The organism is Mesorhizobium sp. M0174 (genome assembly GCF_040322275.1).
Classification (GTDB): Bacteria; Pseudomonadota; Alphaproteobacteria; order Rhizobiales; family Rhizobiaceae; genus Mesorhizobium.
The window spans coordinates 113,670-227,907 of sequence record NZ_JAMYTB010000007.1 but is presented as its reverse complement, the minus strand read 5'-3'; the positions used below and the strand labels follow the sequence as shown (position 1 = coordinate 227,907).

Sequence of the window (114,238 nt, the reverse complement as noted above, 5' to 3'; positions counted from 1 at the left end):
GTGGCGGTCTTCCGCTAAGTGCTTAGGAAATCAGAGGAAACCCGCTAAATCAATAAAGCCGATCCGTTGCTCGATAGAAATTTTCTATCGTTCGCGATCACCAGCATTGTCTAGCCTAGCGACGGGTGCGGAAATCGTCCGCCAGCGCCATTGCCTCGTCCAACAGCGCCGAGACCAGCGGCGTGTGCGGTTCGCGCGGCGCCGCCACCAGCCCGACGGTGTGGCTGGCATCCGGTTCGACGATCGGGATAGCCCGGATCGGCTCGGAAAAGCCGAACGTTTCCGCAAGGTTAAGCGGCATGATGGACGACCATTTGCCGGTGCGGATATGCGAGAACAGCACGATCATCGAGTTGGATTCCAATGTCGGCCGCACCTGCACGCCGGCTTCGGCCAGATGCTGGTCGATGATGCGGCGGTTCTGCATGTCCGGCGTCAGCAGGCAGAGCGGCAGCTGACTGAGCTCGGCCCATGTCACTTTGTCGCGGTCGAAATACGGGTTCCCGACGGCGGTGATCAGCTGATAGCGCTCGTCGTAGAGCGGCACGCTGGTGACGCGTCCGAGCGGCTCGTTGTCGAGATAGGTAATGCCGGCGTCGATATCGAAATTGCCGAGCAGCGACAGCACCTCGATCGAGGTCCGCGACAGCACCGAGAAGGTGACGCCGGGGTGTTTTGCCCGAAACGGCGTCGTCAATCGCGCCACCATGGCCAGCGCCGTCGGGATCGCCGCGATGCGGATACGCCCTGACAGGCCGTGACGCGCCGCCCGCATCTCCTCGCGCATGGTCCTGCTATCGCCGACGATGCGGCGCGCCCACACCAGCACCTGTTTGCCTTCCGGCGTCAGCCCCTGGAAGCGCGAGCCGCGCAGCACCAGCATCACGCCGAGCTGGCCCTCCAGCTGCTTGATGCCGGCCGAAAGTGTCGGCTGGGTGACGCCGCATACTTCGGCCGCCCGGCCGAAATGCTCTTCCTTGGCAAGTGCTATGAAGAATTCCAGCTTGTCGATCATGCCGTCGGGAGCCTGTCACGGACGATATGTCCTGTCGTAGCGCGCAAGGTCGTGGAAATCGCCTTCGGCCGCAAGCCGCCTGTGTAAATCGTCCGCATCCACATCTTTCAGCCGGCTTACTGTTTCCCGCAATGGAATGCGGCGCTATGTGGATCAGACGGGGTCGTGGACTGGACACGATGGGAGACCGAACATGCTGGGCTGGTTCCGCAAGCTTTTGCCGCGCGAAGATCGCTTCTTCGACCTGTTCGAGCGGCATTCCCGCACCGTGGTCGGTGGCGCCGAGGCACTGCAGCAGCTGTTGCAGGGCAACGACATCGACCGCTGGTGTCAGACGATCATCGATCTCGAGGACGAAGCCGATCAGATCACCGCGGAGGTGCTGCTTGCGGTGCGGCGCTCCTTCATCACGCCCTTCGATCGCGGCGACATCAAGGACCTGATCCAGTCGATGGATGATGCCATCGACATGATGCACAAGACCGTCAAGACGGTAAGGCTGTTCGAGAAGAAGGAATTCGACCCGCTGATGCAGGAAATGGGAGGCGTCATCGTCGAGGCCGCCAAGCTGGTGGCCGAGGCGATCCCGCTGCTCGGCAAGGTCGGGGCGCACACGGTGCGCCTTAATGCCATCGCCGAGGAAGTCATGCGCGCCGAAGGCCGGGCCGACGACCTGCACGAGCAAGGCCTGAAGGACCTGTTCAAGCGGCATGGCCGCAGCGACCCGATGGCCTATCTGATCGGCAGCGAGATCTACGGCCAGCTGGAGAAGGTGGTCGACCGCTTCGAGGACGTTGCCAACGAAATCAGCGGCATCGTCATCGAGAACGTATAGTGGAAGCCGCGATAGCCTTTCCCGTGCTGGTCGGCCTTGTCGTCGTCGCGCTGTTCTTCGATTTCCTCAACGGCCTGCACGATGCCGCCAACTCCATCGCCACCATCGTCTCCACCCGGGTGCTGCGGCCGCATTATGCGGTGTTCTGGGCGGCCTTCTTCAATTTCATCGCCTTCATGTTCTTCGGTCTCCACGTGGCGGAGACGCTGGGAACCGGCATCATCGACGCCAGCATCGTCACGCCGGCAGTGATCTTCGCAGCACTTGTCGGCGCCATCGTCTGGAACATCGTCACCTGGCTCGTCGGCATCCCGTCCAGCAGTTCGCACGCGCTGATCGGCGGTCTGGTCGGCGCCGGCGTCGCCAAGGCAGGCACCGGCGCCATCGTCTGGGCCGGGTTGGGCAAGACCACGGCGGCCATCGTGCTATCGCCGGCGGCAGGCTTTCTGCTGGCGCTCGTCCTGATCCTCGCGGTCTCCTGGCTGTTCCTGCGGCAGACACCGTTTGCCGTCGACAGCACCTTCCGCGTCATGCAGTTCTTTTCCGCCTCGCTCTATTCGCTCGGCCATGGCGGCAACGACGCGCAGAAGACCATGGGCATCATCGCCGTGCTCCTCTATTCGCAAGGCATGCTCGGCGCGAATTTTTACGTGCCGCTGTGGGTCGTCATCACCTGTCAGTCGGCGCTGGCGCTGGGCACATTGTTCGGCGGCTGGCGCATCGTCCACACCATGGGCTCGAAGATCACCCGGCTGAACCCGATGCAGGGTTTCTGCGCCGAGACCGGCGGTGCGATTACCCTGTTCGCCGCCACCTGGCTCGGTATTCCTGTATCGACCACGCACACGATCACCGGCGCCATCATCGGCGTCGGCGCCGCCCGCCGCGTCTCCGCGGTTCGCTGGGGCATTGCCGGCAACATCGTGGTGGCATGGATCGTCACCTTGCCGGCAACCGCGGCGATCGCGGCTCTCACCTACCTCGCGGTCGGCCTGGCAAAGTGATGTGAACGGGCCAGCGTCTGGAGCCGCCTCTGGCGCGGCGACTACCTGTCCACAAGGTTCAGGATGTTGCCGTCCGGATCCTTGAACCACGCGACCTTCATGCCCTGGCCGACATGGACATCGCCCTCCAGCGCCAGGCCTGGCATGTCGTAATGCTCGAAGGTCACGCCCTTCGATTTCAATGCCTCAACGATTTTGCCGAGTTCATCGCCGACCGTCCAGGTCACAGCCGTCGCCTTGTTGGTCCCGGCGAAGTTCGAACGATACACGTTGATGCTGGTGTCGCCGCTCTTATAGACGATCAGTTCACCACCCTCATTGTTCACTTCTTTCAGGCCGAGGACCCCTTCGTAGAATGCCCTGGCCTTGGCCAGGTCCTTCACAGCGAGATTGGCCGTTGCGTTGCTGTTTGCGAGCATGATTCGTCTCCTTCCCTGGCGGTCATTCCATGTCCACTGAAATAGGTTGCGTTGACGATTTGGCGACGGCCACTCCCGCTGGAAATGCTGTCGTATGGTCGCTTCCTCCCCGATACGCCGCTGCAACTGTTGGTCCATCGCTTGGTTCTGTTCCGGAACTGCATTATCTGGAGCGGAAAAGTAGAGGAAAAACTCATGCCCGCCGCCCATGAAAACGTGACCAAGGAAATGGTTATCGAGCGCCTGAAGACGGTCAATGGGCCGGATTTCACCGGCAATATCGTCGACCTCGGCATGGTTTCCGAGATTTTCATTGCCGATGCCAAGGTGTTCTTCTCGATCACCGTTCCCGCTGCCCGTGCCCAGGAGATGGAGCCGCTGCGTGCGGCGGCCGAACGTGTCGTCAAGGCGATCCCCGGTGTCGCCGGCGCCGTGGTCGCGCTGACGGCGGAAAAGAAGGGCGGCGGCATGGAGGCGCCGGTTCCGCAAAGACCGGCTCAGAGGCCCGCTCCATCGGCTGCACCTGCGCGTCCCGCCCCGCAGGCGCCTGCCTCGCACAGCCAGGGCAAGCGCGGCGTACCCGGCATCGAGGCCATCATCGCCGTCGCTTCCGGCAAGGGCGGCGTCGGCAAGTCGACCACCGCCGTCAATATCGCCCTTGGGCTTGCCGCCAACGGGCTGCGGGTCGGCGTGCTCGATGCCGATATTTATGGCCCTTCCATGCCGCGTCTGCTCAACATTCGAGGCAGGCCGCAGACCGTCGACGGCAAGATCCTGAAACCGATGCAAAATTATGGCCTCAAGGTCATGTCGATGGGCTTTCTCGTCGATGAGGAGACGCCGATGATCTGGCGCGGGCCGATGGTGATGTCGGCATTGACGCAGATGCTGCGCGAGGTCGAATGGGGACCGCTCGATGTGCTCGTCGTCGACATGCCGCCCGGCACCGGCGACGCCCAGCTGACCATGGCCCAACAGGTGCCGCTGGCCGGCGCCGTCATCGTCTCGACGCCACAGGACCTGGCCCTGATCGATGCGCGCAAAGGCCTCAACATGTTCAGAAAGGTCGACGTGCCGCTATTGGGTATCGTCGAAAATATGAGCTATTTTCTCGCCCCCGATACGGGAAAACGCTACGACATCTTCGGCCATGGCGGCGCGCGCCGCGAGGCCGAGCGTCTCGGGGTCACCTTCCTTGGCGAAGTGCCGCTCGAGATGGGCATCCGCGAAAGCTCGGATGCTGGCACGCCGGTGGTGGTCTCGAAACCCGATGGCGCCGAGGCGAAAATCTACCGCGACATCGCCGCCAAGGTTTGGGACCGCGTCAATGAAGAGCGCGGCGCGGCCGAGGCTGCAGTGCCGAGCATCGTGTTCGAGTGATGCGGATGTCCTCCCCCAAGTGGGACCTTGAGGGGAGGGCGGCCGGAGGGGCTAGGTCCGCGGCGACACGTTCCAGCTTTTCCGGGATAGCGCGGCTGACAAACCACGATCCCGTCTAGCGCGGAGGCAGATGTGTGTCTATCGCACCAAAGTGCGGATTCGGATGGCGCGTGCCCCTTGCCTGCTCCCGCGCGTTGTCATATCGATTTGTCATACAAATACGGAGACCACGATGGCAGGCGCCCCCACCAGCAAGAAAAAATTTCGCTCGCAGGAGTGGTTCGACAATCCCGACAATCCGGGCATGACGGCACTCTATTTGGAACGTTACCTGAATTACGGGCTGACGCGGGCCGAACTGATGTCCGGCAAGCCGCTGATCGGCATCGCGCAGACCGGCTCGGACCTGTCGCCCTGCAACCGCCACCACATCGAACTGGCCAAGCGGGTGCGCGAAGGCATTGTCTCGATGGGCGGCATCCCTTTCGAGTTCCCTTGCCACCCGATCCAGGAGACCGGCAAACGGCCGACTGCTGCACTTGATCGCAACCTTGCCTATCTCAGCCTGGTGGAGGTGCTCTACGGCTATCCGCTCGACGGTGTGGTGCTCACCATCGGCTGCGACAAGACGACGCCGGCCATGCTGATGGCCGCGGCCACCGTCAACATCCCGGCTATCGCGCTTTCGGTCGGGCCGATGCTCAACGGCTGGCACAAGGGCAAGCGCACCGGCTCCGGCACTATCGTCTGGGAATCGCGCCAGCGCCTGTCGGCCGGCGAGATTGGCTATGACGAGTTCATGGATATCGTTGCCTCCTCGGCGCCGTCGACCGGCTATTGCAACACGATGGGCACCGCCACCACGATGAATTCGCTGGCCGAGGCGCTCGGCATGCAATTGCCGGGCTCGGCCGCTATCCCCGCCCCCTATCGCGAACGCGGCCAGATCGCCTACGAGACCGGAAAGCGCATCGTCGACATGGTGCATGAGGATCTGAAGCCCTCCGACATCATGACCCGTAAGGCCTTCGAGAACGCCATCGTCGTCAACTCGGCGATCGGCGGCTCGACCAACGCGCCGATCCACCTCAACGCCATCGCCCGCCATCTCGGCGTGCCGCTCGACAATGACGATTGGCAGAAGGTCGGCCTCAACATACCGCTCATCGTCAATCTGCAGCCGACGGGCGAATATCTCGGAGAGGACTATCACCATGCCGGCGGCGTGCCGGCCGTGATCGCCGAACTGATGAAGGGCGGCCTGCTGCCCTATCCGGAAGCCACGACCGCTAACGGCAAGACCATCGGCGACAATTGCCGCGGCGCCGTTAACGAGAACCTCGACGTCATCCGCCCGGTTGCCGAGCCGCTGAAAGCCAATGCCGGCTTCATCAATCTCAAGGGCAATCTGTTCGATTCGGCGATCATGAAGACCAGCGGCATCTCGCCCGAGTTCCGCGAGCGCTATCTGTCGAACCCGAAGGACCCCGAAGCCTTCGAGGGCAACGCCATGGTCTTCGACGGCCCCGAGGACTATCACGCCCGCATCGACGACCCGGCACAGGGCATCGACGAGCACACCATCCTGTTCATGCGCGGCGCCGGTCCGATCGGCTATCCCGGCGGCGCTGAAGTCGTCAATATGCAGCCGCCTGCCTATCTGATCAAAAAGGGCATCCACGCGCTGGCCTGCATCGGCGACGGTCGCCAGTCGGGCACGTCGGGCTCACCATCGATCCTCAACGCCTCGCCGGAAGCCGCCATCGGCGGCGGCTTAGCACTACTGAAGACCGGCGACCGCGTCCGCATCGACCTGCGCAAGGGCACCGCCGACATCCTCGTCAGCGACGACGAGATCGCGCGGCGCCGCGCCGAGCTGCAGAACAATGGCGGCTATCACTATCCGAAGCACCAGACGCCCTGGCAGGAAATCCAGCGCGGCATGGTCGACCAGTTTTCCGAAGGCATGGTGCTGAAGCCGGCGGTGAAATACCAGGATGTGGCGCATACAAGCGGCGTGCCGAGGGACAATCACTGACCAGGGTCCATCGCACGGGCCAGCCGTCAGGTCGCCGGTGTTGCGGTCACCTCATTTCTCCCCGTTAACAGCCCGCTAACGGGGAGAAATGCCCGGCACAGAGTTGGACGCCATCGTTTGTCAAAAACGATTGTCCTGCGACAGCAGGGACAAATGCTTGACAAGCGAGCGTGACAAATCCACGATCATCGCAAGGGGTGCATCGCGACGACCCCGTGAGGCGTCAGCCCAACGTTCGCGTCCAAGCTTCTCTTTCAAGGAGGTGGACGCCATGCCGTCAACAACCGCTATCACCGTATCGCAACTATCCCGTCTGATTGGGCTGCCAGGTGCGCCCGCAGTCATCGACGTCCGCATCGATGATGACTACAACTCCGATCCGCGCCTGCTGCCGGGGTCGGATCGGCGTGATTTCAGGACTGTCTCGAACTGGGCTGCCGACTTCGCCGGCAGGCAAGTGACAGTCGTCTGCCAGCAGGGGAAAAAGCTCTCGCAAGGCGTCGCCGCATGGCTGCGCCACGAGGGCATAGCCGCCGAATCGCTCGACGGCGGGTTTGAAGCATGGCGCGATGCCAAGGGCCTTCTCGTTCACGCCGACAAGATACCGCCCGTTGACGCCAAGGGCCGCACCGTTTGGGTGACGCGTACGCGCCCGAAGGTCGATCGCATCGCCTGCCCTTGGCTGATCCGACGCTTCATCGATCCGCACGCGGTCTTTCTCTTCGTCGAGCCGGCTGAAGTGTCGGCCGTCGCCGATCGCTTTCAGGCCGTGCCTTTCGACATCGAGAACGTGTTCTGGAGCCACCGCGGCGAACGCTGCACCTTCGACACCATGATCGAGGAGTTCGGGTTTAAATCCGAAGCGCTCGATCGCCTGGCCACGATCATACGCGCTGCCGATACTGCGAGCCTCGATCTTGTTCCACAGGCGGCCGGGTTCCTGGCCGCCTCGCTTGGCCTGTCACGGATGTTTCGCGACGATCTGGAGCAGCTCGAGGCCGGCATGCTGCTCTACGATGCGTTCTTCCGCTGGTGCCGCGATGCCACCGAGGAGACGCATAACTGGCCGGCCGCCGGCGCAGTCAGCACGGGCAAACCATCGTGAGCGCCGTCCTTTCGAAAAAGCCGGCGGAGATCCGGGAGCCGGTTGTGCCGAGCTTCCGGCAGGCCGTGAAGGTCTGGGCGAAAATCGGGGTGCTCAGCTTTGGCGGCCCGGCCGGGCAGATCGCGCTCATGCACAAGGAACTGGTCGAGGACCGGCGCTGGATCGGCGAACAGCGCTTCCTGCATGCGTTGAACTACTGCATGCTGCTGCCTGGCCCTGAGGCCCAGCAGCTCGCCATCTATATCGGCTGGTTGCTGCACAAAACGGTCGGCGGCCTTGTTGCCGGCATTCTCTTCGTCATGCCGGGCGCGCTTGTCATGCTCGTCCTGAGCAGCCTCTATGCGCTCTATGGCGACGTACCACTCGTCGCGGCGCTGTTTTTCGGGGTCAAAGCGACCGTGCTCGCCATCGTCATCGAGGCGGTGATCCGGATCGGCAGACGCGCGCTGAAAAACCCCGTCATGGTGTCGATCGCACTCGCCGCCTTCATCGCCATCTACGCGTTGAACGTGCCGTTTCCGCTGATCGTCCTGCTTGCCGGGCTGGCAGGCTGGATCGGCAACCGTAGTGCGCCGGCATTTTTTTCCGGCGTCTCGCATGGCAAGGGCGATGTTCCCGACGTTAAGGGCGCGGTCGATCTGATGTTCGAGCGCGGCGAACTGACCCACGTCAGGCCGACGCGATGGCATGCGCCGCGCACTTTGGCGATCTGGCTACCGATCTGGCTCGGGCCTGTTCTGCTCGTCTGGGCTGTCACCGGCTCTGCCAGCGTATGGACGCAAATCGGTGGCTTTTTCAGTGTCATGGCGGTCGTCACCTTCGGCGGCGCCTACGCCGTCCTTGCCTATGTCGCGCAGGCAGCGGTCGAATCCTTCGGCTGGCTCGCCCCGGGTGAAATGGTCGACGGCCTCGGACTTGCCGAAACCACGCCGGGTCCGCTCATCCTGGTCTTGCAGTTCGTCGGCTTCGTCGCCGCCTTCCGCCACTCCGGCGCGCTCGCGCCGCTTCTTGCCGGATTGTTTGGAGCGCTGCTTACGCTGTGGGCGACGTTTACCCCATGTTTCCTGTGGATATTCCTTGGCGCGCCCTACATCGAAGCGCTGCGCGGCAACAAGGCACTGTCGGCGGCGCTCGGTGCGATCACCGCCGCCGTCGTCGGCGTCATCATGAATCTCGCTCTATGGTTCGGCTTGCACGTCATCTTCGGCGAAGTGCGCAATGTCGGGCTTGGAATGGACGTGCCGGTGCTTTCATCGATAGACTGGCGCGCGGCGCTGCTTTCCTGTGCCTCGATGATCGCCATCCTGAAGCTGAAGATCGGCATGCTGCCGACGCTCGCCGGATCGGCACTGGCCGGTGTCTTGTTGCTGGCTGCGAGCGGGTAACGCTCAGCCGCCCATTCTGTCGCGCGGCAGCTTGATCATATCGCCGAAGCGGGCGCGCAATTTGTCGTCGACCGGTTTTGGCACATGGCGCGGGAAGCGTTCGGCAAGCACGCGTTTCTTCTCGATGATCGCCCGTTGCAGGATATCGGGCCTGCCTTTCTCATTCCATTCCTTCGGCGAAAAGCGGTCGCCGACGGCCGGATAGAAATATTCGGTCTGCATCAGCCGCAGCGTCTGCTCGTTGCCGAGATAATGGCCCGGCCCTTTCAGGCAGACATCGGCAATGGTGTCGATCGACAGCGACTCGTCCGTCACTTCGATGCCGCGCACGCAGCGCAGGCAGTGGCCGAGCATGTCATTGTCGATGATCAGGCTCTCCAGGCAGAAGCCGAGCAGCGAGGCATGCATGCCGGCCGACTCATAGACCAGGTTGAGGCCGGCGAGACCGGCCATCACGTCGGTTATGCCCTTTTCGTAGCCGGACTGAATGTCAGGCAGTTTCGAATCTGTCATGCCGGCGGCCGAACCGCCCGGCAGGTCGTAGAATTGCGCCATCTGCGCGCAGGCCGCGGTCAGCACCGCCTGCTCGGCCGAACCGCCCGACATGGCGCCGGTCCTGAGATCCGAGACAAACGGCCAGGTGCCGAAGATCGCTGGATGGCCGGGCTTGATGGCGTTGACGTAGATGAGGCCGACGAGCACTTCGGCGACCGCCTGCACCACGGCGCCGGCAATCGCCGCCGGTGCCGTCGCACCCGCCTGTCCTGCCGACAGCAGCAGGATCGGAATGCCGCCCTCGACACAGGCTTCGAGAACGCCGCAGGCGTCCTCGGCAAATTTCATCGGCGGCACGACGAAGCAGTTCGAATTGGAGACGAAAGGCCGGGCGCGAAAATTCGCTTCGCCGCCCGCGATCGCATAGAGCATGTCGAGCGCCGGCTTGACGTTCTCGCGCACGGTAAACGAGGTCCCGACATGCTTCGACGTGCCCATGACGCAGGCGTAGAGCGTGTTGAAATCCATATCGAGCGGGTCGGGAATGTCGCGCGGCACCATTGGCCGCTGGAAGAAATGGATGTTGTCGAGCCCTTCGACCAGGCGCGCGGCATCGTAAATGTCCTGCAGCAGCGACTCGCGATACTCACGCTTTTCGACATCGACAAGATGCACCGCAGCACCAGCCGTGCCGTAATGCACACGCTTGCCCTGGATCACCATGTCGTGCTTCGGATCCTGGCCGTGCAGGGTGAAATGCCGCGCCGCTTTCTTGATGGTCTCGAGCACAAGGCCGCGAGGAAAGCGCAGGCGGCCGTCCTCACCGAGGGTCGCGCCCGCCTTGGTCAGCGCCTCGATGCAGGAGGGGATGGCATTGGCGAAGCCGACCGTCTCCAGAAGGGTAAGCACGGCCTCGTGGATACGTTCGCAATCGCTGCCGCTGAGCGGGCTGTAGCTTCCGCCTTCGAGGCCGGCGCGCACCGGCTTGACGTCGTCGGCAAGCGGCGCCGCCCGCATGGCGCGGCGCGCCTCGCGCCCGCCGGACCGCCGCGAACGCTGGTCTGCGGACACGTCCTGCTTCTCATGGGCCATTGGCATGAAGGCACTCCAACTTTAGCTGCGGAGCGGGCGCGGCGGTTGGTCCACCATCTGCCTGCTTCGTCCCCTATACTCCGACTATGCCGCCGGCATTGGCACAGCCTATGTGCCAGCCGATCCCGTCGCATATGCCAAGGAGCTAAAGAACCGGAGCCGCACTACATGCGCCAGGCTCCGGTCGGGGAAGGGAGATCAGGCCGCTGCCGGCCTGCGTCCAGCTGCCGTCGCCAGTTCGCGGATGCCGGGTTCGATGTGCTGCAACGCGATCGAGGAAATGCCCAAGCGCATGAAACGCGATGGCTTTTCGGTACGATCGAAGAAGCGGTCGCCGGGCTCGATGATGACGCTGCGCGAGGCTGCGGCCTCCGCCAGTCCGCGCGAATCGGTGCCGCGCGGCCCCTCGAGCCAGAGCGACGTACCGCCGGCCGAATCGGTCGAGCGCCATTCAGGCAGGAAGGCGGAAATCGCATGGACCAGACGCTTGCGCCTCTCGTCGAAGGCGCTCGACAGCCGCCGCACCAGCGCCTCGTGATGGCCGAGCGACAGGAAGAGCGCCACGGCGCGCTGGTTGTTGGCCGGCGGATGGCGCAGCATGAAGCGGCGCAGCGCCCGAAGCTCGGAGATCAGCCCGGCCGAGGCGACGATGTAGCCGAGCCTGAGGCCGGGAGCCAGCGTCTTCGACATCGAGCCGACGTAGACGACGCGGCCGGACCGATCGAGGCTCTTCAGCGCCTGCTGCGGCGCCTCGTCCAGGAGCTGGCTGTCATAGCCGTCCTCGATGATGATCTGGTTGTGCCGGTTGGCGCGCGCCAGAAGATCCTGCCGCCGCTCCGCCGACAGCGGCACCATGGTCGGGCAATGGTGGCTGGGCGTGACGAAGACGAAGCCGGAATCACTGGGAATGGCAGAGGTTACGATGCCGGAGGGGTCGACTGGAACCGGCTGGATATCGGCGCCGGCCAGCCGGAAGATCGAGCGTGCATCGGGATAGCCGGGGTCTTCCATCGCCACCTTGGAGCCCTTCGTCATCAAAAGCGTGGCCAGCATGTAAAGCGCGTTCTGCGCGCCCAGCGTCACGATGATCTCGTCCGGATTGGCGAAGATGCCGCGCCGCGGCAGCAGCCGGGCCTGGATCTGCTCGATCAGGAGCGGATCGTCGCGGTCGACCATGTCGGATGCCCAGTTGCGGATTTCGAGCACCGCCAGCGCCATGCGGTTGCACTCGCGCCATTCGGCGGTCGGGAACAGCGCCGGGTCGAACTGGCCGTAGACGAAGGGGTAGGACGACTTGATCCAGTTGTCGTGCTTGGCCGGCGGCGGCATGTCGCTCGCCGCGATCTGCCGGCGCGCCTTCCAGTCGATCTCGTTGGCCTGGTCGGGCGCCTTCTGGTGCGGCTTGGCCGGCGTCGCCAGCACCTCGGGATTGACAAAATGGCCGCGGCGCTCGCGCGCCACCAGGAAGCCCTGGTCGACCAGCTGCTGGAAGGCCAGCACCACGGTGCCCCGCGCCACGCCGAGTTTTTCGGCAAGAATCCGGCAGGACGGAAGCGGCATCGAAGCCGCGATCTGCCGGTCGAGGATGGCGGCGACGATCGCCTGGCGGATCTGCGCCTGCAGGGTCTGACCGGAGTCCGCCGAAATCCGGAACAGGCCGGACCATATGGCCGTGTCGTTTCGCTGTGGCATGGGAGATGTTCCTCGATGGCCAGCTTTTTTCACTTGGCTGGACCAGTCGAATGTACCGGTGGCACAAGGTGTTGCGCCAATCAATTTTTCTGATCGCTGGGATTTATGCCAGTGATCCTTTGCGCCGGCCCGCGCTGCGCTGCGGCATCGCTGCGCATTGAAACAGATGGAATTCGACCCGATAGTTTGCCGCGACGACACGCGCCGGAAACATCCGGCCTGATAAGATGCACCTCAAGAACCGGAGCGAGGCAGTGGATCAACCGTCCTTTCAAAAGCAGCTCGGCGCGTTGCGCGATCATCGTGCGGCCAAATCGGGCTCGATGCGCGAGGCTTTCGCCGCCGATCCGCAGCGCTTCGCGAAATTCTCCGCCAGCGACGGCGACGTGCTGCTCGACTGGTCGAAATGTGCGGTCGATGCGCGGACGATGGAGTTGCTGGAGAAGCTGGCTGAGGCCGCCGACCTCGAAGGCCGGCGCGACGCGATGTTTGCCGGCAAGAAGATCAATGTCACCGAAGGCCGCGCCGTGCTGCACACGGCGCTGCGCAACCTGACCGGCAAAGGCATCGTGCTCGACGGCCAGGACGTGAAGGCGGAAGTCCTTGCCGTACTCGACGCGATGGGTGCCTTCGCCGACGCGGTGCGTTCCGGCAAGGCGGCCGGCGCGACCGGCAAGAAGATCACCGACATCGTCAACATCGGCATCGGCGGCTCCGATCTCGGCCCTGCCATGGCGACGCTGGCGCTGGCGCCCTATCATGACGGGCCGCGCGCGCATTACGTATCCAATATCGACGGTGCCCATATCCACGACACGCTGAAGGGTCTTTCCGCCGAAACCACCCTGTTCATCATCGCCTCCAAGACCTTCACCACGGTCGAAACTATGACCAATGCCGAGACCGCGCGCGGATGGGTTGAGAAGGCGCTCGGCAAGGAAGCGGTCGGCAAGCATTTCGCCGCCGTCTCGACGGCGCTCGACCTGGTCGACAAGTTCGGCATCGCGCCCGATCGCGTCTTCGGCTTCTGGGACTGGGTTGGCGGCCGCTATTCCGTCTGGGGTGCGATCGGCCTGCCGGTGATGATCGCCATCGGCCCGAAGGATTTTCGCGCCTTTCTCGACGGCGCCCATGAGATGGACGAGCATTTCCGCACCGCGCCGCTGGCGAAGAACCTGCCGGCGCTGATGGGGCTGATCGGCTGGTGGCACCGCGTGATCTGCAAATACCCCGCTCGCGCCGTCATCCCTTACGATCAGCGTCTGTCCAGGCTCCCGGCCTATCTGCAGCAGCTCGACATGGAATCGAACGGCAAGAGCGTCACCCTGGACGGCGGCGCTGTGACGACGCCGACCGGCCCGCTGGTCTGGGGTGAGCCCGGCACCAATGGCCAGCACGCCTTCTTCCAGCTTCTGCATCAGGGCACCGATTTCATTCCGGTCGAATTCCTCGCCGCTGCCGTCGGCCACGAGCCGGAACTGAAGCATCACCACGACCTTCTGCTCGCCAATTGCCTGGCGCAGTCGGAAGCCTTCATGAAGGGCCGCACACTGGAGGAAGCCCGCGCACAGATGCTGGCGAAAGGCATGAAGCCGGCTGATGTCGACAGGATTGCTCCGCACCGCGTCTTCTCCGGCGACCGCCCCTCGGTGACGATCCTCTACAGAAAGCTCGACCCCCACACGTTCGGACGGCTGATTGCGCTCTACGAGCACCGCGTCTTCGTCGAAGGCACGCTGTTCAACATCAACTCCTTCGATCAATGGGGCGTCGAACTCGGCAAGGAACTGGCGACCGGGCTGCTGCCCGTCGTTGAAGGCAAGGAGAACGCCGCAAAGCGGGACGCCTCGACTGCCGGACTGGTGGAATACATTCACCGCTTGCGCGGCCCGGAGTGAAAAGCTTGGCGGACATCAAGGGAATATTGTTCGACAAGGACGGCACGCTCGTAGATTTCAACGCGACATGGCTGGGCATCGCCGACTTCATGGCGATGGATGCGGCCGAAGGCGATCGCTGGAAAGCAGACAGGCTGCTTGCGGCGGCGGGCTTCGACTTCGCCAGCAAGCGCTTCAAGCCGGATTCGATTTTTGCCTCGGGGACCAACATGGACGTCGTCGAGCTGTGGTTTCCACGGCTGTCAGACGAGGACCAGATGCTTGCCGTCGCCCGCTTCAACGCCATCACTTCGGCGCAGGGATCGGCAATGGCGGTGGCGCTGCCGGGTGTGGTCGAGACGCTTGGCCTGCTTCACAGAAAATCCTACCGGCTTGGCGTCGCCACCAACGACTCGACCAGCGGCGCGGAAAAGACCTTGGTCACTCTCGGCGTCGCGCAGCTTTTCGACGCCGCCTATGGTTACGATGCGGTGGCCAATCCAAAACCGGCGCCGGATACGATCCTTGCCTTCTCGGATCTGACAGGGCTCAGGCCGGCGACGATCGCAATGGTCGGCGACAATCGCCACGATCTGGAGATGGCGCGGGCCGGCGGCTGTGGCCTGGCGATCGGCGTGCTGTCCGGCACCGGCACACGGGAATCGCTGTCGCAGATCGCCGACGTCATCCTCGATTCAGTTGCCGATCTGCCCGATTTTCTTGCGGCCCGAGTCAGCGAGACGGTCTAGACTCGCAGCTAAACTGTCCGAACGAGAACACGCCACTCGGTTTCATCGCCGCATTCCTGCCTTCGCCGACATCCGCCACCTCGTATTCGGCCAGCAGGCGAAGCCGCGAGCGGGGCAGATAGGCGCGGCCCGGATCGCCGACCAGCACCTCGATGCCGGCAGCGAGGCAGCGGTCGAGGAAGGGAACGACCCGGCCGGCAAGATCATGGGCGTAAAACAGGTCGCCGACCACCACGACATCCACCGGTGGCGGCGGACCGCTGGTTATGTCCCCGCCGATCGTCGCAATCACAACGCCGTTCGCCATCGCATTGAGGCCGATCGCGGCAACGCCGTTGCGGTCGATCTCGGCCGCGATCACCGCGCTTGCGCCGGCTTTTGCCGCTGCGATGCCGACGAGGCCCGAGCCGGCGCCGAGGTCGAGCACGCGACGGCCGGTCACGGTCTCCGGCCGGTCGAAAATATAGCGGGCGAGCACCGCGCCGCCGGCCCAGACATAGGCCCAATACGGTGGCTCCGGTTCAGGTCCGTCTTCTTCGGTAGCGTGTTGGTTCCACTCGACAAGCCGCCTGAGCCCGCTTCCCGGATGGGCGGTGTAAAGCCGAATTTCGGGAACCGCAGGTACTGCCGCGATCCGCATGTTCGCCCGGATGAACTCTGCCGGATCTGGGCGCGAGCCTATACCCACCGCATTGGCGCCGGCGATGCAATCGCTCAAGCTGCGCCTAGCCCCGCAACGCCCGTCGCAGGATCTTGCCGACCGGTGTCTTGGGCAGCTCGGTGCGGAACTCGATATGCCTGGGGCGTTTGTAGCCGGTCAGGTTCTCTTTGCAATAAGCCGCCAGCGCTTCGGCGGTCAGCCCAGGGTCCTTCTTGACGACGAACAGCTTCGGCACTTCACCCGAATGCTCGTCCGGCACGCCGATCGCCGCCACTTCGAGTACGCCCGGATGCTGCGCCACCACTTCCTCGAGTTCGTTCGGATAGACGTTGAAGCCGGAAACCAGGATCATGTCCTTCTTGCGGTCGACGATCTTGGTGTAGCCAAGCTCGTCCATGAAGCCCATGTCGCCCGACTTGAAGAAGCCGTCCTCAGTCATCACCTTGGCGGTCTCGTCCGGCCGGTTCCAGTAGCCGGCCATCACTTGCGGTCCGCGGATGCAGATTTCGCCGACTTCGCCGAGCGGCAAATTGTTGCCGTCGTCGTCGCGGATGGCGATCTCGGTCGAGGGCAGCGGCAGGCCGATCGTGCCGGTGTAAACGCCGTCGCTGAATTTGTTGATGGTTGTCCCCGGTGAGGTTTCGGTAAGCCCATAGGCCTCGCTGATCGGGCAGCCGGTCAGCGCCTTCCAGCGTTCGGCGATGGCCCTCTGCACCGGCATGCCGCCACCCAGCGTCAGGATCAGCGGCTTGAAATCGAGCTTGCGAAAATCCTCATTGTTGAGCAGCGCATTGAACAGCGTGTTGAGGCCCGGAAAGATGTGGATCGGGTATTTCTGCAGCTCTTTGACGAAGCCGGGAATGTCGCGCGGATTGGGGATGAGGACATTCTGTGCGCCTTGCTGCATGCCTACCAGCACGTTCGCCGTCAGCGCAAAAATGTGATAGAGCGGCAGCGCGCAGAGGAAGTTCAGATGCGCCGGCTTAGGCTTGACGGTAAAGGCGTCTTCAGCCCACAGCGCGTTCTGCGCGACGTTCGCCAAAATGTTGCTGTGCAAAAGCATCGCGCCCTTGGAGATGCCGGTCGTGCCGCCTGTGTATTGCAGGAAGGCGATGTCGTCGGCCGCGACCTTTGCGGGCCTGAAGGCCATGCCGGCGCCTGCCTTCAGCGCGGCGCTGAATTTGACATGGCCGGGCAGCGACCATGCCGGGACCATCTTTTTGACGCGGCGTACAACGAAGTTGACGATCGTTCCCTTGAGCCCGCCTAGCATGTCGCCCATCGAGGCGACCACGATATGCTTGACTGCGGTCCTGGCGATCACCGCCTGCAGGGTGCAGGCGAAATTTTCGAGGATGACAATGGCTTGAGCGCCGGAATCCTTGAGCTGGTGCTCCAGCTCGCGCGGCGTGTAGAGCGGATTGATATTGACCACGACATAGCCGGCGCGAAGCACTGCCATGATCGCCACCGGATATTGCAGCACATTCGGCATCATCAGTGCGACGCGCGCGCCCTTCTGCAGCCCCGTTGATTGCAGATAGGCGCCGAAGGCGGCCGACTGTCGCTCGAGGTCGGCATAGGTGATCGATTTGCCCATGCAGACGAAGGCCGGCCGATTCGCAAACTGCTTGCACACGGTGACGAGAAAGTCGCCGATCGAGCTGGCGGGCAGGGCGCCGATCTCGGCCGGCACGATCTTTGGATAACTCTTGAGCCACGGTTTTTCCGGCAGGCCGGCGGCCAGCGACGTGATCGCCTTTGGTAATCTCTTGGCCGGACCTGCCGACGGTCGGGGCGCTGTCGGCACTGCCTTCGCCGCCGGCTTGGCGGCAGACTTTGCAGCAGGCGCCATCTTGCGGGTTGCCGGTTTAGCAGCCGTTCCAGCCGTGGTCTTCGCCGCCAGCTTCGCGCTTGCCTTCGCGGTAGCCGCCGGCTTGGCGTCGGCCGCTTTTGACTTGACTGCTTTCGATGTTGCCTCGGCCTTTGCTTTCGCCGCGCTGGTTGTCTTTGCCGGTTTTGCCACCTGTCGCTCCCTCAATCGTTTCTTATTGTTTTCGGCATGCTTGCGCGCCACCACCGCCCTGATCAACAAAGATATCCCAACGCTTGCCGCGATGCCCGAAACCCGGGAAAATCCGGCACGCTGCCCATCTATCTATGTATTGCCACAAGCGGCGGCCATGCAAGCCTTCGCCACCAGGAGTGCGGTAAGACTTGCCGTCAAACCTCTCGGCCGCGACCGGTTTTCGGACGCGCGTCTCTTGAACCGAAAGGCTCGATTCCCACAATTGGCGGCATCGCCGATCAACAAAAAATTGAAGTCGCTAATAATGTCGTGATCTGCGGATTCGGCTCGTTTTTTCCACAATTTGCCGCGTGCCGGAATTTTTTTCTGCTTCCCGTGGGTTAGGCAAACAAGCAGTTCCAAAGCTAGAAAAACGGTGCTTATATGCGGCCTTCGCGAGCCTGATAGAGGGGCTTGGAAGAACATCAGGGAGTGCTCAATGAAAAAGAAACTGACTTTTGCAGCCGCGTTGCTGGCTGCAAGCGTCCTCGGCGGCATGGCCAATGCAAAACAACTGATTTATTGCTCGGAGGCTTCGCCGGCCGGCTTCGACCCGTCGCCATGGAGCGGCGGCAACGACTTCGACGCCTCGTCGCGCACCATCTATTCGCGCCTGGTCGAGTTCGAGCATGGCAAGACCACCATCTCGCCCGGCCTGGCAGAGAGCTGGACGGTTTCCGACGACGGTCTCGAATACACCTTCAAGCTTCGCCCGGGTGTGAAATTCCAGACGACCGATTATTTCACGCCGACGCGCGACCTCAACGCCGACGACGTGATCTTTTCCTTCGAACGCCAGTGGAAGAAAGAAAGCCCGTGGTACAGCTATCTGGAAGGCACCGGCTGGGAATATTTCACCGGCATGGGCTTCCCCGATCTCCTGAAGGAAATCGTCAAGGTCGACGACCTGACGGTGAAATTCGTGTTGAACAAGCCTGAAGTCGCGTTCCTGCCGGACCTCGGCATGGATTTCGCCTCGATCGTTTCCAAGGAATATGCCGACCAGCTCGACAAGGCCGGCACCAGGCAGCAGTTCACCCAGAAGCCGGTCGGCACCGGTCCGTTCCAGTTCGTCGACTACCAGGTCGACGCGGTCATCCGCTACGCGGCATGGGACGGCTACTATGGCGGCCGCCAGAAGATCGATGATCTGATCTTCGCCATCACGCCCGATCCCGCCGTGCGCGCGCAGAAGCTGAAGGCGGGCGAATGCGATATCATGTCGTACCCGGCGCCAGCCGACATTGCCGGACTGCAGGCCGACACGAACCTCAAGGTCGATGAGCAGGAAGGCCTGAATATTGGCTACATGGCCTACAACACAACGCAGCCGCCCTTCGATAAGGTTGAGGTCCGCAAGGCCCTCAACATGGCGGTAAACAAGAAGGCGATCATCGACGCGGTCTATCAGGGCGCCGGCACGCCGGCCATCAACCCGATCCCGCCGACCATGTGGTCCTATAACAAGGACATCAAGGACGATCCCTATGATCCAGAGGCGGCCAAGAAAATGCTGGCCGACGCCGGCGTCAAGGATCTGTCGATGAAGATCTGGGCTATGCCGGTCAGCCGCCCCTACAACCCGAACGCCCAGCGCGTTGCCGAGTTGATCCAGGCCGACTATGCCGCCGTCGGCGTCAAGGCGGAGATCGTCAGCTACGAATGGACCGAGTATCGCCAGCGCGGCAAGGCTAAGGATCGCGACGGCGCCTTCCAACTGGGCTGGACCGGTGACAATGGCGATCCGGACAACTTCTTTTTCCTGCTCGGTTGCGATGCCATCGGCCAGTCCAATTATGCGATCTGGTGCAACCAGGAATTTGAAGCCTTGCTGAAAAAAGGCAAGGCAACGACGGACGTCGCCGAGCGCACCAAGATCTACGAGGAAGCTCAGGTGGTGTTCAAGCGTGAGGCTCCGTGGCTGACCATCGCCCACTCCAAGGTCTTCATGCCGATGAACAAGAAGGTGTCCGGCTTCGTTATGGACCCGCTCGGCATTCATCGGTTTGACGGCGTCGACGTCACCGAATAAGTCCTGAGAAATTGAACGGCGGCGCTGGACTTCCCGCGCCGCCGTTCTATGAAGCAAGATGCTCCGTTATCTCCTCCACAAGCTCGCTTTGATCATCCCGACCGTGTTCGGCATATCGCTGGCGGCGTTCGCTTTCGTCCGGCTTCTGCCCGGCGATCCCATCCTGGCCCTGGCCGGCGAGCGCGGCGTCAGCCCCGAACGCTACGCCCAGCTCATCGAGCAGTTTGGCTACAACCGGCCCTATGTCATCCAGTACCTGGAATATATCGGCAGGGTCCTCACCGGCGATTTCGGCATATCCATTGCCACCAAGCGGCCAGTGCTCGGCGAATTCCAGGCGCTGTTTCCGGCCACGCTGGAACTGGCGACGGTGGCGTTGATCATCGCCATCCTGCTTGGCATCCCTGCCGGCATTTTCGCTGCGGTCAAGCGGGGCTCCTGGTTCGACCAGGCGACGATGGGTGTCGCGCTGACCGGCTATTCGATGCCGATCTTCTGGTGGGGGCTGCTGCTCATTATCTTCTTCTCCGGCTATCTCGGCTGGACGCCGGTTTCCGGCCGTATCGGCCTGCAGTATTTCTTCAGGCCGACGACCGGGTTCATGCTCATCGACAGCCTGATCTCCGGCAGGAGCGGCGCTTTCAAATCCGCCGTCAGCCATCTGATCCTGCCATCGATCGTGCTGGCGACGATCCCGCTCGCCGTCATAGCGCGCCAGACGCGCTCGGCGATGCTCGAGGTGCTGGGCGAGGACTATGTCCGCACCGCGCGTGCCAAGGGCCTGGCGCCGCGCCGTGTCATCGGGCTGCATGCTTTTCGCAACGCGCTGATCCCAGTGGTCACCACCATTGGACTGCAGGTCGGCACGTTGATGGCAGGCGCCATTCTGACCGAAACCATTTTTTCCTGGCCAGGCATCGGCAAATGGATGATCGACGCCATCGGCAAGCGCGACTATGTCGTCGTGCAGAGCGGATTGCTGATCATCGCGCTGATCGTCATGGCGGTGAACCTGATTGTCGACGTGCTCTACGCCGTCATCAATCCGCGCATCCGGGTGCAGTGAGATGACCGACGAATCCGCCGCCGAAGCCACCGCTGCCTCCATCCCGACAGGCGGCAGGCAAAGGGCGTTTGCCGAGTTCTGGCATTACTTCTCGATGAACACCGGGGCCGTCATCGGTCTTGTCGTGTTTTCGGCGCTCGTGCTGGTGGCGATCTTTGCGCCGTTCGTCGCCCCGCATTCGCCCGACGAGCAGTTTCGCGATGCACTGCTGGCGCCTCCTGCCTGGCAGGAAGGCGGCAAATCGATGTTCCTGCTCGGCACCGATGCGGTCGGCCGCGACATGCTTTCGCGGTTGATCTTCGGGGCACGTTTTTCGCTGTTCATCGGCCTGGTGGTCGTCGTCTTCTCACTCACCAGCGGCATCGTGCTTGGCGTGCTCGCCGGCTATTTCCGCGGCTGGGTCGACACGCTGATCATGCGCATCATGGATATCATCCTGGCCTTCCCGTCGCTGCTTCTGGCGCTGGTGCTGGTGGCGATCCTCGGCCCGGGCCTGTTCAATGCCATGTTGGCGATCGCACTGGTGCTGCAGCCGCATTTCGCACGTCTCACCCGCGCCGCCGTGATGGCCGAAAAGAACCGCGAATATGTGATCTCCGCCAAGGTGGCCGGCGCCGGTCATCTTCGCTTGATGGTGAGGACGATCTTGCCGAACTGCCTGGCACCGCTGATCGTGCAGGCCACGCTGTCCTTCTCCAACGCTATTCTCGAGGCTGCGGCGCTCGGCTTCCTCGGTGTCGGTGCGCAGCCGCCGACACCGGAATGGGGCACGATGCTCGCTTCGGCGCGCGAATTCATCCTGCGCGCGCCTTGGGTGGTGACCTTCCCCGGCCTTGCCATCCTGATCACTGTGCTTGCAATCAATCTGATCGGCGACGGCCTGCGCGATGCCTTCGACCCCAAGCTGAAGAGGTCATGATCCAATGCCTCTTCTCGAGATCAAGAACCTGACCGTTTCCTTCGACACCGCCGCCGGACCATTCATGGCGGTACAAGGCATCGACCTGTCGGTCGAACCGCGCGAGGTGCTGGCGATCGTCGGCGAATCCGGTTCCGGAAAATCGGTGGCGATGCTGGCGGTGATGGGGCTCTTGCCCAACACGGCGACGGTGAGGGCCGACCGCATGGCCTTCGACGGCATCGACCTGCTAAAGCTCGGCCCATCCGAGCGGCGCAAGATCGTCGGCAAGGACATTTCGATGATCTTCCAGGAACCAGTCGCCAGCCTCAACCCATGCTTCACCGTCGGCTTCCAGATCGAGGAGGTGCTGCGTTTTCATATGGGCATGGACCGCGCTCAGCGCCGGGCGCGCGCCATTGAACTGATGAAGCTCGTCGGCATCGCCGACCCCGAGGAACGGCTGGGCTCGTTCCCGCACCAGATGTCGGGTGGTCAGTGTCAGCGCGTCATGATCGCCATCGCCATCGCCTGCAATCCCAAGCTTTTGATCGCCGACGAGCCAACCACGGCGCTCGACGTCACCATCCAGAAGCAGATCCTCGATCTGCTGGTCGGCCTGCAGGCCAAATATGGCATGGGCCTGATCATGATCACCCACAATATGGGAGTGGTTGCCGAGACCGCCGACCGTGTCATCGTCCAGTACAAGGGCCGCAAGATGGAAGAGGCCGACGTGCTGTCGCTGTTCGAGTCCCCCAAGAGCAACTACACGCGCGCGCTCCTGTCGGCGCTGCCGGAAAATGCCGTCGGCGACCGGTTGCCTACTGTTTCCGACATGCTGTTTGAGCCGGCCCCATCTGTAGTCGCAGCCCGGTCCGCAGGAGGAACCGCTTCATGAGCGTGACGGTAGTCGAAGGCAAGAACATCGTGCGCGACTATCATGTTGGTGGCGGGCTTTTCCGCCCCTCCCGTACGGTTCATGCGGTCAAGGGTGTTTCGTTCAGCGTCGACAAGGGCAAGACGCTGGCCATCGTCGGCGAGAGCGGCTGCGGCAAGTCAACACTCGCCCGCATCATCACCCTGATCGACCCGGCGACCTCCGGCGAGCTTTTCATCGACGGCAAGAAGGTAGACATCGGCAGGAACGGCCTGTCGAAGGAAATGCGCCGCAAGGTCCAGATCGTCTTCCAGAACCCTTATGGTTCGCTCAATCCACGCCAGAAGATCGGCGACGTGCTTGGCGAGCCGCTGCTCATCAATACCGCCAGCACGGCCGACGAGCGGCGCGATCTTGCCATGAAGATGCTAAAGAAGGTCGGTCTCGGCCCCGAGCACTTTAATCGCTACCCGCATATGTTTTCGGGCGGCCAGCGCCAGCGGATCGCCATCGCCCGCGCGCTGATGCTCAACCCCAGCCTTCTGGTGCTGGACGAGCCGGTCTCGGCACTTGATCTTTCGGTGCAGGCGCAGGTGCTGAACCTGCTCGCCGACCTGCAGGACGAGTTTCAGCTGACCTATGTTTTCATCAGCCACGACCTGTCGGTGGTACGCTATATCGCCGACGACGTGATGGTGATGTATTTCGGCGAGGCGGTCGAATACGGCTCGCGCGACGAGGTCTTCGCCGACCCCAAGCACAGCTACACCAGGACGCTGTTCGCGGCGACGCCGCGTGCCGACGTCGCCAGCATCAAGGCAAGGTTGGCGAAAAAGAAGGCCGCCTGATCCGGCGAGGTTTGCCGGCCGGCTACGGCTTCTCGATCCCCGGAATGCTGGAGATCTGCTCGACGAGAAAGTCGACCAGCAGCCGCACCCGGGCAATGCCGGCGCGTTCCGGGACGATCAGCATGCTCAGCGGGACGGGGGGCGGAAAACAGCCCGGCAGGACCACTTCCAGCCGGCCGGCCGTCAGGAGATCGTCGACAAGCCAATGGTGGGCGGGTGCGATGCCGCGTCCGGCGACAAGGGCTTCGCGCGCGGCAAGCCCATGGTCGACTCGAAATCGACCGCCAAAGGGCACCGCAAAGGTCTCGCCGCCTGGCCCCTGCAAGGTGAGTGTGTCGCTTCCCGCGATGTTCGACATCCGGATGCCTTCATGGCCAGGCAGACCCTGCGGGACAGCCGGTCTGCCCCGCGCCGCCAGATAGGCCGGCGCCGCCACCAGCAGACGCCGGGATTGCCCGAGCGCCCGCAGTTTCATCGAGCTGTCGGTGAGCGGACCCAGGCGAAGCGCAATGTCGACGCCCTCCCGCACAAGGTCGATGCGCTCGTCGGTGAGGCTAAGATCGATGCCGATATCGGGATAGCGGTCCTGAAAGGCGAAGATCAACCGGCTGACGTGCAAGACCCCGAGCGCCGCCGTGCAGGATATCCGGATCGTGCCGGCCGACGCGCCGCGCGTGCCCCGCGCCTCATCGCCGGCCTGCTCAACGAGGCGCAGGATCTGGACGCTGTCGGCATAGTAACGGCTGCCTTCATCGGTCATCGTCACACGCCGGGTGGTCCTGCTGAGCAAGGGCACGCCGACGGCCTCCTCGAGTTCTCGCAAATGCCGTGTGACCGTCGACTGCCCAACTCCGAGCTCGCGCGCCACCGCCGAGAGGCTGCCGCGCTCGGCGACGCGAACGAAGGTGCGCATGCGCTCGAGAGTGACGTCCGATCTATCCATTATTCGGCATAATCTTATACATTTCCTACATATAGTGGATCCGCCCGCGGCTGGCTATCTTTGGTGTCTATCGTCCTTCTTCGGAGTAGACCCATGAAAGTCCTGCTTGTTTTTGCTCATCCTGAGCCGCGTTCGCTCAACGGCGCGCTGCGTGACGTCGCCATCAGGGAACTCCAGGCCCAGGGCCACGAGGTGCGGGTGTCCGACCTCTATGCCGATGGCTGGAAATCCGAGGTGGACCGTGCCGACTTTCCGTCGTGGCCGCCGGAAGCACGTTTCCTGCCGGCCGGCGCCTCCAAAAAAGCTTTTGCGAGCGGCACTCTGACCGATGACGTCAAAGCCGAGATCGACAAGCTGCTATGGGCCGACACCCTGATCCTCCAGTTCCCGCTGTGGTGGTACGCCATGCCGGCGATCCTCAAGGGCTGGGTCGATCGCGTGTACGCCTACGGCTTCGCCTATGGCGTTGGCGAGCACAGCGACAAGCGGTGGGGTGACCGCTTTGGTGAGGGAACGCTCGCCGGCAAGCGCGCAATGCTGATCGTGACCACCGGCGGCTGGGAGGAGCATTATTCTGCCCGCGGCGTCAACGGCCCGATCGACGACGTGCTGTTCCCGATCAATCACGGAATTCTCTATTATCCGGGCTACGACGTGCTTCCGCCGTTCGTGGTTTACAGGGTGGACCGTTTTGGGGAAGCCGATTTCGAGCCTGTCGCGGAGCGGCTGCGCGAGAGGATGCGGACGCTCGAGACAATCCGGCCCATTCCTTATCGGCAGCAGAATGGCGGCGATTACCTGATCCCAAGCATGCAGTTGCGCCCCGGCCTGGAGAGCCGGGGTGCAACCGCTTTCGCGCTCCACCAGAACGGCGCAAGCGCAGCCGGACAGCCCGATCAGGACAGCCGGGCGATGACGGTACGCAGCGCCTCGCCGAAACGCCGAACTTCCTCAATCGTATTGTAATGCACCAGCGAGGCGCGGACGGCGCCGCTGTCCATGCTTAAGTTGAGCCGCTTCATCAGGCGCGGCGCATACATATGGCCGTCGCGAATGCCGATCTGCATCTCGGCCATTTCCTCGACGATCCTCTGCGGCGACAGCGTGCCGATGTTGAAACAGAAAGTCGGCACGCGCTCGCTGAGGCGTGCTTCGTCGGCGACACCATAGATCGTCGCGCCGCAACCCTTGAGCACCGCCAGCATTTCGCGCGCCAGCACCTGCTCGTAATCGCGGATGGCATTCATGCCGGCGACGATGTTGTCGCGACGCGACCGGTTATTCTCGGACAAGAAATTGCGGCCGATCGACTCGAGATAGCGCACCGCGGCATCCATGCCGGAGACGTTCTCGTAAATGAAGGTACCGGCCTCGATCTTGTAAGGCGGCTCGTCGGGGATGAAATCCTCGCGGAAGGTCGGCAAGCGCTTCAGTGTTTCGAAGCGGCCCCACAGGAAGCCCATATGCGGCGAGAAATTCTTGTAGCCGGAGCAGACCAGATAATCGCAATCCCAGGCCTGCACATCGATCAACCCGTGCGGGCCGTAATGCACGCAGTCTAGGAACACTTCGGCGCCTGCCGCATGCGCAATCCTAGCCACGGAAGCAACGTCGACAATCGAGCCGATCGAATGCGCCGTCACCGTGCAGGCGACGAGCCGGGTGCGCTCTGAGACCAGCGGGCGCAAATCGTCGACATGCAGATTGCCGTCCTCGCGCATCCGCCACCATTTGAACTTGGCGCCGGCGGGCGCCAGCGCCAGCCACGTCGCGATATTAGCGTCGTGATCCATGTCGGTGATGACGATCTCGTCACGCTCCCCGTTTGGGCGCTCGGAAAGCATCTGGCCGATGCCGAGGCTGACCAGGCGGATGAACGAAGTGGCGTTCATGCCGAAGCAGATCTCCGCCGGGTTGGTAGCGTTGATCAGCAAGGCCACGCTTTCGCGCGCGCCGGCCACTGCTTGATCGACGGTGACGCTGCGGCCATAGCGGCCGCCGCGCTGCACATTATGCGCGACCAAATGGTTGGTGACCGCATCGAGCACGCTTTGCGGGATCTGCGCGCCGGCGGCATTGTCCATGAAGACGAAGTCTCCGGCTTGCTGCAAGGCGGGAAACATGGCGCGGATCGTCTCGACCGGGAAAGCTGCGGCATCGCCGGTTTTCGAAATCTGATGCTGGTTCAAGCTCGTCTCCTGCGAAGTGCCTAACGGAAGTTGATATTCGGGGAATTGGCGGACGGAAATCGTTGGCGACCTCAGCGGGTCTTTTCGGTCTGGAAGCGGCGTTCCAGGAGGCTGACGAGTCGGACCATCGGCCAGAGAAAGATCAGATAGACCAGCGCCGCGCCGATCAGCGGTGAGGGATTGGCATAGAGCGATTGCGCGTTGGTCGCTTCCTTCAGCAGTTCAGGCAATGCTACCGTGGAGGCGAGCGAGGTGTCCTTGAACATCGACACGCAATTGCTGGTCATTGGCGGAATGACGACGCGGATCGCCTGCGGCAGCACTACCTTGCGCAAGGTCAGCAAGAACGGCAGGCCGAGCGCCTGCGCCGCCTCGAACTGGCCGCGCGGAATGCTCTCTATGCCGGAGCGGAACACCTCGGCCGAATAGGCCGCCATGATGATGGCGAAGGCCATCACCGCGGAAGTCCACGATGACAGGCGAATGCCGAGGAACGGCAGCGCATAGTAGATCAGGATCAGCACCACCAGCACCGGCATCGCCCGGAAAATGTCGATGTAGCCGACAGCCAGCAGCCGAAGCGGCTTTGGCGCATAGAGCCGCACTAGGCTGATCGCGAGGCCGACGGGAATACCGATGCCGATGCTCATGATTCCAAGCAGCAGGGTGTTCAGGAAACCGCGCAGCAGCGCCGGCAGGCTGGAGACCATGACGTCGGCGTTGAAGAAGGTGTCCAGCAGCGACATCGCAGCATTCCCGAAACGTTTGGCGTCCCGCGACGCTCGAGCCCGAGCCCGAAATCCGAAATCGTGCCGGCACGAAAGCCGGCACGACATTTAAGCGCGAACTGCCGCTCAGGCCTTCGGCATAGGCATGTCCTTGACGGTCGAGGAATCGGCCGGTGCGTCGCTGCCGAACCACTTCTTGTGGATCGCGGCCAGCGTGCCGTCCTTCTTCATCGCCGTCAGCGCGTCGTTCAGCTTGCCGAGCAGCGGGTGGTCCTTGGTCATCATCAGACCGTACTGCTCGCCGGTCTTGATGCGCTCTTTTACGGCGAGATCCTTCATCCTGGTGAAAGAATATTCCAGGCCCGGAATATCGCTGACCGCCGCATCGACGCGGCCGGAGCTGAGGTCGAGCAGCAAATTCTGCTGCGTGTCGTAGCCTTTGACGTCACTGAACCCGTCCGCTTCCTGGTGGGCCTTGACCCAGGCTTCGCCGGTCGAGCCGGACAGCACGCCGACGATCTTGCCCTTGAGGTCGGCCTCGGCTTTGATTGGGCTGTCGGCCTTCGCGGCGATGCCCATGTCGGAATCATAGTAGGGCTGCGTGAACGACTGCGACTTCAGCCGCTCCGGCGTGATGGTGATCGACGAGATGGCGACGTCGATGCGCTTCGAGGTGGTGGCGGCGAACAGCGCCTGGAAACCGAGGTCGGCGATATCAGTGGTCATGCCGATACGCTTTGCCGCCTCATTGATGATGTCGACTTCGAAACCCTCGAACGTGCCGCTCTCGTTCTTGTATTCAAAAGGCGGATTGGTCGGATAGGCGCCGACATTCAGCGTGCCTTCGGCATAGGCCGGGCCGCCGGCGATGCCGATGGCGGCAGCAAGAAGCAGCAGGTTGCGACGGGTGAAGTTCATTTTCGTTCCCTCTGGTTGTGATCGGACGGGTTGGCCCCGCACGGCTTTGATACGCCAAGTGACCGGACTGCCGGAAAGCCCTCCCGGCACGGCAGTCGTAAGATCGGATGCTATCCAAAGTACCGCGCTTTTCAAGGCGAAAGTTTTAAGCTTAAAAAATTTGCCGCGTGTTGCCGTCACTCCGGAATAACCGCCGTGGCCTGGATCTCAACCTTGGCGCGGTCCTCGACAAGCGCCATCACCTGGATAGCGGCCATCGCCGGAAAATGCCGGCCGATCACCTCGCGATAGGCCTCGCCGATCCCCTTGAGATTGGCCAGATATTCCGCCTTGTCGGTAAAGTACCAGGTCATCGAGGTGATATGCTCAGGCGTGGCGCCGGCCTCGGCGAGCACGGCGACAATATTGGCCAGCGTCTGCCGCACCTGGCCGACAAGATCATCCGTCTCGAAGCGGCCCTGTCCGTTCCAGCCGACCTGCCCGCCGACGAAGACAAGCTGTCCACGCGCGGCGACGCCATTGGCGTAGCCGACGGGTTTCGCCCAGCCTTCCGGCTGCAGGATGGTGTGCATGTCAAAACCTCCCAATGCTCAAATCCGGTCGCTTAAAACTCAAAGACAATCAATTCTTCCACACAACTCCGTCTCAGGCCGCCCCCATCACCTGCCGTGCAATCACCACCTTCTGCACGTCGGACGCTCCCTCGTAGATGCGCAGTGCCCGGATCTCGCGATACAGTCTTTCGACGATATGGCCCTTGCGGACGCCGTCGCCGCCATGCAGCTGTACAGCCTTGTCGATCACCTCCTGCGCTTTGTCGGTAGCGAACAGCTTGGCCATGGCGGCTTCGCGGGTAACCCGGGCCGCGCCCATGTCCTTGGTCCAGGCGGCGCGGTAGACCAGCAAGGCGGCGGCATCGACATCCAGCGCCATGTCGGCGATATGGCCCTGCACCATCTGCAGCTCGGCCATCGGTGCACCGAACAGCTTGCGCTCGGCCACTCTTGTGATACTTTCGTCCAGCGCGCGCCGGGCAAGGCCGAGCGCCGCTGCGCCGACAGTCGAACGGAATACGTCGAGCACCGACATGGCTATGCGAAAACCGTCACCGGGTTTGCCGATCAGCGCCGAGGCTGGGACGCGTGCATTGTCGAAAGATAGCCGGGCGAGCGGGTGCGGCGCGATCACCTCCAGCCGCTCGGCGATGGTCAGCCCCTCGGCCTCGGAAGGCACGACGAAGGCGGAAAGCCCCTTGGCGCCGGGCGCCTCGCCGGTACGGGCAAAGACAACATAAAAGTCAGCGATACCGCCGTTGGAGATCCAGGTCTTTTCGCCGGATAGGTGATAGCTGTCGCCGTCACGCGCGGCGGTCATTTCCATATTGGCAACGTCCGAGCCCGAACGCGGCTCCGAAAGCGCGAAAGCCGAAATCGCCTTGCCGGCCCGTGTCTTTGCCAGCCAGTGCTGCTGGTCTGGCGTGCCGAACAGGCTGAGCGCGCCAGTGCCGAGCCCTTGCATGGCGAAGGCGAAATCGGCCAGCCCATCATGCCGGGCCAGCGTCTCGCGCGTGAGGCAGAGCGCGCGGACGTCGAGCGGCGAGGGGTTTTCGGTGTCGAGCGCCGTCGGCTTCAGCCAGCCGTCCCGGCCGAGCTTGGCCACCAGCTCGCGGCAAGCGGCGTCGACATCGTCATGGGCGACCGGCAGGGTCTTGGAGCACCATGCGTCCAGCCGCTCGGCCAGTTCACGATGGCGGTCCTCGAAGAACGGCCAGTTGAGGAAAGAGCGGTCAGGCATTTCTGCCTCCGCTATGCTTCGGGCCTCGCGCTCTACGGCGCCCCCCTCTGGCCTGCCGGCCGTCTCCCCCTCTAGGGGGGAGATTGGCAGCTCCGGCGTCCGCCCGCATCTTGCGGCGGTTGCGATTGGCTAAGGTGGGAACCAAAGTCGATCTCCCCCCTTGAGGGGGAGATGTCCGGCAGGACAGAGGGGGGCGCTGTCCCGCGAACCTGTCGGTCTTTATCGAAGAAAACATCCTCAATTCCCCTCGAACACCGGCTTTTCCTTGGCGACGAAAGCCTCGTACGCCCGTTCGAAATCGCGTGTCTGCATGCAGATCGCCTGCGCCTGCGCTTCCGATTCGATAGCCTGGTCAAGCCCCATCGACCATTCCTGATTCAGCTGCGTCTTGGTCATGCCGTGGGCGAAGGTCGGGCCGGAAACGACGCGCGCGGCCATGTCGAGCGCGTCGGCCTCTAGCGTTGCGGCATCGACCAGCCGGTTGTAGAAGCCCCAGCGCTCGCCTTCCTCGGCGCTCATCGTGCGGCCGGTATAGAGCAGCTCGGCGGCGCGGCCCTGGCCAATGATGCGCGGCAGGATCGCGCAGGCGCCCATGTCGCAGCCGGCAAGGCCGACGCGGGTGAACAGGAAAGCCGTTTTGGCCTGTGGCGTGGCGATGCGGATATCGGACGCCATGGCGATGATTGCGCCGGCGCCGACCGCCACGCCGTCGACCGCAGCAATAATCGGCTTGCCGCAATTCAGCATCGCCTTGACGAAATCGCCGGTCATGCGGGTGAAAGCGAGCAGCGCCTTCATGTCCATCTTGACCAGTGGGCCGATGATTTCGTGGACATCGCCGCCCGAGCAGAAATTGCCGCCATTGGGAAGGAACACCACCGCATCGACATCGTCGGCATAGACGAGATCGCGAAAAGTGTCGCGCAATTCGGCATAGCTGTCGAAGGTCAGCGGGTTCTTGCGCTCCGGCCGATCGAGCCGGATTTTTGCGATCTTGCCTTCGACCTGCCAGAGGAAATGCTTCGGCTTGCGGCCAGCCATCTTCGTCATTCCCGTCCCTCCCAATTGCTGCGGAAGGAGGTCAGCATGCCGGTCAGCCGGCGCGCCTCGTCCTCGCTCACATTGCCCAGCAACTCGCCGACCCATTTTTCATGCGCGGCGGCGATCACGGCGAAAGTCTTCGATCCCTCTTCCGTCAGCCGCACCATCGAAGTGCGGCGGTCGCCATTGCGTCGGGCCCGCATCACCAGCCCTTCCGAGACCAGCCGGTCGATGATGCCGGTGACATTGCCGTTGGACACCAGCAGGAAGCGCGAAAGATCGCTCATCAGCATGCCTTCCGGCGCGCGGTAGAGCGCGGCCATCACGTCGAAGCGTGGCAGCGTCGTGTTGAACTCTTGCCGCAGGCGTTCGCGCAGCTCGGCCTCGATGGTGCGCGAGGCGCGCAGCAGGCGAATCCACAGCCGCAGGCGGTCCTTGCCGGGTCCGGACGGGGCGGGTAGGGGACCGGCTACCATGTCTCACCTCCGGAGATCGAAATCGTCTGCCCGGTAATCGACCGGGCGGCGTCGCCACACAGATAAAGTACCGCGGCCGCAATTTCCTCCGGCTGGATGAAGCGGTCTTGCGGGTTGGTCGCTGCAAGGCTTGCCCGTGCCCGCTCGGACGAGCGGCCGGTCGCTTCGACGATGCGCTGGACGGCGCTCTCCAGCATCTCGGTTTCGACAAACCCTGGGCACACGGCATTCACTGTTATGCCGGACTTGGCGGTCTCGACGGCGAGTGCCCGCATCAGGCCGACGACGCCATGCTTGGCGGCAACGTAAGCTGAGACATAGGGATAGCCTTTCAGTCCGGCGGTGGAGGCGACGAAGATGATACGGCCAGTCTTGCGCCCTGCCATGCCGGCCAACGCCGGCTTCACCGTCAGGAACGCACCAGTCAAGTTGACGTCGAGCGTGCGCTGCCAGTCTGCCAGCGAGGTCCGCTGCGCCGGAGCACTGCCGGACATGCCGGCATTGGCAACGACGATGTCGAACGCTCCGCGTGCCGCTTCCGCGGCCTCGTAGAGCGACGCCATCGATGCCTCGTCGGTGACGTCGGCGGCAATGGCGAAGATGCGTTTGTTCTCGGCGGCGACCTCGGCAAGCGGCTCCACGCGCCGGCCGCAGATGGTCACGTTAATGCCCGCGCCGGCCAGCGCCAGCGCGATCGCGCGGCCGACGCCGGAGCCGCCGCCGGTGACCAGCGCATGACGCCCCGAAATCGTCGCCGTGGCACTCATACCTTCAACCCCGCTGCCGCTTCGCGCTCGGCCAGCCGGTAGAGCTGGTCGCGGCCGGGCAGATAGGGATCCGGCCATTTGACGCCGCGATCGCCAAGCGTGACGGCCGCGTGCAGCGTCCAGTACGGATCGGCAAGATGCGGCCTAGCCAGTGCGACGAGATCGGCGCGGCCCGCCATCAGGATCGAGTTGACGTGGTCCGGCTCATAGATATTGCCGACCGCCATCGTCGCCATGCCGACCTCGTTGCGGATGCGATCGGAAAACGGCGTCTGGAACATGCGGCCATAGACCGGTCTTGCCACGGCCGAAGTCTGGCCGGCCGATACGTCGCAGATGTCTACGCCGGCCTCATGCAGCAGCCGCGCGATCTCTACGGCATCGGCCGGCGTCACGCCTTCGATGCCCAGCCAGTCATTGGCGGAGATGCGCATCGAGATCGGCTTCTCGGCCGGCCACGCGGCGCGCACCGCATGAAAGATTTCCAAGGGATAGCGCATGCGGTTTTCCAGCGAGCCGCCATAGGAGTCGGTGCGCCGGTTGGTCAAGGGCGTGATGAAGGAGGACAGGAGATAGCCGTGCGCGGCGTGGATTTCGAGCATGTCGAAGCCGCAGCGCGCCGCCATCTCGGCCGAAGCGACAAACTGGTCGCGCACCATATCCATGTCGGCGCGGTCCATCGCCTTCGGCACCTGGTTTTCCGGCGACCACGGCACGGAAGAGGCTGCCATGACCGGCCAATTGTCTGAGGGCAGCGGCACGTCGGTTCCCTGCCAGCCGAGCCTGGTCGACCCCTTGGCACCGGAATGGCCGATCTGGGCGCAGATCTTGGCCTCGGTCTCGGCATGGACGAACTCGACCAGCCGCTTCCAGGCGACCTCATGCTCGGGCGCATAGAAACCGGGGCAGCCAGGCGTGATGCGGCCCTCCGCGCTGACGCAGGTCATCTCGATGTAGAGGAGACCGGCGCCGCCCTTGGCCCGTTCGGCGTAATGGGCGAAATGCCAGTCAGTCGGACAGCCGTCGACCGCTTTGTACTGCGCCATCGGCGAGACGACGACGCGGTTCTGCAGCGCCATGCCGCGCAGCCGGAACGGCGCGAACATCGGCGCGCGACGCAGATTGTTGCCGCCGGCGCCGGCCTGACGCTGGAACCATTCCTCGGCGCCGGCCAGCCATTCGGCATCGCGCAGCCGCAAATTCTCGTGACTGATGCGCTGCGAACGCGTCAAAAGCGAATAGTTGAACTGCACCGGATTGAGGCCGAGATAGCGCTCGACCTCTTCGAACCATTCGAGCGAATTGCGCGCCGCCGACTGCAGCTTCAGCACTTCGGTGCGGCGGGCGTCCTCATATTTGCGGAAGGCTGCTTCGAGGTCCGGTTCGGACTCGACATAGTCGGCCAGCGCCACCGCGCTTTCCAGCGCCAGCTTGGTGCCGGAACCGATCGAGAAATGCGCGCTCGCCGCCGCGTCGCCCATCAGCGCCAGGTTCTTGTAGGACCAGCGTTCGCACAAGACGCGCGGGAAATTGATCCACGCCGAGCCGCGGATATGATTGGCGTTGGTCATCAGCGCGTGGCCGCCGAGATGACGGGCAAAGATGCGCTCGCAGACGGCGATTGATTCCTGCTGCGACATCGCGCCGAAGCCGAAGCGCTGCCAGGTCTGCTCGCTGCATTCTACGATGAAGGTCGCGGTATCGCTGTCGAACTGGTAGGCATGCGCCCACACCCAACCATGCTCGGTTTTCTCGAAGATGAACGTGAAGGCGTCGTCGAATTTCTGGTGGGTGCCGAGCCAAACGAACTTGCATTTACGGATGTCGATATCGGGCTTGAACACGTCGACGAAGGTGCCCCGCGCTTTCGAGTTCAGCCCGTCGGCGGCGACAACCAGGTCGTGCGTCTCCATAAACGGCTTTGGATCGGCGATGTCGGTTTCGAAGACCAGCTTGACGCCGAGCTCGCGCGCCCGCCGTTGCAGCAGGGTGAGCAGCCGCTTGCGGCCGATGCCGCAAAAGCCATGACCGGTCGAGACCGTTCGCACGCGGTCATGGATGACGGCGATGTCGTCCCAATAGGCGAAATGCTTGCGGATCCAGACGGCGCTGACCGGGTCGTTTTTGGTCAGGTTCTCCAGCGTTTCGGCCGACAGCACGACGCCCCAGCCGAACGTATCATCGGCACGGTTGCGCTCGAATACCGTGACCTCATGCGCGGCATCCCTGAGCTTCAGCGAGATTGCAAAGTAGAGCCCGGCTGGTCCGCCACCGAGAACCGCAACTTTCATCGTGCGATCTCCTCTTCGCTTCTGTTTGTCGAGTTTACGCCTGAAGCAGATTAATTCAACCTTGAAGTTTCAGGATTGAAACAATCCGCCTCAGAAACCAAGCTTGCCGGCAGTCGGCTTGCGCTGGCCAGGGAAGCTCCGGGCTATTTCTCCGGGTTCTTCGGGCTCCACAGCACCGTCTCCGCATCTTTTTCATAGGCCATGCCATTGGGATAGCTGATCGCTTCCAACTGCAAGCCCCAGGGCGCCTGGAAGTAGAGGATAGTCTGGCCGGCGGCCGGGCCTTCGGTAACCGGCAGCGGCCCCATCCGCGTCTTGACGCCCTTGCCGTCAAGATAGGCTTTTGCGGCGGCGATGTCGTCGACATAGAAGGCGATGTGGAAGCCGCCTATGTCGCTGTTGCGAGGCGTCAGGTCCTTCTGGTCCGGCGCGGTGTATTTGAACAGCTCGATGTTCGACCCGTGTCCGCAGCGGACCAGGGTGATCTCCTCGATCACTGCCTTGGGATCGACGCCCAGCAGATCCTGCATGAACGTGCCCTTGTCGTCGGCGAACGGGCCGAACGACATCGCCTTCTTGCAGCCGACCACCTCGGTAAAAAACTCGACGGCCTGCTGCATGTCGGGGACGGTGACGCCGGTGTGGTCGTGGCCACGCATGCCGGGTATCGAATCAGCCGAGGCTGCTCCCATCGAGCCGGCCAGAGCGGCCGCAAGCATCGTGTTTCTGATTGCGTATTTCATTCCAGTTCTCCTCCGTTTCGCGAGCTGACTTGTCGGCGCACGTCCGAGGCCCGCTCTTCGGTGTGCGAGTAGGAATGTGTTCATGCCGGCGCCTTTGCGGCGGGAAGCAGCCAGGCGTCATCGATCTCGGGCAGCGGAATGGCGGCGAGGAGGTCGCGCGTGTAAGCCTGCTGCGGCTTCTCGAACAAAGTATCCGTCGCACTGGCTTCGACGATCGCGCCTTCGCGCATGACGATCACTTGCCGGCAGAGCCGCCGGATCACCGACAGGTCATGGCTGATGAAGGCAACGGTCAGGCCCATCTCGGCGGCGAGTTTTTCCAACAGCGTCAGGATCTGTGCCTGGGTCGACACGTCGAGGCCTGAGACGATTTCGTCGGCTAGCACGAATTTCGGCGACAGCGCCAGCGCGCGGGCAATGCCGACGCGCTGGCGCTGGCCGCCCGACAATTCATGACGATAGCGGCTGGCGAAGCCTTGCGGCAGGCCGACGCGCTGAAGCGCTTCAGCAACTCGGGCTTTCAGATTGTCGCCGAGGCCATTCTGTTTGAGTGGTGCGGCGATGATGCTGGCGATGGTGCGGCGTGGGTTAAGCGACGACATCGGGTCCTGGAAGATCATCTGCAGATTGCGGCGTACGGGCCGCAGCTCCGCCTCTGGCAGATGCGTGATGTCGCGGCCGTCGAAGCTGACGCTGCCGGCGCTGGGCTCCAGCAGACGCACCAGCGCGCGGCCGAGCGTCGATTTCCCCGACCCGGATTCGCCGACGATGCCGGTCACCGATCCCCTGGGCAGATCGAAGTCCAGGCCTTTCAGGATCTCGGCCAACGGAGCGCGGCCAAACAACGGCTTGCGCGTCATGTCGGGTAAGGCAACCTTCAGCCCGCGCACGGAAAACAGCGGCTCAGCCATGCGGGTGCCTCCAGGCCTGGTCGGCGGCGGCGATCTCCGCGGCTAGCCCGGCCAGTACCGCCTCGTCCACGGGTTTCAGCGAAGCGAGGGGATCGGTGTAGCGCGGCGTCGCGGCCATCAGCGCCCGCGTATAGGGGTGCTGCGGGGCAGCGAAGAGAGCAGCCGTCTCGGCCTCCTCCACCACCTTGCCGGCGTAGAGCACTGAAACTTTCTGGCTGATCTTGGCGACGACGCCGAGATCGTGGGTAACGAACAGGATCGCCGTGCCATGCTCGCGCTGCAACGCAGCGATCAAGCGCAGGATCTGTTTCTGTACGGTGACGTCGAGCGCCGTCGTCGGCTCGTCGGCGACGATCAGCCTTGGCTCGGCGGCGAAGGCGGCGGCGATCAGCACGCGCTGGCGCATGCCGCCGGACAGCTCGTGCGGATAGCATTTGAGGACACGCTCGGGGTCGCGGATCTGCACCTCGTCCAGCAATTGGCGGATGCGTGTATCGGCCTTCTCACCGCTCCAGGCGAGGATGCGCACCAGCCGGTCGGTCATCTGTGGGCCGATTCGCCGTGACGGATTGAGCGCGGTCAGCGGGTCCTGCGGGATCAGCGCGGTGCGCGCGCCGATCAGCGTGCGCCTTGCCTTCGGCTGAAGCTTGCCGAGGTCCTCGCCCTCGAGCAGCATGTCGCCTTCGACAATGCGCACGCTGGGTGGCAGCACGCCGAGCACCGCCTTGCCGATCATCGTCTTGCCGGCGCCGCTCTCGCCGACCAGCGCGCGGACCTCGCCGGGTTGAACGGAAAGCGATACCGAGCGCAACACGCGCAAGCCATTAGGCAGCACCGCGCTAAGGTCGCGTATGTCGAGGCAGGATTTCGCCAGCGCGTTCATCGCAGCACCGGATCGAAACGTGCCCTGAGACCTTCGCCGAACTGGCCGAACGACAGCACCGTAAGGATCAGGGTGACCAGCGGGAACACCAGCACCCACCAGGCCTGATGGACCGACAAGCGACCCTCTGCGATGATGCCGCCCCAGGTCGGGTCGTCGGTCGAGATCGACAGATTGACGAAGGACAGGATCGCCTCAACGATGACGGCAATGCCCATCTCCAGCGACAGCAGCGCCACGATCGACGGCACCACATTGGGCAGCACTTCGCGCAGCATGATGCCGATGCGGCCGTAACCGGCGATGCGGGCGTTCTCGACATAGTCCATGCGCGACTGGCCCATCGTCTCGGCGCGGATCACCCGGCAGAAGCGCGTCCAGTCGATGACGGCAATGGCAATGATAACCGAGCTCAAGCCGGTGCCGAGCACTGCGACCAGAAGGATGGCAAACAGCACCGGGGGAAACGCCATCCAGACATCGACGATACGCGAGATGATGCGGTCGGCCCAGCCGCCGAAATAGCCGGCGATCAGCCCCAGCGTCGAGCCGACCAGGCAGGCGGCAAGGGCTGCCGCGAAGGCGACGATGAAGGCGATGCGGGCACCGAAGATCAGCCGTGACAGAAGATCGCGGCCGAGGCTGTCGGTGCCGAGCCAGTAGCCGGGCTCAGCATCGCTCAGCCAGAACGGCGGCAGCCGCTCCAGCATCAAATCCTGCGCCAGTGGGTCCTGCGGCGCGACCAACGGCGCAAAAATCGCGGCCAGCAGCGCAATCAGCAGCCAACCGCCGGCCAGCCACAGGCGTGCCCGCGAGCCATGTCTTGAAATGCGGGCCTCATCCACGGCGCAGCCTCGGATTAAGCAGCGCATATATCATGTCCACGCTGAGGTTGATCAGCACGAACAACAGCGCGAACACCAGCACGATGCCCTGGATCAGCGGCAGGTCGCGGTTGATGACGGCATCGATCGCCATGTTGCCGAGACCCTCATAGGAAAATAGCCGCTCGACGATGACCGTGCCGCCGATCAGGAAGGTGAACTGCACGCCGACCAGAGTGAGCGTCGGCAGGGCGGCGTTCTTCAACGCCTCGCGCAGGATGACCTGCGTTTCCGAAAAGCCCTTTACCCGCGCCAACACGACATAGTCGAGGTCGAGCACTTCCTTCAACGACTGTTTCAGCAGCTGCGAGATGATTGCGGCGAGTGGCAGCGCCAAAGCCACGGCCGGCATCAGCATATGCGCCAGCAGGTCCTTGGTCAGGTCGAAGCGCAGCCGCACGATGCTCTCGAACAAATAGAACTGCGTGACGAAGGGCAGATCGAGCTGCGGCGACACCCGGCCGGAAATGTCGAAAACCGGCACCAGCACGCCGAACAGAAGGATCAGCACCAAACCCCACAGGAAATCGGGAATCGAGAGCGCCGCACCGCTGGCGATGTCGATGCCAGCCTCGACTGCGGTGCCGCGTTCGCGCGCGCCGAGGATCGCCGTCGTGCCGCCGATTGCCAGCGCCATCAAGAGCGCGACGATCGCGAGTTCCAGCGTCGCCGGCAGGCGGTTGAGGACCAGGCCCAGAACATCCTGCCGGAGCGAAATCGAGGTGCCGAAATCGCCCCTGACGACACCTGCCAGCCAGATGAAAAATTGCTGGACGATGGTCTTGTCCAGCCCGTAAAGCGCGCGCAGACGCGCGATGTCGGCATCGGTTGCACCGGGCGGCAGCATCATCGCGATCGGATCGCCTGGCGCGACACGGATGACGACGAAGACGACGACGGCCACGCCGAACAGCGTGATCGCCATCGTCAGAAGACGGATCAGGAATCTTTGCAGCAGCATGGTCGCCCGTGACAGAAAATGCGCGCCGTCATTCCGGACGGCGCGCGGCAAGCCGAAGACTGTCTCAGGCCGGGCTCATCAGCGCCGGCAACAGCGCGCCCGACACATGCTGCACGACATTGACGCCCTTGGCATGCACGATCGGCTGCGCATACTGGATCAGCGGCAGGACATAGGCCTGCTCGGCAATGTACTTGTCGACGGCCTTCCAGCCGGCAATGCGCTTGGCCTCGTCCTTCTCGCCCCACAGCGGGTTGATCATGTCGATCAGATCCTGACTGTCCCACACCGAATGCGGGCTCGGGCCATACATGGCAAAGCCGGTCGAGGTGGTCGGGTCGCCGATGGCGTTGCCCCAATTGTAGAAGGCGGCCGGCGCCAGCTTGTCGGCGGCGCGCAACTCATAGTGCTTGGCGATCTCGTAGACCTCGATCGTCGCCTCGATGCCGACCTTGCGCCACATGCCTACGATCGCCTGGATCATCTCGTAGTCCTTGGGCTTGAAGCCCTTGGTCGTCTGTATCGTGAACTTGACCGGCTTTTCCGGCGAATAGCCGGAGGCGGCCAGCAATTCCTTGGCCTTTTCCGGGTTATGCTCGGCTTTGATCGACGCATCGTAGGCGGCGTATTCCGGCGTCTCCAGCGTATCGATGGGCTGGCCGTAACCGCGCAGCAGCCGGTCGACCAAAAGCTTTTTATCGACCGCCATCACCGCTGCCTGGCGCACGTTCTTGTCCAGCATCACGTCGATGTCGTTGAAGAAGATCATGCCGATGTCGGAAACATTCTTGCATGAGCCGGTAAGTCCGTCCTTGGCGATCAGGCGGTCATATTCCTCATAGGGGATTTCGAGAGTCACCTGCGAGGAGCCGGACTCGATCTCGGCGACGCGGCTCGCCGCATCGGTGACGAACTTGATGGTTACGTTTTCGAAGGCCGGCTTGCCGCCCCAGTAGTTCGGGTTGGCCTTGAGCCGCAGGAAGGCGTTGCGCTCGAATTTGTCGACCATATAGGGCCCGGTGCCGATCGGGGCTTTCTCAAAACCCTCGGCGCCGACCTTTTCGTAATAGGCCTTCGGCATGATGTAGCCGGTGAGGAACGACATCCATTTGAAATACACCGGGTCGAATTGCACGACGTCGCCGGTGATCTTGTTGCCGTCGATCTTGAAGTTGTTGACGTTCTTCCAGACGAATTGGATCGGGTTGCCGGTCTTTTCATCGCCCGCCCGCTGCAGCGACCAGACCACGTCTTCGGCCGTGAATGGCGAACCGTCATGCCAGGTGACGCCCTCGCGCACCGTCATCATGATCTTGCTGCGATCCTCGTTCCAGCCCCATTCGGTGAGCAGGCCGGGCGCGAAAGAAAGATCCGGCTTCTGCGGGATGAACTGGTCGAACACCGATTGGTAGAGACCCTGGATGGTCGGGTTGACCGCCGAAGGCCCGGTGGTCGGGTCCCAGGACGGTAGGTTGACGTTGTAGGCGATAGTCAGTTCGCCGGCAGCCTTGGCGATTTGCGGCAGGCCGAGCGCCGTGGCGCCAAGTGCGGCCGCGCCGTATCCGAGCAATTCTCGTCTGTTGATTGTCATGGTCGTTCCCCTGTTGCTTTTATGCGCGGTGTCGTTGTCAATCGGTGGGTTCAGGCTCCTTGGGCAACCGCGCCTTGTCCTCCTTCACCCTGGATGAAAAATGGAGCCTACCTCCCGCCAAGTTGTTGTGCGAGCATGAAGCCCGACGCCGCCCCGGTGCCGGCGCCCGGCCATGTTGCCGCCCCGGTCAGGTGCAGATTGCCGATCGGCGTGTTCCAGCCGGCGTAACCGCGCGCCGGCCGGAACAGGAAATTCTGCGCCAGATGATGGCTGCCGCAGACCTGGTCGCCGCCGACCAGGTTGGGATTCTCGCGTTCGAGGTCGATGGGCGAGAACACGGCGCGGCCGAGGATCTTCCGGCGAAGGCCGGGCGCATAGCGCTCGATAATGTCGAGGACGCGCTCGGCGTAGTGCTCCCTAGCCTCGTCCCAGTGGGCCGGCGCGATCATGCCCGCCGCATCGCCCACAATCTCGGCCGGCAGCATGCGCACCTGAACCCAGAGCACATGCTTGCCGTCCGGCGCGCGCGACGGATCGACCGCCGTCGGCTGGCCGACGACCAGCACCGGCTCGTCCGGCAGCATGCCTGCCATCGCCTGCTGATAGGTTCGCGACATGGCGTCGAGCGAAGGCGAGAGATGCACATAGGCGAACTGCCGAAGCTCGGCGCCGGCGCGCCAGTCCGGCAAATCGTCGAGTGCCAGATGGATCATCATCGTGCCCGGCGCGTGGCGGAATTTTTTCATGGCCGTGTCGAAGCCGGCGTCGCCCGATCCATTGGGCAACAGTTTCCCGGTCAGCGCCTTGGGTGCGACACCGGCGATGACGGCCCTGGTGGCGGTGTGAGTCTCGCCGGAAGCGAGCCGCACGCCGGTCGCCTTGCCGGCCGAAACCGTGATCTCGGCAACATCAGCCCCAGTGACGATCTTGCCGCCGGCGGCCGTGAGCATGCCCGACAAAGCGCGGATGATCGTGTCGGCGCCGCCTCTGCCGAGCAGCATGCCGAAGCACTGGTTGGCCATGGATTCGAGGTAAGGAAATACCGCGCCGCCAGCGATGTCAGGCGCGAAATCGAGATGCATGCCCCAGGTGGCCAGCGTCGCCCTGACATGCGGTGACTCGAAAGTCTGCTCGAGCCACGCGCGGGGTGAGGAAAGCAGTAATCGGCCGGTATCGAGCGCGCCGCCAATACCCTTCTTGCGCCAGAGCTTCCAGGCCGTGCCGGCGAGCGCACGCCCACTCATCGGCGAGCCCAGCAGCCGGAACAGATGCTCGGCCTCCGCCGGGAATGCCGCAACCAGACGGCGCCATGTGGCTGCGTCGGTCGCGGAGAAGGCGGCCATCCGTCCAGTGGTCTTCTCCAGGTCGCTGCTGACGCCGAACCAGCGACCGTCGGGGAAGGCGCTGGCAAAACAGTCGGCCACCGGCACGAATTCCAGCCCGTAGGTTTTCAATTCATTTGCATATTTCTTGTGAAAGGCCGAGCCGGCGAACAGGCCCAGATTCATTGCGCCGAAATCGTGCCGGAAGCCTGGAAGCGTGAATTCGCGCGTCTGGATGGCGCCGCCGATCATTGGATTGCGTTCGAAAACCGCTGTTTTCCAGCCTTTGAGCGCCAGATGCGCGGCGCATGCCAGACTGTTGTGGCCTGCCCCGACAAATATGGCGTCGAACTCGCTCACGCCCCGTCCCATTTCCTTTATGCTTAAAGATAATTGCAGATGCATATGTTTTCGTCTAGTAGGATATTAAGGGCCGCGAGAGCCTTCAGAACCATCGAGAAAGAGGGAACAGAGACCATGGACACACAACAACTCCTCGGCGACGTCGCCGGCCAGCTTCTTTCAGGCGCCATCCAGGTGGTCGACCTGACGGCGCCGCTCGGGCCCAACACGCCGCTGATTAAGCTGCCGCCGGAGCTGGCGGTGGACACGCCGAAGGTCGAGATCCACGCCATCTCCCACTATGACAAGAACGGTCCGTGGTGGGCCTGGAACTGGCTGAAGCTCGGCGAACACTCGGGCACGCATTTCGACGCGCCGCAGCACTGGATCACCGGCAAGGATTATCCGGACGGTGCCACCGACACCATTCCGGTTCAGAATTTCGTCGGCCCGGTCAATGTCATCGACTGCTCGAAGCAAGCCGCCGCCGATCACGACTTCCTGCTCACCGTCGACCACATCAAGGCCTGGGAAGCCAAACATGGCGCTATCAACGCGGGCGAATGGGTGGTGATGCGCACCGACTGGTACAAGCGCAACGGCTCGGAAGCCGAGTTCCTCAACGCCAATGAGACCGGACCGCACACGCCCGGACCGACGGCCGAGGCCATCCAGTATCTGATCAGCAAGGACATCAAGGGCTGGGGCAGCGAGACGATCGGCACGGATGCTGGCAAAGCAGGGGGAATGGAGCCGCCATTCCCGGCGCACAGCCTGATGCACAAGGCCAACCGCTATGGGCTCGCCAGCCTGTGCAATCTCGACCGGCTGCCGCCGAAGGGCGCGATCCTGATCGCCGCACCGCTCAAAATCGAGCACGGCACCGGCAGCCCGATCCGCGCACTGGCGCTTGTGCCGAGACAATAGGGCAACTGGCGGTCTTCGGGAGAAGATCATGCTTGCAGGCAATGCTGTGGTGACGAGTTGGGAGCGGCAGTCTTGCAAGGCTGCTCTACGGCGCCCTCCCCTGTCCTGCCGGACATCTCCCCCACTTAGGGGGAGATTGGCAGTTTCGGTGCCCCGCTCATTCCTGCGACGTTGGAGAGTGGCGAAGGCCGCGGTGACAGCCGATCTCCCGCCAAGTGCGGGAGATGTCCGGCAGGACAGAGGGGGGCGCGAAGAAACGCCAATCCACACAAATGAATTCCACCTTCCGCTCACCCGGAGCAACCCTCGATGAGCGATATCGATCACATCATCGTCGGTAGCGGCATCAACGCGTTGGTTTGCGCGGCGATGCTTGGCGGCAAGGGGGCGAAGGTGCTGGTGCTCGAGCGCAACGACCGCATCGGCGGCTGCATGCGCACCGAAGAAATCACCGCGCCCGGCTTCATCCACGACGTGATGGCGACGACCTTTGTCCTGTTCATCACCTCGCCGGCCTATGCGGCGCTGGGCAAGGATCTGGCGCGGCACGGCCTGGAGTTTTGCAACACCTCCACGCCGACCGGTGTGCTGCGCCCGGACGGCAGCCATGCCGTCCTGCGCACCGATCGTATCGCCAATGTAGCGGCGATCAATGCGCTTGCCGCGGGCGACGGCGACCGGCACGCAAACGATGTCGGCGAGATCGAACGCAATGCTGGCCTGCTGTTCGGTCTGCTCGGCGGCAGCCTGTGGTCTTACCCGACGGCAAAGCTGCTCGCGGGCGAAGCCTGGCGGCGCGGCCCGCGTGGCCTTGCCGCCTTTCTCGGCAGCGCGCTGGTGCCAGCGCGCGGTTGGTTGGAAAGCACCTACCAGTCGGAAACCATGCGCGCGCTGTGGGCGCCCTGGGTGCTGCATGCCGGCCTTGGGCCTGAGGACGCGTTCTCCGGCCAGATCGCCAAGGTCATCGCCTTCGCGCTTGAGGCGGCCGGCGCGCCGATTGTCAAGGGCGGCGCCAGGAATCTGCTGTCTGCCTTCGAAGCCCTGATCAGGGAACGTGGCGGCGAAATCCGCACCGGCGCCGACGTGGCGGCTATTGTCCAAGGCGGAGGCCGCGCCGCCGGCGTGCGGCTGGCTTCGGGCGAAACGATCAGCGTGAACCAGAGCGTCATCTGCTCGGTCACGCCGACCCAGCTTTACGGGCGGCTGCTCGGCGGCGCGGTTTCAAAAGCCGACGTCGAGGCAGCGCAAAAATACCGCTACGGCAAGGGCAATTTCCAGATCCACTATGCCTTGGACAAGCCGCCGGCATGGCGCAGCGAGGGCCTGGACAAGGTCGCGCTGCTGCATCTGACACCGGGGCTCGACGGCGTGTCGAAGGCCTGCAACGAGGCCGTGCGCGGCCTGCTGCCGGAGGTGCCGACCATCTGCGTCGGCCAGCCGCACGCGCTCGACCCGTCGCGCTGCCCGGACGGCAAGGCGATCCTGTGGCTGCAACTGCCCGAGGCGCCACGCCATATCAAGGGCGATGCCGCCGGCAAACTGCAAACACCGGCAGACGGTCGCTGGACCGAGGCGCTGCGCGAAGCCTACGCCGACCGTGCCGAAGCGATCCTCGCCAGCCATATCGATGGGTTCAAGAACAGCGTCATCGCGCGCCGCGCCTGTTCGCCGGCTGACCTGGAAGCGATGAACATCAATCTGGTCGGCGGCGACCCCTATGGCGGTTCCTCGACCATCGACCAGTCGTTTCTGTGGCGGCCGCTCAAGACGAGCCGCAATCACGAAACCGGGGTCAGGGGTCTCTACCACATCGGCGCCTCGACCCATCCGGGTGCGGGCTTGGGCGGCGGCTCCGGCTTTCTCCTGGCGGGGAGGCTGTGATGGAACAGAAGGTTGAAAAACGCCAGCGCATCTCGACTTTGGGCCAGATCGGCCTGCAGCAGTTCGCGCCCTATCTGATGAACCGCATCATGGGCCGCTACAACGCCACGCTGCGCGACAATTTCCGCAAGCAAGGCCTGACCATTCCGCAGGTGCGCACGCTCGCCGTGTTGTCGGTCACCGATGGCGTCACCGTCAACGATCTCTCGGTCTATACCGTCATCGAGCAGTCGACCTTGAGCCGCACGCTCGACACGCTGGAGGGGCAAGGGTTTGTTCGGCGCGAGCAGGGGGTCACCGACAGCCGTATCCGCCATGTGTTCCTGACCGACGATGGCCGCGCCGAGTTCGCGCGCGCCTGGCCGGCCATGCACGATGCTTTCGAGGCAATGTTCGACGATGTCGACGATGCCGAATACGCGGCGCTGATCGCGACATTGCAGAAGATGCTGAAGAACATTCACAAGCACGACATCTAAGCTTACGCGCCGCCGGATCCCGGCGGCAACGGAAGGAGTCCAAAATGGCCGAACGGTCTTTTGCCAAGGAAGTCGAAAAGCTCAGGCTCGGCGCCGGCGAGGAGTTTTCCGGCGAAGGCATTCTCGCCATCACCAAGGCGCTGCTGCAATGCGGCGTCGGCTATGTCGGCGGCTATCAGGGTGCACCGATCAGCCATTTGATGGACGTGCTGGCCGACGCGCAGGATATTCTGGGCGAGCTCGGCGTGCATTTCGAGGCGAGCGCCTCGGAAGCCACCGCCACCGCCATGCTGGCGGCATCGGTGCACTATCCGATCCGTGGCGCGGCCACCTTCAAGTCTACGGTAGGCACCAATGTCGCCTCCGACGCGCTCGCCAATCTCGCTTCCGGCGGCGTCACCGGCGGTGCATTGATCATCGTCGGCGAGGATTACGGCGAAGGCTCCTCGATCATGCAGGAGCGCAGCCACGCCTTCGCCATGAAGAGTCAGGTCTGGCTGCTCGACCCGCGCCCGAACCTGCCGTCGATCGTCAAGACGGTGGAGGACGGCTTCGAGCTGTCCGAGGTTTCCAACACGCCGGTCATGCTGCAGGTCCGCATTCGCTGCTGCCATGTCCACGGCCATTTCATCGCCAAGGACAACAAGCGCCCGGCGATGACGGTGGCCGATGCGCTCGAGGCGCCGCGCCGCGACACCGGCCGCATCGTGCTGCCGCCCGCGTCCTTCCTGCACGAGAAAGAAAAGGTGCAGAAACGCTGGCCGGCGGCGGTCGATTTCATCCGTACCAATAAGATCAACGAGTTTTTCGGCCCGGAGCACGGCTCGGTCGGCATCGTCATGCAGGGCGGCATGTACAATTCGGTCATCCGGGCGCTGCAGCGGCTCGGCCTCGCCGACACCTATGGCGACACCGACGTGCCGCTCTATGTGCTGAACGCCGTCTACCCGCTGGTCGATGACGAATTCCTGTCCTTCTGCGAAGGCAAGGACGCCGTGCTCGTCGTCGAGGAAGGCCAGCCCAACTACATCGAACAGGCCTTTGCCGCGATGCTGCACAAGGCCGGCCGCGGCACCAAGCTCGTTGGCAAGGAACATCTGCCTATGGCCGGCGAATATACCGGCCAGGTGATGCTCGACGGCATCGGATCGTTCCTGCGTGCCACCATCCCGCATCTGCTGCCAAGCGAGGTCCGCGCGCCCAACAAGATCGGCGACGGGCTCGACACCGCCGACCTGATCAACGTCGTCCCGGGCCGGCCGCCCGGCTTCTGCGTCGGCTGCCCGGAGCGGCCGATCTTCGCCGCCACCAAGCTGGTCGAGCAGGAGCTGGGCAAGCACCACATCGCCTCCGACATCGGCTGTCATTTGTTCTCGATCATGCCGCCTTTCGAGCTCGGTGCCACCACCATGGGCTACGGGCTGGGGCCGGCCTCGGCCTCGGCGTTCAACTCGCCCGATGCCAAGCGCCGCTCGATCTCCTTCGTCGGCGACGGCGGCTTCTGGCACAACGGCCTGACGTCCTCGATCGGCAATGCCGTGTTCAACAAGAACGATGGCGTCATCGTCATCGTCGATAATTTCTATTCGGCGGCGACGGGAGGGCAGGATATCCTTTCCTCCCGCGCCGGCAACAAGACGAAGTCGACCAAGCATCCGATCACCGAGGCGGTGAAAGGCATGGGCGTCAAATGGCTGCGCCACATCGACCGCACCTATGATGTGACCAGGATGCAGGACACGCTGCGCGAGGCGCTGACGACGGACGAGAAGGGCCCGAAAGTCATCGTCGCCTCGTCCGAATGCATGCTCAACCGCCAGCGTCGCGAGAAGCCTTTGGTCGACAAGGCGATCAAGGGCGGTGAGCGGGTCGTCAAGCCGAAATTCGGCGTCGACGAGGACATCTGCACCGGCGACCATGCCTGCATGCGGCTCTCCGGCTGTCCGTCGCTGTCGGTGAAGTCGCTCGATGACCCGCTGCGCGACGATCCGGTGGCGCATATCGACCAGAGCTGCGTCGGCTGCGGCAATTGCGGCGAGGTTGCCGATGCGGCGGTGCTGTGCCCATCCTTCTACCGCGCCGACGTGGTGCATAATCCAAGCCGCTGGGACCGTTTGCTTGAAGCCGCGCGGCGCGCCACGATCCGCCTCTTGCAGCGCCGCCGCGAAAGCCGGCGGCTGATATTCGCCGATGCTTGACGCTGTCCCATCAACCCGTTCCAAGGCCGGCGCGCTGGACGACGGGCGCATCATAAAGCTTGCCGTGCTGGCGGTTGGCGGCCAGGGCGGCGGCGTTTTGGCCGACTGGATCACCGACGTCGCCGAGCGCAACGGCTACGTCGCCCAATCGACCTCGGTTGCCGGCGTCGCCCAGCGCACCGGCGCCACCATCTACTATGTCGAAATGTGCCGCGACACCGGCCGGCTGCCGGTCTTCGCGCTGTCGCCGTCGCAGGGCGACGTCGATATATTGATCGCCGCCGAACTGATGGAAGCCGGCCGCGCCATCATCCGCGGGTTCGTCACGCCGGAGCGCACCACGCTGATCGCCTCGTCGCACCGCATCGCAGCGGTCTCCGAGAAGATCGAACCCGGCGACGGCCGCGCATCGTCCTCGAAGGTGCACGCCACGGCTGAAGCCGCGGCCAAGCGCTTCATCGCCTTCGACATGGAGAAGATCGCCGTCGATAACGGCTCGATGATCTCGGCCAGCCTGCTCGGCGCGCTGGCCGGGTCCGATGCCTTGCCGTTCACACGCGAGAGCTATGAGCAGGCCATCGGCGCCGGCGGCCGCGGCGTCAAGGCAAGCCTCGCCGCCTTCGCCGCCGCCTACGATCGGGCGCGCGCCATCGCGAGTGCGCCTTCGGGCGACAAGACTGCACAGCCGGCGGCCGCTGAAACCCGCTCGGCCGCGGCGACAAATGTCAGCGGGCCGGAAAGCCTGTTGAAGGGCTGGCAACAACTGGCGGCGCGCGTCGCTGCTTTGCCTTTACCCGTGCACGACATGGCGCTTCGCGGCCTGAAAAAAGTCGTCGACTACCAGGACGTCGCCTATGGCGGCGAGTATCTCGACCGGCTCGACCGGGCGGTCGTCCTGGACAATGCCGAACATGACTACGTGCTGTCGATCGCCGCGGCCAAGCATCTGGCCAACGCCATGTGCTACGACGACATGATCCGCGTCGCCGATCTGAAGACACGCTCGACGCGCGACCAGCGCGTACGCCGCGAAGTCGGTGTCAAGCAAGGCTCAGTCCTGCAGGTGACCGAATATTTCCATCCGCGCATCGAGGAATTCTGCGGCACGCTGCCGGCCGGGCTCGGCAGCTACATCGAGGACCGGCCGAAGCTCGCCGCCTTTCTCGACCGCCGCATCAATCGCGGCCGCCACATCCGCACCGACAGTTTCGCCGGCTTTGCCGCTTTGTGGTTCATCGGCGGCTTGCGCCGCTGGCGCCGCCGCCTGCTGCGTCACAAGGTCGAGACCGCGCATCTCGATCGCTGGTATGCGCTGGCGCTGGGCCAAGTCGGCCAAGACTACGCGCTTGGTACGGAGATCCTCAACTGCCGCCGGCTGATCAAGGGTTACAGCGACACCCACGCCCGCGCGCAGTCGAAATTCGACCGGGTGCTGTCGGCGCTCGACCTGGTCAAGGGCCGCCCGGACGCCGCCGACTGGATCCGGCGCCTGCGCGAAGCGGCGCTGAAGGACGAGAAGGGCGACATGCTCGACGGCGCGCTGAAGACCGTGGCGTCGCTGGGCGACAATCCGGTGAGGTGAGGCGCTCCTTCGACCCGGCTGCAACTCAGTCTGTCGTCCATGTCGCCTTCGACGCGGCAGTCTACGAAGGGCACCCTGGAAATCCGGACTGCCCGACGTGTCGGTTACGGACATGGATTTCGCTTATTTGGGCTTGCGTCCAAATAACTTTCTAACAGACAGGCTAAATTTGCCGGCAATTCCAAGGATAACTGGTGCCGCTTGCGTGACTCGAACACGCGACCCCATCATTACGAATGATGTGCTCTACCAACTGAGCTAAAGCGGCCCGGGAAGCCGTGCTTCCAAGATGGGCTGGGTGATAGACGCAACCGGCCGCGAATTCAAGATGGCTGCGCGAATTCAGGACGAGCAATTCGTCTCCGTCCCAGGCCGGGCGCAAGGGCAGCCGCCGCGCCGATGCGATGCCGTATCGGCAGGCCGCCCCGTCCGTCACGTCGGGGCCGTGACGGAAAAATCAGCGAAAAAGGTTGATTTCTTTACCGAAAACCGCCGAAATGAGCTTTGTATCCCTCGGCAAGGCAGAATGCAGCCGCTCGCTTGTTGATTGATTGGTCGCCTGCGGCTAACGATCATGACAATGTGAGTGGAATTGCAGAGGGAATTCGTTTGGACGCGATCGAAAAAGCGATCCGCAACGCCTTTGAGAAAGGCAATGCCGACGACCGGGCGTTTCGCGAGCGGGTCTACCGATCGGCTTTCGCGGCACTCGACCGTGCCCTGCAGGCCAATCCAAACGTCACCGTGGAAGTCGCCATCAAGCGCCGCAAGGCGGTCCAGGCGAAGATCACCGAAATCGAATCGGAATTCCTGCCGGCGGTTACCGACGTCGCCGCGCCGACCGACAGTTTGGAGGCAGCACCGGAGGTGGAGCCTCCGGCCGAAGCCGAGCCCGCGCCGTCGCCCGATGTCGTCGTTGACGGTCCGCCGCAGCCGCCCGAATCCGATGCGCCCCGGTCGCGCGTCCTGCCGGTCGTCCCGGACATAATGCCCGATGCGCCTGTTCCCGAGGCGCCGGTGATCGACATGGGGGCCTCGGCTCCGACCGAAGCCGAAACCGACGACGCGGAAGTGACGCCCGACCGCGACGACCGGCGGGCGAGGCGGCGGCGCCTGCCTTTGACCGCGATCTTCTTCGGCGTGACGCTGCTCGCAGCCGCCGGCATCGGCCTTTATTTCGCCAACCAGACCGGCGTCTTCAAATCGGCGACCGAACTCGACACGGCGCCGCCGGAAGCGCCGCCAACGGTCGACGGCGATGATTTCACGCCGGACAACACCGCTTCGCCGCCAAAGCAGGGCGAGGCGGACCAGGCGCGCGACTGGATCAACGTGTTTTCGCCGGGTGACCCGACGCAGGTCAATGCACCGTCGGACGCCAAGGCCGACGTTATCCAGGACGAAAGCGGTTCCTTCCTGCGCATCCGCTCGGGTGCATCCGGTTCGGCCATCAGCTTCGACGTCGGGCAAGGCGCGCTGGAAAAACTCGCCGGCAAGCATGCCACATTCGACATCATCGCGCGCTCCGAGGAGGGCCAGGAGACGCAGATTTCCGTCGATTGCAATTTCGGCGAACTCGGCGACTGCGGCCGCAAGCGCTATGCCGTCGGTCGCGAGCGCAATGAATATCTGTTCGACGTGCGCTTTCCCGACAAGCATCCGGGTGCTGCCGGCACCATCGCCATCAATTCCGACTTCGACAAGCAGGGCAAGTCGGTCGACATCTACGAGATTCGCGTCTCGGTCGTTCCGTAAAGCACGTCGCGTTCGGACGGGCCTCATGCGACGCAGTTTAGGTTCTTGTTTTGATGCATGTCGTTACCGCAAAACCGCTGCACGCTTTTGCGCGACATGCATTAACTATCGAGCAGCGCCTGCAGCGTCTCGATGCGGTCGGCTTCCGCCGCCGGCTTGTCCCAGCGCAGCCGCGAAATGCGCGGAAAGCGCATGGCGACGCCGGATTTGTGCCGCGTCGAACGGTTGAGCCCTTCGAACGCCACCTCCAGCACCAGGCCCTGTCTGCGATCGGCCCGTACCGAGCGCACCGGGCCAAAGCGCTCAATCGTATTGTCGCGGACATATTTGTCGATTTGCCTCAGTTCCTCGTCGGTGAAGCCGAAATAGGCTTTTCCCACCGGCACCAGCTCCTCCGATCCTTCCGGCCCGGACCAGACGCCGAATGTGTAGTCGGAATAGAAGCTCGAGCGTTTGCCGTGGCCGCGCTGGGCGTACATCAGCACGGCGTCGACCGTGTGCGGATCGCGCTTCCATTTGAACCACGGCCCCTTCGGCCGCCCGGCCACATAGGGCGAATCCCAGCGCTTCAGCATGACGCCTTCGATGACCGGATGCAGCGGCTTGCGGCGCAATTCCTCCAGCGCCTGCCAGGTGGTGAATGCGACCAGCGGCGACAGATCGAAGCGACTCGGATCGAGTGTCCTGACGAAGGCCTCGAGCCGGCCGCGTCGTTCGCGGAAGGGCAATCCCCGCACATCCTCGTCACCAATCTGCAGCGCATCGTAGCAGCGCATGAAGGCGGGGTATTGCTGCTGGATCTTGGGTGACACGCTCTTGCGGTTCAGCCGCTGCTGCAGGTCCGAGAACGTGCCCGTCGCCTGCCTGGGGTCACCGACCAGAAGCTCGCCGTCGAGGGAGCCTGAAAAATCCATCGCCTCGGCAAGATCCGGAAAAGCGCCGGAGACATCGTCACCGGTGCGCGAATAGAGCCGGCGAATGCCGCCTTCGCAAACCGCCTGGACGCGGATGCCGTCCCATTTCCATTCGGCCGCGTAGTCGGCCGGGTCGAGCTTTTCGAGGTCGCCGTCGCCGACGGCGTTCGACAGCATCACTGGCCTGAACAGCGCCAGCGCCGTCTTCCTGGGTTTTTCCGCCTTGCCCTCCAGCCAGGCGAACAGAGCCGCATAAGGCGGCGTCAGCCCGTGCCAGAGTTCCTCGATCTCGGCGATATCGACCTTGCCGAAATCGGCCAGCGCCTGCTTGGCGAGCCGCGCCGAGACACCGATGCGCAGGCCGCCGGTGACCAGCTTTATGATGGCAAAGCGCGCGGACGTGCTGGCGCTGTCGAGCAGCCGGGCCAGCACCTGCGGCCCGTCGGAACGGCTTGCCGCCTGCAGCTTGGCCACCACCTCGGCCAGCGTCGGCGCGTGGTTCGCAATATCGAGAGGCGATTGCGGCCAGACCAGCGACACGGTCTCGGCCAGGTCGCCGACATAGTCGTAGGAATAGCCGAACAGCACGGGATCCATGCGCTCGATCACCAGCGTGCGCAGCATTGCCGGCTTGACCGCGGCGATGGAAAGATCGCCGGTAATGGCCGCCAGCGCCAGCCCGCGATCCGGATCCTCGACGCTGCGGAAATAGTCGGTCAAAAGCGTCAGCTTGCCGTTGCGCGACGGCGTCAGCACCAGCCGGTCGAGAAGCTCGGCGAAGCGGTTCATGAGCGGAGCGCCAAGGGGGGAAGTTTGCGATCCTTCGCGCCCCCCTCTGTCCTGCCGGACATCTCCCCCACGAGGGGGGAGATCGGATGTCGCGACTGGTTTCGCCAATCTCGAACGTCGCTGGAATGAGCGCGGCGGCGAAGAAGCCAATCTCCCCCCTTGCGGGGGAGATGGCCGGCAGGCCAGAGGGGGGTGTGAAGGATCGCGGCGCCCGCGATTGGTGGTTCAACAATTGCCATCAATCGCCCTCGTCCTCATAGCCGACGAGATGCAGCGGCCTGGCGGCGATGCCTTCGAGTTCGCACCAGCGCACCAGCGCCTCCTCGCGGCCATGCGTCACCCAGATTTCTTCCGCGCCGGTCTCCTTGATCGTTGCTGTCAGCTCGTCCCAGTCGGAGTGATCGGAGATAATCAGCGGCAGCTCGACGCCGCCCTGCTTGGCGCGCTGGCGGATGCGCATCCAGCCTGAGGCGAAGCACGACATCGGATCGGGAAAGCGCCGCGCCCAGCGATCGGCGAAGGCGGATGGCGGGCCGATGACGATGGCGCCGGCAAAGTCGCTTTTTTGGCCGGTCTCGACGGTCGCCGGTTCCAATGTGCCGAGATCTATGTCCTGGCTCTGGTAATATTCGCTGAGCTTGGCCAGCGCACCATGGATGTAGATCGGCTTTTCGTAGCCGGCATGGCGCAGCAGCCGCATGACACGCTGCGCCTTGCCCAGCGCATAAGCGCCGACCAGATGCGTGCGCTCGGGAAACTGTTCGGTCGATTTCAGCAGCCGGGCGATCTCTTCGGAATCGGGTGGATGGTGAAACACCGGCAGGCCGAACGTCGCCTCGGTGATGAAGACGTCGCACTGGAGCGGCTCGAACGGCTCGCAGGTCGCGTCGTTCTGGCGTTTATAGTCGCCGGACGCGACGATGCATGTGCCCTGATGCGCGACCTTGATCTGCGCCGAGCCCAGCACATGGCCGGCCGGGTGAAAGCTGACGGCCACACCGCCAAGCGCAATCGTCTCGCCGAGCACGGCGGCTTGCGTCGTTCCGGCAAAACCTTCGCCGTAACGCAGACCCATAATATCGAGCGTCTGCTGCGTCGCCATTACCGAGCGGTGGCCGGAGCGGGCATGGTCGGAATGGCCATGCGTGATCAGCGCCCGGTTGACCGGCCGCACCGGGTCGATGAAGAAATCGCCGGGCGGGCAATACAACCCTTCCGGCCGGGGATGAAGCAGGTCGCTGGCGCGCATGGCCCCAAGATAGGCGCTAATTCCGGCGCGGGAAGCCTGTTGTAAGTCACTGCTGACTCCAGCATAGAGCGCAAGCCGGGCTGCAAACACCCGGCGGAACTCGATCACGATGAAACCGCTCCAGACCTCGTCCGGCGATTTGACCGCCGACCGCCGCGCCGACTATGCCGAAATGCTCTATGCATCCGGCGATCATGCGGCAGCCGCGGAATTGCTGCTCGGCGCGCTCGAACTGGCGCCGCAATGGCCAGCCGGCTGGTTCCGCCTCGGCGAGATGCAGGAAGCGGCGGGCGCGCCCGATCGTGCCGCGCAGGCCTGGACGACGACACTGCGGCTCGACCCGGCGGACAGGCTCGGCGCGGTGCTCAAGCTGCAATTGATCGGCAGGGCAGCGGCTGCCCAGGCGCCGCCCAGCGCCTTTGTCGAGACGCTTTACGACCACTATGCCGAAAGCTTCGAGGGTGAGCTGGTCGACAGGCTCGGCTACCGTCTGCCCGAATGCCTCGACCGCGCCATCCGGGCAGCACGGCCGGGCCGGTTTTCGCTGGCGCTCGATCTCGGCTGCGGCACCGGCCTCATGGGCCAGAAGCTGCGGCCAATCGCCGATCGGCTGGAGGGTTACGACATCTCGGCCGGCATGCTGAGGCAGGCGCGCGCCAAAGGCCTCTACGATCTGCTCGTCAAGACGGACCTGCAGGATTTTTGCTATTCTGGCCCGAAAGCCGATCTGGTGACGGCGGCCGATGTGTTTATCTATGTCGGCGCACTCGACAGGGTGGTGAACAAGATTGCCGGAATGCTTGCCGGCGGCGGTCTGTTTGCGTTCTCCGTCGAGACGCTCCCGGGCGGAGAATCGTCTGACAGTGCCGGCTTCGCCCTGCAGCCGTCGCGCCGCTACGCGCATTCGCGAGGCTATATAGAGCGGGTTCTGGATGCCGACGGCTTTTCGGTCCTGTCGCTGCAGGCAACGATCATCCGGCAGGATCGCCGCGAACCGGTCGAAGGGCTGGCCGTAGTGGCAAGCTTGCTTTCCGGCAGCGTAAAATCTGGCTAAGACTTCTGCCGCTGCGCATGAGAAGCCGCAGCGGCGAAAGACAAGGAGCACGTTCATGCGCTGGAACATGACGGTCTTGGCATCTTGCCTGGCGATGGCCGGCTGCGTCGGCAATTCGATGTCCGAACGGCAGGACGAAAACGTCCAGTCCTCGCTGCTGTATGACAAGGTGCCTTGCGATCAATTGCTGGCGCAACGAAACGGCCTGGCGCAGCAATATCATCTGCCGGTGGACGCCAAGCCGTCCTTCTCCAACCCGGCGACGGGCTTTGGCCCGTTCACGCCGGATATTCGCTCAAAAGCCAAGCGCGACGCCGACCAGGCAAGCGGCAAGATCGACGCCATGAACCGGTCGATTGCCCGCCGCGAATGCGGCAAGCCGGCCAAACAGAACAAGCTCGGCCTGACCTGACCGGGTCCTAATCCGCCACCTTCCACTGCTCGCGCGAGGCGCTGGCGGGATAGACGCCGAGAATGCGCATTTCGCGCGAGAAAAAGCGCAACTCGTCGAGTGCCAGCTTCACCAGCGGATCGTCGGGATGGCCCTCTATGTCGGCGTAGAATAGCGTCGCTGTAAACGCGCCGAGCTGGTAGCTTTCCAGCTTGGTCATGTTGATGCCGTTGGTGGCAAACCCGCCCATCGCCTTGTAGAGCGCCGCCGGCACGTTTCGGACGCGGAAGATGAAGGTCGTCATCATCTTGGCGTCGGCCGAGGGACGTTCGGCCCATTGCTTGTTCTTGGTCAGCACCACGAAGCGGGTGACGTTGCTGTCGGTGTCCTCGACATTCTCCTCGATGATATCGAGCCCGTAGAGGGTCGAGGCCAGTGCCGGCGCCAGCGCGGCCATGGTGCGGTCCTTCATCGCGGCGACCATCTTGGCGGCGCCCGCGGTGTCGCCGGCAACCGCCGCCTTCCAGCCGTTCTTGCGGATGTATTTGCGGCATTGGCCGAGCGCGTGGATGTGGCTGTGCACGGTCCTGATCTCGTCGCGCCTGACGCCCGGCAGCACCATCAGCTGGAAGTGGATCGGCAGAAAGTATTCGCCGATGATGTGCAGCTTCGATTCCGGCAAGAGGTGATGGATGTCGGCGACGCGGCCGGCAATGGTGTTCTCGATCGGGATCATGGCCAGATCGGCCTTGCCGGTCTCGACGGCGTTGAAGGCGTCCTCGAAGGTCGGGCACGGCAACGGCTCCATCGAAGGGAACATGTTGCGGCAGGCGGTGTCGGAATTGGCGCCCGGCTCGCCCTGGAAGGATATTTTGTTGGTCTTTTCAGGCATGCGCGGAGTCTCGGGAATTGGGGGAAGAATTTCTTAGTTGGAAAGGAGCGCCCTGGCGCGTTCGAGATCGTCCGGCGTATCGACGCCAAGCGGCACCGACTGCACGATCTCCGCATCGATGCGCATGCCAGCCTCCAGCGCCCGCAACTGCTCGAGCCGCTCGCGGCGCTCCAGAGGCGACGGCCTTAGCGCAACGAAGCGTTCGAGTGCGGCGCGGCGATAGGCATAGAGGCCGATATGATGGTAGAGCGGGCCTTCGCCCCAAGGGGCGGTGGCGCGGGTGAAATAGAGCGCCCTGAGCCGCGTCGTCGAGAGTGGCGAGCCGACCAGCTTGACGACGTTCGGATTGGTCTTTTCCTCATCGCGGACGATCTCGACGCAGAGCGTGGCGATATCCACCGCCGCGTTCTCGAAAGGCTTCAGCGCGGCACCGATAACAAGGGGGTCGATGGTCGGCAGATCGCCCTGCACATTGACGATGGTCTCGACGCTGTTGCCAGGGTCGAGAATGGTCAGCGCTTCAAAGATGCGGTCGGAGCCGGTTTCGTGGTCCGCCCGCGTCATCACCGCCTCGAAACCATGCGCGCGCACCGCCTCCGCAACGCCTTGCGTATCGGTAGCGACGACCACCCGGCCGAGCCCCGCCTCGGCAGCACGGCGGGCGACGTGGACGATCATCGGAGTGCCGGCAATGTCGGCCAGCGGTTTGCCCGGCAGGCGGGTCGAGGCCATGCGGGCCGGGATCAGGATGAGCGTGGACATGAGGCGGGCAGAGGCTCGAAAAAGAGGGGGACAAAAGTGGCAAAAGGTCTCACTGGCAGCGCCCTTATAGGTGTTGCAACGCCGGAGCAAAAGACCTAGTTTCCGCGCGATTTGACCGCCTCGCAGGGTGGTTCACGATACCGACGGACGGAGTGGACGGATCGGTCCGCCGGAAAAGGGAGCCTGGGGCGTATGGATTCCAACGAAGTCAACAAGCTGCTCGCCGGTTTCCTCGGCACGGTGTTCATTGTCTTTTCCGTTGGCATCGTATCCGACGCGCTGTTTGCCTCGCCGACGCCGGAAAAGCCCGGCTTCGCCATCGAGGCGACCGAGCCCGCCGAAGGCGGCCCGGCCGCTCCCGCCGCGGAGGCCAAGCCGATCGCCGAGCTGCTGGCCACCGCCAACGCCGAAGCGGGTGCCGCCATCTTCAAGAAATGCCAGGCCTGCCACTCCGGCGAAAAAGGCGGCCCCAACAAGGTTGGCCCCGATCTGTGGGACATCATCGACCGTCCGGTCGCCGAGCATGAGGGCTTTGCCTATTCGGCCGGCATGAAGGAGTTCTCCAAGGGCGGCAGCGAGAAGTGGACCTACGACAATCTCAACCACTTCATCACCTCGCCGAAGAAGTTCGTGAAGGGCACGGCGATGGGCTTCGCCGGCCTGCCGAAGGATGAGGACCGCGCCAACGTCATCGCCTATCTGCGCACGCTGTCGGACAATCCGAAGCCGCTGCCGGCGCCCGGCGCCTCGGCCGAAAACGCGCCCGCCAAGCCGGCCGAAGGCGCAGCCCCTGCCAAGCCGGCAGAAGGCGCGGCGCCCGCCGCTCCGGCCGCACCCGCAAAATAACAAAACCGTAATGACATAATCCTTGAAAAAGCCGGGTTCAGCCCGGCTTTTTGCTTAGGAAAAATGCATATGCGGCGACAAAGCTTCTCGGTTGCGGTTTTCAGCGCCGCCAAATGATCTAGATTGAGCCCAGACGCTATGGTGACGGCGCTATATCGCGAAGAGGAGAACGCATGACGGTTGGCCGAGCGCGGATGCTTCTGAAATCAGTGCTGATGCTGGCTGCTTTTGCCGGCGGCCTGCAGGCGGCCTTCGCGGACGAATGGCGCACGACCTCGTCGCTGATCGGCGAATCCAAATACGGCGACAATTTCCAGCATTACGATTACGTCAATCCGGATGCACCGAAGGGCGGCACGCTGAATTCGGTTGTGCTGGGCACGTTCGACAGCTTCAATCCCTACATCGTGCAGGGTTCGCCGGCCGCCGGCTTCGCGCAGTTTGGCGGCGGCCTGCTCTACGACACGCTGATGGAGCAGGCGACCGACGAGGGCAGCACCAGCCATCCGCTGATCGCCGACGCCTATAAATATCCGGCCGACTATTCCTCGGCGACCTACCGGCTCGACCCGCGGGCGAAATGGCATGACGGCCAGCCGATCACCACGGACGACGTGATCTGGTCGTTCCAGGTACTGAAGGCCAACAGCCCGATGTACAGCCGCTATTTCGAAAACGTCACCGACGCCGTCGCCATCTCCGACCGCGAGGTCGAGTTCCACTTCAGTCAGAAAGGCAACCGGGAGCTACCGAAGATCATCGGCGACCTCGTCGTGTTGCCCAAGCACTGGTGGGAAGGCACGGACGCCAGCGGCAAGAAACGCGACGTCACCAAATCGACATTGGAGCCGCCGCTGGGATCGGCCGCCTACAAGATCGCCAGCTTCAAGCCGGGGTCCGAAATCATCTGGCAGCGCGTACCCGATTACTGGGCGGCCAAGCTGCCCGTAAAAATCGGCCGCGAGAATTTCGACAGGCAGCGTTTCAGCTATTTTCTGGACGACAACGCCGCCTGGCAGGCCTTTACCAAGGGCGGCTTGGACGACATCAAGCCGGAGAACAGTTCGAGGCGCTGGAACACATTCTATGATTTTCCGGCAGTCAAGGCCGGTGACGTCATCAAGAAGGAATTCAAGACCGCGTCGCCCGAACCGATGCAGGCCTTCATGCTCAACACCAGGCGCCCGCTGTTCCAAGATCGCCTGGTGCGCGCCGCGCTGATGTACCCGTTCGACTTCGAGACGATGAACCGGACCCTGTTCTTCGGTTCCAACACCCGCACCAGCAGCTATTTCCAGGGCACGGAACTGGCGTCGAGCGGCCTGCCGCAAGGCAAGGAACTGGAGATCCTGGAGCAGTACCGCGACAAGCTGCCGCCCGAAGTCTTCACCCAGGAATTCAAGCTGCCGGTCTACGACACGCCGCAGGCGGAGCGCAAATACCTGAAGACCGCGGTCGATCTGTTCGCCAAGGCCGGCTGGGTGATCAAGGGCGGCAAGATGGTCAACGCCAAGACCGGCGAACCGTTCAAATTCGAGATCCTCGGTTGGAACGACACCGACCAGGTCATCGCCAGCCCATATATCGCCAATCTGCGCAAGATCGGCGTCGACGCGACGCTGCGCCTGATCGACCAGACCCAGTATATCAACCGCGTCAAGCATTTCGATTACGACGTCATCATATGGCAACTCGGCCAGTCGGACTCTCCCGGCAACGAACAGCGCGACTTCTGGAGCTCCAAGGCCGCCGATTCGCCGGGATCGCGCAATTACGCCGGCATCAAGAATCCGGTCGTCGATGCGCTGGTCGATCGGATCATTTATGCCACCGACCGCGACGATCTCGTTGCCGCCACCCATGCGCTCGACCGGGTGCTGTTGTGGAATTTCTACGTCGTGCCGCAATATTACCGCGCCGTGGTCTGGCTCGCCTACTGGAACAAGTTCGGTATGCCGGAAAAGCAGCCCGCCTATAGCGGCGTCGACCAGAATTCCTGGTGGATCGACCCGGCCAAGGAAAAGGCGCTGGCGGCCAAATACAAGAGCGGCAATTGATGGCGGCGCTGCCCCGTCGCGACTTCCTCGCCCTGGGCGGTGCCGCCGCGGCCGCAGCGCTGCTGCCCGGCCGGGCTTTCGCGGCCATTCCAACCGGCGTGAAACTGCACGGGTTGTCGGCTTTTGGCGATCTCAAATACGGGCCGGATTTCACGCATTTCGACTGTGTCAATCCGGACGCTCCCAAGGGCGGCCGGATGAATTTCGCCCCGCCGAACTCCACCCTCAATCAGAGCTTCCTGACTTTCAACACACTGAACTCACTGGTGTTGAAGGGGGATTCGCCGCCGCGCACCGAGCTCTGCTTCGATTCGCTGATGGCAAGGGCAGTCGACGAACCGGATGCGGTCTACGGCCTGCTTGCCGAATCCGTTACCTTGTCGCAGGATCGCAATGGCTACCGCTTCAGCCTGCGGCCACAAGCGCGCTTCCATGACGGGTCGCCGCTGACCGCCGACGACATTGCCTTCGCCTTGAACCTCTACAAAGACCGGGGACATCCGAACCTTTCCCAAGCGCTGCGGCACATGACAGAAGCGGTCGCAATCGATCCGCTTACAGTCAACCTTACCTTCAACGGCCAACAGTCCGCGCAGAATATCCTCGCGATCGTCGTAATGCCGATCGTGTCGAAAGCGTTCTACACCGCCAATGATTTCGACGCCTCGACGATGACGCCACCGCTCAGCTCCGGACCATACAGGGTTGGACGGGTGGTGGCCGGGCAGACTGTCGAATATGAACGCGTCGCCGACTATTGGGGCCGCGATCTGGCCGTGAACCGCGGCAGTTATAATTTCGACCGCATCCGTATCGATTTCTACCTTGATCGCCAGGCAGCCTTTGAAGCATTCAAGAAAGGGGATACGCATTTTCGCGAGGAGTTCACCTCGCGGGTATGGGCGACCGGCTACGACTTTCCAGCACTGAAGGATGGCAGGGTCGTCAAACGCGAATTTCCTGGCGAGAAAACGCCATCCATGCAGGCTGTCGCGCTGAACCAGCGCCGTCCGCAGTTCCGCGACATTCGCGTGAGACGGGCAATCGCCTATTGCTTCGACTTCGAATGGACCAGGCGGGTTCTGTTTTTCGACTCCTACGAGCGTTCGCAATCGAACTTCGAGCGATCGGATTACAAGGCCAAGGGCCTGCCCTCACCCAAGGAGTTGGCCCTGCTGGAGCCGTTTCGAGCCGAGTTGCCGCCGGAGACCTTCGGCGAACCGGTGATGCAACCCGTCTCCGACGGTTCCGGGCACGACCGTAAGCTGCTGCGCGAGGCTTCGAGGCTGCTTGCCGAAGGCGGCTGGAAGCGAGCGGGCAATTTCGTCCTCAACGACAAAGGCGAGCGCCTGCGCGTGGAAATGCTTGCCGAGGACGAGGGTCTCGTTCGTATTTTCGCGCCATGGTCCGAGAATATGAAGGCGATCGGCATCGACGCTTCGATCCGGCAGGTCGACTCGACGCAATTTGAAGCGCGGCAGAGCAATTTCGACTTCGACTTCAACATGCTCGCATGGTCGATCGGAGCGACGCCCACCGCCGACGGTTTGGAGATTCTCTACGCTTCCCAAATGGCGAAAACGCCGGGGATGCGCAACTATCCGGGTACGGAAAGCAAAGCCATCGACGCGCTGATCGAGGCAGCCGGCAAGGCGCAGAGCCGGATCGAACTCGTAACCGCGCTCAACGCGCTCGATCGGGTCTTGCGCGCGCGGCTAGACTGGATTCCAACATATCATCTGGCGAATCACCGAGCAGCCTTCTGGGACATGTTCGGCTTTCCCGCTCAAAAGCCGGATTACGACTTTCCGGTCGAGACGTCGTGGTGGTTCGACAAAGACAAGGCGGCAAAGATTGGCAAAGGCTGAGATTTTCGCACAAGCGAGGCAGGGAACCTGATGGGCGCCTATATACTGCGCCGCATCCTGTTGATGATCCCGACCCTGTTCGGCATCATGGCGGTATCCTTCGCCGTCATCCAGTTCGCGCCGGGCGGGCCGGTCGAGCAGGTCATCGCCAGGCTGACCAACCAGGGCGGCAGCGATCGCCTAGGCGGCGGCGGCGGTGATGCCGGCGGCGCCAATTTCGATGTCGCCGGCGACGTCGGCTCGAAATACCGCGGCGCGCAAGGGCTCGACCCGGAATTCATCAAGAAGCTGGAGAAGCAGTTCGGTTTCGACAAGCCGCCGCTCGAGCGCTTCGGCATGATGCTGTGGAACTATCTCCGCTTCGATTTCGGCGACAGCTATTTCCGCGACATCTCGGTGCTCGACCTGATCCTGGAAAAGATGCCGGTGTCGATCTCGATCGGACTGTGGATCACACTCTTGTCCTATCTGATCTCGATCCCGCTCGGCATCCGCAAGGCAGTCAAGGACGGCTCCACCTTCGACGTCTGGACCAGCGGCGTCGTCATTGTCGGTTACGCCATTCCGGGCTTCCTGTTCGGCATATTGCTGATGGTGCTGTTTGCCGGCGGCTCGTTCTGGGACTGGTTTCCGCTGCGCGGCCTCACCTCCGACAATTGGGACCAGCTGTCGTGGCCGCAGCGGATCGTCGACTATTTCTGGCACATGACCCTGCCGCTGACGGCGCTGGTGCTGTCGGCCTTCGCCACGACGACGTTGCTCACCAAGAATTCCTTCCTTGAGGAGATACGCAAGCAATATGTGGTCACAGCCCGCGCCAAGGGCCTGTCGGAGCGGCAGGTGCTTTATGGCCACGTCTTCCGCAACGCCATGCTGATCGTCATCGCGGGTTTCCCCGGTGCCTTCATCTCGGCATTCTTCACCGGGTCGCTGCTGATCGAGAACATCTTTTCGCTCGATGGCCTCGGCCTGCTTGGTTTCAACTCGGTGGTGCAGCGCGACTATCCGGTGGTCTTCGCCAATCTCTACATCTTCTCGCTGCTTGGCCTGTTCGTCGGGCTGCTGTCCGACCTGATCTATACCTGGGTCGATCCGCGCATCGACTTCGAGCGGAGAGACGTCTGATGGAGCAGGCGACAGCCGAAACGGCGCCGCCTCGGATCGCGCGGCCCTTTCTGTCGCCGCTCAACCAGCGGCGCCTGCAGAACTTCAAGTCCAACAGGCGCGGCTACTGGTCGTTGTGGATTTTCCTGTTCCTGTTCGTGCTGTCGCTGGTTTCCGAACTGATCGCCAACGACAAGCCGATCATCGCCTCCTACAAGGGCGAGATCCTGTTTCCGGTCCTGGTCGCCTATCCCGAGGAGAAGTTCGGCGGCTTCTATGCGGTCACCGACTACCGCGACCCGGTCATCCAGGACGAGATCAATGCCAATGGCTGGATGGTCTGGCCGCCGGTGCGCTACTCCTACCAGACCGTCAACAACGCCATTCCCGAAGCAGCACCGACCAAGCCGTCCTGGCTCTACGACAAGAAGACGCGATGCAACCAGTATCCGAAAGGCGAAGCGGACCCCAATTGCAACGTCGGCAACTGGAACTGGCTGGGCACCGACGACCAGGCCCGCGACGTGCTGGCGCGCGTCATCTACGGCTTCAGGATATCGGTGCTGTTCGGCCTGATCCTGACCGCCGGCTCGGCGCTGATCGGCGTGGCGGCCGGCGCCTTGCAGGGCTATTTCGGCGGCTGGACCGACCTTCTTTTCCAGCGCTTCATCGAGATCTGGTCGGCGATCCCAGTGCTGTACCTGCTCTTGATCGTCGCCGCCATCCTGCCGCCCGGCTTCTTCATCCTGCTCGGATTGATGCTGCTGTTCTCCTGGGTGGCGCTGGTCGGCGTGGTGCGGGCCGAGTTCCTGCGCGCCCGCAATTTCGAATATGTCAATGCGGCGCGCGCGCTCGGCGTGCCCAACATCACCATCATGTTCCGGCATCTGCTTCCCAATGCCATGGTGGCGACGCTGACCTTCCTGCCCTTCCTGCTCAGCGGCTCGATCTCGACGCTGACCTCGCTCGACTATCTCGGCTTCGGCCTGCCGCCCGGCTCCGCCTCGCTGGGCGAACTGTTGAAGCAGGCGCAGCGCAACCTCAACGCCCCCTGGCTCGGCATTTCCGGCTTCGTCGTCATCTCGCTGATGCTGTCGCTGCTGGTCTTCGTCGGCGAGGCCACCCGCGACGCCTTCGATCCGCGCAAGACGTTCAGATGAGGGCGATGCAGGCTGGCATTCGGCATGTTATATTCCGGAAATGGCAATCCGGACAAAAGCGGACGTACCCTCAAGTGACCGGCGGCTTTGATCGGTGAAACACCAGTGGCAGCCATCGCTCGATCACTGGAGAGCAAATTGGCCGATATGAGCGAACCCGGAGCCATGACGGTGTGTTGGCGTCCGTGCAGTCCGTCAATCCGCACGTTGGGGAAGGAAGGGTTATGAATAGGATCATCCTTGAACACTACCCGGCATCGAAGCTCCCGGATGAACTGCGAAAAGGCATAGCGCCGAGCGCCTCGGTCAGAGTGACAGTGGAGGAGGAGGCCAACAGGCCCCTTGGCCGCGAACAATTGCTTGAACTCATGCGGGATGCTCAGGCCAACGCGCCGGGAACAAGCCTCGACGAGGCTGTCGCGCGTGTTCGTGCCCTCCGCGATGAGTGGGAGGATTGATGGCTGCAGTCCGGCTTTATGTCGACACCAACATTTTCATCTATGCCTTTGAAAACAATGATGCGCTTGCAAACAAACTGCTTCAGCTCATTTCACTGAACGAGGGCAGAAAGCAGCCTTTCCTGGCGACGAGTGAGATCGTGCTCGCGGAGTTGATGGTCGATCCCTTGAGAAAGAACAATGAGCGACTGATCGAGCTCTACGACAATATTTCAATCGGCAATGCCTTCATCTCAATTGGGACGATAACTCGCGACGTTCTCTGGCACGCAGCACAGTTACGTTCGGAATTCCTTTCGTTGAGATTACCAGACGCGATCCATCTTTCCACAGCGATGCACTTCGGCTGCACCCAATTTCTGACCGCGGACACGAGGTTGAAAGAGACCTATTCTATCGCACCAAATCGTCTCGTCCCCCCTCAAATGGCAGCCAAAATTTCGATCATACGACCGGAAATTTCCGCCTTGGACAGGGTTGTCGCGGAAGTTGAGCTATGACCCCCCCTCTCCTCTCGGTCCAGGATCTCAGCGTCGCCTTCACGCAAGGCGGCAGCCAGTCGGTCGCCGTCGACCATATCTCCTTCGACCTCGCCAAGGGCGAGACGGTGGCGCTGGTCGGCGAATCCGGCTCCGGCAAGTCGGTCACCGCGCTGTCGGTGCTGAAGCTGCTGCCCTATCCGACCGCCAGCCACCCGTCGGGAAAGATCCTGGTCCTCGGCGCCGACCTGCTTGCCGCGGACGAGAGAGACTTGCGCCGCGTGCGCGGCAACAAGATCACCATGATCTTCCAGGAGCCGATGACCTCGCTCAACCCGCTGCACACGATCGAGCAGCAGATCGTCGAGGTGCTGAAGCTGCACCAGGGCCTGGGCGATCGCAACGCCAAGGCGCGCACGCTGGAACTTCTGCACGAGGTCGGCATCCGCGAACCGGAAAAACGGCTCGACGCCTATCCGCACCAGCTTTCCGGCGGCCAGCGCCAGCGCGTCATGATCGCCATGGCGCTCGCCAACGAGCCTGAACTGTTGATCGCCGACGAGCCGACGACCGCGCTCGACGTCACCGTCCAGGCGCAGATCCTCGAATTGCTGGCCGGCCTGAAAAGCCGCAAGAACATGTCGATGCTGTTCATCACCCACGATCTCGGCATCGTCAGGAAGATCGCCGACCGGGTCTGCGTGATGACCAAGGGCAAGATCGTCGAGACCGGCCCGACCAAGGAGATATTCGCCAATCCGCAGCACGCCTACACGCGGCATCTGCTTGCCGCCGAGCCGAAAGGCAAGCCGCCGGCGGCCAACCAGGCCGCCAAGCCGGTGATGGTCGGCAAGGACGTCAAGGTCTGGTTTCCGATCAAGAAGGGCTTCTTCCGGCGCACCGTCGACAATGTGAAGGCGGTCGACGGCATCGACGTCACCGTGCGGGCCGGCCAGACGCTTGGCGTCGTCGGCGAATCCGGCTCAGGCAAGACGACGCTCGGCCTGGCGCTGGCCAGGATGATCTCGTCGACGGGGACCATCCAGTTCAACGGACGCGGCATCGATCAGCTGTCCTTCAGCGAAATGCGGCCGTTGCGACGCGAGTTGCAGATCGTCTTCCAGGATCCGTTCGGTTCGCTCAGTCCGCGCATGTCGGTCGCCGAGATCATCGAGGAAGGGTTGAAGATCCACGAGCCGAAACTGTCTCCTGATGCGCGCGACGAGCGTGTCGTCGACGTCCTGAAGGAAGTCGGCCTCGATCCGGCGACGCGCAACCGCTATCCGCACGAATTCTCCGGCGGCCAGCGCCAGCGCGTCGCCATCGCGCGCGCCATGGTGCTCAACCCGCGTTTCGTCATGCTGGACGAGCCGACCTCGGCGCTCGACATGAGCGTGCAGGCGCAGGTCGTCGACCTCTTGCGCAGCCTGCAGGCCAAGCACGATCTCGCCTACCTCTTCATCAGCCACGATCTGAGGGTCATCCGCGCGCTCGCCAACGAAGTCATCGTCATGCGTAATGGCAGGATCGTCGAGGCCGGTCCTTCCGAACAGATTTTCGGCAACCCGCGGACCGACTATACAAAGGCGTTGATCTCGGCCGCCTTCAAGATCGAAACGGCGCCGGTCGGTATCGTCAGCGAGTAGATTTTCGCCAGAGATCATGCACAAAATCAAAACGCTGCCGCGCCCCTGCGAGTCCGGACGCGAACGCTGTTGGTAAAAGGGAAAAACAATCCGCAATGGAAAAAGGCCGCATCCTGCTTGCCCTCACCGGTATTCATCCGCTGCGCTGGCGCGAACTGCTGTCGGCGGAGCGCGAAGTGGTGCTCGAGCCGAATGGCGCCGGCGATCCCTCGATCACCTATGCTGTGGTGTGGAAACAGAGGCCGAACCTGTTGTCGTCGCTGCCCAATCTGCGGGCTATCTTCTCGATCGGCGCCGGCGTCGACCACATTTTCGCCGATCCCACCTTGCCCGACGTACCGGTCGTCAAAGTGGTCGCCGACAACCTTACCCAGTACATGACCGAATACGTCGTCTGGCGGGTGCTCGACCACCATCGCCAGGGCATGCTCTACCGCGCCCAGCGGCAGAAGAAGATCTGGCACGAGCCGCAGCAGCGGCCGGCCGGCGACATCTCGGTCGGCATTATGGGGCTCGGCACGCTTGGCCGCGCGGCGGCATCGGTACTGTTGTCGCTCGGCTTTCCCGTTAATGGCTGGTCGCGCAGCGATCGGCCGATGGAACGTGTCTCGACTTACGCGGGCGAGGCCGGCCTGATCCCGTTCCTCAATGCCACCGATATCCTGGTGGTGCTGTTGCCGCTGACGCCACAGACGCACGGCATCATCAACCACGGCGTGCTGAAGGAGCTGCGCAAGCGCAATGGCCTCGGCGGCTCGGTGCTGATCAATGCCGGGCGCGGAAGGCTGCAGAAGGACGCCGACATTTTGCGCGCGCTGGACGACGGCACGCTGAAGGAAGCCAGCCTCGACGTGTTCGAGGTCGAACCGCTGCCGAAGACCAGCCCGCTATGGAGCCACCCGAAAGTGTTCGTGACGCCGCACGCGGCGGCAACTTCCGATCCAGTCCACCTGGCGCCGATCATGCTGCGTCAGATGGACGCCTTCGAGCGCGGCGAAGCGCTGGAAAATGTGGTGGATCGCGACGCGGGGTATTGATTTTTTTAGAGCGCCGCTTTCCAGTCTCAGCCCCAGCCGAGCGGCACGTAGTCGATCTCCATAAACGCCTCGACCTCCGGGATCCAGCGGTCGCGGACGAAGGCGACGTGGTCGGGATGGTCGTTATAGCCGGAGTAAGCCCGCTGATCGGCGAACTCCATCGAGAAGCCGAAGCGGTAGTCGTTCTTGGGGCTGACCTGCCGCAACTGCTCGAAATGCGTGACGCCCTTTATCGCCGTGAGGATCGTCTTGGCGTCGGCGAGGAACCTTTTTTCCTCGAGCGAATGCGGCGGGTGCTTTAGCGTGAACACGACGGTGTGACGGATCATTTTTTGCTCCTGCGATGTCTTCGTATCACGCGCTGTCGGCCCAGGCGCGGATAAGGTTATAGGCGATCGCCCCCTTCGGCGGTGTCACCAGGCCGCCCGGATGCTCGCGGGCCAGCATCGAGAGCACCTCGTCGCGAAAGAACCAGCGGCAATCTTCCAGCTCGTTGAAGTCGGGGTGGATATCGTCGTTGAGCGGTTCGCCGAAGCAGCCGATCATCAGCGAATAGGGAAACGGCCAGGGCTGGCTGGCGTGGTAGACGACGCGGCCTAGCCGAATGCCGGCTTCCTCCAGCGTTTCGCGGCGCACCGCCGCCTCGATCGTCTCGCCCGGCTCGATGAAACCGGCGAGCGCCGAATACATGCCGGGCCCGAAATGCCGGCCGCGGCCGAGCAGGCATTTTTCGCGTGTTGCCGTCAGCATGATCGCCACCGGGTCGGTGCGCGGAAAGTGCTCCGTGCCGCAGGCCGGGCAATGCCGCTTGTAACCGCCCGCCCGCATCTCGGCTTCGGTGCCGCACTTGCTGCAGAAGCGATGGCTGGCATGCCAGGCAAGCAGCGCCGCCCCTTGCGCCAGCGCGCCGGCGGCCGCTTCGTCGATCAACCCCTGCATATAGACCGAGCGATAGTCGATCGCCCTGATCGTCTCGGGAAGCTGCTCGGGCTCGACCCCGGCCGGCACCGCCAGCACCGGGCCGCTTTCGGAAAAACCGAGCAGGACGCCGTTTTCGAGCGATGCCTCGAGCGGCCGGCATTCGGCCACGCCGAACCAGGGGTCGAATGCGCCTTGCGCAAGCTTGAGGTAGAGCCGGCCGCCACGCATCAGCAAAAGCCGCGCCGAGGGATCGGCGAGTGCCTTTTCGACGGAATCGTCGGCGCGGTTTTCGGACTGCCGGTCGATAATGTTGCCGGCGAAGCCGACGAACTGGCTCGGCTCGCGCAAGGGCGCGTCAAACAGGCGAAAGCTCATGCAGACTCGGGAGGGTTCAAGGTGGACACGGGAGAGGCTTATAGCGCTGCCTTGATCTTTTCCGCAAACTTGCGAAGGTCGGAGCGCTGATAGGGCTCGCGCAGGCCGTGCCCCCACACCGGGCCGGGCCAGCCGGGATCGCCTTCCGAGCGCGCAATAACGTGTACATGCAACTGGCGCACGATGTTGCCGAGTGCGCCGGTATTGATCTTGGTGCAGCCGGTCACCCGCTTCAGCGCCAGCGCCACCATATTGGTCTCGAAGGTCAGCATCGCCTGGTCGAGCGGCGTCATATCGTGGATTTCCTCGATGCCCGGCCGCTGCGGCACCAGCAGCAGCCATGGCCAGCGGCGGTCGTTCATGACGCGCAATTCGCACAGGCCGAGCCACATCAGCTGTTCGCTGTCGGCTTCCAGCTGGGCGTCAAGCGTGAATCCGGCCTTGAGGCCCGGCAGCATCGGCGTTTCCCTCACTTTTGGACGTTTTTTGAACTCTATCGACGCTAGAGCGGCTTCCGAAGGGCCGCAAGGGGGAGCAAGCAACATTGGCCGTCGCGGCGCTGATTGTGCGCGAAGAAGTGAAGGCCCGGGCAAATTGCATCAGGTTGGCGCTGCCCCGCCGAGATCGACGATTTTGATCGTGGCCACATTTTGTTCTTGCTTTGTGCCGGCAGCTATGCTACTAATCCCGCTATGGTGATTATTCGCACCAACGACCCGCCCGCCGAGGCGGGTTTTTGGTTTCAGCTTTCGCCGTCGCTCAAGGCCCCCTATCATCCGCACTTGCATTTCATCGCCGGATTGCCGATATGGAGGCTGGGAGGTTGGTGGTGGACGGTCCACTCGCCAACCGGGTCAGGTCCGGAAGGAAGCAGCCCTAACGAGCCCGGAACGGGTCATTGTTCCAGCCTCCCGCCTCTTCGCCTTTTGCCCCGACATTGACGGCGCCAAGCCGTGCGGGCGAAACTATGCGCAGGAATCGGCCGCCTCCAGTGGCAGCCCTTGGAGCTTAACGGGCGAATGAGCGAAGCCGGAAACGAGGCCGGGAAATTGGACAAGCCTGCCGCCTACCGCGTGCTGGCGCGCAAATACCGACCGTCGAATTTCTCCGAGCTGATCGGCCAGGAGCCGATGGTCCGCACCTTGACCAATGCCTTTGCCACCGGCCGCATCGCCCAGGCCTGGATGCTGACCGGCGTGCGCGGCGTCGGCAAGACCACGACCGCGCGCATACTCGCGCGGGCCCTGAACTACAAAACACCGACGGTCGACCAGCCTTCCGTCGACCTTGCCGTGCTCGGCGAGCATTGCCAGGCGATCATGGAAGGCCGGCATGTCGACGTCATCGAGATGGACGCCGCCTCGCATACCGGCATCGACGACATCAGGGACATCATCGAGCGTGTGCGCTACGCCCCGGTGTCGGCGCGCTACAAGGTCTACATCATCGACGAAGTGCACATGCTTTCCAACCAGGCCTTCAACGGCCTGTTGAAGACGCTGGAAGAGCCGCCGCCGCACGTCAAGTTCATCTTCGCCACCACCGAAATCCGCAAGGTGCCGATCACCGTCCTGTCGCGCTGCCAGCGTTTCGACCTCAGGCGCATCGATGCGGCAATGATCAAGGCCGACCTTGCCAGGATAGCCGGTCTGGAGGGCATCGAAGTCGAAGAGGATGCGCTGGCGATGATCGCCCGCGCGGCCGAAGGCTCGATGCGCGATGCGCAGTCGATCCTCGACCAGGCGATCGCCCATGGCGGCGGCGCGGTCAGCGCCGAAGCGGTGCGCGCCATGCTCGGCCTTGCCGACCGCGCCCGCATCGTCGACCTGTTCGAGCATGTCATGAAGGGCGACGTCGCCGCCGCCCTTGCCGAATTCCGTGCCCAGTACGATACCGGCGCCGATCCTGCCGCGGTGCTGACCGACCTTGCCGAGTTCAACCATCTGGTCACCCGTCTGCGTTTCGTGCCGGCTGCCATCGACGACGCCTCGCTGTCCGAGGACGAGCGCCGGCGCGGCGCCGATTTCGCCAGCACGCTGTCGGTCAAGGTGCTGTCGCGGACATGGCAGATGCTCTTGAAAGGCATTCCCGAGGTGCAGACCTCCAACCGCCCGGTCAGCGCCGCCGAGATGGTGCTGATCCGGCTGGCGCATGCCGCCGACCTGCCGACGCTGGACGAGGCGCTCAAATCGCTGGAGAACGGCGTTTCGCCGCCGGGCGCCGCGCCGCGCGTGAATGGCGCGCCGGCAAGCCCCGGCCCCGCAAACCATGCGCCTGCAAGCGGTGGTGCCGGTGCCGTGGCGCAGACGCGGATGCCGACGGCCAATGGCGGCGCGCAGACGATGCGCCTGGTCGAGGCCGAGCCCGTGCCGACGAACTTCGTTGCTCCGCCGGAGCCGGTGGTCGAGGCGCCGCTGGTGCCGGTGAAATCGCTGGCCGATATTGTCGCCCTTGCCGACGCCCAGCGCGACATGGCCTTCAAGGTGCTGGTGAAGCGTTGCGTGCGCCTGGTGCGCATCGAGCCCGGCCGTATCGACGTCAGCCTGACCGACGATGCGCCGAAGATGCTGCTCAACGATTTGACCGCCAAGCTGCGCGCCTGGACGGGCCGCAGCTGGCTGGTGTCGCTGTCGAAGGAGGAGGGCGGCCAGACGCTGGCCGAGATGGAATCGACAAAGCGCGAAAACGCCTTCCTCGATGCCAAGAGCGACCCGACGGTCGCCGCCATCCTGGCGCGCTTTCCCGGCGCCAAGATCATCGACGTGCGCATTCCCGACGCGCCGGAAGCCGATGCGGCAGAGGCCGAAGTGCCGGTCGAGCCGCCGGCCGACGACGACGAAACCTGAACAACCAGCACCAACTGCAAAGGACCGTGCGATGAAAGATCTTCTCGGCCTGATGGGCAAGGCAAAGGAAATGCAGGCCAAGTTCCAGGCCATGCAGGATGAGATTGCCACGCTGGAAGCCACCGGACAGGCCGGCGGCGGCCTGGTCAGCGTGACGCTGACCGGCAAATTCGAGATGAAGTCGCTGAAGATCGACCCGGCGCTGTTCAAGGAGGACGAGGTCGAGATTCTCGAGGACCTGCTTGTCGCTGCCCACAACGACGCCAGGACCAAGGTCGAGCAGATCATGCAGGAGAAGACCAAGGCCCTGACCGCGGGACTGCCGATCCCGCCGGGAATGAAGCTGCCGTTCTAAGGTGTGTTGATATTCAGGTGATGCCGGCCTGCAAACGGCAGCTTCCGGTGCTCACGTACGAAACGTACGCTCCGCTCCGGTTCTCGGAAGCCGCCATTTTCGGCTCGGCCTGACCTGAATCTCAGCACACCTCGAGCTGTGTTTACAGTTACCGCGTCGACTGAACCAATCTCTCCAGGCTTGGGCAAGCCCTCTTGCGGAGATTGCGGCGCTCCAAGGTCACGGCATGAATCCTTGGAACCATGCCGGCACCTGACCGAAGAGGGCAGCGATCCAACGCTCTTCGCCCGCCAGCTGTGTCTATTGGGCAACGCCCCAAACTTAATAACCGCTTTAGCCATCTTTTTGCCTGAAAGTGTCTCATTCTTGCCGCAACCAGGGGCGGGCTGGCAGCAGAATGAGGGGACACCTGTTGATCTCTACCCGATGGAAGACGCCGTTGCGGCTCGGCGTCGTTATCTCGCCGCTGTTTTTGGCCGCTTGCAGTCAGACCGCCTCGCACGGCATGTCCAGCCTGACCGATGCCATTACGCCGGGTTTCCTGAGCTCGCGCTCCTACAATTCCACGCCGAAGGAGAAGGAATGCCTGGAGCGGGCGATGTTCTTCGAGTCCAACCGGTCGAGCCGTGACGGCATGATTGCGGTCGGCACGGTGGTGATGAACCGGCTGCGGTCCGGCAAGCACGGCAGCACCATCTGCGAAGTGGTTGGCGAGCGCGGCCAGTTCGCGCCGGGCGTCATGACACGGCCGATGAATTCGAAGGCGATGCCCGACGTCGAGGAGGCCGCCGAGGCGGTGCTCAAGGGCGAGCGCAAAGCCAAGCTGAAGAACACCATGTATTTCCACACCGCCGGCCTGCGCTTCCCCTACAAGAACATGCACTACACCATGGTCGCCGGCGGCAATGCCTTTTATGAAAAGCGCGGCCGCAACTGGCAGCCGCTGCCGGACGAACCGGTGGTCGCCATAGCCCAGGCCAAGCCGCAAGCGCCTGCCGCTCAGGCCATACTTGTCGCTTCGGCGGAGCCGGCTCGCGAGGTCAAGCCGACATTCGCCAAGGCAACCTATGTTACCGCCGCCGCATCGCAGCCAGCAAGGCAGACAAGGGTGACTGCAGGAATGGCGACCGCGGCGAGGGCGGCACCGGAGAAGCCAATCCTTGTGGCGCTGCAGGAGCCAATGCAGGAACCGGACGCGGCCCGTTTCGGTGGAACCGTGAACCCCCGGCCGGTCACAACATTCCAGGCGGCGCCGGCAGAGCCGACAATGTCGTTCGAGGCGACGCCCGAGAACACCGACGCCATCGGCGCGATGATCGCCGGCCAGACCCGGCCGCTGGAGGAAAACTGAGGCGGCCGGCGTCGGCGCGTTGTACGGGGAGAAATGCCCGGCACGCAATGAGGGGCGGCGCAACGCCGGGCGATTGCCTCTTTGCAGGCTGAACAGCGCGCCTCAGCGCTGTTCCAAAACCCGTTGAAAAATCCTAAACCGGAGCGATGTCGAAGCGAATCGCCGGTCCCGAGATCGAACGCCTGATCCAGCTGCTGGCCAAGGTGCCGGGGCTTGGCCCGCGTTCGGCGCGCCGCGCCGCGCTCCACCTCATCAAGAAGAAGGAGCAGCTGCTGGCGCCGCTTGCCGCTGCCATGGGCGAGGCCGTCGACAAGGTGCGCATCTGCTCGACCTGCGGCAATGTCGACACCTCCGATCCATGCATGATCTGCACCGACCCGCGCCGCGACCCCACCACGCTCATCGTTGTCGAGGACGTGGCCGACCTTTGGGCGCTGGAGCGGGCGACCGCCATGAACGTGCGTTATCATGTGCTCGGCGGTACGCTGTCGCCGCTCGACGGCATTGGTCCCGATGAGCTCAACATCCGATCGCTGGTCGATCGCGTCGCCGGCGGCGAGGTCAAGGAAGTGATCCTCGCCGTCAACGCTACGGTCGAGGGCCAGACTACCGCGCACTACCTCACCGACCAGCTTTCCGGCTTCGACGTCAAGGTGACGCGCCTGGCGCACGGTGTTCCGGTCGGCGGCGAACTCGACTATCTCGACGAAGGCACGCTCGCCGCCGCACTGCGCTCGCGGACGGTGTTTTGAGGCGAGTTGCGGGGAGGGTAGCTCTGAGATGATTGCGTTCTTTCACGCCCCCCTCTGTCCTGCCGGACATCTCCCCCTCAAGGGGGGAGATTGGCTGTCATGCCGGCTTTCGCCAATCTTCAACGCTGCGAAACTGGCAACGAAATCGAAACTGCCAATCTCCCCCCTTGAGGGGGAGATGTCCGGCAGGACAGAGGGGGGCGCGAAGGAACGCGACCTTTGCATGCTCAGCTTTGCATTTCTTCTAGCAGCCATCATCAGCTTCCTCCTCGCCACCCCCGCCTCCGCGGCAAAGATCGACGACCAGTTCCGCGCGTGGCTTGGCAACGACCTCTGGCCCGAAGCCAGCGCCAAAGGCATTTCCAGGAAAACCTTCGATGCCGCCTTCGACGGCGTCAAGCCGAACCTCAAACTGCCCGACCTGGTAAAGCCGGGCGAGAGGGCGACGACGCCGCGGAAGCAGCATCAGGCCGAGTTCGGTTCGCCAGGCGCCTATTTCGCCGAAAAGATCGTCCGTGCGGTGACCGCCGGCGGCCGCACCCGCGAGGCGGCCAACGCTAGGACCCTTGCAGCGATCGAGAAACGCTACGGCGTGCCTGGCGAAGTGCTGCTGGCGATCTGGGGTCGCGAGAGCGGCTTCGGCGCAGCGAAGCTGCCTTATGACGCCTTCGAGGTGCTGGGCACCAAGGCGTTCATGTCGACCAAGAAGGAATTCTTCCGCACCGAGCTCTTGGCGGCGCTGGAGATCGTCGAGCGCGGGCTTGCCCCGGTCGGTGCGATGAAATCGTCCTGGGCCGGCGCGCTCGGCCAGCCGCAGTTCATGCCGACGTCGTTCCTCAAGCATGCCGTCGATTTTGACGGCGACGGCCGCACCGACATCTGGAATTCGACGCCCGACATACTGGAATCGATCGCCAATTATCTCGTACATTATGGCTGGGTCAGGGGCCGCGGCTGGGGCTTCGAGGTGATGGTGCCGGAAAGCGTCTCGTGCTCGCTCGAAGGTCCGGACCAGGGCAGGAAGATTTCCCAATGGGCTGATATGGGCATCAGGCGTGTGTCGGGTAAACCGTTCCCGGCGAGCGAACTGAAAGCCGAGGGCTTTCTTTTGATGCCGGCCGGGCGTAGCGGCCCGGCCTTCATCGTGACCCCCAATTTCTACGTGCTGAAGCAGTATAACACCAGCGATCTCTATGCCCTGTTCATCGGCCATGGCGCCGATCGCATCGCCCATGGCGACAGCAATTTCTCGGGCAATTGGGGCGCGGTCGGCGGGCTCTACCGCTCCGACATCGCCGCCCTGCAGCGGGCGCTGGAAGCCAAGGGCTACGATGTCGGCAGCGCCGACGGCCTGCCTGGCTTCAAGACGCGCCGCTCGATCGGCAAATGGCAGGCCAGCAACGGCCGTTCCGCTACCTGCTTTCCCGACCCCGACCTGGTTACCGCGCTGAAATAGCCGGATTTTCGCACCGCCGGTCTGGCCCAATCGACCGTTCTGCAAATGCTCGTTGCCGCGCTCGAAACCGCCGGATATGGTGAGCTGGAACCGCACAAAAATTGCCAATACGACGGTCCGGGGATCACCGTTCGACGCGGCAAGAAATGCCACAACCCTGAGCCGGGAACTCAGGTCAACAAAAACAGGGAACAGTTGAAATGATGATGGAAAAGTTTGCTCTACGCACCCGCTTCTTGCTCGCGGGCGCCGCCATGTCCGCGCTGCTTCTGGCCGGTGCGCCTGCCTTCGCGGTCACGCCCGCCGACACGCTGGTCGAGGGTTTCGCCATCGACGACATCATCTCCATGGATCCAGGCGAGGCATTCGAACTGTCTACCGCTGAAGTCACCGGCAACACCTACGATCTCCTGGTGCGCCTCGACCTCAGCGACACCTCGAAGGTCAAAGGCGATCTCGCCGAAAGCTGGAGCGTCTCCGACGACGGCCTGACCTACACGTTCAAGCTCAAGCCCGGCCTCAAATTCGCCTCCGGCAATCCGATCACAGCGGCGGACGTCGCCTATTCGTTCGAGCGCGCCATCAAGCTCGACAAGAGCCCGGCCTTCATCATCGGCCAGTTCGGCATCGACGGCGGCAACGTCACCGAGAAGGCCAAGGCTGTTGATGACACGACGTTCCAGTTCACCGTCGACAAGGCCTATGCGCCGAGCTTCGTGCTGAACTGCCTGTCGGCGACGGTCGCCTCGGTCGTCGACGCCAAGCTGGTCAAGGAGCATCTCGCGGCGGTCACGCCGAGCGCCGACTACAAATGGGACAATGATTTCGGCAATGCCTGGCTGAAGACCGGCTATGCCGGCTCCGGTGCCTTCAAGCTGCGCGAATGGCGCGCCAACGAAGTTGTCGTCCTTGAGCGCAACGACAATTACTACGGCGAGAAGGCCAAGCTTGCCCGCGTCATCTATCGCAACATGAAGGAAAGCTCGGGCCAGCGCCTGGCGCTGGAAACCGGTGATATCGACGTCGCCCGCAATCTCGAGCCAAACGATCTCGACGCCATCGCCAAGAACGCCGATCTCACCACCACCAGCGCGCCGAAAGGCACGGTTTTTTACATCAGCCTCAACCAGAAGAACCCGAACCTCGCCAAGCCCGAGGTCCGCCAGGCTTTCAAATATCTGGTCGACTACGACGCGTTGAGCTCAACCATCCTCAAGGGCATCGGCGAGATCCACCAGACCTTCCTGCCCAAGGGCGACCTTGGTGCTCTCGACGAAAACCCGTTCAAGCTCGATGTCGCCAAGGCCAAGGACCTGCTTGCCAAGGCGGGTCTCGCCGACGGCTTCAACGTCACCATGGACGTGCGCACCGGCCAACCGACCACCGGCATGGCGGAATCGATCCAGCAGACGCTGGGACAGGCCGGCATCAAGCTGGAGATCATCCCCGGCGACGGCAAGCAGACGCTGACCAAATACCGCGCCCGCAACCACGACATCTATATCGGCCAGTGGGGCCAGGACTATTTCGATCCGAACTCCAATGCCCAGACCTTTGCCAGCAACCCGGACAATTCGGATGAAGCCAAGACCAAGACCCTGGCCTGGCGCAATGCTTGGGACATTCCGGACTTGACCAAGCAGACAGAGGCGGCCCTGCTCGAGAAGGATTCGGCCAAGCGCGCCGCAATGTACGAGGATCTTCAGAGGAAGATCCTCGATACCAGTCCTTTCGTCATCATCCACCAGCAGCTGGAAGTGGCTGGCCTGCGCAAGAACCTCAAGGGCTTTGCGCTCGGTCCGAGCTTCGACACCAACTTCGTCGGCCCGGTTTCGAAGGAGTGATGTCGGCGGACGCGCCGCATGAGCTTGGCTGAAAGGGAAACGACGGCGGGGCGCGGCAGCGCTCGCGCCGTTGCCGCTGCCTCATCGATCGCCCGGTTCCTGGTCATCGCCATAACGACTTATCTCGGTCTGCTCGCGGTGACCTTCTTCATCGGCCGGGTGATCCCGATCGACCCGGTGCTGGCGGTGCTCGGCGACCGGGCGCCGACCAATGTCGTCGAACGAACGCGCCGCGAGATGGGTCTCGACCTGCCGCTGGTCGAGCAGTTCTACATCTATGTCAAACATGCCTTGAATGGTGATTTCGGCACCTCGGTGCTGACCACTAATCCGGTGATGACGGACATCCGCCGCGCCTTTCCGGCGACGCTCGAACTGGCAACACTAGGGACGCTGATCGGTTCGGTGATCGGCGTGCCGCTTGGTGTGCTGGCGGCCGTGCGGCGCGGCAGCATCATCGACCAGATCGTGCGCATCATCGGTCTTGTCGGCTATTCCGTGCCGATCTTCTGGCTGGGGCTGCTGGCGCTGGTGCTGTTCTACGCCAAGCTGCAATGGGTCGCCTTTCCCGGCCGCCTCGATATCGTCTACGAATACACCTTCACGCCGATTACCGGCTTTTACCTGCTGGATGCACTCTGGCAGCGGCAGTGGGACGTATTTGCCGATGCCTTCCGCCACATCATCCTGCCTGCCTCGCTGCTCGGCTATTTCTCGCTCGCCTACATCAGCCGCATGACGCGCTCCTTCATGCTGAACGAACTCACCCAGGAATACATCGTGGCGGCGCGCGCCAAGGGCCTGTCGGAAACGCGCATCATCTGGGGTCACGCGCTGCGCAACGCCGCGGTGCCGATGGTTACGGTGATCGCTCTGTCCTATGCCGGGCTGCTCGAAGGCTCGGTGCTGACCGAGACGGTGTTTTCGTGGCCGGGCATCGGCCTCTACATCACCAACTCGCTGCAGAACGCCGACATGAATGCCGTGCTTGGGGGCACGATCATCATCGGCTCGGTCTTCATCGGCATCAATCTTTTGTCCGACCTGCTCTACCGGCTGCTCGACCCAAGGACCAAGGCAGGATGAGGACCAAGGCAGGATGAGCGCAGAAGCGATTCAAACCCGCCGTGATTGGCTGCTCAGCGAGCGGCCGGCGTCGCGCGTGCAGGCAAGGCTCGGCCGCGCCTATGTAGCCTGGCGGCGCTTTTCCGCCAACCGGCTGGCCTTTGTCGGCCTGCTCATCATCATCGCCCTGCTGGTGGTCGCGGCCTTCGCCGATGTGCTGGCGCCCTATTCGCCGACATTCGGCGACCTCAAGGGCTCGCGGCTGCTGGCGCCAAGTGCCGCGCACTGGTTCGGCACCGACGATCTCGGCCGCGATATCTATTCGCGCATCATCTTCGGTTCGCGTTGGACACTCTATGTCGTCATTCTGGTCGCCATCATCGCCGCGCCCATCGGCTTGCTGGTCGGCACCGTTGCCGGCTATACCGGCGGCTGGACCGATGCGATCCTGATGCGCATCACCGACATCTTTCTCGCCTTTCCGAAGCTGATCCTGGCGCTGGCCTTTGTCGCCGCGCTCGGCCCCGGCATCGAAAACGCGGTGCTCGCCATCGCCATCACCTCGTGGCCGCCCTATGCCCGCATTGCCCGCGCCGAAACGCTGACGGTGCGCAATTCCGATTATATCAAGGCGGTGCAACTGATGGGCGCTTCGCCGTTTCGCATCGTGCTTCGCCACATCATGCCGCTCTGCATCTCCTCGCTGATCATCAGGGTGACGCTCGACATGGCCGGCATCATCCTGACCGCCGCCGGCCTCGGCTTCCTCGGCCTCGGCGCGCAGCCGCCGCTGCCGGAATGGGGCGCGATGATCGCGTCGGGCCGACGCTTCGTGCTCGACCAGTGGTGGGTGGCGGGCGCGCCGGGCTTTGCCATCCTCATCGTCAGCCTCGGCTTCAACCTGCTCGGCGACGGCCTGCGCGACGCGCTCGATCCGCGAAGCGGTGACCAATGAGCACGCTTCTCGAAGTCGACGACCTGCGCGTCACCTTCCCGACGCGCACCGGCCTGATCGAGGCAGTGCGCGGCGTTTCCTTCTCGCTGGGCCGCGAACGGCTCGGCATCGTCGGGGAGAGCGGTTCGGGCAAGTCGCAGACCGGCCGCGCCATCATGGGCGTCACCCCGCCGCAGGCCGAGGTGACCGCAAAGACGCTTGCTTTCGACGGCATCGACCTGCTGGCCGCCTCGCCGCGCGAGCGCCGCGCACTGCGCGGCAAGCGTATCGCCATGATCCTGCAGGATCCGAAATATTCGCTCGACCCGGTGATGAGCATCGGCCGCCAGATCGTCGAGACACTGCGCACGCATGAGAAAGTCTCCAAGGCCGAAGCCCGCGACCGCGCGCTTGCCATGCTGGAGGCTGTGCAGATCCGCGATCCGGCCCGTGTCTTCGACCTGCATCCGCACGAGGTTTCCGGCGGCATGGGCCAGCGCGCCATGATCGCCATGATGCTGATCGCCGGGCCGGAGATGATGATCGCCGATGAGCCGACCTCGGCACTCGACGTCACTGTGCAGCTCGACGTGCTCGGCATCCTCGACCGGCTGGTCAGCGAGCGCGGCATGGGGCTGATCTTCATCTCGCACGACCTGCGCTTGGTCTCATCTTTCTGCGATCGTGTCATCGTCATGTATGCCGGCAAGGTGGTCGAACAGCTCAAAGCCTCGGAGCTCGGCCGTGCCCAGCATCCCTATACGCGCGGCCTGCTCAACTGCATGCCCAAGATCGGCGCCGACCGTCACCCGCTGCCGGTGCTCGACCGCAAGCCGGAGTGGGCGGCATGACGGCAGCCCTTTCCGTCGACCGGCTGGAGGTGGTCTTCGACCGTTTTCGCGCGCTGAAGGGCGTCAGCCTTGAAGTCGAGTCCGGTGAATCCTTCGGCCTGGTCGGCGAGTCCGGCTCCGGCAAGTCGACGTTACTCAGGGCAATCGCCGGCCTGGCGCCGGCCGCTTCGGGCACCATCGCCGTCAACGGCAAACAGCTCGGCGCGCGCCGCGACAAGGCGTTCTACCGCGAGGTGCAGATGGTCTTCCAGGACCCGTACGGCTCGCTGCACCCGCGCCAGACCGTCGACCGCTTGCTGCAGGAGCCGCTCGCCATTCACGGCTTTGCTGACGGCGAAAAGCGCATCCAGCGGGCGTTGGACGAGGTCGGCCTGGGCACCGGCTTCCGTTTTCGCTATTCGCATCAATTGTCCGGCGGCCAGCGCCAGCGCGTGGCAATCGCCCGTGCCCTGATCCTCGAACCGTCGATCCTGCTGCTCGATGAGCCGACCTCGGCGCTCGACGCTTCGGTGCAGGCGGAGGTGCTGAACCTGCTGGAGGAGATCCGGCGGCGGCGCAAGCTGACCTTCCTGATGGTCAGCCACGACCTCGCCATCATCACCCATATGTGCGAGCGGCTGATGGTGATGCAGAACGGCGAGGCGGTCGAGCACCTCAGCGCCGGCGACCTCGTCGAGCGCCGCGTCGCCAAGGACTACACGCGCAATCTGCTGAGGGCGAGCGAGGGGTTTGTCAGGACGGCATGAGCGACGGGCCTTCGGTTGCCGACATCGGCATCGACAGGCCCAATCGCCGGGCGACGGTGCCAACTTGAGGAAAACCTGAAATAACCCCAAAAGAGTCTCAACAGCCATCAAACGAGAGCGGGCGCCGGTCCGGTGAGGGATACGATGACAAATTCAGCCATTTCCGAACGCAAGAACCAGTCGATTTCGCGCGGCGTCGGCATGACCACTCAGATCTATGCCGATCGCGCCGAAAACTCGGAAATCTGGGACGTCGAAGGCCGCCGCTATATCGATTTTTCGTCCGGTATCGCTGTCGTCAACACTGGCCACCGTCACCCCAGGGTCATCGAAGCGGTCAAGGCGCAGCTCGACCGCTTCACCCATACCTGCTACCAGGTCGTGCCCTACGAGAGCTATATCCGGCTGGCCGAACGGCTGAACGGCATGCTGCCCGGCAAGTTCGACAAGAAGACGATTTTTGTCACCACCGGCGCCGAGGCGGTCGAGAACGCTATCAAGATTGCCCGTAACGCCACCGGCCGGCCGGCGGTCATCGCTTTTTCCGGCGGCTTTCACGGCCGCACCTTCATGGGCATGGCACTGACCGGCAAGGTCGTGCCCTACAAGGTCGGCTTCGGCGCCATGCCGGCGGATGTCTTCCATGCGCCGTTCCCGGTGGCGCTGCACGGCGTCTCGGTCGCCGATTCGATGGCGGCGCTCGACCGGCTGTTCAAGGCCGATGTCGATCCGGCCCGCGTCGCCGCCATCATCGTCGAGCCGGTGCAGGGCGAGGGCGGCTTCTACGAGGCGCCGCGCGACTTCATGACCGCATTGCGCAAGATCTGCGACCAGCATGGCATGCTGCTGATCGCCGACGAGGTGCAGACCGGCTTTGCCCGCACCGGCAAGATGTTCGCCATGGACCACCACGAGGTGGCGGCCGACATCACCACCATGGCCAAGAGCCTTGCCGGCGGCTTTCCGCTGGCGGCGGTCACCGGACGTGCCGAGATCATGGATGCGCCGAATCCCGGCGGGCTCGGCGGCACCTATGGCGGCAGTCCGATCGGCGTCGCCGCGGCGCATGCCGTGCTTGACGTCATCGACGAGGAGAAGCTCTGCGACCGCGCCAACACGCTGGGCAACCGTCTGAAGCAGCGCCTGCAATCGATCCGTGACGAAGCGCCGGAGATCGTCGATATCAGGGGCCCCGGCTTTATGAACGCGGTCGAGTTCAACGATGTGACGAAGGGCCTGCCGTCGCCGGAACTCGCCAATGCGGTCCGGCTGAAGGCGCTCGACAAGGGTCTGATCCTGCTGACCTGCGGCGTCTACGGCAACGTCATCCGCTTCCTCGCGCCGATCACCATCCAGGACGGCGTCATGAACGAGGCGCTCGACATCCTGGAAAGTTCGATCCGCGACGCCCGCGCCGCCTAAGCGGCGAGGATATCGCCTGGGATTCAACTGCGGCGAAGGCCGAGATAGGCGGCAAGCCGCCGTTCAACGCCCTATGCGAGCACGAAATTCGGCAGTCGAATTGGTGCGTGGAAACGGTTCGGAAGGCAACTGTACACCGAGAAAGGCACAAAGCGGCTCCCACCCTTCGGAGGCCTGATAAGTAAGAAGGCGTTCAGGTGGCAGCGTTGATTTCACGGAAGCGTTATGTGCTTCATAGACAGCGATTGCGTGATCACGGTTATCAAATCGACCGCCAAAGACAGTGTTTCCAATCACCGCCACACCAAAGGACTGTGGATCATTGGTAGCAGCATCCATCGTGAGCCCTATTGTTTGCGCCATGCTGTCATACCAGGCTTCGGGGTCACGAACTGTCAGGATAACCTTCGCATCAGGGTAGTGGTCACTCACTTCGCGCCAAAAATGCGCCGTTGGCCAATCGACCGCCGAAAGATAGCCGGCATATGCCGCATCCCAGGTCGGGAGTTGTCCCTGGCCGGCTGCGCGCCACAGCGTCTTCTGCTCGGGATTGGCGTGGACATCTGCCATGTGATGACACGGCCCGAACCCAAGATGCTCCAACGCGAGCTTCAGCGAATATGTGCCAGTGCGACCCATGCCTGCGCCAATGACATATAGAGCCATGAGCACCCCCCGACGATTTCAATTGGTCAAAATACCGCTGTTTCCTTTACTTCGCTATATGTTTGAAGGTCAGCTCCCGGTCGAACTAGACTAGGTCATTCAGGGTGATTGGGTTTGATCTTATCCCGCAGCGCGGACAGGCTCTTCTTCCTGGAAGGCGGCGAGCGCCGCCTTCAGCCCGTCGGGCCCAGTCGCGACAATCTGCGGCGACGGCGAAAAGCCGGCGCCGAGCATCTTGCGGCCAAGCATGTGGTCGCCGGGCCGGTTGACCGATTCGATGCCGAGCAGCCGGCTTTCGGCGTAGTGATAGATAGAGAATTTGTTCTCGGCCACGTCGCCCAGCACGAGATGGCTGTCGCCGCCCGCAATCAGGCCGACCATCTGCAGCTTCATGTCGCCGATATCGGACCAGAACCACGGCACCGCCGAGTAATTGTCGGTGTGGCCGGCGATGGTGCGTGCGGCGAGCCGCGCCTGGTCAGTGGCGTTCTGCACCGATTCCAGCCGCACGTCGCCGCCTGTGAACCAGTGCCGGTAGGACGCCGCGTCGCCGATGGCGAGGATTTCCGGCACCGACGTGCGCATCTGCTGGTCGACGCGGATGCCGTTGGCGATGGCAATGCCGGCGGCTTCGGCCAATTCGACATTCGGCACGACGCCAATGCCGATGACGACCATCTGCGCCGGCAATCCTTCGCCAGATGAGGTGATTGCAGCCGAAACACGGCCGTTCTCGCCCTCCAGCCGTTCGATGGTGGTGCCGGTAAGGATGCGCACACCGGTCGCCTCCAGCCGCTGGCGCACATGGCCGGCGATGACCGGCGCGACGGCGCGCCCGAGCAGCCGGTCGACCGCCTCGACCACCGTGACCTTGCGGCCGGCGGCGGTGAGCGTTGCGGCAATCTCAAGGCCGATGAAGCCGCCGCCGAGGATGACGACCTCCTCGCTTTGCGCGCTTAATTCGCGGATCAGGCGGGCATCACTGAGCGAGCGCAGCGACACAACGCCAGAAAGCTCCGACCCCGGCAGCGGCAGCAGGCGCGGACGCGCGCCGGTGGCGAGGATCAGCCGGTCGAACGGCAGCACGCCGCCTGATATCTCCAGCCGGCGGCCGGCGACGTCGATCCGCTCGACCCGCAGGCCTGGCCGGTAGTCGATGGCGCTGCCGGTATAAAAAGCCTCGCCGCGCAACGGTTGCGGCTTTGCTTGCTGATCCTTGATGAAGGTCTTCGACAGCGGCGGCTTGTGGTAGGGCAATTCGTCTTCGTCGCCGATCAGGATTACCGGCCCGTCATAGCCTTCTTCGCGCAGACTGGCGGCCGCTTGCACGCCCGCATGACCCGCACCGACAATGACGACCCCGATCTTCATAACAGCCCGATTCCTCACCCAAATCTAGGACGTCACGCCAGGTGGCGATTGTCTGGTCCCGCCGCAAGAGCGCCGATCCGGGTCGCACCCGGAACGGCCGCCTGTCAACCGCGTCATGCGCCGGCATTCCTATACATCGGTGTTAAAGTTGACAGTTCTAGTTTAGAATAATTCTAAACTATTGTTTCAATTGAATTTTTTCTACGCCACCAGTTGACATCCGGTGTCTTCGCCGTTTTATGGAAGCTCGCGCGTCAGCGCATCCCTTTGATGTCTGGGCCTTGAACCCTTTCGATTGGAGGCATTTCGGTGTCTTTCTTCCGCGAACCGCGCGATGGCGCGACCCTTCTTTGCCCGCTGGCAGCTGCCCGCCGCGGCGCCGGCATTTCATTGATTCCCGAGGAGAGACAGTCATGAGAACGATGATCAGGGCACGGTATGGCGGCAGGCTTGCGGCGATCGGGGCCACCGCGATGCTCACGGCGGCTGTGTTCGTGCTGCCGGCCAAGGCGCAAACCGATGCCAAGGCGGTCATCAAGACCTATTCCGACATCGCGCTCGCCAAATACGAGGATTCGCTGATCACGGCCGAGGCGCTCGACAAGGCTGTCGATGCGCTGCTCGCCAAGCCATCGGCCGAGACGCTGAACGCCGCCCGCGAGGCCTGGAAGGCATCGCGCGTTCCCTATCAGCAGACCGAGGTCTATCGCTTCGGCAATGCCATCGTCGACGACTGGGAAGGCAAGGTGAACTCCTGGCCGCTCGACGAGGGCTTGATCGACTATGTCGCCAAGGGCTACGGCACCGAGTCGGATGCCAACGCTTTATACACCGCCAATGTGATCGCCAATAAGTCGATCGAGATCAACGGCAAGAAGGTCGACGCCACCAATCTGACGCCGGAGTTCCTCTCCGGCACCCTGCAGGAGGCCGGCGGTATCGAGGCCAATGTGGCGACCGGCTATCACGCCATCGAATTCCTGGTTTGGGGTCAGGACCTGCACGGAACCGGTCCGGGCGCCGGCGAGCGGCCCTACACCGATTACGACCTCGCCAATTGCACCGGCGGCAATTGCGACCGTCGGGCGCGATACCTGAAATCGGCGAGCGACCTTCTGGTTTCCGATCTAAAGGATATGGTCGACTACTGGAAGGAAGGCGGCGCCGCCCGCAAGAACCTTGTCGATGGCGAGCCGAACGCCGCCATTTCGACCATCTTCACCGGGATGGGCTCGCTGTCCTATGGCGAACTCGCCGGCGAGCGGATGAAGCTCGGCCTTTTGCTGCACGATCCGGAAGAGGAGCATGATTGCTTCTCCGACAACACCTACAACTCCCATCTCTACGATGCGATCGGCATCCGTGCCGCCTATCACGGCAGCTACACGCGGCTTGACGGCACTGTCGTCGAGGGGCCGTCGGTGGCCGACATGGTCAAGGCGGCCGATCCGGCGATCGACAAGGAATTGTCGGCTAAACTGGATATCACCATCGCCAAGATGGAGGCCATCAAGGCGCGGGCGCTTGCCGGCGAGGCCTATGACCAGCAGATCGCCGAGGGTAACGCTGACGGCAACGCCACCGTGCAGGCGGCGATCGACGCGCTGGTCGATCAGACCAAGTCGATCGAACGCGCCGTCGGCACCCTGAAGCTCAATGCCATCGCCTTCGAGGGCTCGGACAGCCTCGATTCACCGGACAAGGTGTTCCAGTAAACTTCGAAACCAACAGCCACGCGGCGCAATGAGCGCCGTTAGCCAGAGCGACAAATGCTGATCTGCCATTGCAACATCATCACCGAAAAGGAGATAGAGCAGACGATCGTCGGACTGCTGGATGAGGACCCCTGGCAGCTGATCGTGCCGGCGAAGGTCTACCATGCCATGCACAAGCGCGGTCGCTGTTGCGGCTGCTTCCCAAATGTGGTCGAAACGATCATTCGGGTCACCGAAAATTATCACGCCCGCTCGGCGGCGAGCGGCGTGGACATCGTTTCACACCTGGATCGCGTCAGAGGCCTGCGCGTCCAATACGGGAGCAGAATCCATGAAAGGCGAACAGCAGATCATAGAGCGGCTTAACGAGGCTCTGTTTCTGGAACTTGGAGCGGTCAATCAATATTGGGTGCATTTCCGGCTGCTGGAAGACTGGGGATACGCCAAGCTGGCGAAGAAGGAACGCGCTGAATCGATCGAAGAAATGCACCATGCCGACCGGCTCGTGGCGCGCATCATCTTCCTTGAGGGCCATCCGAACCTGCAGTCCGTGGCGCCGCTGCGTATCGGGCAGAATGTCAAGGAAGTGCTCGAATCCGATCTTGCCGGCGAATATGACGCGCGCACCGCCTACAAGCGTTCGCGCGAGGTTTGCAACGAAGCAGGCGACTACGTGACGATGAAGCTGTTCGAGGAATTGCTGGCTGACGAGGAAGGTCACATCGACTTCCTCGAGACGCAACTCGACCTGCTCGCCTCCATCGGCGAGGAAAAGTACGGCCAACTCAACGCAGCGTCGGCCGACGAGGCGGAATAAGGACATGCCGGAATGCGGCGCCCCCTAGATTTCTTGCGCCGCTTGCCGGCCGAAGATTGCGGCCTGCCGCCTCAGAAGAAGCCGCGGTACGGGATCCTTCGCGGCCCTTTTCTTGCCGTGGTGGCGACGCTCACAGCCTCGGCGCTGGCCGGAGCGCCGCAACCGGCGGGGCTTGCCACCAGCCGCACCGATCTGACGCCGAAGGATCTGGCGCGCGTCATCGCGATCACCAGGCCGACCAGCGATTTCTCCAAGCCCGAGCAATTCGAATTGATGCAGGGCGGCGCCGGCACCTCGAAGAAGGACGTCAACAAGGATGCCTTCTCGCAATCCTCCGCCAACATCGGCTTCGAGGAAGAGGGTACCTTCAAGCTCGGCAATGCCATTTTCCGCAAGAACTGGGTGTCGTCGCCATCCTCGACACAAGCCTCGGATGGGCTCGGTCCGCTGTTCAACGAGCGCGCCTGCCAAAACTGTCATCTGAAGGACGGCCGCGGCCATCCGCCCGAAGGCGACAGCGGCACCACCTCGATGTTCCTGCGCCTGGCAAGGGAAGCCAGTACCGAGGAGGAGAAAGCCGCACTCGCCGATCACAAGGTGCTCAACTTTCCCGACCCGGTCTATGGCACACAACTTCAGGAGCTAGCCGTTCCCGGCCTGCAGGGCGAAGGCAGGATGCATGTCGATTATCAGGAGCAGAAAGTAAAACTGGCGGACGGCAGCGTCGTGTCGCTGCGCAAGCCGAGCTATTCGGTCGAGGGTCTCGCCTACGGGCCGCTCGATCCGCACACCACGCTGTCGCCGCGCATGACACCGCCGATGATCGGCCTTGGCCTGGTGGAGCAGATCGCTCCTGCCGACATCCTTGCGCATGCCGATGCGACCGACCGCGATGGTGACGGGATTTCCGGCAGGCCCAACATAATACGCGACAGCAGCAGCGGTGAACTGACGCTCGGCCGTTTCGGCTGGAAGGCGCAGGCGGCTTCGATCCGTCAGCAATCGGCGGACGCTTTTGCCGGCGATATCGGCATTTCGACGCCTGAGGTGCCGAGGCACTGGGGCGATTGCAGCGCCGCAGAAAAGACCTGCCTTGCCCTACCCAACGGTGTACAGGAGCGCCTCGGTCCGGTCGAAGCGCCGCCGCCGGTCGTGGACCTCGTCACCTTCTATTCGCAAAACCTTGCCGTGCCGGCTCGGCACGATCTCGACAGACCGGATGTGCTCGCCGGCAAAAAACTGTTCTACGATATGGGCTGCATCTCCTGCCATACGCCGAAATTCGTCACCCGTCGCGGAACCCCGAACAGAGCGCACGCCTTCCAGCTGATCTGGCCTTATTCCGATTTCTTGCTGCATGACATGGGACCCGGCCTTGCCGACGGACAGGCGGTGGGCGAGGCCACGGGAAGCGAATGGCGCACGCCGCCGCTGTGGGGCATCGGGCTCACCCAGACCGTCAGCGGCAACACCTTCTTCCTGCATGACGGGCGCGCACGCAGCCTGGCCGAGGCAATCCTGTGGCATGGCGGCGAGGGCGAGAAGGCGCGTGACCGCTTTGCCGCTGCCAATGCGGCCGAACGCGCCGCGCTGATGAAGTTTCTGGAGTCGCTCTGATGCGGAAGCGTCTTGCACTCGCGCTGATGCTGGTCCTCGCCGATGCGCTGCCGGCATCCGCCGCGGTGAAGGCTTCGGATGTGATCCAGCGGGCGATCGACGGCTTCGTCCGCCCGGCCTATACCAGGCTGCATGACCACGCGGACAGCTTGGCCAAGACCATGCACGCGCTTTGCCAGGCGCCTTCGCAAGATACTCTCGATGCGGCACGCGCCGAATTCTCAGGCGTCGTGGATGCCTGGTCGGTGGTGGAAATCATCCGTTTCGGGCCGATCGCCGAAAACAACCGGCTTGAGCGCATGCTGTTTTGGCCGGACCGCAAGAGCATCGGCCTGAAGCAGGTGCAGGCAGCACTGGCCGGCAAGGATCCGGCGGCCGCCGATCCGGCCCAACTGGCGACAAAGAGTGTCGCCATGCAAGGGCTCGGCGCATTGGAGTTCGTGCTCTACGGCGATGACGCCGGTCAATTGGCCGGCAAGGGCGACGCCTATCGCTGCGCCTATGGTGCAGCCATTGCCGGCAATGTCGAGACGATTGCCGCCGAGGTCGGCGAGGCCTGGAACAAGCCCAACGGCTTTGCCGCGCTCTGGGCCCATCCCGGTCCGCAGAACGCGCTCTATCACGACGGAACCGAAGCGGTGACCGAACTGGTCGGCGTCTTCATCAACGAGTTGGAAATGGTTCGCGACGTGCGCCTGAAAGGCTTCCTGGGCGCCAAGCCGGAGGCCGACAAACCGAAACAGGCGATTTATTGGCGCTCGCAGAACACCGCACGCTCGCTGACCGGCAATCTGGCGGGCATGGATGCGCTGTTCCAGGCCTCCCAGCTTGGCGATGCGCTGCCGCCTGATGCACGCTGGATGGCGGAATCGGTCCACATCCAATTCACCAACGGGATCGAGGCCGCCAAGGCGATCAGGGGTCCGATCGACAAGGCACTAGCCGATCCGACGTTGCGCCAGAAGCTCGACTACTTCGCACTGGTGACATCCAGCCTGACGACCCTGATCGGCACCAGGCTGACCGCCGAATTCGGCCTGACCGCCGGGTTCTCGTCACTGGATGGCGACTGATCATGAGGACGCCGCTGATCGATCGGCGCGATTTCCTGAGGGCCGCGGGCGCTGGTTTCGTGGCGGCGATGGCGCCGTCGGCCTGGGCAAATACACTCGACGCCGACGCGGTCTTCGCCACGGCTTTCGTCAAGCGCGACGGCAGCTATGGCGCGGCCGTCCTGTCCGAGGCCGGCAAGTTGTTGCACACGATCGATCTGCCCGATCGGGGCCACGACGTTACCTTCGACCCGGTGTCTAAGCGTTCGGTGGTGTTTGCCAGGCAGCCGGGCACCTTTGCTGTCGTCTTCGACCATACCGGCCGCGATGAACCGCACACCATTGCCAGCGTTGCCGGCCGGCATTTCTTCGGCCATGGCGTGTTTTCGGCCGATGGCACGCTGCTCTACGCAACCGAGAACGATTTCGACAATGCCGACGGCGTCGTCGGCGTCTATGACGCGCATGCGAAATTCAAGCGCATCGGCGAGTTCCCGACCTACGGCACAGGCCCGCACGAGCTTTTGCTGCTTTCCGACGGCAGGACGATTGCTGTGGCCAATGGCGGCATCGAGACGCATCCGGATTATGGCCGCGCCGAGCTCAACATCGCAACGATGAAGCCTTCCTATGTTCTGGTCGACCGCCTTACCGGCGATCTCACCGAAAAGCACGAATTGCCGCCAGCGCTGCACCAACTGTCGATCCGCCATATGGATGCCGACCGCTCCGGCACCGTCTGGTTCGGCTGTCAATACAGGGGGCCGGGTACCGATCGTCCCCCACTGCTCGGCCGCGCGCCGCGCGGCATGGACTTGAAATTGCTCGACATGCCGCAGGACGTGCTCTCGGCCTTCAGAAATTATATCGGCTCGGTCGCGGCCAACCCTGCCGCCGGCACCATCGCCGTGTCTTCGCCTGAGGGGAATTCGCTTGCCGTGATCGACACGGCCAGCGGCCGCATCGTCGCCAGCAAGGCGCTGGTCGAGGTCTGCGGCGTTGCACCCGATGGGGAAAGCTTCATGGCGACGACCGGCGCCGGCGAAATCGTCGAGGCCGGTGGCTCGATACGTTCCGAGCCGGACTATGTCTGGGACAATCACCTGCTGCGTATCGAGCAGGTCGGCTAGTTCCGATACCTATTGTGGCGATTGCGTGCGTTGGAACTTACATTCTTGGACCCGCGCCGAAGCCAAGTCGCCTGACGATTTATCCATTATTCCCTTGCGGGGATCAGCTCTGGCGGGCAGAGGGAAGCTGTTTTCGAAACTGTCTCAACCGGCCGCTTCATGAAGTTGCTTGCCATCGACTGTGCCGCCAATCTCTGCGCCGCCTGCGTCTACGACGCGGCGGCCGGGAAAGAACTCGGCCGTTCGGTGCTCGATCTCGGCAAGGGTCATGCCGAGCATCTGATGGGTGTCATCGAAGGCGCGTTGAAGGCGGCCGGAAGCGATTATGCCAGCCTCGGCGCCATTGCCGTTTCAACCGGTCCGGGCTCCTTCACCGGACTGCGTGTCGGCGTCTCGGCGGCGCGCGGCCTGGCGCTGGCGCTGAAAATCCCGGCGATCGGCGTGACGACTCTGGAGGCACTGGCGGCAGAGACCGCAGCGATATTTCCCCGCCGCGCCGTGATCGCAGCGCTCGATGCAGGCCGCGAGGAGATCCATGCGGCACTTTACGATGAGAGGTCGGTTCTGATCTATGGTCCGGCTGTGACCACGCTCTCGCACGCCGCAGCCATGGCGATCGACATCTCTCCGGTTCTGGCGGGCACGGCGGCAACCCAAATTGCCGCGGCGGCCGGACGCAGCTTCGATCTCGGTGAGACGGCGGCCACCGCCGACATCGCTGTCTATGCGCGGCTGGCCGCGGCCCAAGGTGCCGGTAAACACGGCGAGGCCGAAAAGCCGAAACCGCTTTATCTGCGGGGCGCCGACGCCAAGCCGCAGGCCGGCTTTGTTCTATCCAGGCAAAAAAACTGATGCGTATTCCATTCCTCCAGCCGCGTCGCAGGGACTATGCGATCGAGCCGCTGACGGTTGCCGACAGCGCGGCCATGTCGGTGCTGCATCGCGAGGATTTCGCGCGGCCGTGGACCGACGACGAATTCGCCGCGCTGCTCGAGCAGGACACGGTGTTCGGCTATGCCGCGCGCGAGACCGGACAGGGCGCCAAGCCGCCGGTGGGCTTCGTCCTGGCGCGGCTGGCCGCCGGCGAGGGGGAGATCCTGACGGTCGCAGTGGCACGCTCGCACCGGCGCCGGGGGCTCGGCTGGCAATTGATGGATGCGGTGCTGCGTGAACTGCACGCACAGCGCGCCGAGGCGCTTTTCCTTGAGGTCGACGAGACCAACGTCGCCGCGATCGCGCTCTACCGGCGGCTGGGCTTCCGCGAGGTCGGCAAGCGCGCCAACTATTACAAGTCGCCGGAGCACGGCCCGACCGGCGCCCTTGTCATGCGCCGCGATCTTCGCTAGCCAAACGCCGGGGTGGTGCGGATGATCGGAAAAATCAGGATTTTCCTGGCGCTGGGGCTGGTTGTCGTCGGCTCATTGGTGCTTGTGCCGCTGCAGGTCTTGTCGATGAAGACCGGGCTCTGGCGCGAGACCTTCATCCTGAAGATCTGGCACAGGATGATCATCAGGGCGCTCGGGCTGCGCATCCATGTCAAAGGGGCGCTATCCGGCCAACGCCCATTGCTGGTCGCCGCCAACCACATCTCCTGGACCGACATCATGGTGCTGGGATCGATGGTCGACGTGACGTTCATCGCCAGAGCCGACATGGCCGGCTGGCCGCTGATCGGCATGCTGTCGAAGCTGCAACGCACCGTCTTCATTGAACGTGAGCGCAAACGTTCGTCGGGCGACCAGGCGAGCGAGATCGCCCGCCGGATGGCCAAGGGGGACGCCATGGTGCTGTTCGCCGAAGGCTCGACCGGCGACGGCAACATGATCCTGCCGTTCAAGAGCACACTGTTCGGCGCCGCTACGATGGCGATTGCTGAAGGGGCGGCCGAACAGGTCTTCATCCAGCCGGTGGCGATCGTTTATACGCGCCTGCATGGCGTGCCACTCGGCCGCCGGCATCGGCCGGTTGCCGCCTGGATCGGCGATGAGGAGCTGATGCCGCACCTCAAGGTGCTAATGGCCGAGGGCGCTCTCGACGTCGAGGTGCATTTTGGCGAGGCGATTGCTTTCTCCAAGGGGTCCAGCCGCAAGGAGACGGCAAAGCAGATGGAACGCCAGGTGCGCGAGATGGTGCAGGCGGCGCTCGCCGAACCGCGCCCGAGCCGGTAGTCTGCTCGGTACCGGCCAGATTCGTCTGTTTTTTGTCAGGGAAAGGCGCTAGAAGCCGCGAAATGGAATTGAACACGATAGAACGCGACGACATCGGCGCTGCCGCCGAAGACCTGGTCGTTCTGCCTGCCGCGACCAGGAAGGTCTTCGTCAAGACCTATGGCTGCCAGATGAACGTCTACGATTCGCAGCGCATGACCGATGCTCTGGCCATCGACGGCTATGCCGCGACAGACGCCATTGGCGAGGCCGATCTGGTGCTGCTCAACACCTGCCACATCCGCGAGAAGGCGGCGGAAAAGGTCTATTCCGAACTTGGGCGCATCCGTGAGTTGAAGGCGGAACGTGCCAAGGCCGGGCGCGAAATGCTGGTCGGCGTCGCCGGCTGCGTGGCGCAGGCCGAGGGCGCCGAGATCATCCGTCGCTCGCCGGTGGTCGATCTGGTCATCGGCCCGCAGACCTACCACCGGCTGCCCGGTGTGCTGGCGAAGGCGCGGAGCGGAGAAAAGATCGTCGAGACCGACTATGCCGTCGAGGACAAGTTCGAGCATCTGCCGCAGCCCAAGCGCGCCGAACTGATCAGGCGCGGCGTGACGGCGTTCTTGACCGTTCAGGAAGGCTGCGACAAATTCTGCACCTTCTGTGTCGTACCCTATACGCGCGGCTCGGAAGTCTCGCGGCCGGTGGCACAGATCGTCGCCGAAGCCGAGCGCCTGGCGGATGCCGGCGTGCGCGAGGTGACGCTGCTCGGCCAGAACGTCAACGCCTGGCATGGAAGAGGCGAAGACAGCGAGGAATGGGGCCTTGGCCGGCTGCTGTTCAGGCTCGCAGAGATTCCAGGTCTGGCGCGGCTGCGCTACACGACCAGCCATCCGCGCGACATGGACGATGAATTGATCGCCGCCCATCGTGATTTGCCCGCGCTGATGCCCTATCTACATTTACCGGTGCAATCCGGCTCGGACCGCATACTCAAGGCGATGAACCGCAGGCATATGGCCAAGGACTACCTGACGTTGATCGACCGCATCCGTGCCGCGCGGAACGACATCGCACTGTCCGGCGATTTTATCGTCGGCTTTCCCGGTGAGACGGAAGCGGATTTCGAGGCGACGATGCAGTTGGTGGAAGACGTCAACTATGCCTCGGCCTTCTCGTTCAAATACTCTCCGCGGCCCGGCACGCCGGGCGCCGAAATGAACGATCAGGTGCCGGAGGCCGTCAAGGACGAGCGCCTGCAGCGATTGCAAGCGCTGCTTCTGAAACAGCAGCAGCATTTCGGCGCAAGCCTGGTCGGCAGGACCATCGACACGCTGGTCGAAAAGCCGGGCCGCCAGGCCGGCCAGAAGGTTGGCCGCTCGCCGTGGCTGCAGCCGGTTATTGTTGATGAAAAGGCCGGCGAAATCGGTGACATTATCCAGGTACGAATCACGAAGGCGGGCTACAACAGCCTGTTCGCCGAATTGGCCTGAAGGCCTCGGCAGATGAGGAGAGACGGTTGAGCGCTGCTGAAGTCAAGAACCTGCCCCAGAATCTACCCTCCGGGGCCTCGGATATGGCGCACATCGTACTGACTTTCGACAATAACAAGCTTGCCAGCGCCCTTTACGGCCAGTTCGACGAGAATCTGGCCAGGCTCGAGCAGAAGCTCGGCGTCGACATCCGCTCGCGTGGCAACCAATTGACCATCAAGGGCTCTTCCTCAGCCGCCGAGCAGGCACGCCGCGCCTTGGACAATCTTTACGGCATTCTGCAGAAAGGCACTGATATCGGCCAGTCCGATGTCGACGGCGCGGTGCGCATGGCGATCGCCACCGACGACCAGCTGACGCTGCCGACGCTGGAGCGCAAGGGCAAGGTGTCCGCCGCCCAGATATCGACACGCAAGAAGACCATCTATGCCCGCTCGCTGAACCAGGACGCCTATATGCGCGCGCTGGAGCGGTCGGAACTCGTCTTCGGCATCGGCCCGGCCGGCACCGGAAAGACCTACCTGGCGGTGGCGCACGCGGCAATGCTGCTCGAACGCGGCATGGTCGAACGCATTGTGCTGTCGCGCCCCGCGGTCGAGGCCGGCGAACGGCTTGGCTTTCTGCCGGGCGACATGAAGGAGAAGGTCGATCCCTATCTGCGGCCGCTCTATGACGCGCTCTACGACATGATGCCTGCCGACAAGGTCGAGCGGGCGATTGCCGCCGAGGTCATCGAGATCGCGCCGCTGGCGTTCATGCGCGGCCGTACGCTGGCGCATGCCGCCGTCATCCTCGACGAGGCGCAGAACACCACGCCGATGCAGATGAAGATGTTCCTGACCCGGCTCGGCGAGAACTCGCGCATGATCGTCACCGGTGATCCGACCCAGATCGATCTGCCGCCGAACACCAAGTCCGGCCTGGTCGAGGCGCTGAGAATTCTCGACGGCGTTACCGGCATGGTGACGGTCCGCTTCAATGAAGGCGACGTCGTCAGACATCCGCTGGTCGCCGAGATCGTCAAGGCCTACGACCGTGACGGCAAGCTGGCCAGGGGCTTAGGTGTCGAAAGCTGATATGATTATGCGGCCGCATGGCTGAGGAGCAAAAGGCGGGAGGGCCGCTTCCCGTCGAGATCGATATCGCCATAGAGGCGGGCGACTGGCCCGACGAGACGACGCTGACGCGGCTGGTCGACCACGCCGTATCGGCCGCCTTTGTCGAAACCGGTGCGGACGGCCGTTCCGAGCTCAGCATCGTCTTCTCCGACGATGCCCATATCCGTACGCTCAATGCCGGCTGGCGCGGCAAGGACAAGCCCACCAACGTCCTGTCTTTTCCGGCTTTTCCCTTTACCAGGGGCGGGCCTCTGCCGCCGATGCTCGGCGACATCGTGCTGGCCGCCGAGACTGTCGCGCGCGAGGCGGCACTGGAAGACAAGCCCGTCGAGGACCATATCTCCCATCTCGTCATCCATGGCCTGCTGCATTTGCTGGGCTATGATCACGAAACGGATGCCGAAGCGGATCTGATGGAAGCGACAGAGCGCGCAGCACTTGCGAGGCTTGCCATTCCCGATCCCTACACGTAATTACAAAAGACCAATTGACCGGACGATGATGAACGACAAACCAGAGACTGCCGCCCGCTCCGACGCCGGCAGTGTGATCAAGCCTTCCGAAACGACGGAAGAGGGCTCGAGTCCGAGTACCACGACCGGCAGCTTCGCCAGCGAGGCATCGCCTGCCGGTCCTTCCCTGTTCGATCGCGTGCTCGGGCTTTTCAGGCACCGCAACGGCACCAGCCTGCGCGAGGAGATTGCCGGTGCGCTTGCCGAAACGGCGAGCGATGCAGAATCCTTCTCGCCCGGCGAACGCGCCATGCTCAACAACATCCTGCGCCTGCGCGAAGTGCGGGTCGAGGACGTCATGGTGCCGCGCGCCGACATCGAGGCGGTCGAGATCACGACGAAGCTCGGCGATCTTCTGGGGCTGTTCGAACAGTCCGGCCACTCCCGCATGCCAGTTTATTCGGAGACGCTCGACGACCCGCGCGGCATGGTTCATATCCGCGACGTGCTGGCGCATATCACCAAGGTCGCCCGCGTCAGAAAGGGCAGGACGACCAGGAAAACCCCGGTCGCGACGGTTCTCGATCTCGCCCAGGTCGATCTGGCGCGCACCATCGGCGATCTCAACCTGATCCGACCGGTGCTGTTCGTGCCGCCGTCGATGCTCGCCTCCGACCTGATGGGGCGAATGCAGACGACGCGCACCCAGATGGCGCTGGTCATCGACGAATATGGCGGCACCGACGGCCTCGTCTCGCTCGAGGACATCGTCGAGATGGTAGTCGGCGACATCGAGGACGAGCATGACGAGGACGAGCCGATGATCACCCAGGCCGGCGAAGGCGTCTTCATCGTCGACGGCAAGGCCGAGATCGACGACGTCGCCAAGATGATCGGCGAGGATTTCGCCGCCGGCGAGCACGGCGAATATGTCGACACGATCGGCGGCATGATCTTCAATACGCTTGGCCGGGTGCCGGCGCGCGGCGAAGTGGTGCAGGCCATACCCGGCTTCGAGTTCCATGTGCTCGACGCCGATCCGCGCCGCGTCAAGCGCGTGCGCATCGTCGAGACCTTGAAGGGCGAGCGGCGGCGCCGCGCCGTGCGCACCGAGCAGGCTTAGGGTTTGTTTGGAGGCAAGCCCGCGGCCTGATAAATCTTGCGTCCTGATTCGCACGACTCGGAAGCATTGATGGAGCGCCAGGCCGGCCGGATAATTCTGCTTTGGGGCTGGCGGCGCGCGCTGGTGGCGTTTCTTGCCGGGGCGCTGGCGGTTCTTGCCCAGGCGCCTTACGATTTCTTCGCCGTCTGCTTCGTTTCGTTCCCACTGCTGGTGTGGCTTCTCGATGGCGCGACCGGCGAAGCCTCGGACGGTTTTCTGCGGCGCTTGCGGCCGGCTTTCGCCGTCGGCTGGTGGTTCGGTTTCGGCTACTTTCTTGCCGGTCTCTGGTGGGTCGGCTCGGCGCTTCTGGTCGAGGCCGACAGCTTTGCCTGGGCCTTGCCGTTCGCGGTGGTCGGCATCCCCCTCGCGCTGGCCTTCTTTTACGGTTTCGCTGCCGTGGTTGCCCGGCTGTTGTGGAGCAACGACATCGGCCGCATCGCCGCGCTCGCCTTCGGCTTTGCGCTGGCGGAATGGCTGCGCGGCTTCCTGTTCACCGGCTTTCCGTGGAATGCCGTCGGCTATGCGGCGATGCCGGTGCCTTTGCTGATGCAGAGCGTCTCGGTGACCGGCATGGTCGGCATGAACGCGCTGGCGGTCTTCGTCTTCGCGCTGCCGGCGCTGCTTGCGGCGCGCCAGCATCTTCGCCTCGGCGCGGCGTTGCTTGTCGTTCTCGTCGCCGCCCATGCCGGCTTCGGCTATATCCGGCTCGCCGCCCCCGAAAAACCGGCGGCCCATAGCCTCGACGTCCGTATCGTGCAACCTGCCGTCGATCTCACGGAAAAATGGGATGCCTCGGTGCGTGACCGCATCTTCGCCACCATGATGGGGCTTTCGGCCAGGGCACCGGAACCCGGCCATGACAGGCCGCAATTGATCCTGTGGCCGGAGACCTCCGTGCCGTTTCTGTTCACCGAACGTCCGGATGCCTTGCCTGCCATCGGAGAGATGCTTGGCGATGGCCAGATGCTGCTTGCCGGCGTCGTTCGCGAGGAAGGCGGCTCGGCGGCTCGCAGCCGTTACTACAACTCGGTCGTGGCGATCGACGAAAGGGGCGAAATCGTCGATGCCGTGGACAAGGTCCACCTGGTCCCCTTCGGCGAATATCTGCCTTTCGCCGATCTGCTCGGCCGCCTCGGGCTTGAGCAGCTTGTTGCCGGTCCGATGACCTTCGCGGCCGGCAATGAGCGGCACCCGATCGCGCTGCCCGGCGGTATGCGGGCGCTGCCGTTTATTTGCTATGAGGTCATCTTTCCCGATCTCGTCGCGGTTGACGCTACGACAGCCGCGCTTATTGTGAACGTCACCAATGACGCTTGGTTCGGCGACACGCCGGGGCCGTACCAGCACTTCAGGCAGGCGCAGATCCGGGCGGTGGAGAATGGGGTGCCCCTGTTGCGCGCGGCTAATAACGGCATTTCGGCCGTTGTCGACCCGCACGGTCGCATCGTCGACGCGCTGGCAATCGATGCACGCGGCGCCATCGATGTGCGTGTGCCGATCTCCAACCAAGCCATCGTTTCCTCCAGCCAACGACGCATTAACGGAATGCTGATCATGTTTTTGCTCGCCGTAGCGGCATGCATTTTGAACGTAAGGCAAAGGCTACGGGCGAATTGACAGCCGACACATTAGAAACTCATACTGTAAGCGCCTGAAAATTTTCGAAGTCGATAAGGTCGTTCTGTTGGGGCACGGGCCGCGGCGTCGTTTGGGCAGCAAAGTAGAAAAAGCCGGAAAAATTCGGCGAGGACAAAATGACAGAAGAAAACAAGAAAAAGCCGAATCCGATCGACATCCACGTCGGAAGCCGCATCCGGCTTCGCCGCAATATGCTGGGAATGAGCCAGGAAAAACTGGGCGAAAACCTCGGCATAACGTTCCAGCAGATCCAAAAGTACGAAAAGGGCACCAATCGCGTTGGCGCCAGCCGTTTGCAGGCAATCGCCTCCATACTCGGCGTGCCCGTCGCCTTCTTTTTCGAGGATGCGCCCGGTCAGGAGCCCGTGGGCAACCGTGGATTTGCCGAGGATGCGTCGATGACCTCCGCCGTCGAATTCTGCGGCAGCCCGGAAGGGCTCCAGCTGAATCGCGCCTTCGTCAAGATCGCCGACGTGAAAGTGCGCCGTAAGATCATTGAGCTTGTGAAGTCGCTCTCCACCGACGAGGTCGATTGACTGGCTCGCGAAGAGTTCAAAGAGGTAGAGTTCGTCGTGGCTGGGCAGGCAATTTCTCGCGCTTGCCCGCATCGAGGGATGTGCATTCCGCAGATGCGCCAAAGCGCGGATCGATTTTGCTCGACACGCTTCCTCGAAGCCGTTTTCCCTCAGTCTGTTGGCGCAAGGGCTGATCGCAGTGCGCCCTGCCGCCGTCTCGGGATGCAAAGATAAATAACGTCAAAATTCATGCCAGAACGGCTGCATGGCTTGACGACCGGCGCCCGGCACCGTTAACAACTGGCGCGCCAAAATCGGCGGCCTGCCGATATTTTTTCAAGAGGGGACACCCGTGACGCGGCACAATTACTTCTTCACCTCGGAATCCGTTGCCGAGGGCCATCCCGACAAGGTCTGCGACCGCATCTCCGACGAGATTGTCGATCTCGTCTATCGCGAAGCCAGAAAGACCGGCATGGACCCGTGGAAGGTCCGCGTTGCCTGCGAGACGCTTGCGACAACCAATCGCGTTGTCATCGCCGGCGAGGTGCGCGTCCCCGAGACGCTGCTCAAGAAGGACAAGGAGGGCAATGTCCTGAAGGATGCGGCCGGCCATCCGATTGTCAACCCGGCCAAGTTCAAGTCGGTCGCCCGCAAGGCAATCCGCGAAATCGGCTACGAGCAGGCCGGCTTCCACTGGAAGACGGCCAAGATCGAGGTCCTGCTGCACGGCCAGTCGCCGGATATCGGCCAGGGCGTCGACAACGCCTCCGACCGGCAAGGTGAGGAGGGAGCCGGCGACCAGGGCATCATGTTTGGCTATGCCTGCCGCGAAACCCCGGACCTGATGCCTGCGCCGATCTATTACAGCCACAAGATCCTCGAACTGCTGGCCGCTGCGCGCCATGAAGGCAGCGGTGATGCAGGCAGGCTCGGGCCGGATGCCAAGAGCCAGGTCACCGTCCGCTATGTCGACGGCAAAGCGGCGGAAGTGACGCAGATCGTGCTGTCGACCCAGCATCTCGATGAGACATGGGATTCGAAGAAGGTGCGCAACGTCGTCGAGCCCTATATTCGCGAAGCACTGGGCGACCTGAAGATCGCCGACAATTGCAACTGGTACATCAACCCGACCGGCAAGTTCGTCATCGGCGGGCCCGACGGCGACGCCGGCCTGACCGGCCGCAAGATCATCGTCGACACCTACGGTGGGGCTGCGCCCCATGGCGGCGGCGCTTTCTCCGGCAAGGACACCACCAAGGTCGACCGCTCGGCCGCCTATGCGGCGCGCTATCTCGCCAAGAACGTGGTTGCCGCGAAGCTCGCCGATCGCTGCACTATCCAGCTTTCCTATGCGATCGGTGTCGCCCAGCCGCTGTCGATCTACGTCGACCTCCACGGCACCGGTAAGGTCGACGAGGCAAAGCTCGAGCGTGCACTGCGCACCGTGATGGACCTGTCGCCGTCTGGCATCCGCCGCCACCTCGATCTCAACAAGCCGATCTATGCCAAGACGTCGTCCTACGGCCATTTTGGCCGCAAGGCCGGCCGCGACGGATCCTTCTCCTGGGAGAAGACCGATCTCGCCAAGGCGCTCAAGGACGCTCTCGCCGAACCGGTCGCCGAAGCAGTCGCCGCCTAACCGCGGCGCCTATGGACCCGAAGGACCGGCCAAGCCGTGCGACCGAGGCCTTTTTCGGTCGCCGGCGCGGCAAGACCATTCGACCACAGCAGGCAGCGGCGCTGGAGAGCGGCTTCGCCGCCTACAGGCTCGATCTGACGGTTGAACCGCCGGCCGATCTGCGCAGCCTTTTCGAAGCCGAAGTTTCCGCTGTCCAGCTCGAAATCGGTTTTGGCGGCGGCGAACATCTTCTGCACCGTGCTACGGCCAGCCAGGCGACCGGCTTTATCGGCGTCGAGCCTTTCGTCAACGGCATGGCCAAGATGATGATGGCGGTCCGGGAGCGGCCGCTTGCCAATCTGCGCGTCTATGATGACGACGCCACGCGCCTGCTGGACTGGCTGCCGCAGGCTTCGCTTGACGGCATTGACCTCCTCTATCCGGATCCGTGGCCGAAGAAGAAGCACTGGAAGCGGCGCTTCGTCAGCCCGGTCAATCTCGACCGCTTCGGGCGCGTCCTGAAGCACGGCGGAAAGTTCCACTTTGCGTCCGACATCGACAGCTATGTGAACTGGACGCTGCTGCATTGCCGTGCGCACGGCGCCTTCACGTGGCAGGCAAGCGAAGCCGCCGACTGGCATCGGCCCTATGATGGCTGGCCGGGGACGCGCTATGAGGCCAAGGCCATTCGCGAAGGCCGACGGCCCGCCTATCTGACCTTCGTGCGGAAATAATCGGGAAATTAGAGCTGAGCACAAGGCGAGCGGGCCGAAGGCTCTCGGCGCTCACCTGGCTCAGAAGCGACGGATATTGTCGAAGGCTGCCGGCTCCATGCCGAGATTGCGCAGATCATGCGCACGCGGCTTGCGACCGTTTTCCACAGCCCGCGACGCTGCTACGGCGCTGCCGAACACGCTAAAGACATCGCCTATGGCTGAAAAAAATCCACGATTGTTCATGATCGTACCCTTTCGAGCGCAGTGAGCGCTCCAATTGTGCAATGCAATATAGATAGTCGTGCGTGGCCGGTGCTCAAAGGGGGATCACTGCATGGGCGCCATGCATTTGGCGCAGCGCTGCGGACTCGGAGCCTTGCCGTCATGCACGACGGGCTTGAAACGAGGACCACGATCGTCTATATCAGCTTCAAATTCTTGGTCGGTATGACGAAGAGTGGGTCCACCCGGTCCCGCTCTTTTTTATTACCTGCCGACCAACAGGGATCGAGCGACAGGACCGAATGACAGTCATGGCAAGCGAAGGCGACGATCGCATCATCCGCGAAAGCGGCATCGATGCGCGCATCGCGCTGATCGTTCAGCCGGTACTGCGGGCCATTGGCTTCCGCCTGGTACGTGTGCACCTGTCGGGCCAGAACGGGCTGACGCTGCAGATCATGGCCGAGCGCGAGGACGGCACCATGACGGTCGAGGATTGTGAAGAGGTCAGCCGGGCGGTGTCGCCGGCGCTCGATGTCGATGATCCGATCGAGAAGGCTTATCATCTCGAAGTGTCGTCGCCGGGCATCGACCGGCCGCTGGTCCGCAAATCGGACTTTGCAGCCTGGACCGGCCATCTGGTGAAGACGGAGACGTCGGTTCTCGTCGCCGACCGCAAGCGCTTCAAGGGCAGGATCGCCGAAAGCGACGCGGACGGTGTGGTGATCGAGCGCGACAAGGCCGCTTACGGCGAGGAGCCGACGGTGCGTGTTCCGTACGATGCGATTGCCGAAGCGCGGCTGGTTCTGACCGACGATCTTATCCGCGATGCACTGTCGAAGGACAACCGGGCGCGCAAGGAAGCCAGGAAACGCCGCGGCGAACCCGAAGACGCACCAGCGGGTGCGGAAGACGAAACCGAACAGGAAATGTGATTGGGCTCCCGGCGGTAAGGTCGGCGACAAGCTCGGGAGAAAGAAGATGGTTGTAAGCGCCAACAGGCTTGAACTGCTGCAGATCGCCGATGCGGTCGCGCGTGAAAAGTCGATCGACAAGTCGATCGTCATCGCCGCCATGGCCGATGCGATCCAGAAGGCCGCGCGCTCGCGCTACGGCCAGGAAACCAATATCCGGGCGGATATCAATCCGAATACCGGCGAGATGAAGCTGCAGCGGCTGATGGAAGTGGTCGAGAAGGTCGACGACTACGCGACCCAGATTGCCATTTCCTCGGCGCGCGAGCGAAATCCGGACGCCCAGCTCGGCGATTTCATCGCCGAACAGCTGCCGCCGATGGATTTCGGCCGCATCGCCGCCCAGTCGGCCAAGCAGGTCATCGTGCAGAAGGTGCGCGAGGCCGAGCGCGACCGGCAATATGACGAATACAAGGACCGTATCGGCGAGATCGTCAACGGCACCGTCAAGCGTGTCGAATACGGCAACGTCATCGTCGATCTCGGCCGCGGCGAGGCGATCATCCGCCGCGACGAGCTGATTCCGCGCGAAAACTACAAGTATGGCGATCGCGTCCGCGCCTATGTCTATGACGTGCGCCGCGAACAGCGCGGCCCGCAGATCTTCCTGTCGCGCACCCATCCGCAGTTCATGGCGAAGCTGTTCACCATGGAAGTGCCGGAAATCTACGACGGCATCATCGAGATCAAGTCGGTCGCCCGCGATCCGGGTTCGCGCGCCAAGATCGCTGTCATCTCGCGCGACAGCTCCATCGATCCGGTCGGTGCCTGCGTCGGTATGCGCGGCAGCCGCGTCCAGGCGGTCGTCGGTGAATTGCAGGGCGAGAAGATCGACATCATTCCGTGGTCGCCTTCGGCGGCGTCCTTCATTGTCAATGCGTTGCAGCCGGCGGAAGTTGCCAAGGTCGTGCTCGACGAGGATGCCGAGCGCATCGAGGTCGTCGTTCCCGACGATCAGCTGTCGCTGGCCATTGGCCGCCGCGGCCAGAACGTCCGTCTTGCCTCGCAGCTCACCGGCTGGGATATCGACATCCTGACCGAGCAGGAAGAGAGCGAACGCCGCCAGAAGGAATTCGTCGAACGGTCGTCGCTGTTCATGGAAGCCCTCGACGTCGACGAGATGGTCGGCCAGGTGCTCGCGTCCGAAGGCTTCACCAGCGTCGAGGAAGTCGCGTATGTCGATTCCGGCGAAATCGCGTCGATCGACGGCTTCGACGAGGACACGGCTTCGGAAATCCAGACCCGCGCCCGCGAATATCTGGAGAAGATCGAAGCCGAGCACGACGAGAAGCGCAAGGCCCTCGGCGTCAAGGATGAATTGCGGGAGATTCCCGGCATCACCACCGCCATGATGGTGACGCTCGGCGAGGACGGCGTGAAGACGATCGAGGATTTCGCCGGCTACGCCGCCGACGACCTGACCGGTTGGAAAGAACGCAAGGACGGCGAGACGAAGGTATTCCCGGGTGTGCTCGCCAACCATGGCGTATCACGCGCCGATGCCGAGCAGATGGTCCTGGCGGCTCGCCTGAAGGCTGGCTGGATCACCGAAGACGAGCTTGCCGCCGAGGGTGCGCCGGCTGACGAAACCGTCGGTGCGTGAGGTGAAACCGCATCGCACCGAACCCGCCCTTGGACGAGATGAACGATCGCACCTGCATCGTCACCCGCAGGCAAGCCGAACCGGATGAGCTGATCCGTTTCGTCGTCGGCCCGGATTCGGCCGTCGTTCCGGACATCAAGAGAAACCTGCCCGGCCGCGGTTGCTGGGTGACGGCCGACCGCCTACATATAGAAAAGGCGGCGGCCAAAAACCTGTTTGCCCGTGCTTTCAAGGCGCAGGTGAGCGTGCCAGCCGATCTTGGCGGTATGGTCGACGCGCTGCTTTCCAGGTCCGCTCTGGGCATGCTTGGCTTGGCCCGCAAGGCGGGCGCCATAGCGCTCGGAGCGACCAAGGTCGAGAGCGTCGTGCGCGGCGGACTTGCACTTTTCGTGCTCCACGCGACCGAGGCCTCCGACGATGGCGTCCGCAAGATAAGCCAGGCGCGACGGGCAACCGTCCACCTCGGCGGGCCTGCGATCCGCGCTTACAAACTTTTCTCCGAGGCCGAGTTGAGCTTGGCATTGGGGGGTACAAATGTGATACATGCTGCCGTTCTCGCGGGAGACGCGGGCAGGGCGGTCCAGAAGCGCATGGTTGCGCTCGACCGATATCGGGGCGGTTCCCCGGACGATCTGGCAATGCTTGCGGCCGTTGCTGACGAAGATGATGCCGCAGAGGATATGGAATGAGCGATACGAAATCGGGCGACGACAAGACGCTGAGTGTTACGCCGAAGAAGACCTTGACGCTGAAGCGCCCCGGTATGGAACAGGGCACGGTGCGCCAGAACTTCTCGCATGGCCGCACCAAGTCGGTGGTCGTCGAGACCAAGAAACGCAAGTTCTCGCTGCCTGGCGACAAGCCGGAGCCGGCGGCAGCGCCTGTGTCCGTTTTCACGCCGAAGCCGGTCGCGGCAGCGCCTGCCGTGCAGGAAGCTCCCAAGGCGCCGCCGCCTCCCCCGCCGATCGAACGCGGCGGCATGGTGCTGAACGAGTTGTCGCGCCAGGAAATGGAAGCACGCCGCCGGGCTCTCGAGGGCTCGAAGGTCCGCGACGTCGAGGATCGCCAGCGCGCCATCGAGGAGGCCAAGCGCCGCAGCGAGGACGAAGAGCGCCGCCGCCGCGAGCGCGAGGAATCGGCTCGGCGTCAGGCCGAGGAAGAGGCACGGCTGCAAGCCGAGGCCGAATCCCGCCGCCGTGCCGAGGAAGAGGCGCGCCGCCGTGCGCCGCTCGCCGCCGAACTGGCGACAGTCGATGACGAGGAAGAGGTCAAGCCGAAGCGGGCCGGTGCCGGTGCACCGGTGCGCCGTCTGGTCACGCCCGAAGTGGCACGTCCTGCCAAGCCGACCAAGGGCGAGGAAGACCGCCGCCGCGGCAAGCTGACGCTGAATTCGGCTCTTTCCGACGAGGATGCGCGCGCCCGCTCGCTCTCGTCGATGCGCCGCCGTCAGGAGAAATTCAAGCGCGCGTTGCATAACGAGCCACGCGAGAAAGTCATGCGTGAAGTGATCCTGCCCGAAACCATCACCATCCAGGAGCTGGCGCAGCGCATGTCCGAGCGCGCTGTCGACGTGGTCAAGTTCTTCATGAAGCAGGGCCAGATCCTGAAGCCTGGAGACGTCATCGACGCTGACACGGCCGAACTGGTCGCCACCGAATTTGGCCACACGGTCCGCCGCGTCGCCGAGTCCGACATCGAAGAGGGCTTGTTCAACATCGCCGATCGCCCCGAGGACCTGCAGCCGCGTCCGCCGGTGGTAACGATCATGGGCCATGTCGATCACGGCAAGACCTCGTTGCTCGATGCCATCCGCAATGCCAACGTCGTGTCCGGCGAAGCCGGCGGCATTACTCAGCATATCGGCGCTTATCAGGTCGAGAAGAACGGTCACAAGATCACGTTCATAGACACGCCCGGCCACGCCGCCTTCACGGCGATGCGTGCCCGCGGTGCCCAGGCGACCGATATCGCCATCCTCGTGGTGGCAGCCGACGACAGCGTCATGCCGCAGACGATCGAATCGATCAATCACGCCAAGGCGGCCGGCGTTCCGATCATTGTGGCGATCAACAAGATCGACAAGCATGACGCCGATCCGCAGAAGGTGCGCTCGGAACTGCTGCGCCACGAGGTGTTCGTCGAATCGATGGGCGGCGAGGTGCTGGATGTCGAGGTGTCGGCTACCAAGGGTATCAATCTCGACAAGTTGCTCGAAGCGATCCTGCTGCAGGCCGAAATCCTCGACCTGAAGGCCAATCCGGACCGCACCGCCGAAGGCGTGGTCATCGAAGCCCAGCTCGACAAGGGCCGCGGCCCAGTTGCTACCGTGCTGGTGCAGACCGGCACATTGATGCCGGGCGACATTCTCGTCGCCGGCAACGAATGGGGCCGGGTACGCGCGCTCGTCAACGATCGCGGCGAGCAGGTCAAGGAAGCGCCGCCGGCAATGCCGGTGGAAGTCCTCGGTCTGCAAGGTACGCCGCTGGCCGGCGACCGTTTCGCCGTTGTCAACAACGAGGCCCGCGCCCGCGAGATCACCGAATATCGCCAGCGTCTGGCGCGTGAGAAGGCGGTGGCCAGGCATGCCGGCCAGCGCGGCTCGCTTGAACAGATGATGTCGCAATTGCAGACAAGCGGATTGAAGGAATTCCCGCTGGTCATCAAGGGCGACGTGCAGGGCTCGATCGAGGCGATCAATGCGGCGCTCGACAATCTCGGCACCGACGAGGTGCGCGCCCGCATCGTCCATGCCGGGGCCGGCGGCATCACCGAAAGCGACGTGTCGCTGGCGGAAACGTCCGGGGCTGCGATCATCGGCTTCAACGTTCGCGCCAACGCGCAGGCCCGCGCAGCCGCGGCTGCGGCAGGCATCGAGATCCGCTACTATTCGATCATCTACAATCTGGTCGATGATGTGAAAGCGGCTCTTTCCGGCCTGCTCTCGCCGGAGCGTCGCGAGACCTTCATCGGCAATGCCGAGATCCTCGAGATCTTCGACATCACCAAGGTCGGCAAGATCGCCGGCTGCCGTGTCACCGAAGGCAAGGTCGAGCGTGGTGCGGGCGTGCGCCTGATCCGCGACAATGTCGTCATCCACGAAGGCACGCTGAAGACCCTGAAGCGCTTCAAGGACGAAGTTTCGGAAGTTCCGGCCGGCCAGGAATGCGGCATGGCCTTCCAGAACTACGAGGACATGCGCGCCGGCGACGTCATCGAGTGCTTCCGCGTCGAGATGGTGACCAGGACGCTGTAGTGTCGGCATATGGAGCAAGAACGAAGCCTTGAGTACCGCTTTGTTCTTGTCTCCTGCCGATTTTTCAGGGGTCTACTCAAGGGCGCGGAGCGAAAGTCGTCTCGGCGCCCTGAGACGGTTGTTTTACTGCTTTCTCTTTGGCATTCCGCTTGTGCTTGCCACAAACTATCTCGACGGCTCCGGTGCTTTGGCCGGAGTCGCGGGAGTTGTGGGCATGATGACCATTGTCACGGGTATCATGATCAATCTCGGCCCCATTCTGGCGAGGCGAGTCGAGGTTGCTCATTTCGAGCCTGAACCCACCATGATCCGAGTGGATGTCGCCGGCATCTCAAAGCGTGCCGCAGATACAGAGATCCACATCGGATGGAAATCCGTAAGCCGAGTTACTCTGACCGAATTCGGCATCGGTTTTGTGACGCAAGAGGGTGGCTGGTTTATTCCGATGAGTGCATTTGGGTCCGAGAGCGATTTGAAAGCCGAATACGACAGGATCGTTTCGTTCATGGTCTCATTACAGGCCGGCCCGGAGACAGAGCATTCAGTGCCGCGCACCTTACATTAGCTGAGGTGCAGGTTCCTTGGGGTAGCCAAGCCGGATCAACGGCGCTAAGTCAACCGTTTGAGGCGGTTCGAACCCGCACTGAGAGAAGAGATTTTCATGCCAAGACCATCAACAGCTGGCCCATCCCAGCGCATGCTGCGCGTCGGCGAGCAGGTGCGCCATGCGCTCTCCGAGACTTTGCAGCGCGGCGAAATTCTCGATCCGCTGATCGAGAATGCCGTGGTCTCGGTTTCCGAAGTGCGTATGTCGCCCGATCTGAAGATCGCCACCGCCTTCGTCTCACCGCTTGGCGCCAAGGATGCCGGCGTGGTGGTCGAAGCGCTCAACAAGCATGCGAAGTTCGTCCGCGGCCGTGTCTCCGGCGCGCTGCGGCAGATGAAGTACATGCCGGAATTCCGCTTCCGGCTCGACACCAGCTACGACAATTTCCAGAAGATCAACGAATTGCTGCACTCGCCCGAAGTGGCGCGCGATCTCAGCGCCGACGACAAAGACAAAGACGACCGGAAGGATAGCGAATAGTGGCGCGTCGCGGCAAGAAGAAGGGCCGGCCGATCTCGGGCTGGCTGGTACTGGACAAGCCGGTCGGCATGGGCTCGACCGAAGCCGTGTCCAAGATCAAATGGCTGTTCCAGGCGGAAAAGGCCGGCCACGCCGGCACGCTCGACCCGCTCGCGTCCGGCATGCTGCCGATCGCGCTCGGCGAAGCGACCAAGACCGTGCCTTACGTCCAGGACGGCGCCAAGGTCTACCGCTTCACGGTTGCCTGGGGCGAGGAGCGTTCGACCGACGACCTCGAAGGCCCGGCGACCAAAAGCTCGGACCGCCGTCCGGCGGAAGCCGACGTGCTGGCGCTGCTTTCGAAATATACCGGCGTCATCATGCAGACGCCGCCGCAATTTTCGGCGATCAAGATCGCCGGCGAGCGCGCTTATGACCTTGCCCGCGATGGCGAGACGGTCGACATTCCGGCACGCGAGGTCGAGATCGGCCGGCTCGACCTGGTCGAGCATATGGTCGATCGCACCGTCTTCGAGGTCGAATGCGGCAAGGGCACCTATGTCCGCTCGCTGGCGCGCGACATGGGCCGCGACCTCGGCTGCTTCGGCCACATTGCCGAGCTGCGGCGGGTCGAGGTCGAGCCGTTCACGCAGGAAGATTTCGTCACCCTGGCCGAGCTGGAAATCGCCCGCTTCGGCGAGCAGGGCGAGCCGCAAGCAGCGGACGCCCCGATCGACTTCGGTGCCATCGATGCACTCCTGGTCGACACCGCCGCGGCGCTCGAATGCCTGCCGCAGGTCGCGATCAGCGATGATGCGGCAACCAAAATCCGCCTCGGCAATCCGGTCATCATTCGCGGCCGTGACGCGCCGGTGGAAGCGGAGGAGGCCTGCGCCACCGCGCGCGGCAAGTTGGTCGCCATCGGCGCCATTGAGCAAGGCATGTTCAAGCCAAAGCGGGTCTTTATCGGGTAACAGCTGTGGCCCGGCGCATGATCTCCAAACCGGATTCTATTTTGGGAAACGATCATGCGTTAAATCAACGGGGCTACGGTGCCGTTTGCCGTCCGAAAGGATGCGCTGCGCTGTAGTGCCGTTCGACGCTGCACTCGAGGGGGCACATGGCAAAGGCTGACACGGTCAACAAACGAGCGGCGCTCAAAACACGGAGGCCGCCGGTCGGGGCTTCGCCGGGCACGCTGATCGCCGACCCGGCGGCGCGCCGCTCCGAGCTCAGGCTGACGTTGATCTCGCCTGAAAAGTTCAAGACGATCGAGAATGCCAGCATCGACGACGTCAACACCCATTGCCACAATTGGCCGGTCATCTGGCTCGACTGCACAGGCCTCGCCAATATCCAGCTGATCGAGGAGATCGGCCGGATTTTCAACCTGCATCCGCTGGCGCTGGAAGACGTCGTCAACACCGGTCAGCGGCCGAAGGTGGATTTCTTCGAGGACCACGCCTTTGTCGTCGTCAGGATGATCGACGACGTCACCGCGCACCGTTACGAACAGATCGCCGTCTTCTTCGGCAAGACCTTCGTCGTCACCTTCCAGGAGCGCGAAGGCGACCCATTCGACCCCGTGCGCAAGCGGATCGCAAGCTCGGTGCCCAACCGCTTGCGCTCGCGCGGCGCCGACTATCTCGCCTATGCTTTGATCGACGCCATCGTCGACAGCTATTTCCCGCCGATCGAGGCTGCTGGCGAATTGGTCGATAGCATCGAGGACCAGATGCTGCACCAGGCGCACAAGCACCAGATGCGGCAGCTTCACGAATTGCGGCGCGATGCCAATGTGCTGAAGGGAGTGCTTTGGCCGATGCGCGATACGCTGGCGACCATGATCCGCAACGACGTGCCCTATGTGAAGGCCGAAACCAAGATATTCCTGAACGACACGCTCGATCATTCGCTGCGATTGATCGAACTGGTCGAAACCCAGCGCGACATGCTGACCGGCCTGATCGAGATGCACTTGTCGCTCAGCCAGGCGCGCACCAACGACGTCATCAGCTATCTGACGATCGTCTCGGTGATCTTCATGCCGCTTACCTTTCTCGTCGGCGTATGGGGCATGAATTTCGACCCCGACACCTCGCCCTGGAATATGCCGGAGCTGAAGGCCTATTACGGCTATCCCCTGTCGCTCGCCTTCATGGCGCTTGTTGCGGTCGGGCTCTTTGCGTACTTCAAATGGAAGAAATGGCTCTGACTAGGCGGAAGTGCCCGTTTATGCAGCGAAAAGCCGGCTTGTGAATTAGGCTGGCCTTTTTGTCGGAATTGCACTATATGCGCCGCAGCTTCGCGCTTTGACGCGTTGCTTGCACCGGCCCCTGCTGGACGACATCCCGGCTGAGGGCGTCCCGTTTCCTCAAACAGACAAGGAAAAACACGATGTCGATTACTGCCGAACGCAAGAAGGAATTGATGGGCGAATTCGCAACCGCCAAGGGCGATACCGGGTCTCCGGAAGTTCAGGTGGCCATCCTTTCCGAGCGCATCAAGAACCTGACCGATCATTTCAAGGACCACAAGAAGGATAACCATTCCCGCCGTGGTCTGCTCGCTCTCGTTTCCCAGCGCCGCAGCCTGCTTGATTATCTCAAGCGCAAGGACGACGCGCGCTATCAGACGCTGATCGAGAAGCTCGGTCTGCGCCGTTGACGAATTGACCGGCGGGTTCTTTCGAGAGCCCGCCGGTCGCGCATTGGAGCATCGGATCATCCAAGGCTCCAATGAAGAAAGCAGAGCGCCGCGCACCGGTTTGGCTGCGCAAAGGACGCTCTGAAGTTTTAGATTTGCGCAGGATACTTTCCGAAAACCTGGTTTTCGGGTTCACGCGCAAGGCCAGTCGGATCGATTGGCCAACCCGGTTTCGAAACAGCAGAGGGCCATTCGAAACCGCCCATGGACGGTCATGGGGCAGGATTGCAGGACGCTCGTGCGGCACCGCGCCGAATAGCCGAGCTTCCCGTTGTCTTGCCCGTGGCTGCCCGAGAAAGGAAGCCAAGGGAAAGGGCATCCGCGCACGCTGAAACGGCGCGGCCCTTTCCGCATACGAAGGACAAGACATGTTCAATTACCACAAAGTGGAAATCGAATGGGGCGGCCGCCCGCTCATTCTCGAAACCGGCAAGATCGCGCGTCAGGCTGATGGCGCGGTGCTGGCTACCTACGGCGAAACCAAGGTTCTCGCCACCGTCGTCTCGATGAAGGAGCCGAAACCCGGCCTCGATTTCTTCCCGCTGACGGTCAACTACCAGGAAAAGACTTACGCCGCCGGCAAGATCCCGGGTGGCTATTTCAAGCGGGAAGGCCGTCCGAGCGAGAAGGAAACGCTGGTTTCCCGCCTGATCGACCGCCCGATCCGCCCGCTCTTCGCCGAAGGCTACAAGAACGACACCCAGATCGTCGTCACTGTCGTCCAGCACGATCTCGAAAATGATCCGGACATCCTGTCGATCGTCGCCACCTCCGCCGCCCTGACCTTGTCCGGCGTGCCGTTCATGGGTCCGGTCGGCGCCGCCCGCGTCGGGTACATCAACGGCGAATATGTGCTCAACCCGCACGTCGACGAGATGCAAGAATCGAAGCTCGACCTGGTCGTCGCCGGCACCGCCGACGCCGTGCTGATGGTCGAGTCCGAAGCCAAGGAACTCGGCGAGGACCTTATGCTGGGCGCCGTCATGTTCGGCCACAGGGGATTCCAGCCGGTGATCGACGCGATCATCAAGCTGGCTGAAGTCGCGGCCAAGGACCCGCGCGACTTCACCGCCCCAGACTATTCCGCACTTGAAGCCGAGATGCTCAAGATCGTCGAAGGCGAGCTTCGCGACGCCTACAAGATCACCGACAAGCAGAAGCGCTATGCCGCCGTCGACGCCGTCAAGGCGAAGGTCAAGGCCGCGTTCGCGCCGGCAGAAGGCGAAGAGGCCAAGTACACGTCCGAACAGATCGGCACCGTGTTCAAGGAACTCCAGGCCAAGGTCGTGCGCTGGAACATCCTCGACACCGGCTCGCGCATCGACGGCCGCGACCTGAAGACGGTCCGCAAGATCGTCTCGGAAGTCGGCGTCCTGCCGCGCACGCACGGCTCGGCGCTGTTCACCCGTGGCGAGACCCAGGCGCTGGTCGTCGCCACGCTCGGCACCGGCGAGGACGAGCAGTATGTCGATTCGCTGACCGGCATGTACAAGGAGAAGTTCCTCCTGCACTACAACTTCCCTCCCTATTCGGTCGGTGAGACCGGCCGCATGGGTTCGCCGGGCCGCCGCGAAATCGGTCATGGCAAGCTCGCCTGGCGCGCCATCCGGCCGATGCTGCCGACCGCCGACCAGTTCCCCTATACGTTGCGCGTCGTTTCGGAGATCACCGAGTCCAACGGTTCGTCATCGATGGCTACCGTCTGCGGCACCTCGCTGGCGCTGATGGATGCCGGCGTGCCACTGGCCAAGCCGGTCGCCGGTATTGCAATGGGCCTGATCAAGGAAGGCGAGCGCTTCGCCGTGCTCTCCGACATTCTTGGCGACGAGGACCACCTCGGCGACATGGACTTCAAGGTTGCCGGCACCGCCTACGGCATCACCTCGCTGCAGATGGACATCAAGATCGAGGGCATCACCGAGGAGATCATGAAGATCGCGCTTGACCAGGCCAAGGAGGGCCGTCAGCACATTCTCGGCGAAATGGCCCACGCGCTGTCCGGCGCGCGTGCCGAACTCGGCGAGTTCGCACCGCGCATCGAGGTCATGCACATTCCGACCGACAAGATCCGCGATGTGATCGGCTCGGGCGGCAAGGTCATCCGCGAAATCGTCGAAAAGACCGGTGCCAAGATCAACATCGAGGATGACGGCACGGTCAAGATCGCTTCGGCCAACGCCAAGGAGATCGAGGCGGCGAAGAAGTGGATACACACCATCGTCGCTGAGCCGGAAGTCGGGGAGATCTACGAAGGCACGGTCGTCAAGACCGCCGACTTCGGCGCTTTCGTCAACTTCTTCGGCCCGCGTGACGGTCTCGTCCACATCTCGCAGCTCGCCAATGATCGTGTCGCCAAGACCTCCGATGTCGTCAAGGAAGGCGACAAGGTCTGGGTCAAGCTGATGGGCTTCGACG

104 protein-coding genes, 1 tRNA gene and 1 other RNA gene (1 of these 106 running past the window's edge) are annotated in these 114,238 nt (G+C 63.2%); 72 read left to right on the top strand and 34 right to left on the bottom strand.

Annotated features, from left to right (window positions below):
• Positions 1-115 precede the first annotated feature (115 nt).
• On the bottom strand, positions 116-1,015 hold the full coding sequence (locus tag NKJ13_RS17060) for a LysR family transcriptional regulator (protein ID WP_254816176.1): 900 nt from the start codon (positions 1,013-1,015) through the stop codon (positions 116-118).
• Positions 1,016-1,208: 193 nt separating this feature from the next.
• Here NKJ13_RS17060 and NKJ13_RS17055 point away from each other — a divergent pair, with 193 nt between their 5' ends.
• Complete coding sequence (locus NKJ13_RS17055) at positions 1,209-1,850, top strand: DUF47 domain-containing protein (protein ID WP_254816177.1); 642 nt, start codon at positions 1,209-1,211, stop codon at positions 1,848-1,850.
• On the top strand, positions 1,850-2,854 hold the full coding sequence (locus tag NKJ13_RS17050; protein ID WP_352506070.1) for an inorganic phosphate transporter: 1,005 nt from the start codon (positions 1,850-1,852) through the stop codon (positions 2,852-2,854). Before NKJ13_RS17055 ends, NKJ13_RS17050 begins: the two co-directional genes overlap by 1 nt.
• 41 nt (positions 2,855-2,895) lie before the next feature.
• On the opposite strand, the gene NKJ13_RS17045 is transcribed toward NKJ13_RS17050, so the two are convergent.
• The gene (locus NKJ13_RS17045) at positions 2,896-3,273 is read right to left on the bottom strand and encodes a VOC family protein (protein WP_352739415.1); all 378 of its coding nucleotides are present in this window, start codon (positions 3,271-3,273) and stop codon (positions 2,896-2,898) included.
• Between the two features lie 195 nt (positions 3,274-3,468).
• On the opposite strand from NKJ13_RS17045, the gene NKJ13_RS17040 reads away from it, so the two are divergent.
• The 4 genes from NKJ13_RS17040 (at position 3,469) to chrA (ending at position 9,181) form a co-directional block, all read left to right on the top strand.
• Entirely contained in the window at positions 3,469-4,653 is a 1,185-nt protein-coding gene (locus tag NKJ13_RS17040) for an Mrp/NBP35 family ATP-binding protein (RefSeq protein WP_254816180.1), read from the top strand.
• 232 nt (positions 4,654-4,885) lie between these two features.
• A complete protein-coding gene (locus tag NKJ13_RS17035; RefSeq protein ID WP_352739367.1) occupies positions 4,886-6,691 on the top strand; it encodes an IlvD/Edd family dehydratase in 1,806 nt (601 codons plus the stop codon).
• A gap of 271 nt (positions 6,692-6,962) precedes the next feature.
• Positions 6,963-7,796 carry a chromate resistance protein ChrB domain-containing protein gene (locus NKJ13_RS17030; protein ID WP_352739369.1) on the top strand — a complete coding sequence of 278 codons (834 nt, stop codon included), beginning with the start codon at positions 6,963-6,965 and terminating at the stop codon, positions 7,794-7,796.
• Positions 7,793-9,181: a chromate efflux transporter gene (chrA, locus tag NKJ13_RS17025; RefSeq protein WP_352739371.1), complete on the top strand. Its 1,389-nt coding sequence runs from the start codon at positions 7,793-7,795 to the stop codon at positions 9,179-9,181. Before NKJ13_RS17030 ends, chrA begins: the two co-directional genes overlap by 4 nt.
• A 3-nt stretch (positions 9,182-9,184) precedes the next feature.
• Here the strand turns inward: chrA and NKJ13_RS17020 are convergent, their stop codons facing one another.
• A complete protein-coding gene (locus NKJ13_RS17020; RefSeq protein WP_352702402.1) occupies positions 9,185-10,774 on the bottom strand; it encodes a trimethylamine methyltransferase family protein in 1,590 nt (529 codons plus the stop codon).
• A gap of 192 nt (positions 10,775-10,966) precedes the next feature.
• Entirely contained in the window at positions 10,967-12,460 is a 1,494-nt protein-coding gene (gene pdxR, locus NKJ13_RS17015) for a MocR-like pyridoxine biosynthesis transcription factor PdxR (protein WP_352702400.1), read from the bottom strand.
• A gap of 5 nt (positions 12,461-12,465) precedes the next feature.
• On the opposite strand from pdxR, the gene NKJ13_RS17010 reads away from it, so the two are divergent.
• The 3 genes from NKJ13_RS17010 to NKJ13_RS17000 all read left to right on the top strand — a co-directional run bounded on the left by NKJ13_RS17010 (position 12,466) and on the right by NKJ13_RS17000 (position 15,086).
• Positions 12,466-12,621 carry a hypothetical protein gene (locus NKJ13_RS17010; RefSeq protein WP_254816186.1) on the top strand — a complete coding sequence of 52 codons (156 nt, stop codon included), beginning with the start codon at positions 12,466-12,468 and terminating at the stop codon, positions 12,619-12,621.
• Between the two features lie 93 nt (positions 12,622-12,714).
• Positions 12,715-14,358, top strand: a complete 1,644-nt coding sequence (gene pgi / locus NKJ13_RS17005; RefSeq protein WP_352739374.1) for a glucose-6-phosphate isomerase — start codon at positions 12,715-12,717, stop codon at positions 14,356-14,358.
• Between the two features lie 5 nt (positions 14,359-14,363).
• The gene (locus tag NKJ13_RS17000) at positions 14,364-15,086 is read left to right on the top strand and encodes an HAD family hydrolase (protein WP_352506078.1); all 723 of its coding nucleotides are present in this window, start codon (positions 14,364-14,366) and stop codon (positions 15,084-15,086) included.
• Here the strand turns inward: NKJ13_RS17000 and NKJ13_RS16995 are convergent.
• Both NKJ13_RS16995 and NKJ13_RS16990 read right to left on the bottom strand, forming a co-directional pair.
• Positions 15,070-15,804 (bottom strand): class I SAM-dependent methyltransferase, encoded by a 735-nt coding sequence (locus NKJ13_RS16995; protein WP_352739376.1) that lies wholly within the window; start codon positions 15,802-15,804, stop codon positions 15,070-15,072. The genes NKJ13_RS17000 and NKJ13_RS16995 overlap by 17 nt on opposite strands.
• Before the next feature lie 7 nt (positions 15,805-15,811).
• Positions 15,812-17,443, bottom strand: a complete 1,632-nt coding sequence (locus tag NKJ13_RS16990) for a long-chain-fatty-acid--CoA ligase (protein WP_352739378.1) — start codon at positions 17,441-17,443, stop codon at positions 15,812-15,814.
• A gap of 16 nt (positions 17,444-17,459) precedes the next feature.
• Between NKJ13_RS16990 and NKJ13_RS16985 the strand changes: the two genes are divergently transcribed.
• The 6 genes from NKJ13_RS16985 to NKJ13_RS16960 all read left to right on the top strand — a co-directional run bounded on the left by NKJ13_RS16985 (position 17,460) and on the right by NKJ13_RS16960 (position 23,539).
• A complete protein-coding gene (locus NKJ13_RS16985) occupies positions 17,460-18,089 on the top strand; it encodes a hypothetical protein (protein WP_352739380.1) in 630 nt (209 codons plus the stop codon).
• Between the two features lie 165 nt (positions 18,090-18,254).
• Positions 18,255-19,847, top strand: coding sequence for an ABC transporter substrate-binding protein (locus NKJ13_RS16980; protein ID WP_352739382.1), 1,593 nt, complete (start codon positions 18,255-18,257; stop codon positions 19,845-19,847).
• A 58-nt stretch (positions 19,848-19,905) separates the two neighbouring features.
• Entirely contained in the window at positions 19,906-20,913 is a 1,008-nt protein-coding gene (locus NKJ13_RS16975) for an ABC transporter permease subunit (protein ID WP_254816243.1), read from the top strand.
• Between the two features lies 1 nt (position 20,914).
• A complete protein-coding gene (locus tag NKJ13_RS16970) occupies positions 20,915-21,832 on the top strand; it encodes an ABC transporter permease subunit (RefSeq protein WP_023676823.1) in 918 nt (305 codons plus the stop codon).
• A gap of 4 nt (positions 21,833-21,836) precedes the next feature.
• Complete coding sequence (locus NKJ13_RS16965; protein ID WP_023676824.1) at positions 21,837-22,712, top strand: ABC transporter ATP-binding protein; 876 nt, start codon at positions 21,837-21,839, stop codon at positions 22,710-22,712.
• On the top strand, positions 22,709-23,539 hold the full coding sequence (locus NKJ13_RS16960; protein WP_352739384.1) for a dipeptide ABC transporter ATP-binding protein: 831 nt from the start codon (positions 22,709-22,711) through the stop codon (positions 23,537-23,539). The genes NKJ13_RS16965 and NKJ13_RS16960 overlap by 4 nt, the downstream gene beginning before the upstream one ends.
• A 22-nt stretch (positions 23,540-23,561) precedes the next feature.
• On the opposite strand, the gene NKJ13_RS16955 is transcribed toward NKJ13_RS16960, so the two are convergent.
• On the bottom strand, positions 23,562-24,482 hold the full coding sequence (locus NKJ13_RS16955) for a LysR family transcriptional regulator (RefSeq protein ID WP_352506084.1): 921 nt from the start codon (positions 24,480-24,482) through the stop codon (positions 23,562-23,564).
• 93 nt (positions 24,483-24,575) lie between these two features.
• Between NKJ13_RS16955 and NKJ13_RS16950 the strand changes: the two genes are divergently transcribed.
• Entirely contained in the window at positions 24,576-25,448 is an 873-nt protein-coding gene (locus tag NKJ13_RS16950) for an NAD(P)H-dependent oxidoreductase (protein ID WP_352739417.1), read from the top strand.
• Here the strand turns inward: NKJ13_RS16950 and NKJ13_RS16945 are convergent.
• The 16 genes from NKJ13_RS16945 to NKJ13_RS16870 form a co-directional block, all read right to left on the bottom strand.
• A complete protein-coding gene (locus NKJ13_RS16945; RefSeq protein ID WP_352506086.1) occupies positions 25,379-26,671 on the bottom strand; it encodes a cysteine desulfurase-like protein in 1,293 nt (430 codons plus the stop codon). The genes NKJ13_RS16950 and NKJ13_RS16945 overlap by 70 nt on opposite strands.
• A 71-nt stretch (positions 26,672-26,742) precedes the next feature.
• Complete coding sequence (locus NKJ13_RS16940; RefSeq protein WP_292656040.1) at positions 26,743-27,417, bottom strand: amino acid ABC transporter permease; 675 nt, start codon at positions 27,415-27,417, stop codon at positions 26,743-26,745.
• Positions 27,418-27,525: 108 nt separating this feature from the next.
• A complete protein-coding gene (locus NKJ13_RS16935) occupies positions 27,526-28,317 on the bottom strand; it encodes an ABC transporter substrate-binding protein (protein WP_352506087.1) in 792 nt (263 codons plus the stop codon).
• Between the two features lie 176 nt (positions 28,318-28,493).
• Positions 28,494-28,889 carry a RidA family protein gene (locus NKJ13_RS16930; RefSeq protein ID WP_352506088.1) on the bottom strand — a complete coding sequence of 132 codons (396 nt, stop codon included), beginning with the start codon at positions 28,887-28,889 and terminating at the stop codon, positions 28,494-28,496.
• Positions 28,890-28,962: 73 nt separating this feature from the next.
• Positions 28,963-30,111, bottom strand: coding sequence for an acyl-CoA dehydrogenase family protein (locus tag NKJ13_RS16925; RefSeq protein WP_352739386.1), 1,149 nt, complete (start codon positions 30,109-30,111; stop codon positions 28,963-28,965).
• 237 nt (positions 30,112-30,348) lie between these two features.
• Complete coding sequence (locus NKJ13_RS16920) at positions 30,349-31,161, bottom strand: enoyl-CoA hydratase family protein (protein WP_352476021.1); 813 nt, start codon at positions 31,159-31,161, stop codon at positions 30,349-30,351.
• Positions 31,158-31,628 (bottom strand): MarR family winged helix-turn-helix transcriptional regulator, encoded by a 471-nt coding sequence (locus NKJ13_RS16915; RefSeq protein ID WP_254816232.1) that lies wholly within the window; start codon positions 31,626-31,628, stop codon positions 31,158-31,160. Before NKJ13_RS16915 ends, NKJ13_RS16920 begins: the two co-directional genes overlap by 4 nt.
• The gene (locus tag NKJ13_RS16910; RefSeq protein ID WP_352739388.1) at positions 31,622-32,395 is read right to left on the bottom strand and encodes an SDR family NAD(P)-dependent oxidoreductase; all 774 of its coding nucleotides are present in this window, start codon (positions 32,393-32,395) and stop codon (positions 31,622-31,624) included. Before NKJ13_RS16910 ends, NKJ13_RS16915 begins: the two co-directional genes overlap by 7 nt.
• Positions 32,392-34,686 (bottom strand): bifunctional salicylyl-CoA 5-hydroxylase/oxidoreductase, encoded by a 2,295-nt coding sequence (locus NKJ13_RS16905; protein WP_352739390.1) that lies wholly within the window; start codon positions 34,684-34,686, stop codon positions 32,392-32,394. Before NKJ13_RS16905 ends, NKJ13_RS16910 begins: the two co-directional genes overlap by 4 nt.
• A 143-nt stretch (positions 34,687-34,829) precedes the next feature.
• Positions 34,830-35,429: a VOC family protein gene (locus NKJ13_RS16900; protein WP_254816229.1), complete on the bottom strand. Its 600-nt coding sequence runs from the start codon at positions 35,427-35,429 to the stop codon at positions 34,830-34,832.
• Positions 35,430-35,509: 80 nt separating this feature from the next.
• Positions 35,510-36,340 carry an ATP-binding cassette domain-containing protein gene (locus NKJ13_RS16895; protein ID WP_352476018.1) on the bottom strand — a complete coding sequence of 277 codons (831 nt, stop codon included), beginning with the start codon at positions 36,338-36,340 and terminating at the stop codon, positions 35,510-35,512.
• Positions 36,333-37,223 (bottom strand): ABC transporter ATP-binding protein, encoded by an 891-nt coding sequence (locus NKJ13_RS16890; RefSeq protein WP_352739394.1) that lies wholly within the window; start codon positions 37,221-37,223, stop codon positions 36,333-36,335. The genes NKJ13_RS16895 and NKJ13_RS16890 overlap by 8 nt, the downstream gene beginning before the upstream one ends.
• Positions 37,220-38,068 carry an ABC transporter permease gene (locus tag NKJ13_RS16885; RefSeq protein ID WP_352739395.1) on the bottom strand — a complete coding sequence of 283 codons (849 nt, stop codon included), beginning with the start codon at positions 38,066-38,068 and terminating at the stop codon, positions 37,220-37,222. Before NKJ13_RS16885 ends, NKJ13_RS16890 begins: the two co-directional genes overlap by 4 nt.
• Positions 38,061-39,068 carry an ABC transporter permease gene (locus NKJ13_RS16880; protein ID WP_352506097.1) on the bottom strand — a complete coding sequence of 336 codons (1,008 nt, stop codon included), beginning with the start codon at positions 39,066-39,068 and terminating at the stop codon, positions 38,061-38,063. The genes NKJ13_RS16885 and NKJ13_RS16880 overlap by 8 nt, the downstream gene beginning before the upstream one ends.
• A gap of 64 nt (positions 39,069-39,132) precedes the next feature.
• Positions 39,133-40,659, bottom strand: a complete 1,527-nt coding sequence (locus NKJ13_RS16875) for an ABC transporter substrate-binding protein (protein ID WP_352476014.1) — start codon at positions 40,657-40,659, stop codon at positions 39,133-39,135.
• Positions 40,660-40,766: 107 nt separating this feature from the next.
• Positions 40,767-42,341, bottom strand: a complete 1,575-nt coding sequence (locus tag NKJ13_RS16870) for a phytoene desaturase family protein (RefSeq protein WP_352777905.1) — start codon at positions 42,339-42,341, stop codon at positions 40,767-40,769.
• Between the two features lie 117 nt (positions 42,342-42,458).
• Between NKJ13_RS16870 and NKJ13_RS16865 the strand changes: the two genes are divergently transcribed.
• The 5 genes from NKJ13_RS16865 (at position 42,459) to NKJ13_RS16845 (ending at position 49,390) form a co-directional block, all read left to right on the top strand.
• Complete coding sequence (locus tag NKJ13_RS16865) at positions 42,459-43,250, top strand: cyclase family protein (protein ID WP_352506100.1); 792 nt, start codon at positions 42,459-42,461, stop codon at positions 43,248-43,250.
• A gap of 309 nt (positions 43,251-43,559) precedes the next feature.
• Positions 43,560-45,131 (top strand): phytoene desaturase family protein, encoded by a 1,572-nt coding sequence (locus NKJ13_RS16860; protein ID WP_352739399.1) that lies wholly within the window; start codon positions 43,560-43,562, stop codon positions 45,129-45,131.
• A complete protein-coding gene (locus tag NKJ13_RS16855) occupies positions 45,131-45,610 on the top strand; it encodes a MarR family winged helix-turn-helix transcriptional regulator (protein ID WP_352739401.1) in 480 nt (159 codons plus the stop codon). The genes NKJ13_RS16860 and NKJ13_RS16855 overlap by 1 nt, the downstream gene beginning before the upstream one ends.
• Positions 45,611-45,654: 44 nt before the next feature.
• Positions 45,655-47,808, top strand: a complete 2,154-nt coding sequence (locus NKJ13_RS16850; RefSeq protein ID WP_352739403.1) for a thiamine pyrophosphate-dependent enzyme — start codon at positions 45,655-45,657, stop codon at positions 47,806-47,808.
• Positions 47,801-49,390 (top strand): indolepyruvate oxidoreductase subunit beta family protein, encoded by a 1,590-nt coding sequence (locus NKJ13_RS16845; protein WP_352739405.1) that lies wholly within the window; start codon positions 47,801-47,803, stop codon positions 49,388-49,390. Before NKJ13_RS16850 ends, NKJ13_RS16845 begins: the two co-directional genes overlap by 8 nt.
• A gap of 192 nt (positions 49,391-49,582) precedes the next feature.
• On the opposite strand, the gene NKJ13_RS16840 is transcribed toward NKJ13_RS16845, so the two are convergent.
• Positions 49,583-49,658 (bottom strand) — tRNA-Thr (locus tag NKJ13_RS16840).
• 341 nt (positions 49,659-49,999) lie between these two features.
• Here NKJ13_RS16840 and NKJ13_RS16835 point away from each other — a divergent pair.
• Entirely contained in the window at positions 50,000-51,145 is a 1,146-nt protein-coding gene (locus NKJ13_RS16835; RefSeq protein WP_352777904.1) for a hypothetical protein, read from the top strand.
• 101 nt (positions 51,146-51,246) lie between these two features.
• Here the strand turns inward: NKJ13_RS16835 and NKJ13_RS16830 are convergent, their stop codons facing one another.
• Both NKJ13_RS16830 and NKJ13_RS16825 read right to left on the bottom strand, forming a co-directional pair.
• Entirely contained in the window at positions 51,247-52,848 is a 1,602-nt protein-coding gene (locus NKJ13_RS16830; RefSeq protein ID WP_352739409.1) for a cisplatin damage response ATP-dependent DNA ligase, read from the bottom strand.
• A gap of 238 nt (positions 52,849-53,086) precedes the next feature.
• Complete coding sequence (locus tag NKJ13_RS16825) at positions 53,087-54,097, bottom strand: ligase-associated DNA damage response exonuclease (protein ID WP_352702546.1); 1,011 nt, start codon at positions 54,095-54,097, stop codon at positions 53,087-53,089.
• A 109-nt stretch (positions 54,098-54,206) separates the two neighbouring features.
• Between NKJ13_RS16825 and NKJ13_RS16820 the strand changes: the two genes are divergently transcribed.
• On the top strand, positions 54,207-55,151 hold the full coding sequence (locus NKJ13_RS16820; protein ID WP_352740891.1) for a methyltransferase domain-containing protein: 945 nt from the start codon (positions 54,207-54,209) through the stop codon (positions 55,149-55,151).
• A gap of 55 nt (positions 55,152-55,206) precedes the next feature.
• On the top strand, positions 55,207-55,563 hold the full coding sequence (locus tag NKJ13_RS16815) for a hypothetical protein (RefSeq protein ID WP_352777902.1): 357 nt from the start codon (positions 55,207-55,209) through the stop codon (positions 55,561-55,563).
• A 7-nt stretch (positions 55,564-55,570) separates the two neighbouring features.
• On the opposite strand, the gene NKJ13_RS16810 is transcribed toward NKJ13_RS16815, so the two are convergent.
• Together NKJ13_RS16810 and NKJ13_RS16805 are read right to left on the bottom strand one after the other, a co-directional pair.
• The gene (locus NKJ13_RS16810) at positions 55,571-56,434 is read right to left on the bottom strand and encodes a prephenate dehydratase (RefSeq protein WP_254816209.1); all 864 of its coding nucleotides are present in this window, start codon (positions 56,432-56,434) and stop codon (positions 55,571-55,573) included.
• Positions 56,435-56,467: 33 nt separating this feature from the next.
• Positions 56,468-57,196, bottom strand: a complete 729-nt coding sequence (locus NKJ13_RS16805) for a 3-deoxy-manno-octulosonate cytidylyltransferase (protein ID WP_023676856.1) — start codon at positions 57,194-57,196, stop codon at positions 56,468-56,470.
• 192 nt (positions 57,197-57,388) lie between these two features.
• Between NKJ13_RS16805 and NKJ13_RS16800 the strand changes: the two genes are divergently transcribed.
• The 9 genes from NKJ13_RS16800 (at position 57,389) to NKJ13_RS16760 (ending at position 67,851) form a co-directional block, all read left to right on the top strand.
• Positions 57,389-58,042 carry a c-type cytochrome gene (locus NKJ13_RS16800; RefSeq protein WP_352476004.1) on the top strand — a complete coding sequence of 218 codons (654 nt, stop codon included), beginning with the start codon at positions 57,389-57,391 and terminating at the stop codon, positions 58,040-58,042.
• A gap of 173 nt (positions 58,043-58,215) precedes the next feature.
• Positions 58,216-60,099 (top strand): extracellular solute-binding protein, encoded by a 1,884-nt coding sequence (locus NKJ13_RS16795; RefSeq protein ID WP_352506113.1) that lies wholly within the window; start codon positions 58,216-58,218, stop codon positions 60,097-60,099.
• Positions 60,099-61,967 carry an extracellular solute-binding protein gene (locus NKJ13_RS16790; RefSeq protein ID WP_352686862.1) on the top strand — a complete coding sequence of 623 codons (1,869 nt, stop codon included), beginning with the start codon at positions 60,099-60,101 and terminating at the stop codon, positions 61,965-61,967. Before NKJ13_RS16795 ends, NKJ13_RS16790 begins: the two co-directional genes overlap by 1 nt.
• Before the next feature lie 30 nt (positions 61,968-61,997).
• Positions 61,998-63,092: a microcin C ABC transporter permease YejB gene (locus NKJ13_RS16785; RefSeq protein ID WP_254816205.1), complete on the top strand. Its 1,095-nt coding sequence runs from the start codon at positions 61,998-62,000 to the stop codon at positions 63,090-63,092.
• A complete protein-coding gene (locus NKJ13_RS16780; protein ID WP_352506115.1) occupies positions 63,092-64,231 on the top strand; it encodes an ABC transporter permease in 1,140 nt (379 codons plus the stop codon). Before NKJ13_RS16785 ends, NKJ13_RS16780 begins: the two co-directional genes overlap by 1 nt.
• Before the next feature lie 224 nt (positions 64,232-64,455).
• Complete coding sequence (locus tag NKJ13_RS16775) at positions 64,456-64,689, top strand: hypothetical protein (protein ID WP_352506116.1); 234 nt, start codon at positions 64,456-64,458, stop codon at positions 64,687-64,689.
• Positions 64,689-65,189 carry a type II toxin-antitoxin system VapC family toxin gene (locus NKJ13_RS16770; protein ID WP_352506117.1) on the top strand — a complete coding sequence of 167 codons (501 nt, stop codon included), beginning with the start codon at positions 64,689-64,691 and terminating at the stop codon, positions 65,187-65,189. The genes NKJ13_RS16775 and NKJ13_RS16770 overlap by 1 nt, the downstream gene beginning before the upstream one ends.
• Positions 65,186-66,814 (top strand): ABC transporter ATP-binding protein, encoded by a 1,629-nt coding sequence (locus NKJ13_RS16765; RefSeq protein ID WP_352686858.1) that lies wholly within the window; start codon positions 65,186-65,188, stop codon positions 66,812-66,814. Before NKJ13_RS16770 ends, NKJ13_RS16765 begins: the two co-directional genes overlap by 4 nt.
• Before the next feature lie 95 nt (positions 66,815-66,909).
• Positions 66,910-67,851, top strand: coding sequence for a 2-hydroxyacid dehydrogenase (locus NKJ13_RS16760; RefSeq protein ID WP_352777900.1), 942 nt, complete (start codon positions 66,910-66,912; stop codon positions 67,849-67,851).
• A 26-nt stretch (positions 67,852-67,877) separates the two neighbouring features.
• Here NKJ13_RS16760 and NKJ13_RS16755 read toward each other — a convergent pair whose 3' ends face one another.
• Genes NKJ13_RS16755 through NKJ13_RS16745 form a run of 3 tightly spaced genes read right to left on the bottom strand, consistent with a single transcriptional unit; the run spans position 67,878 to position 69,605 of the window.
• Positions 67,878-68,180: a Dabb family protein gene (locus NKJ13_RS16755; RefSeq protein ID WP_254816201.1), complete on the bottom strand. Its 303-nt coding sequence runs from the start codon at positions 68,178-68,180 to the stop codon at positions 67,878-67,880.
• A gap of 25 nt (positions 68,181-68,205) precedes the next feature.
• Entirely contained in the window at positions 68,206-69,147 is a 942-nt protein-coding gene (gene nudC, locus NKJ13_RS16750; RefSeq protein WP_352752267.1) for an NAD(+) diphosphatase, read from the bottom strand.
• A gap of 38 nt (positions 69,148-69,185) precedes the next feature.
• On the bottom strand, positions 69,186-69,605 hold the full coding sequence (locus NKJ13_RS16745) for an HIT family protein (RefSeq protein ID WP_023676868.1): 420 nt from the start codon (positions 69,603-69,605) through the stop codon (positions 69,186-69,188).
• 360 nt (positions 69,606-69,965) lie between these two features.
• Here NKJ13_RS16745 and ffs point away from each other — a divergent pair.
• The 12 genes from ffs to NKJ13_RS16685 all read left to right on the top strand — a co-directional run bounded on the left by ffs (position 69,966) and on the right by NKJ13_RS16685 (position 82,769).
• Positions 69,966-70,062, top strand: an RNA gene (gene ffs, locus NKJ13_RS16740) — signal recognition particle sRNA small type.
• Between the two features lie 104 nt (positions 70,063-70,166).
• Positions 70,167-71,993 (top strand): DNA polymerase III subunit gamma/tau, encoded by a 1,827-nt coding sequence (locus NKJ13_RS16735; RefSeq protein ID WP_352644438.1) that lies wholly within the window; start codon positions 70,167-70,169, stop codon positions 71,991-71,993.
• Between the two features lie 31 nt (positions 71,994-72,024).
• Entirely contained in the window at positions 72,025-72,348 is a 324-nt protein-coding gene (locus tag NKJ13_RS16730; protein WP_352740904.1) for a YbaB/EbfC family nucleoid-associated protein, read from the top strand.
• A 412-nt stretch (positions 72,349-72,760) separates the two neighbouring features.
• Positions 72,761-73,699 (top strand): cell wall hydrolase, encoded by a 939-nt coding sequence (locus tag NKJ13_RS16725; RefSeq protein ID WP_352740906.1) that lies wholly within the window; start codon positions 72,761-72,763, stop codon positions 73,697-73,699.
• 146 nt (positions 73,700-73,845) lie between these two features.
• Positions 73,846-74,451 (top strand): recombination mediator RecR, encoded by a 606-nt coding sequence (gene recR, locus NKJ13_RS16720; RefSeq protein ID WP_352740908.1) that lies wholly within the window; start codon positions 73,846-73,848, stop codon positions 74,449-74,451.
• Between the two features lie 223 nt (positions 74,452-74,674).
• Positions 74,675-75,907 carry a lytic murein transglycosylase gene (locus NKJ13_RS16715; RefSeq protein ID WP_352740316.1) on the top strand — a complete coding sequence of 411 codons (1,233 nt, stop codon included), beginning with the start codon at positions 74,675-74,677 and terminating at the stop codon, positions 75,905-75,907.
• A gap of 200 nt (positions 75,908-76,107) precedes the next feature.
• Positions 76,108-77,751, top strand: coding sequence for an ABC transporter substrate-binding protein (locus tag NKJ13_RS16710; protein WP_352740317.1), 1,644 nt, complete (start codon positions 76,108-76,110; stop codon positions 77,749-77,751).
• Between the two features lie 18 nt (positions 77,752-77,769).
• A complete protein-coding gene (locus NKJ13_RS16705) occupies positions 77,770-78,837 on the top strand; it encodes an ABC transporter permease (RefSeq protein ID WP_254816192.1) in 1,068 nt (355 codons plus the stop codon).
• A gap of 13 nt (positions 78,838-78,850) precedes the next feature.
• Positions 78,851-79,771 carry a nickel transporter permease gene (nikC, locus tag NKJ13_RS16700; protein WP_352740318.1) on the top strand — a complete coding sequence of 307 codons (921 nt, stop codon included), beginning with the start codon at positions 78,851-78,853 and terminating at the stop codon, positions 79,769-79,771.
• Complete coding sequence (locus tag NKJ13_RS16695; RefSeq protein ID WP_254816190.1) at positions 79,768-80,601, top strand: ABC transporter ATP-binding protein; 834 nt, start codon at positions 79,768-79,770, stop codon at positions 80,599-80,601. The genes nikC and NKJ13_RS16695 overlap by 4 nt, the downstream gene beginning before the upstream one ends.
• Complete coding sequence (locus NKJ13_RS16690) at positions 80,598-81,347, top strand: ABC transporter ATP-binding protein (RefSeq protein ID WP_352702353.1); 750 nt, start codon at positions 80,598-80,600, stop codon at positions 81,345-81,347. Before NKJ13_RS16695 ends, NKJ13_RS16690 begins: the two co-directional genes overlap by 4 nt.
• A 144-nt stretch (positions 81,348-81,491) precedes the next feature.
• Positions 81,492-82,769: a 4-aminobutyrate--2-oxoglutarate transaminase gene (locus NKJ13_RS16685; protein WP_352740320.1), complete on the top strand. Its 1,278-nt coding sequence runs from the start codon at positions 81,492-81,494 to the stop codon at positions 82,767-82,769.
• A gap of 63 nt (positions 82,770-82,832) precedes the next feature.
• On the opposite strand, the gene NKJ13_RS16680 is transcribed toward NKJ13_RS16685, so the two are convergent.
• Both NKJ13_RS16680 and NKJ13_RS16675 read right to left on the bottom strand, forming a co-directional pair.
• The gene (locus NKJ13_RS16680; RefSeq protein ID WP_352644430.1) at positions 82,833-83,435 is read right to left on the bottom strand and encodes a sulfotransferase family protein; all 603 of its coding nucleotides are present in this window, start codon (positions 83,433-83,435) and stop codon (positions 82,833-82,835) included.
• Between the two features lie 120 nt (positions 83,436-83,555).
• Positions 83,556-84,806: an NAD(P)/FAD-dependent oxidoreductase gene (locus tag NKJ13_RS16675; RefSeq protein ID WP_352777898.1), complete on the bottom strand. Its 1,251-nt coding sequence runs from the start codon at positions 84,804-84,806 to the stop codon at positions 83,556-83,558.
• A 422-nt stretch (positions 84,807-85,228) separates the two neighbouring features.
• Between NKJ13_RS16675 and NKJ13_RS16670 the strand changes: the two genes are divergently transcribed.
• From NKJ13_RS16670 to trmB, 17 genes are all read left to right on the top strand, one after another.
• Complete coding sequence (locus tag NKJ13_RS16670) at positions 85,229-86,521, top strand: imelysin family protein (RefSeq protein ID WP_352777919.1); 1,293 nt, start codon at positions 85,229-85,231, stop codon at positions 86,519-86,521.
• Between the two features lie 54 nt (positions 86,522-86,575).
• Positions 86,576-86,887 carry a (2Fe-2S)-binding protein gene (locus NKJ13_RS16665; protein ID WP_352506130.1) on the top strand — a complete coding sequence of 104 codons (312 nt, stop codon included), beginning with the start codon at positions 86,576-86,578 and terminating at the stop codon, positions 86,885-86,887.
• Complete coding sequence (bfr, locus tag NKJ13_RS16660) at positions 86,853-87,338, top strand: bacterioferritin (protein ID WP_023676883.1); 486 nt, start codon at positions 86,853-86,855, stop codon at positions 87,336-87,338. Before NKJ13_RS16665 ends, bfr begins: the two co-directional genes overlap by 35 nt.
• Before the next feature lie 12 nt (positions 87,339-87,350).
• The gene (locus NKJ13_RS16655; RefSeq protein WP_352506131.1) at positions 87,351-88,955 is read left to right on the top strand and encodes a di-heme oxidoreductase family protein; all 1,605 of its coding nucleotides are present in this window, start codon (positions 87,351-87,353) and stop codon (positions 88,953-88,955) included.
• Positions 88,955-90,028: an imelysin family protein gene (locus tag NKJ13_RS16650; RefSeq protein ID WP_352644427.1), complete on the top strand. Its 1,074-nt coding sequence runs from the start codon at positions 88,955-88,957 to the stop codon at positions 90,026-90,028. The genes NKJ13_RS16655 and NKJ13_RS16650 overlap by 1 nt, the downstream gene beginning before the upstream one ends.
• Before the next feature lie 2 nt (positions 90,029-90,030).
• Positions 90,031-91,137, top strand: coding sequence for a DUF1513 domain-containing protein (locus NKJ13_RS16645; RefSeq protein WP_352506133.1), 1,107 nt, complete (start codon positions 90,031-90,033; stop codon positions 91,135-91,137).
• A 159-nt stretch (positions 91,138-91,296) separates the two neighbouring features.
• Positions 91,297-91,989: a tRNA (adenosine(37)-N6)-threonylcarbamoyltransferase complex dimerization subunit type 1 TsaB gene (gene tsaB / locus NKJ13_RS16640; protein ID WP_352777896.1), complete on the top strand. Its 693-nt coding sequence runs from the start codon at positions 91,297-91,299 to the stop codon at positions 91,987-91,989.
• Complete coding sequence (gene rimI / locus NKJ13_RS16635) at positions 91,989-92,483, top strand: ribosomal protein S18-alanine N-acetyltransferase (protein WP_254816257.1); 495 nt, start codon at positions 91,989-91,991, stop codon at positions 92,481-92,483. Before tsaB ends, rimI begins: the two co-directional genes overlap by 1 nt.
• Positions 92,484-92,504: 21 nt before the next feature.
• Positions 92,505-93,305, top strand: coding sequence for a lyso-ornithine lipid O-acyltransferase (gene olsA / locus NKJ13_RS16630; protein WP_352506135.1), 801 nt, complete (start codon positions 92,505-92,507; stop codon positions 93,303-93,305).
• A gap of 62 nt (positions 93,306-93,367) precedes the next feature.
• On the top strand, positions 93,368-94,777 hold the full coding sequence (gene miaB, locus NKJ13_RS16625; protein ID WP_352751480.1) for a tRNA (N6-isopentenyl adenosine(37)-C2)-methylthiotransferase MiaB: 1,410 nt from the start codon (positions 93,368-93,370) through the stop codon (positions 94,775-94,777).
• Between the two features lie 83 nt (positions 94,778-94,860).
• Positions 94,861-95,853 carry a PhoH family protein gene (locus NKJ13_RS16620; RefSeq protein ID WP_352464821.1) on the top strand — a complete coding sequence of 331 codons (993 nt, stop codon included), beginning with the start codon at positions 94,861-94,863 and terminating at the stop codon, positions 95,851-95,853.
• 17 nt (positions 95,854-95,870) lie between these two features.
• Positions 95,871-96,368, top strand: coding sequence for an rRNA maturation RNase YbeY (gene ybeY, locus NKJ13_RS16615; protein WP_352506137.1), 498 nt, complete (start codon positions 95,871-95,873; stop codon positions 96,366-96,368).
• A gap of 28 nt (positions 96,369-96,396) precedes the next feature.
• Positions 96,397-97,470: a hemolysin family protein gene (locus NKJ13_RS16610; protein WP_352448597.1), complete on the top strand. Its 1,074-nt coding sequence runs from the start codon at positions 96,397-96,399 to the stop codon at positions 97,468-97,470.
• A 69-nt stretch (positions 97,471-97,539) separates the two neighbouring features.
• The gene (lnt, locus tag NKJ13_RS16605; protein ID WP_352506138.1) at positions 97,540-99,126 is read left to right on the top strand and encodes an apolipoprotein N-acyltransferase; all 1,587 of its coding nucleotides are present in this window, start codon (positions 97,540-97,542) and stop codon (positions 99,124-99,126) included.
• Positions 99,127-99,263: 137 nt separating this feature from the next.
• Positions 99,264-99,683 carry a helix-turn-helix domain-containing protein gene (locus NKJ13_RS16600; protein WP_023676895.1) on the top strand — a complete coding sequence of 140 codons (420 nt, stop codon included), beginning with the start codon at positions 99,264-99,266 and terminating at the stop codon, positions 99,681-99,683.
• Positions 99,684-100,014: 331 nt separating this feature from the next.
• Entirely contained in the window at positions 100,015-101,304 is a 1,290-nt protein-coding gene (gene metK, locus NKJ13_RS16595) for a methionine adenosyltransferase (protein WP_023719567.1), read from the top strand.
• Positions 101,305-101,315: 11 nt separating this feature from the next.
• Positions 101,316-102,017 (top strand): tRNA (guanine(46)-N(7))-methyltransferase TrmB, encoded by a 702-nt coding sequence (gene trmB / locus NKJ13_RS16590; protein ID WP_352740330.1) that lies wholly within the window; start codon positions 101,316-101,318, stop codon positions 102,015-102,017.
• A 60-nt stretch (positions 102,018-102,077) separates the two neighbouring features.
• Here the strand turns inward: trmB and NKJ13_RS16585 are convergent, their stop codons facing one another.
• Positions 102,078-102,242, bottom strand: a complete 165-nt coding sequence (locus tag NKJ13_RS16585) for a hypothetical protein (protein WP_352644412.1) — start codon at positions 102,240-102,242, stop codon at positions 102,078-102,080.
• A 281-nt stretch (positions 102,243-102,523) separates the two neighbouring features.
• Here NKJ13_RS16585 and rimP point away from each other — a divergent pair, with 281 nt between their 5' ends.
• The 10 genes from rimP to pnp all read left to right on the top strand — a co-directional run.
• Positions 102,524-103,156: a ribosome maturation factor RimP gene (rimP, locus tag NKJ13_RS16580; RefSeq protein WP_352740332.1), complete on the top strand. Its 633-nt coding sequence runs from the start codon at positions 102,524-102,526 to the stop codon at positions 103,154-103,156.
• Between the two features lie 46 nt (positions 103,157-103,202).
• The gene (gene nusA, locus NKJ13_RS16575; protein ID WP_352686820.1) at positions 103,203-104,798 is read left to right on the top strand and encodes a transcription termination factor NusA; all 1,596 of its coding nucleotides are present in this window, start codon (positions 103,203-103,205) and stop codon (positions 104,796-104,798) included.
• Between the two features lie 38 nt (positions 104,799-104,836).
• Positions 104,837-105,487 (top strand): RNA-binding protein, encoded by a 651-nt coding sequence (locus tag NKJ13_RS16570; protein ID WP_352740334.1) that lies wholly within the window; start codon positions 104,837-104,839, stop codon positions 105,485-105,487.
• Positions 105,484-108,051, top strand: coding sequence for a translation initiation factor IF-2 (infB, locus tag NKJ13_RS16565; protein ID WP_352740335.1), 2,568 nt, complete (start codon positions 105,484-105,486; stop codon positions 108,049-108,051). The genes NKJ13_RS16570 and infB overlap by 4 nt, the downstream gene beginning before the upstream one ends.
• A 214-nt stretch (positions 108,052-108,265) precedes the next feature.
• On the top strand, positions 108,266-108,616 hold the full coding sequence (locus NKJ13_RS16560) for a hypothetical protein (protein WP_352506142.1): 351 nt from the start codon (positions 108,266-108,268) through the stop codon (positions 108,614-108,616).
• 96 nt (positions 108,617-108,712) lie between these two features.
• Positions 108,713-109,138 (top strand): 30S ribosome-binding factor RbfA, encoded by a 426-nt coding sequence (rbfA, locus tag NKJ13_RS16555; protein ID WP_352475973.1) that lies wholly within the window; start codon positions 108,713-108,715, stop codon positions 109,136-109,138.
• Positions 109,138-110,091: a tRNA pseudouridine(55) synthase TruB gene (gene truB / locus NKJ13_RS16550; protein WP_352740338.1), complete on the top strand. Its 954-nt coding sequence runs from the start codon at positions 109,138-109,140 to the stop codon at positions 110,089-110,091. The genes rbfA and truB overlap by 1 nt, the downstream gene beginning before the upstream one ends.
• A gap of 146 nt (positions 110,092-110,237) precedes the next feature.
• A complete protein-coding gene (gene corA, locus NKJ13_RS16545; RefSeq protein ID WP_352740340.1) occupies positions 110,238-111,332 on the top strand; it encodes a magnesium/cobalt transporter CorA in 1,095 nt (364 codons plus the stop codon).
• Between the two features lie 140 nt (positions 111,333-111,472).
• Entirely contained in the window at positions 111,473-111,784 is a 312-nt protein-coding gene (gene rpsO / locus NKJ13_RS16540) for a 30S ribosomal protein S15 (protein ID WP_280940423.1), read from the top strand.
• A gap of 407 nt (positions 111,785-112,191) precedes the next feature.
• Positions 112,192-114,238, top strand: partial view of a polyribonucleotide nucleotidyltransferase gene (gene pnp / locus NKJ13_RS16535; protein WP_352702325.1) — the 5' portion only. It continues 101 nt past the right edge of the window; 2,047 of the gene's 2,148 nt are visible here — the first part of the coding sequence; its start codon is at positions 112,192-112,194; its stop codon lies off the right edge, out of view.

Bases quoted from the DNA above. Each gene is read 5' to 3' on its own strand.
- rbfA (WP_352475973.1), top strand. From the start codon at position 108,713: ATGCCAAGACCATCAACAGCTGGCCCATCCCAGCGCATGCTGCGCGTC.
- NKJ13_RS16810 (WP_254816209.1), bottom strand. From the start codon at position 56,434: ATGCCTGAAAAGACCAACAAAATATCCTTCCAGGGCGAGCCGGGCGCC.
- NKJ13_RS17010 (WP_254816186.1), top strand. From the start codon at position 12,466: ATGTTCCTCGATGGCCAGCTTTTTTCACTTGGCTGGACCAGTCGAATG.
- NKJ13_RS16795 (WP_352506113.1), top strand. From the start codon at position 58,216: ATGACGGTTGGCCGAGCGCGGATGCTTCTGAAATCAGTGCTGATGCTG.
- NKJ13_RS16910 (WP_352739388.1), bottom strand. From the start codon at position 32,395: ATGAGTGCCACGGCGACGATTTCGGGGCGTCATGCGCTGGTCACCGGC.
- nudC (WP_352752267.1), bottom strand. From the start codon at position 69,147: ATGAGCTTTCGCCTGTTTGACGCGCCCTTGCGCGAGCCGAGCCAGTTC.
- rimP (WP_352740332.1), top strand. From the start codon at position 102,524: ATGACAGTCATGGCAAGCGAAGGCGACGATCGCATCATCCGCGAAAGC.
- NKJ13_RS16730 (WP_352740904.1), top strand. From the start codon at position 72,025: ATGAAAGATCTTCTCGGCCTGATGGGCAAGGCAAAGGAAATGCAGGCC.
- NKJ13_RS16695 (WP_254816190.1), top strand. From the start codon at position 79,768: ATGAGCACGCTTCTCGAAGTCGACGACCTGCGCGTCACCTTCCCGACG.
- NKJ13_RS16940 (WP_292656040.1), bottom strand. From the start codon at position 27,417: ATGTCGCTGCTGGACACCTTCTTCAACGCCGACGTCATGGTCTCCAGC.
- NKJ13_RS16775 (WP_352506116.1), top strand. From the start codon at position 64,456: ATGAATAGGATCATCCTTGAACACTACCCGGCATCGAAGCTCCCGGAT.
- NKJ13_RS16620 (WP_352464821.1), top strand. From the start codon at position 94,861: ATGGCGCACATCGTACTGACTTTCGACAATAACAAGCTTGCCAGCGCC.
- NKJ13_RS16645 (WP_352506133.1), top strand. From the start codon at position 90,031: ATGAGGACGCCGCTGATCGATCGGCGCGATTTCCTGAGGGCCGCGGGC.
- NKJ13_RS16745 (WP_023676868.1), bottom strand. From the start codon at position 69,605: ATGCTGCCGGGCCTCAAGGCCGGATTCACGCTTGACGCCCAGCTGGAA.
- trmB (WP_352740330.1), top strand. From the start codon at position 101,316: ATGGACCCGAAGGACCGGCCAAGCCGTGCGACCGAGGCCTTTTTCGGT.
- nikC (WP_352740318.1), top strand. From the start codon at position 78,851: ATGAGCGCAGAAGCGATTCAAACCCGCCGTGATTGGCTGCTCAGCGAG.
- NKJ13_RS16890 (WP_352739394.1), bottom strand. From the start codon at position 37,223: ATGAACGCGCTGGCGAAATCCTGCCTCGACATACGCGACCTTAGCGCG.
- NKJ13_RS16610 (WP_352448597.1), top strand. From the start codon at position 96,397: ATGAACGACAAACCAGAGACTGCCGCCCGCTCCGACGCCGGCAGTGTG.
- NKJ13_RS17035 (WP_352739367.1), top strand. From the start codon at position 4,886: ATGGCAGGCGCCCCCACCAGCAAGAAAAAATTTCGCTCGCAGGAGTGG.
- NKJ13_RS16965 (WP_023676824.1), top strand. From the start codon at position 21,837: ATGCCTCTTCTCGAGATCAAGAACCTGACCGTTTCCTTCGACACCGCC.
- NKJ13_RS16670 (WP_352777919.1), top strand. From the start codon at position 85,229: ATGATCAGGGCACGGTATGGCGGCAGGCTTGCGGCGATCGGGGCCACC.
- NKJ13_RS16905 (WP_352739390.1), bottom strand. From the start codon at position 34,686: ATGAAAGTTGCGGTTCTCGGTGGCGGACCAGCCGGGCTCTACTTTGCA.
- NKJ13_RS17060 (WP_254816176.1), bottom strand. From the start codon at position 1,015: ATGATCGACAAGCTGGAATTCTTCATAGCACTTGCCAAGGAAGAGCAT.
- pdxR (WP_352702400.1), bottom strand. From the start codon at position 12,460: ATGCCACAGCGAAACGACACGGCCATATGGTCCGGCCTGTTCCGGATT.
- NKJ13_RS16830 (WP_352739409.1), bottom strand. From the start codon at position 52,848: ATGAACCGCTTCGCCGAGCTTCTCGACCGGCTGGTGCTGACGCCGTCG.
- NKJ13_RS16650 (WP_352644427.1), top strand. From the start codon at position 88,955: ATGCGGAAGCGTCTTGCACTCGCGCTGATGCTGGTCCTCGCCGATGCG.
- NKJ13_RS16685 (WP_352740320.1), top strand. From the start codon at position 81,492: ATGACAAATTCAGCCATTTCCGAACGCAAGAACCAGTCGATTTCGCGC.
- NKJ13_RS16800 (WP_352476004.1), top strand. From the start codon at position 57,389: ATGGATTCCAACGAAGTCAACAAGCTGCTCGCCGGTTTCCTCGGCACG.
- olsA (WP_352506135.1), top strand. From the start codon at position 92,505: ATGATCGGAAAAATCAGGATTTTCCTGGCGCTGGGGCTGGTTGTCGTC.
- NKJ13_RS16570 (WP_352740334.1), top strand. From the start codon at position 104,837: ATGAACGATCGCACCTGCATCGTCACCCGCAGGCAAGCCGAACCGGAT.
- NKJ13_RS16845 (WP_352739405.1), top strand. From the start codon at position 47,801: ATGCTTGACGCTGTCCCATCAACCCGTTCCAAGGCCGGCGCGCTGGAC.
- NKJ13_RS16675 (WP_352777898.1), bottom strand. From the start codon at position 84,806: ATGAAGATCGGGGTCGTCATTGTCGGTGCGGGTCATGCGGGCGTGCAA.
- NKJ13_RS16680 (WP_352644430.1), bottom strand. From the start codon at position 83,435: ATGGCTCTATATGTCATTGGCGCAGGCATGGGTCGCACTGGCACATAT.
- rimI (WP_254816257.1), top strand. From the start codon at position 91,989: ATGCGTATTCCATTCCTCCAGCCGCGTCGCAGGGACTATGCGATCGAG.
- NKJ13_RS16585 (WP_352644412.1), bottom strand. From the start codon at position 102,242: ATGAACAATCGTGGATTTTTTTCAGCCATAGGCGATGTCTTTAGCGTG.
- corA (WP_352740340.1), top strand. From the start codon at position 110,238: ATGGCAAAGGCTGACACGGTCAACAAACGAGCGGCGCTCAAAACACGG.
- NKJ13_RS16735 (WP_352644438.1), top strand. From the start codon at position 70,167: ATGAGCGAAGCCGGAAACGAGGCCGGGAAATTGGACAAGCCTGCCGCC.
- NKJ13_RS16755 (WP_254816201.1), bottom strand. From the start codon at position 68,180: ATGATCCGTCACACCGTCGTGTTCACGCTAAAGCACCCGCCGCATTCG.
- NKJ13_RS16960 (WP_352739384.1), top strand. From the start codon at position 22,709: ATGAGCGTGACGGTAGTCGAAGGCAAGAACATCGTGCGCGACTATCAT.
- NKJ13_RS16690 (WP_352702353.1), top strand. From the start codon at position 80,598: ATGACGGCAGCCCTTTCCGTCGACCGGCTGGAGGTGGTCTTCGACCGT.
- NKJ13_RS16705 (WP_254816192.1), top strand. From the start codon at position 77,770: ATGAGCTTGGCTGAAAGGGAAACGACGGCGGGGCGCGGCAGCGCTCGC.
- NKJ13_RS16895 (WP_352476018.1), bottom strand. From the start codon at position 36,340: ATGGCTGAGCCGCTGTTTTCCGTGCGCGGGCTGAAGGTTGCCTTACCC.
- NKJ13_RS17040 (WP_254816180.1), top strand. From the start codon at position 3,469: ATGCCCGCCGCCCATGAAAACGTGACCAAGGAAATGGTTATCGAGCGC.
- NKJ13_RS16850 (WP_352739403.1), top strand. From the start codon at position 45,655: ATGGCCGAACGGTCTTTTGCCAAGGAAGTCGAAAAGCTCAGGCTCGGC.
- recR (WP_352740908.1), top strand. From the start codon at position 73,846: ATGTCGAAGCGAATCGCCGGTCCCGAGATCGAACGCCTGATCCAGCTG.
- NKJ13_RS16855 (WP_352739401.1), top strand. From the start codon at position 45,131: ATGGAACAGAAGGTTGAAAAACGCCAGCGCATCTCGACTTTGGGCCAG.
- NKJ13_RS16765 (WP_352686858.1), top strand. From the start codon at position 65,186: ATGACCCCCCCTCTCCTCTCGGTCCAGGATCTCAGCGTCGCCTTCACG.
- NKJ13_RS16955 (WP_352506084.1), bottom strand. From the start codon at position 24,482: ATGGATAGATCGGACGTCACTCTCGAGCGCATGCGCACCTTCGTTCGC.
- NKJ13_RS16785 (WP_254816205.1), top strand. From the start codon at position 61,998: ATGGGCGCCTATATACTGCGCCGCATCCTGTTGATGATCCCGACCCTG.
- NKJ13_RS16665 (WP_352506130.1), top strand. From the start codon at position 86,576: ATGCTGATCTGCCATTGCAACATCATCACCGAAAAGGAGATAGAGCAG.
- NKJ13_RS17045 (WP_352739415.1), bottom strand. From the start codon at position 3,273: ATGCTCGCAAACAGCAACGCAACGGCCAATCTCGCTGTGAAGGACCTG.
- tsaB (WP_352777896.1), top strand. From the start codon at position 91,297: ATGAAGTTGCTTGCCATCGACTGTGCCGCCAATCTCTGCGCCGCCTGC.
- NKJ13_RS16805 (WP_023676856.1), bottom strand. From the start codon at position 57,196: ATGTCCACGCTCATCCTGATCCCGGCCCGCATGGCCTCGACCCGCCTG.
- NKJ13_RS16760 (WP_352777900.1), top strand. From the start codon at position 66,910: ATGGAAAAAGGCCGCATCCTGCTTGCCCTCACCGGTATTCATCCGCTG.
- NKJ13_RS16975 (WP_254816243.1), top strand. From the start codon at position 19,906: ATGCTCCGTTATCTCCTCCACAAGCTCGCTTTGATCATCCCGACCGTG.
- NKJ13_RS16770 (WP_352506117.1), top strand. From the start codon at position 64,689: ATGGCTGCAGTCCGGCTTTATGTCGACACCAACATTTTCATCTATGCC.
- miaB (WP_352751480.1), top strand. From the start codon at position 93,368: ATGGAATTGAACACGATAGAACGCGACGACATCGGCGCTGCCGCCGAA.
- NKJ13_RS16655 (WP_352506131.1), top strand. From the start codon at position 87,351: ATGCGGCGCCCCCTAGATTTCTTGCGCCGCTTGCCGGCCGAAGATTGC.
- NKJ13_RS16820 (WP_352740891.1), top strand. From the start codon at position 54,207: ATGAAACCGCTCCAGACCTCGTCCGGCGATTTGACCGCCGACCGCCGC.
- NKJ13_RS17020 (WP_352702402.1), bottom strand. From the start codon at position 10,774: ATGCCAATGGCCCATGAGAAGCAGGACGTGTCCGCAGACCAGCGTTCG.
- NKJ13_RS16915 (WP_254816232.1), bottom strand. From the start codon at position 31,628: ATGGTAGCCGGTCCCCTACCCGCCCCGTCCGGACCCGGCAAGGACCGC.
- nusA (WP_352686820.1), top strand. From the start codon at position 103,203: ATGGTTGTAAGCGCCAACAGGCTTGAACTGCTGCAGATCGCCGATGCG.
- NKJ13_RS16860 (WP_352739399.1), top strand. From the start codon at position 43,560: ATGAGCGATATCGATCACATCATCGTCGGTAGCGGCATCAACGCGTTG.
- NKJ13_RS17030 (WP_352739369.1), top strand. From the start codon at position 6,963: ATGCCGTCAACAACCGCTATCACCGTATCGCAACTATCCCGTCTGATT.
- bfr (WP_023676883.1), top strand. From the start codon at position 86,853: ATGAAAGGCGAACAGCAGATCATAGAGCGGCTTAACGAGGCTCTGTTT.
- lnt (WP_352506138.1), top strand. From the start codon at position 97,540: ATGGAGCGCCAGGCCGGCCGGATAATTCTGCTTTGGGGCTGGCGGCGC.
- NKJ13_RS16900 (WP_254816229.1), bottom strand. From the start codon at position 35,429: ATGAAATACGCAATCAGAAACACGATGCTTGCGGCCGCTCTGGCCGGC.
- NKJ13_RS16815 (WP_352777902.1), top strand. From the start codon at position 55,207: ATGCGCTGGAACATGACGGTCTTGGCATCTTGCCTGGCGATGGCCGGC.
- NKJ13_RS16930 (WP_352506088.1), bottom strand. From the start codon at position 28,889: ATGCACACCATCCTGCAGCCGGAAGGCTGGGCGAAACCCGTCGGCTAC.
- NKJ13_RS16780 (WP_352506115.1), top strand. From the start codon at position 63,092: ATGGAGCAGGCGACAGCCGAAACGGCGCCGCCTCGGATCGCGCGGCCC.
- NKJ13_RS16560 (WP_352506142.1), top strand. From the start codon at position 108,266: ATGATGACCATTGTCACGGGTATCATGATCAATCTCGGCCCCATTCTG.
- NKJ13_RS16710 (WP_352740317.1), top strand. From the start codon at position 76,108: ATGATGATGGAAAAGTTTGCTCTACGCACCCGCTTCTTGCTCGCGGGC.
- NKJ13_RS16935 (WP_352506087.1), bottom strand. From the start codon at position 28,317: ATGAACTTCACCCGTCGCAACCTGCTGCTTCTTGCTGCCGCCATCGGC.
- NKJ13_RS16600 (WP_023676895.1), top strand. From the start codon at position 99,264: ATGACAGAAGAAAACAAGAAAAAGCCGAATCCGATCGACATCCACGTC.
- NKJ13_RS16865 (WP_352506100.1), top strand. From the start codon at position 42,459: ATGGACACACAACAACTCCTCGGCGACGTCGCCGGCCAGCTTCTTTCA.
- NKJ13_RS16925 (WP_352739386.1), bottom strand. From the start codon at position 30,111: ATGCCTGACCGCTCTTTCCTCAACTGGCCGTTCTTCGAGGACCGCCAT.
- NKJ13_RS16980 (WP_352739382.1), top strand. From the start codon at position 18,255: ATGAAAAAGAAACTGACTTTTGCAGCCGCGTTGCTGGCTGCAAGCGTC.
- NKJ13_RS16715 (WP_352740316.1), top strand. From the start codon at position 74,675: ATGCTCAGCTTTGCATTTCTTCTAGCAGCCATCATCAGCTTCCTCCTC.
- NKJ13_RS16790 (WP_352686862.1), top strand. From the start codon at position 60,099: ATGGCGGCGCTGCCCCGTCGCGACTTCCTCGCCCTGGGCGGTGCCGCC.
- ybeY (WP_352506137.1), top strand. From the start codon at position 95,871: ATGGCTGAGGAGCAAAAGGCGGGAGGGCCGCTTCCCGTCGAGATCGAT.
- NKJ13_RS16920 (WP_352476021.1), bottom strand. From the start codon at position 31,161: ATGACGAAGATGGCTGGCCGCAAGCCGAAGCATTTCCTCTGGCAGGTC.
- NKJ13_RS16875 (WP_352476014.1), bottom strand. From the start codon at position 40,659: ATGACAATCAACAGACGAGAATTGCTCGGATACGGCGCGGCCGCACTT.
- NKJ13_RS16825 (WP_352702546.1), bottom strand. From the start codon at position 54,097: ATGCGCGCCAGCGACCTGCTTCATCCCCGGCCGGAAGGGTTGTATTGC.
- NKJ13_RS17055 (WP_254816177.1), top strand. From the start codon at position 1,209: ATGCTGGGCTGGTTCCGCAAGCTTTTGCCGCGCGAAGATCGCTTCTTC.
- NKJ13_RS16880 (WP_352506097.1), bottom strand. From the start codon at position 39,068: ATGCTGCTGCAAAGATTCCTGATCCGTCTTCTGACGATGGCGATCACG.
- infB (WP_352740335.1), top strand. From the start codon at position 105,484: ATGAGCGATACGAAATCGGGCGACGACAAGACGCTGAGTGTTACGCCG.
- NKJ13_RS16970 (WP_023676823.1), top strand. From the start codon at position 20,915: ATGACCGACGAATCCGCCGCCGAAGCCACCGCTGCCTCCATCCCGACA.
- NKJ13_RS16950 (WP_352739417.1), top strand. From the start codon at position 24,576: ATGAAAGTCCTGCTTGTTTTTGCTCATCCTGAGCCGCGTTCGCTCAAC.